This is a genomic window from Microbispora sp. H10885 (assembly GCF_014161415.1).
Lineage (GTDB): Bacteria > Actinomycetota > Actinomycetes > Streptosporangiales > Streptosporangiaceae > Microbispora > Microbispora triticiradicis.
This window is the reverse complement of the sequence record NZ_JABBWY010000001.1, coordinates 1,026,529-1,119,774: the sequence shown is the minus strand read 5'-3', so window position 1 is coordinate 1,119,774 and position 93,246 is coordinate 1,026,529. Positions and strand designations below refer to the sequence as shown.

At 71.8% G+C, this 93,246-nt stretch carries 88 protein-coding genes, 2 tRNA genes and 1 pseudogene (1 of these 91 only partly in view); 39 read left to right on the top strand and 52 right to left on the bottom strand.

Annotated features, from left to right (window positions below; translation table 11 throughout):
- The first annotated feature begins 329 nt into the window (after window positions 1-329).
- Entirely contained in the window at window positions 330-1,037 is a 708-nt protein-coding gene (locus HHX37_RS05105) for a hypothetical protein (RefSeq protein WP_182883005.1), read from the top strand.
- Between the two features lie 3 nt (window positions 1,038-1,040).
- Here the strand turns inward: HHX37_RS05105 and HHX37_RS05100 are convergent, their stop codons facing one another.
- Window positions 1,041-2,267, bottom strand: coding sequence for a glycoside hydrolase family 16 protein (locus tag HHX37_RS05100; RefSeq protein WP_182883006.1), 1,227 nt, complete (start codon window positions 2,265-2,267; stop codon window positions 1,041-1,043).
- Window positions 2,268-2,349: 82 nt separating this feature from the next.
- Window positions 2,350-3,126 carry an NAD(P)H-binding protein gene (locus HHX37_RS05095; protein WP_182884628.1) on the bottom strand — a complete coding sequence of 259 codons (777 nt, stop codon included), beginning with the start codon at window positions 3,124-3,126 and terminating at the stop codon, window positions 2,350-2,352.
- A gap of 206 nt (window positions 3,127-3,332) precedes the next feature.
- On the opposite strand from HHX37_RS05095, the gene HHX37_RS05090 reads away from it, so the two are divergent.
- The 4 genes from HHX37_RS05090 (at window position 3,333) to HHX37_RS05075 (ending at window position 7,229) form a co-directional block, all read left to right on the top strand.
- Complete coding sequence (locus HHX37_RS05090) at window positions 3,333-4,106, top strand: aminoglycoside 3'-phosphotransferase (protein ID WP_182884627.1); 774 nt, start codon at window positions 3,333-3,335, stop codon at window positions 4,104-4,106.
- Window positions 4,107-4,223: 117 nt separating this feature from the next.
- Entirely contained in the window at window positions 4,224-5,936 is a 1,713-nt protein-coding gene (locus HHX37_RS05085; protein ID WP_182884626.1) for a PHP domain-containing protein, read from the top strand.
- Window positions 5,933-6,496 (top strand): hypothetical protein, encoded by a 564-nt coding sequence (locus HHX37_RS05080; protein ID WP_182884625.1) that lies wholly within the window; start codon window positions 5,933-5,935, stop codon window positions 6,494-6,496. The genes HHX37_RS05085 and HHX37_RS05080 overlap by 4 nt, the downstream gene beginning before the upstream one ends.
- An 88-nt stretch (window positions 6,497-6,584) precedes the next feature.
- Window positions 6,585-7,229: a hypothetical protein gene (locus HHX37_RS05075; protein WP_182884624.1), complete on the top strand. Its 645-nt coding sequence runs from the start codon at window positions 6,585-6,587 to the stop codon at window positions 7,227-7,229.
- Window positions 7,230-7,327: 98 nt separating this feature from the next.
- On the opposite strand, the gene HHX37_RS05070 is transcribed toward HHX37_RS05075, so the two are convergent.
- The 6 genes from HHX37_RS05070 to HHX37_RS05045 all read right to left on the bottom strand — a co-directional run bounded on the left by HHX37_RS05070 (window position 7,328) and on the right by HHX37_RS05045 (window position 15,138).
- Entirely contained in the window at window positions 7,328-7,933 is a 606-nt protein-coding gene (locus HHX37_RS05070) for a hypothetical protein (protein ID WP_182884623.1), read from the bottom strand.
- Window positions 7,934-8,320: 387 nt separating this feature from the next.
- The gene (locus HHX37_RS05065) at window positions 8,321-10,327 is read right to left on the bottom strand and encodes an HNH endonuclease signature motif containing protein (protein ID WP_182884622.1); all 2,007 of its coding nucleotides are present in this window, start codon (window positions 10,325-10,327) and stop codon (window positions 8,321-8,323) included.
- A gap of 978 nt (window positions 10,328-11,305) precedes the next feature.
- Window positions 11,306-11,956, bottom strand: a complete 651-nt coding sequence (locus HHX37_RS05060; RefSeq protein WP_182884621.1) for a hypothetical protein — start codon at window positions 11,954-11,956, stop codon at window positions 11,306-11,308.
- Between the two features lie 382 nt (window positions 11,957-12,338).
- Window positions 12,339-13,532 carry an AI-2E family transporter gene (locus tag HHX37_RS05055; RefSeq protein WP_310740264.1) on the bottom strand — a complete coding sequence of 398 codons (1,194 nt, stop codon included), beginning with the start codon at window positions 13,530-13,532 and terminating at the stop codon, window positions 12,339-12,341.
- A gap of 235 nt (window positions 13,533-13,767) precedes the next feature.
- A complete protein-coding gene (locus tag HHX37_RS05050) occupies window positions 13,768-14,703 on the bottom strand; it encodes a YihY/virulence factor BrkB family protein (protein ID WP_182884620.1) in 936 nt (311 codons plus the stop codon).
- The gene (locus HHX37_RS05045; RefSeq protein WP_111697379.1) at window positions 14,704-15,138 is read right to left on the bottom strand and encodes a CBS domain-containing protein; all 435 of its coding nucleotides are present in this window, start codon (window positions 15,136-15,138) and stop codon (window positions 14,704-14,706) included.
- A gap of 142 nt (window positions 15,139-15,280) precedes the next feature.
- On the opposite strand from HHX37_RS05045, the gene fbp reads away from it, so the two are divergent.
- A complete protein-coding gene (gene fbp / locus HHX37_RS05040; RefSeq protein ID WP_182884619.1) occupies window positions 15,281-16,405 on the top strand; it encodes a fructose-1,6-bisphosphate aldolase/phosphatase in 1,125 nt (374 codons plus the stop codon).
- 16 nt (window positions 16,406-16,421) lie between these two features.
- Window positions 16,422-16,634 (top strand): DUF1918 domain-containing protein, encoded by a 213-nt coding sequence (locus HHX37_RS05035; protein WP_182884691.1) that lies wholly within the window; start codon window positions 16,422-16,424, stop codon window positions 16,632-16,634.
- A 4-nt stretch (window positions 16,635-16,638) separates the two neighbouring features.
- Here the strand turns inward: HHX37_RS05035 and HHX37_RS05030 are convergent, their stop codons facing one another.
- Window positions 16,639-17,280 (bottom strand): phosphoribosyltransferase, encoded by a 642-nt coding sequence (locus tag HHX37_RS05030; RefSeq protein WP_310740263.1) that lies wholly within the window; start codon window positions 17,278-17,280, stop codon window positions 16,639-16,641.
- A 93-nt stretch (window positions 17,281-17,373) separates the two neighbouring features.
- On the opposite strand from HHX37_RS05030, the gene HHX37_RS05025 reads away from it, so the two are divergent.
- A complete protein-coding gene (locus tag HHX37_RS05025) occupies window positions 17,374-18,408 on the top strand; it encodes a LacI family DNA-binding transcriptional regulator (protein ID WP_182877612.1) in 1,035 nt (344 codons plus the stop codon).
- 17 nt (window positions 18,409-18,425) lie between these two features.
- Here the strand turns inward: HHX37_RS05025 and HHX37_RS05020 are convergent, their stop codons facing one another.
- The gene (locus HHX37_RS05020) at window positions 18,426-19,424 is read right to left on the bottom strand and encodes a DUF418 domain-containing protein (RefSeq protein WP_182884617.1); all 999 of its coding nucleotides are present in this window, start codon (window positions 19,422-19,424) and stop codon (window positions 18,426-18,428) included.
- Between the two features lie 155 nt (window positions 19,425-19,579).
- On the opposite strand from HHX37_RS05020, the gene HHX37_RS05015 reads away from it, so the two are divergent.
- The 5 genes from HHX37_RS05015 to HHX37_RS04995 all read left to right on the top strand — a co-directional run bounded on the left by HHX37_RS05015 (window position 19,580) and on the right by HHX37_RS04995 (window position 23,085).
- Window positions 19,580-20,785 carry a histidine kinase gene (locus tag HHX37_RS05015; protein ID WP_310740262.1) on the top strand — a complete coding sequence of 402 codons (1,206 nt, stop codon included), beginning with the start codon at window positions 19,580-19,582 and terminating at the stop codon, window positions 20,783-20,785.
- A 35-nt stretch (window positions 20,786-20,820) separates the two neighbouring features.
- Complete coding sequence (locus tag HHX37_RS05010; RefSeq protein WP_182883200.1) at window positions 20,821-21,444, top strand: response regulator; 624 nt, start codon at window positions 20,821-20,823, stop codon at window positions 21,442-21,444.
- Window positions 21,445-21,519: 75 nt separating this feature from the next.
- Complete coding sequence (locus HHX37_RS05005) at window positions 21,520-21,792, top strand: GlsB/YeaQ/YmgE family stress response membrane protein (protein WP_182884615.1); 273 nt, start codon at window positions 21,520-21,522, stop codon at window positions 21,790-21,792.
- Window positions 21,793-22,051: 259 nt separating this feature from the next.
- On the top strand, window positions 22,052-22,687 hold the full coding sequence (locus HHX37_RS05000; RefSeq protein ID WP_182883023.1) for a hypothetical protein: 636 nt from the start codon (window positions 22,052-22,054) through the stop codon (window positions 22,685-22,687).
- 5 nt (window positions 22,688-22,692) lie between these two features.
- The gene (locus tag HHX37_RS04995) at window positions 22,693-23,085 is read left to right on the top strand and encodes a hydrogenase maturation nickel metallochaperone HypA (RefSeq protein ID WP_182884614.1); all 393 of its coding nucleotides are present in this window, start codon (window positions 22,693-22,695) and stop codon (window positions 23,083-23,085) included.
- Between the two features lie 37 nt (window positions 23,086-23,122).
- Here HHX37_RS04995 and HHX37_RS38105 read toward each other — a convergent pair.
- The 6 genes and pseudogenes from HHX37_RS38105 to HHX37_RS04965 all read right to left on the bottom strand — a co-directional run.
- Window positions 23,123-23,179 (bottom strand): annotated as a pseudogene (locus HHX37_RS38105) (acylphosphatase); the annotation flags it as partial.
- Window positions 23,180-23,212: 33 nt separating this feature from the next.
- A complete protein-coding gene (locus HHX37_RS04985; RefSeq protein ID WP_182883025.1) occupies window positions 23,213-23,539 on the bottom strand; it encodes an STAS domain-containing protein in 327 nt (108 codons plus the stop codon).
- Window positions 23,539-24,609, bottom strand: coding sequence for a cobalamin B12-binding domain-containing protein (locus tag HHX37_RS04980; protein WP_182884613.1), 1,071 nt, complete (start codon window positions 24,607-24,609; stop codon window positions 23,539-23,541). Before HHX37_RS04980 ends, HHX37_RS04985 begins: the two co-directional genes overlap by 1 nt.
- A 74-nt stretch (window positions 24,610-24,683) precedes the next feature.
- The gene (locus HHX37_RS04975) at window positions 24,684-25,766 is read right to left on the bottom strand and encodes a cobalamin B12-binding domain-containing protein (protein WP_259406156.1); all 1,083 of its coding nucleotides are present in this window, start codon (window positions 25,764-25,766) and stop codon (window positions 24,684-24,686) included.
- Complete coding sequence (locus HHX37_RS37570) at window positions 25,766-27,397, bottom strand: PP2C family protein-serine/threonine phosphatase (protein WP_182884612.1); 1,632 nt, start codon at window positions 27,395-27,397, stop codon at window positions 25,766-25,768. Before HHX37_RS37570 ends, HHX37_RS04975 begins: the two co-directional genes overlap by 1 nt.
- A 102-nt stretch (window positions 27,398-27,499) precedes the next feature.
- Complete coding sequence (locus tag HHX37_RS04965) at window positions 27,500-28,426, bottom strand: ROK family protein (RefSeq protein WP_182884611.1); 927 nt, start codon at window positions 28,424-28,426, stop codon at window positions 27,500-27,502.
- A gap of 271 nt (window positions 28,427-28,697) precedes the next feature.
- On the opposite strand from HHX37_RS04965, the gene HHX37_RS04960 reads away from it, so the two are divergent.
- Window positions 28,698-29,699, top strand: coding sequence for a sulfite exporter TauE/SafE family protein (locus HHX37_RS04960; RefSeq protein WP_182883202.1), 1,002 nt, complete (start codon window positions 28,698-28,700; stop codon window positions 29,697-29,699).
- A gap of 27 nt (window positions 29,700-29,726) precedes the next feature.
- Here HHX37_RS04960 and HHX37_RS04955 read toward each other — a convergent pair whose 3' ends face one another.
- The 4 genes from HHX37_RS04955 to HHX37_RS04940 all read right to left on the bottom strand — a co-directional run bounded on the left by HHX37_RS04955 (window position 29,727) and on the right by HHX37_RS04940 (window position 33,332).
- Window positions 29,727-30,326 carry a TetR/AcrR family transcriptional regulator gene (locus tag HHX37_RS04955; RefSeq protein ID WP_182884610.1) on the bottom strand — a complete coding sequence of 200 codons (600 nt, stop codon included), beginning with the start codon at window positions 30,324-30,326 and terminating at the stop codon, window positions 29,727-29,729.
- Window positions 30,323-31,132 (bottom strand): SDR family NAD(P)-dependent oxidoreductase, encoded by an 810-nt coding sequence (locus tag HHX37_RS04950; protein ID WP_182884609.1) that lies wholly within the window; start codon window positions 31,130-31,132, stop codon window positions 30,323-30,325. The genes HHX37_RS04955 and HHX37_RS04950 overlap by 4 nt, the downstream gene beginning before the upstream one ends.
- Before the next feature lie 82 nt (window positions 31,133-31,214).
- A complete protein-coding gene (locus HHX37_RS04945) occupies window positions 31,215-32,180 on the bottom strand; it encodes an LLM class F420-dependent oxidoreductase (protein WP_111697333.1) in 966 nt (321 codons plus the stop codon).
- A gap of 54 nt (window positions 32,181-32,234) precedes the next feature.
- Complete coding sequence (locus HHX37_RS04940) at window positions 32,235-33,332, bottom strand: NADH:flavin oxidoreductase/NADH oxidase (RefSeq protein WP_182884608.1); 1,098 nt, start codon at window positions 33,330-33,332, stop codon at window positions 32,235-32,237.
- A 110-nt stretch (window positions 33,333-33,442) separates the two neighbouring features.
- On the opposite strand from HHX37_RS04940, the gene HHX37_RS04935 reads away from it, so the two are divergent.
- The 4 genes from HHX37_RS04935 (at window position 33,443) to HHX37_RS04920 (ending at window position 38,136) form a co-directional block, all read left to right on the top strand.
- On the top strand, window positions 33,443-33,787 hold the full coding sequence (locus HHX37_RS04935) for an ArsR/SmtB family transcription factor (RefSeq protein WP_182884607.1): 345 nt from the start codon (window positions 33,443-33,445) through the stop codon (window positions 33,785-33,787).
- A gap of 92 nt (window positions 33,788-33,879) precedes the next feature.
- Window positions 33,880-34,041 carry a hypothetical protein gene (locus HHX37_RS04930; RefSeq protein ID WP_165900421.1) on the top strand — a complete coding sequence of 54 codons (162 nt, stop codon included), beginning with the start codon at window positions 33,880-33,882 and terminating at the stop codon, window positions 34,039-34,041.
- Between the two features lie 45 nt (window positions 34,042-34,086).
- On the top strand, window positions 34,087-35,145 hold the full coding sequence (locus HHX37_RS04925) for a sulfite oxidase (RefSeq protein ID WP_182884606.1): 1,059 nt from the start codon (window positions 34,087-34,089) through the stop codon (window positions 35,143-35,145).
- Between the two features lie 114 nt (window positions 35,146-35,259).
- Window positions 35,260-38,136, top strand: coding sequence for a hypothetical protein (locus tag HHX37_RS04920; protein ID WP_182884605.1), 2,877 nt, complete (start codon window positions 35,260-35,262; stop codon window positions 38,134-38,136).
- Between the two features lie 51 nt (window positions 38,137-38,187).
- Here HHX37_RS04920 and HHX37_RS04915 read toward each other — a convergent pair whose 3' ends face one another.
- Window positions 38,188-39,177: a zinc-binding dehydrogenase gene (locus HHX37_RS04915; RefSeq protein WP_182884604.1), complete on the bottom strand. Its 990-nt coding sequence runs from the start codon at window positions 39,175-39,177 to the stop codon at window positions 38,188-38,190.
- Window positions 39,178-39,345: 168 nt separating this feature from the next.
- Between HHX37_RS04915 and HHX37_RS04910 the strand changes: the two genes are divergently transcribed.
- From HHX37_RS04910 to HHX37_RS04900, 3 genes are all read left to right on the top strand, one after another.
- Entirely contained in the window at window positions 39,346-40,161 is an 816-nt protein-coding gene (locus HHX37_RS04910; RefSeq protein ID WP_310740261.1) for an SAM-dependent methyltransferase, read from the top strand.
- Window positions 40,162-40,261: 100 nt separating this feature from the next.
- The gene (locus HHX37_RS04905; RefSeq protein ID WP_111697340.1) at window positions 40,262-40,537 is read left to right on the top strand and encodes an isoamylase early set domain-containing protein; all 276 of its coding nucleotides are present in this window, start codon (window positions 40,262-40,264) and stop codon (window positions 40,535-40,537) included.
- A gap of 72 nt (window positions 40,538-40,609) precedes the next feature.
- Window positions 40,610-41,791, top strand: coding sequence for a zinc-dependent alcohol dehydrogenase (locus HHX37_RS04900; RefSeq protein WP_182884602.1), 1,182 nt, complete (start codon window positions 40,610-40,612; stop codon window positions 41,789-41,791).
- Here the strand turns inward: HHX37_RS04900 and HHX37_RS04895 are convergent.
- The 6 genes from HHX37_RS04895 to glnII all read right to left on the bottom strand — a co-directional run bounded on the left by HHX37_RS04895 (window position 41,781) and on the right by glnII (window position 47,694).
- Entirely contained in the window at window positions 41,781-42,608 is an 828-nt protein-coding gene (locus tag HHX37_RS04895; RefSeq protein WP_182884601.1) for a metal ABC transporter permease, read from the bottom strand. The two genes, HHX37_RS04900 and HHX37_RS04895, sit on opposite strands and share 11 nt — an antisense overlap.
- Window positions 42,605-43,504, bottom strand: a complete 900-nt coding sequence (locus HHX37_RS04890) for a metal ABC transporter permease (protein WP_182884600.1) — start codon at window positions 43,502-43,504, stop codon at window positions 42,605-42,607. The genes HHX37_RS04895 and HHX37_RS04890 overlap by 4 nt, the downstream gene beginning before the upstream one ends.
- A 13-nt stretch (window positions 43,505-43,517) precedes the next feature.
- The gene (locus tag HHX37_RS04885; RefSeq protein WP_111697344.1) at window positions 43,518-44,279 is read right to left on the bottom strand and encodes a metal ABC transporter ATP-binding protein; all 762 of its coding nucleotides are present in this window, start codon (window positions 44,277-44,279) and stop codon (window positions 43,518-43,520) included.
- Window positions 44,276-45,217: a metal ABC transporter substrate-binding protein gene (locus HHX37_RS04880; protein WP_182884599.1), complete on the bottom strand. Its 942-nt coding sequence runs from the start codon at window positions 45,215-45,217 to the stop codon at window positions 44,276-44,278. Before HHX37_RS04880 ends, HHX37_RS04885 begins: the two co-directional genes overlap by 4 nt.
- Window positions 45,218-45,453: 236 nt before the next feature.
- On the bottom strand, window positions 45,454-46,560 hold the full coding sequence (locus tag HHX37_RS04875) for a glycerophosphodiester phosphodiesterase (protein ID WP_259406155.1): 1,107 nt from the start codon (window positions 46,558-46,560) through the stop codon (window positions 45,454-45,456).
- Window positions 46,561-46,680: 120 nt separating this feature from the next.
- Window positions 46,681-47,694, bottom strand: a complete 1,014-nt coding sequence (gene glnII / locus HHX37_RS04870; protein ID WP_182883040.1) for a glutamine synthetase — start codon at window positions 47,692-47,694, stop codon at window positions 46,681-46,683.
- 222 nt (window positions 47,695-47,916) lie between these two features.
- Here glnII and HHX37_RS04865 point away from each other — a divergent pair, with 222 nt between their 5' ends.
- Window positions 47,917-48,477, top strand: a complete 561-nt coding sequence (locus HHX37_RS04865; RefSeq protein WP_182884598.1) for a hypothetical protein — start codon at window positions 47,917-47,919, stop codon at window positions 48,475-48,477.
- 48 nt (window positions 48,478-48,525) lie between these two features.
- Here the strand turns inward: HHX37_RS04865 and HHX37_RS04860 are convergent, their stop codons facing one another.
- Window positions 48,526-49,314 carry a DUF72 domain-containing protein gene (locus HHX37_RS04860; RefSeq protein WP_182884597.1) on the bottom strand — a complete coding sequence of 263 codons (789 nt, stop codon included), beginning with the start codon at window positions 49,312-49,314 and terminating at the stop codon, window positions 48,526-48,528.
- A gap of 211 nt (window positions 49,315-49,525) precedes the next feature.
- On the opposite strand from HHX37_RS04860, the gene HHX37_RS04855 reads away from it, so the two are divergent.
- The 5 genes from HHX37_RS04855 (at window position 49,526) to HHX37_RS04835 (ending at window position 54,515) form a co-directional block, all read left to right on the top strand.
- Window positions 49,526-50,071, top strand: a complete 546-nt coding sequence (locus tag HHX37_RS04855) for a type 1 glutamine amidotransferase domain-containing protein (RefSeq protein ID WP_182884596.1) — start codon at window positions 49,526-49,528, stop codon at window positions 50,069-50,071.
- Window positions 50,072-50,162: 91 nt separating this feature from the next.
- Window positions 50,163-51,041, top strand: a complete 879-nt coding sequence (locus HHX37_RS04850) for a sugar kinase (protein ID WP_182877584.1) — start codon at window positions 50,163-50,165, stop codon at window positions 51,039-51,041.
- Between the two features lie 61 nt (window positions 51,042-51,102).
- Window positions 51,103-51,909 carry an SAM-dependent methyltransferase gene (locus HHX37_RS04845; protein WP_182884595.1) on the top strand — a complete coding sequence of 269 codons (807 nt, stop codon included), beginning with the start codon at window positions 51,103-51,105 and terminating at the stop codon, window positions 51,907-51,909.
- A gap of 102 nt (window positions 51,910-52,011) precedes the next feature.
- Window positions 52,012-52,929, top strand: a complete 918-nt coding sequence (locus HHX37_RS04840; RefSeq protein ID WP_182884594.1) for a phosphotransferase — start codon at window positions 52,012-52,014, stop codon at window positions 52,927-52,929.
- 11 nt (window positions 52,930-52,940) lie between these two features.
- Window positions 52,941-54,515: an amino acid permease gene (locus HHX37_RS04835; protein WP_182883046.1), complete on the top strand. Its 1,575-nt coding sequence runs from the start codon at window positions 52,941-52,943 to the stop codon at window positions 54,513-54,515.
- A 53-nt stretch (window positions 54,516-54,568) separates the two neighbouring features.
- On the opposite strand, the gene HHX37_RS04830 is transcribed toward HHX37_RS04835, so the two are convergent.
- The 3 genes from HHX37_RS04830 to HHX37_RS04820 all read right to left on the bottom strand — a co-directional run bounded on the left by HHX37_RS04830 (window position 54,569) and on the right by HHX37_RS04820 (window position 56,121).
- Window positions 54,569-55,033 carry a tetratricopeptide repeat protein gene (locus HHX37_RS04830; protein ID WP_182884593.1) on the bottom strand — a complete coding sequence of 155 codons (465 nt, stop codon included), beginning with the start codon at window positions 55,031-55,033 and terminating at the stop codon, window positions 54,569-54,571.
- 164 nt (window positions 55,034-55,197) lie between these two features.
- Window positions 55,198-55,833: a lipoyl(octanoyl) transferase LipB gene (gene lipB, locus HHX37_RS04825; protein ID WP_244460920.1), complete on the bottom strand. Its 636-nt coding sequence runs from the start codon at window positions 55,831-55,833 to the stop codon at window positions 55,198-55,200.
- Between the two features lie 72 nt (window positions 55,834-55,905).
- Window positions 55,906-56,121, bottom strand: a complete 216-nt coding sequence (locus HHX37_RS04820) for a PspC domain-containing protein (RefSeq protein ID WP_111697358.1) — start codon at window positions 56,119-56,121, stop codon at window positions 55,906-55,908.
- 172 nt (window positions 56,122-56,293) lie between these two features.
- Here HHX37_RS04820 and HHX37_RS04815 point away from each other — a divergent pair, with 172 nt between their 5' ends.
- Together HHX37_RS04815 and rho are read left to right on the top strand one after the other, a co-directional pair.
- Window positions 56,294-56,872, top strand: coding sequence for a hypothetical protein (locus tag HHX37_RS04815; RefSeq protein ID WP_111697359.1), 579 nt, complete (start codon window positions 56,294-56,296; stop codon window positions 56,870-56,872).
- Window positions 56,873-57,147: 275 nt separating this feature from the next.
- Window positions 57,148-58,299, top strand: coding sequence for a transcription termination factor Rho (gene rho, locus HHX37_RS04810; protein WP_182883048.1), 1,152 nt, complete (start codon window positions 57,148-57,150; stop codon window positions 58,297-58,299).
- On the opposite strand, the gene HHX37_RS04805 is transcribed toward rho, so the two are convergent.
- The 4 genes from HHX37_RS04805 to deoC are packed head-to-tail and all read right to left on the bottom strand — an operon-like array spanning window position 58,296 to window position 61,769.
- The gene (locus tag HHX37_RS04805) at window positions 58,296-59,171 is read right to left on the bottom strand and encodes an aldehyde dehydrogenase family protein (RefSeq protein ID WP_111697361.1); all 876 of its coding nucleotides are present in this window, start codon (window positions 59,169-59,171) and stop codon (window positions 58,296-58,298) included. The genes rho and HHX37_RS04805 overlap by 4 nt on opposite strands.
- A complete protein-coding gene (locus tag HHX37_RS04800) occupies window positions 59,164-59,403 on the bottom strand; it encodes a hypothetical protein (RefSeq protein WP_138459369.1) in 240 nt (79 codons plus the stop codon). The genes HHX37_RS04805 and HHX37_RS04800 overlap by 8 nt, the downstream gene beginning before the upstream one ends.
- On the bottom strand, window positions 59,393-60,820 hold the full coding sequence (locus HHX37_RS04795) for an aldehyde dehydrogenase family protein (protein ID WP_182883050.1): 1,428 nt from the start codon (window positions 60,818-60,820) through the stop codon (window positions 59,393-59,395). Before HHX37_RS04795 ends, HHX37_RS04800 begins: the two co-directional genes overlap by 11 nt.
- 10 nt (window positions 60,821-60,830) lie before the next feature.
- A complete protein-coding gene (deoC, locus tag HHX37_RS04790) occupies window positions 60,831-61,769 on the bottom strand; it encodes a deoxyribose-phosphate aldolase (protein WP_182877576.1) in 939 nt (312 codons plus the stop codon).
- Between the two features lie 217 nt (window positions 61,770-61,986).
- Between deoC and HHX37_RS04785 the strand changes: the two genes are divergently transcribed.
- Window positions 61,987-62,148 carry a hypothetical protein gene (locus HHX37_RS04785; protein WP_165900422.1) on the top strand — a complete coding sequence of 54 codons (162 nt, stop codon included), beginning with the start codon at window positions 61,987-61,989 and terminating at the stop codon, window positions 62,146-62,148.
- A 109-nt stretch (window positions 62,149-62,257) separates the two neighbouring features.
- Window positions 62,258-65,152 (top strand): ATP-binding protein, encoded by a 2,895-nt coding sequence (locus tag HHX37_RS37565; RefSeq protein ID WP_310738333.1) that lies wholly within the window; start codon window positions 62,258-62,260, stop codon window positions 65,150-65,152.
- Here the strand turns inward: HHX37_RS37565 and HHX37_RS04775 are convergent.
- The 10 genes from HHX37_RS04775 to HHX37_RS04730 form a co-directional block, all read right to left on the bottom strand.
- Entirely contained in the window at window positions 65,149-65,718 is a 570-nt protein-coding gene (locus HHX37_RS04775) for a TMEM165/GDT1 family protein (RefSeq protein WP_111697365.1), read from the bottom strand. The genes HHX37_RS37565 and HHX37_RS04775 overlap by 4 nt on opposite strands.
- A gap of 200 nt (window positions 65,719-65,918) precedes the next feature.
- Window positions 65,919-66,980, bottom strand: a complete 1,062-nt coding sequence (locus tag HHX37_RS04770) for a UDP-N-acetylmuramate dehydrogenase (protein ID WP_182884592.1) — start codon at window positions 66,978-66,980, stop codon at window positions 65,919-65,921.
- A gap of 90 nt (window positions 66,981-67,070) precedes the next feature.
- Window positions 67,071-67,472, bottom strand: a complete 402-nt coding sequence (locus HHX37_RS04765) for a hypothetical protein (protein ID WP_182883053.1) — start codon at window positions 67,470-67,472, stop codon at window positions 67,071-67,073.
- 69 nt (window positions 67,473-67,541) lie between these two features.
- On the bottom strand, window positions 67,542-67,970 hold the full coding sequence (locus HHX37_RS04760) for a MaoC family dehydratase (RefSeq protein ID WP_182884591.1): 429 nt from the start codon (window positions 67,968-67,970) through the stop codon (window positions 67,542-67,544).
- 2 nt (window positions 67,971-67,972) lie between these two features.
- A complete protein-coding gene (locus tag HHX37_RS04755; RefSeq protein ID WP_182884590.1) occupies window positions 67,973-68,422 on the bottom strand; it encodes a MaoC family dehydratase N-terminal domain-containing protein in 450 nt (149 codons plus the stop codon).
- Window positions 68,423-68,698: 276 nt separating this feature from the next.
- Window positions 68,699-68,863 (bottom strand): 50S ribosomal protein L33, encoded by a 165-nt coding sequence (rpmG, locus tag HHX37_RS04750; protein WP_036325591.1) that lies wholly within the window; start codon window positions 68,861-68,863, stop codon window positions 68,699-68,701.
- A gap of 79 nt (window positions 68,864-68,942) precedes the next feature.
- Window positions 68,943-69,016, bottom strand: a tRNA-Met gene (locus tag HHX37_RS04745).
- A 182-nt stretch (window positions 69,017-69,198) separates the two neighbouring features.
- Window positions 69,199-69,271, bottom strand: a tRNA-Thr gene (locus tag HHX37_RS04740).
- A gap of 98 nt (window positions 69,272-69,369) precedes the next feature.
- On the bottom strand, window positions 69,370-69,792 hold the full coding sequence (locus tag HHX37_RS04735) for a hypothetical protein (protein ID WP_182884589.1): 423 nt from the start codon (window positions 69,790-69,792) through the stop codon (window positions 69,370-69,372).
- A gap of 59 nt (window positions 69,793-69,851) precedes the next feature.
- Window positions 69,852-70,061 carry a transposase gene (locus tag HHX37_RS04730; RefSeq protein WP_182884588.1) on the bottom strand — a complete coding sequence of 70 codons (210 nt, stop codon included), beginning with the start codon at window positions 70,059-70,061 and terminating at the stop codon, window positions 69,852-69,854.
- A 138-nt stretch (window positions 70,062-70,199) separates the two neighbouring features.
- Between HHX37_RS04730 and HHX37_RS04725 the strand changes: the two genes are divergently transcribed.
- The gene (locus HHX37_RS04725) at window positions 70,200-70,850 is read left to right on the top strand and encodes a hemerythrin domain-containing protein (protein ID WP_111697372.1); all 651 of its coding nucleotides are present in this window, start codon (window positions 70,200-70,202) and stop codon (window positions 70,848-70,850) included.
- On the opposite strand, the gene HHX37_RS04720 is transcribed toward HHX37_RS04725, so the two are convergent.
- On the bottom strand, window positions 70,786-74,109 hold the full coding sequence (locus HHX37_RS04720) for a BTAD domain-containing putative transcriptional regulator (protein ID WP_259406154.1): 3,324 nt from the start codon (window positions 74,107-74,109) through the stop codon (window positions 70,786-70,788). The genes HHX37_RS04725 and HHX37_RS04720 overlap by 65 nt on opposite strands.
- A gap of 37 nt (window positions 74,110-74,146) precedes the next feature.
- Entirely contained in the window at window positions 74,147-74,674 is a 528-nt protein-coding gene (locus tag HHX37_RS04715) for a C40 family peptidase (protein ID WP_182883059.1), read from the bottom strand.
- A gap of 300 nt (window positions 74,675-74,974) precedes the next feature.
- On the opposite strand from HHX37_RS04715, the gene HHX37_RS04710 reads away from it, so the two are divergent.
- Complete coding sequence (locus tag HHX37_RS04710; protein WP_182884586.1) at window positions 74,975-75,292, top strand: STAS domain-containing protein; 318 nt, start codon at window positions 74,975-74,977, stop codon at window positions 75,290-75,292.
- 36 nt (window positions 75,293-75,328) lie between these two features.
- On the opposite strand, the gene HHX37_RS04705 is transcribed toward HHX37_RS04710, so the two are convergent.
- The 4 genes from HHX37_RS04705 to HHX37_RS04690 all read right to left on the bottom strand — a co-directional run bounded on the left by HHX37_RS04705 (window position 75,329) and on the right by HHX37_RS04690 (window position 81,587).
- A complete protein-coding gene (locus HHX37_RS04705; RefSeq protein ID WP_310740260.1) occupies window positions 75,329-77,440 on the bottom strand; it encodes a transglycosylase domain-containing protein in 2,112 nt (703 codons plus the stop codon).
- Between the two features lie 95 nt (window positions 77,441-77,535).
- Window positions 77,536-78,513, bottom strand: a complete 978-nt coding sequence (gene bla, locus HHX37_RS04700) for a class A beta-lactamase (protein WP_182883061.1) — start codon at window positions 78,511-78,513, stop codon at window positions 77,536-77,538.
- An 85-nt stretch (window positions 78,514-78,598) separates the two neighbouring features.
- Window positions 78,599-80,221, bottom strand: a complete 1,623-nt coding sequence (locus HHX37_RS04695; RefSeq protein ID WP_182884585.1) for a serine/threonine-protein kinase — start codon at window positions 80,219-80,221, stop codon at window positions 78,599-78,601.
- Window positions 80,211-81,587, bottom strand: a complete 1,377-nt coding sequence (locus HHX37_RS04690) for a DUF4407 domain-containing protein (RefSeq protein WP_182883063.1) — start codon at window positions 81,585-81,587, stop codon at window positions 80,211-80,213. Before HHX37_RS04690 ends, HHX37_RS04695 begins: the two co-directional genes overlap by 11 nt.
- A 243-nt stretch (window positions 81,588-81,830) precedes the next feature.
- Between HHX37_RS04690 and HHX37_RS04685 the strand changes: the two genes are divergently transcribed.
- The 6 genes from HHX37_RS04685 to HHX37_RS04660 all read left to right on the top strand — a co-directional run bounded on the left by HHX37_RS04685 (window position 81,831) and on the right by HHX37_RS04660 (window position 91,250).
- Window positions 81,831-83,282 carry a hypothetical protein gene (locus HHX37_RS04685; protein WP_182884584.1) on the top strand — a complete coding sequence of 484 codons (1,452 nt, stop codon included), beginning with the start codon at window positions 81,831-81,833 and terminating at the stop codon, window positions 83,280-83,282.
- 8 nt (window positions 83,283-83,290) lie between these two features.
- Complete coding sequence (locus HHX37_RS04680; protein WP_111698001.1) at window positions 83,291-84,280, top strand: hypothetical protein; 990 nt, start codon at window positions 83,291-83,293, stop codon at window positions 84,278-84,280.
- The gene (locus HHX37_RS04675) at window positions 84,277-86,457 is read left to right on the top strand and encodes a hypothetical protein (RefSeq protein ID WP_182884583.1); all 2,181 of its coding nucleotides are present in this window, start codon (window positions 84,277-84,279) and stop codon (window positions 86,455-86,457) included. The genes HHX37_RS04680 and HHX37_RS04675 overlap by 4 nt, the downstream gene beginning before the upstream one ends.
- On the top strand, window positions 86,454-87,068 hold the full coding sequence (locus tag HHX37_RS04670) for a cadmium resistance transporter (protein WP_182884582.1): 615 nt from the start codon (window positions 86,454-86,456) through the stop codon (window positions 87,066-87,068). The genes HHX37_RS04675 and HHX37_RS04670 overlap by 4 nt, the downstream gene beginning before the upstream one ends.
- A gap of 273 nt (window positions 87,069-87,341) precedes the next feature.
- Window positions 87,342-90,686 carry a S8 family serine peptidase gene (locus HHX37_RS04665; RefSeq protein ID WP_310740259.1) on the top strand — a complete coding sequence of 1,115 codons (3,345 nt, stop codon included), beginning with the start codon at window positions 87,342-87,344 and terminating at the stop codon, window positions 90,684-90,686.
- A 168-nt stretch (window positions 90,687-90,854) separates the two neighbouring features.
- Window positions 90,855-91,250: a peptidase inhibitor family I36 protein gene (locus HHX37_RS04660; RefSeq protein ID WP_182884581.1), complete on the top strand. Its 396-nt coding sequence runs from the start codon at window positions 90,855-90,857 to the stop codon at window positions 91,248-91,250.
- Window positions 91,251-91,254: 4 nt separating this feature from the next.
- On the opposite strand, the gene HHX37_RS37560 is transcribed toward HHX37_RS04660, so the two are convergent.
- A protein-coding gene (locus HHX37_RS37560) for a helix-turn-helix domain-containing protein (protein ID WP_182884580.1) crosses the window boundary here: on the bottom strand, window positions 91,255-93,246 show its 3' portion. Its footprint extends 1,737 nt past the window's final position; the window shows 1,992 of its 3,729 coding nt (coding positions 1,738-3,729); its start codon lies off the right edge, out of view — the gene reads right to left on this strand; the stop codon is at window positions 91,255-91,257.

The following is a 93,246-nucleotide window of genomic DNA, read 5'->3' as shown; positions in this document are numbered from 1 at the left end:
CCGGCGCCCCCACCGTCGGTCTCAAGGGCCAGGAACTCCTCGTCTCCACCGCCGACTCCGCCACCGAGATCGGCACCTCCAAGGTCAACGCCGACCTCGCCCTGCGCACCCCCGTCGACGTCGCCGCCGGCGAATACCACTCCACCCTCACCCTCTCCCTCTTCAACCAGTCCTGACCCACCGCACGTCGTGGACGCCCGGAACGTGTGCGAGTCCGACTCCACGTTCCGGGCGTCCATGTTCGCGCCCGGTGTCGCTTCCGGGTGACTCTCCCTACTACGCTCCGCCTATCACTCCCCGCGGAGAACTTCGACCAGGAGGTGGCAGCAATGAGCCGGCGTAGCGAACCGACGGTGACCCGGCAGCCGGCCAGGAGCCACCGCGTGCTCACGCTGGTGGCCGCGTTCGTGCTCGGCGCGGTTGTGGCCGGTGGCGTGGTGTTCGCCGCGACCCGGCCCGACTCGACCGAGCAGGCGGTGAACCGGATCCGCGCCGAGGACGCCGTCCGCGACAAGGCGCAGATCAAGGAGCTGACCGCACTGGCCCGCACCACCCGCGACAAGCTCGTGCCCGTGCTGGAAGGGCTGGAACGCGTGATGCCCGTGGAGGACGGCGCCGCCCCCGCCGCCGCTTCCACCACCGCCTCCCCCGAGGGCGGGAAGCCAGAGAAGGCCACCGGCGCCGACATCGCGAACTGGCGGCAGGCGACCGCCGCCGCCGTCCAGTCGTTCGCCGACCCGCCCTCGGGCGAGACGTACACCAACCTGGCGAGGTCGGGTCTCGCCTCAGCCGTACGGCAGCTCGCCACCACCGTCGACAGCTTCGCGGCCGCGCAGGCGCTCACGGGACCGGCCCGCACGAACATGCTGGCCCTCGCCGCCCGGCAGCGGATGGACGCGGTCTTCACCTGGTCGGTCGGGGCCACCGCCCTCGACGCGGTCAGCGTCGACGCGGGCAGCGGACACCAGCACGTCTACCTCCCGGCCGCCCCCGGCAGCGGAGCGCTCACTGCCGACGACGAGGAAGAGGGCCACTGACGTTCAGCCGCGGGTCCACTTCTGGTTGGACCCGCCGGTGCAGTCCCAGAGCTGCAGAAGGGCGCCGTTCGCGCTGCCCCGGTCCACGATGTCCACGCACCGGTTGGCCTGGACGTTGACCAGGTCTCCCGCCGGCGTGAGCGTGAAGCGCTGGGCTCCGGTCCCGTTGCACGTGTAGAGCTGGATCGGAGTGCCGTTGGCGGTGCCCGCCGCGGCGGCGTCCATGCACTTGCCCATCGCGCGCACGGTGCCGTCGCCGTTCACCGACCACTGCTGCGCGACGGTGCCGTTGCAGTCGTACATCTGCAGCCGGGCGCCGTCGGCGGGGTTGGCACTCGGGATGTCCACGCAGCGGCCGTTCATGGCGGATCTGAGCGCGGTGCCGGTGCCGCTCCCGTCGTTGTTCCAGGCGGAGACGCGGACGTAGTCGACCAGCATCGTCTGCGGGAACGCGGTGGTCGCGTCGGGGTTGCCCGGCCAGTATCCGCCGACCGCGACGTTCAGGATCATGAAGAACGGGTGGTCGAACACCCACTGGTTGCCGCGGATGTCGGCCGGGGTGACGCGGAAGTACTCCGCCCCGTCGAGGTACCAGACGATGAGGCCGGGCGACCAGTCGACCCGGTAGTTGTGGAAGGCGTCGCCCAGAGGCGCCCCGATCGTACGGTTGCCGCCGACGCCGCCGCTGCCCGAGTAGCCGGGGCCGTGCACGGTGCCGTAGACCGTGTTCGGCGCGTTGCCGACGTTCTCCATGATGTCGATCTCACCGGTGTTCGGCCAGTTGCCGCCGCCGAGCATCCAGAAGGCCGGCCAGATGCCCTGCCCCTTGGGAATCTTGATGCTCGCCTCGAAGCGGCCGTACGCCTGGCTGAACCTGTCCGCCGTCAGGATGCGGCCGGAGGTGTACTGGCAGGTGCCGTAGTGGCACTGGTAGCCGGCGGGGTTCTCCTTGCGGGCGGTGATGGCCAGGTGGCCCTGGCCGTCCTGGTACACGTTCCGGGTGGAGTTGGTGTAGTACTCCAGTTCGTTGTTGCCCCAGCCGCCACCGCCGATGTCGAACTTCCACTTCGCCGGGTCGACGGCGCTGCCCGAGGCGCCGTTGAACTCGTCCGACCAGGTGACCGGGCCGATGGCGGCCTCGGCCCGCTCGTTGCCGGGAATACCGCTCAGGGCGCCGGCCAGGCCGACGGCCAGGGCCGCCGCGATCAGGAGTAACCGGGGTTTGCGCATGGGGGTCTCCGGTCCGGGGGGAGTGATTCGGAGTGTGGTTGCCGATGCAACACCCGTTCACACGCACTGTCAATAGTAAAGTTTACTTTTTGTTTACTTCGGTCGGGCTCTTCAGGGCACGTCCGGCGACCGTCTCGGCGGGCCTGCCGAGCAACGCCACCAGGTCGCCGGTCTGCTGTTCCAGCGCTCCCGCGCGGATCCGCGCGTTGATCCAGCTCATGGGGCCCGATCCGGCGTCGGGCACCTCGCGGTAGGGCACGCCGAGCGCCTCCGCGACCTCCGGATAGCTCCACAGCGGTCCGGTGAGGTCGTACGCCCGGCCCAGATGCCCCTCGCCGGTCAGGACGTTCGCCGCCGCCTCGGCGAGATCCGCCCGGAACGCCGTGTTCAGCCCACGGCCTCCGGTGCTGCTGGTGATCTCGCCGTCGTCGGCCCGCGGCACGAACGCGTCACTGTAGAAGGGGTGGCGCAGGAACGTGTACGGCAGGCCGCTGCGGAGTATCGCCTGCTCGGTGGCGTGGTAGGCCTCCGTCATGCCGGTCGCGGCGGCGCCGGCCCCGAGGAAGCTCGTGAACACGACGGCGCCGACTCCCGCCTGCTCGGCCGCGGCCACGGCGTTCAGGTGCTGTCCGATCCGGCGCGCGGTGTCGAGTTCCGGCGAGGAGATGAGCAGCAGACGCGTGGCCCCGTCGAACGCCTCACGCAGGCTCGCCGGGTCGTCGTAGTCGCCACGCCGCACCGCCACGCCTTCGGGCGCCCGGCCGGGGTCGCGTACCGCGGCCACCACCTCGGCCCGGGTACGAAGATGGTCGACGACGAGGCGGCCGAGCGCGCCGGAAGCTGCGGATATCACGATCACGGGGCGAGTCAACCGTCTGCCGAGGCGAGGCCGCCACTGCTTTATGGCCGCACTGCTTTATGGCCGCACTGCTTTATGGCCGCACTGCTTTATGGCCGCACTGCTTTATGGCCGCACTGCTTTATGGCCGCACTGCTTTATGGCCGCACTGCTTTATGGCCGCACTGCTTTATGGCCGCACTGCTTCATGACCGAGAATGTCGGTCGTGAGCCGTCCCCCGATCGCCTCGGTTCCGGCCGGACCCGTCGATGTGCCGCGCATCGTCGCCGAACTCGCCGGGAGCGACGCCGTCACCCCCGTCTGGCGCAACGAGCTCGGCGGCCTCACGTTCCGGCTCGACGGCCCGGGTGACGGTGCCGGTGGCACCAGGTACGTCAAGTGGGCCGCCACCGGCACCCCCGAGATCGACCTGCCGCGCGAGGCGGAACGGCTGACCTGGGCGCGGCAGTGGACCACCGTCCCCCGCGTGCTCGCGTACGGATCGGACGCCGACGGCGCCTGGCTCGTCACCGCCGCGCTCCCCGGCCGCTCGGCGGTGGATCCGCGCTGGACCGCCGACCCCCGCACCGCCGCGGCCGCGATCGGCCGTGGCCTGCGCCTGCTGCACGACGCGTTGCCGGTGGCACGGTGCCCGTACGACTGGGGGGTCGAGCACCGCCTCCGGCGGGCCGGCGAGCGCCTCGGCCGGGCCGAGGCGCGGCGGCGTCTCGGCCGCCCGCCCGCTCCCGACCGGCTCGTCGTCTGCCACGGCGACGCCTGCGCCCCCAACACCCTCCTGCACGACGACGGGACGGTCGCCGGGCACGTCGACCTCGGGTCGCTGGGCGTGGCCGACCGGTGGGCCGACCTCGCGGTCGCCGCCTGGAGCACCGAGTGGAACTACGGCCCGGGTCACGACGGCGAGGTGTACGAGGCGTACGGCGTCGCCCCCGATCCGGAGCGCATCGCCTACTACCGCCTGCTGTGGGACCTGACCTGACCGGTAAAGCCCCGGCTCCCTGGGCGGTCTCCGGAGTTCACGTGAGGTTCAGCCGTTGCCGCGAGGGTGCATTCGGAGCCGGAGCGATCCCCCCGGCGGAACGAAAGGGCACCGCACATGAGCGAGGGGCACGCGCATCCCCACCCCCACCCCCACAGCCATCCCCACAGCCACGACCACGACCCCGGGGAGACGGCGGCGGTCGTGGACATGGACGTCCCCGACGAGGCGCTGTCGCCGGGTGAGCTCTCGCGCCGTCAGATGTTCCGGCGGGCCGGACTGCTCGGCGCCGGCCTGACCGCCGCCGGCGTGCTCGGCGCCCCCGGCCCGGCCGCCGCCGCCGGCCGGGACGACCGGGAGCCGAAGGACGGCTTCCTGTGGCTCGCGGGTGACCACCACATCCACACGCAGTACAGCTCCGACGCCATGTACCGGGTCGTCGACCAGGTGCGGCACGCCAACGCGTACGGCCTCGACTGGATGGTCGTCACCGACCACGGCAGCGTCACCCACGCCAAGATCGGCGTGGAGAAGGTCAACCCCGACATCGTCGCGGCGCGTCAGGCGGTCAGGGACACCCTCGTCTTCCAGGGCCTTGAGTGGAACATCCCGGCCGCCGAGCACGGCACGGTGTTCGTGGCGCCGGGGCGGGGCGAGGTGGAGACGCTGAAGGAGTTCGAGAACTCCTTCGACGGGTCGGTGAAGGGCGCCACGGCGAGCACCCCGCAGAACGAGGCCCTCGCCATCGCCGGGCTCGACTTCCTGGCCCAGGCCGTGAAGCGCCGCCGCGTCCCGGACGCGCTGTTCCTGGCCAACCACCCCGCGCGCAAGGGCATCGACTCCCCGCACGAGATCCGCGCCTGGCGCGACGCGGCGCCGGGGATCGCGGTCGGCATGGAGGGCGCTCCGGGCCACCAGGCCGCCGGAATCCCCAAGCCCAACGGGCCCGGCTCCGGACGCGGCTACTACGACAACAGCCAGAGCGCCGACTCCTTCCCCGGCTATCCGGCGGAGAGCTACCGGACCTTCGGCGGCTTCGACTGGATGACCGCGACCGTCGGCGGCCTGTGGGACAGCCTGCTCGCCGAGGGCAGGCCCTGGTGGATCACCGCCAACTCCGACTCGCACACCGTCTACGGAGACGCGAGCGACCGCGGGCCGGGCAGCGACTTCAACGCCAACGGCCGGTACGAGGACCCGATCTACAAGGGCGTGCCGAACCTGTCCAACGGCGACTTCTGGCCCGGCTACTACAGCCGCACCCACGTCGGCGCGACCTCCTTCGCGTACGGCGCGGTCATGGACGGCATCCGCCGGGGCCGCGTCTGGGTGGACCACGGCGGCCTGATCAGCGGCCTCGTCGTCCGCGCCCGGGCGCGCGGCAACGGCGGCGACAACGGGGTCACCCTCGGCGACACGCTGTCCGTCCGCCCCGGCACCAGGGTCGAGGTGTCCATCCAGATCACGCTGGCGAACCGGCCCAACTGGGCGCAGTTCATCCCCACGCTGGCCCGGGTGGACGTCATCCAGGGCGACGTGACCGGCCCGGTCTCCGACAAGGACGTGTTCACCACCCCGAAGACCAGGGTCGTCACGTCGTACGAGGTCGGGAGGAACAGCGGAACCGTCACCTTCACCTACCAGGTGGGAGCCGTCGACCACCCGGTCTACGTACGGCTGCGCGGCACCGACGGCAACCGCGTCGCCCCCGGCCTGCTCGGCGCGTCGGTGGACCCGCACGGCCCGGCGATGGACGTGCCCGGCGACGCCGACCCCTGGAAGGACCTGTGGTTCTACAGCAACCCCGTCTGGATCGTGCCGCGCCGATGATCGCCGGTCTGGACAACGGCGCCCGTACGGTGGCCCAGGCCGAGCATCTCCTCCACCAGGTGGTGGAGGCGCTCGGCCTGTCGTCCGGGGTCGTCGGCTGCACCCACTTCGTCCGCACCGGTGACCTGCCGCACGTCGCCTGCTCGCTGACCCTGGCCGGGCATCTGGAGACGTCCCGGCTCCCCGAGGGGGTGTCGGTCGCCCTCGGCGACAGCCGTACGGGACCGGATGCGGAGGGCGCGGCGGTGGCGGCGGCCGAGCACGCGGCCCGCACCGGCGGGCGGGTCGTGCTGTTCCCCGGCGGCGACGACCTGCCGGGGACGCTCACGGTCGGCGAGTTGCTGGACCGGACGGCGATCGACCGCGTCGTCGTGCTCGCCCAGGCCGAGCCTCCGGCCGACGACGTGGTTCTGGTCACCAACGGCCACGTCCGCCCGGTCTGGCGGGACGGGCTGATGACCCTGCTCGCCATGCCTGCTCCGGGGCCGACCCCGGGCGGGCGGATCGCGCCGGCCGAGGTGCCGGACCCGACCCCCTGTTGCGCCGACCACGTGTCGTGATCGGTTCGGTATCGAACCTCTAGTGGATTTTGGAGCGATTTCGGTAAAAGATCACTCGTACCCTTTTTCCTCGCTCTTTGAGGTACATGTGAGAAAGATCCTTCGGGTGGTCGCGGCCCAGATGTTCGCCGCCGCCTTCGTCGTCACCACCCTGACCAACCCCGCGCACGCCGACACGACCGAGAGCGACGCCGACATCGCCCTCGAATGGCAGAGCGTGTACGACACCTACCACTTCACCGACGCCACCCCGCCCGCGCCCGGTTCGGGCCGCAGCCGGGTCGTCAACAGCATCTCCGTCGACATCGACTCGCCGATGCCGCAGACCTTCTACAAGTACTCGAACTTCAACAACCACATCGGCAAGAACCCGTTCCTGAAGCGGGTCGTCACGCACCAGGAGTGGAAGGCCGCTCCGGTGCTCTACCGCAACCTCACGGCGATCGAGGAGATCCCGTACCAGGGCACGATCGTGGTGAGCAAGACGCACGCGCAGCAGCGCCTCCACGCCGACGGGTTCTACTACGAGACCGACAGCTGGTCGCAGCCCAACGTGGTCACGCACCAGAAGATCGAATTCTCCCCGCTGCCCGGCGGGAAGACCCGGGTGACGGAGAACCTCGCCTTCGAGGCGGACGACTCGCTGATCGACTTCGTCGCCGCGAACGGCACCGCCGCTCACCAGCAGCTCCAGGGCGCCCTGAAGCAGGCGATCGAGAGCGGCGCGCTCTGATCCGGCCCTGATCCGGCCCTGATCGGGCCCTGATCCGCCAGCGACGACGGGCGTCCTCTCAAGTGGGGAGGACGCCCGTTCCGTACTCAGCTCCGTACTCAGCGCCCGTTGTATCCCCTGCCCTCGGCGCTCTGGAGGTTCTGGTTGATGGAGCAGTGGCGGGCCCCGCTCCCGCAGTTGCCGTTGATCGTGTTGGTGTAGATGCTGACGCTCGACACCTGCTGGACGCCGGAGTAGTCGACGGCGCTGTTGCCCGCCGGGGCGTTCACGTTGTGCCGGCCGGTGCTCAGCTGGTAGGGCGGGCTGTCCATCGTGGGGGCGCTGGCCGAGTTGACTCCACCCGTCCGCTGACCACCGCCGCCGTAGACCCTGCGGCCGTGCTCACTACCGTGCTCACTACCGTGCCTCCTGCCGTGTCCCTTGGCGTGTCCCTTGAGGTGGACGGGTTCCACGGCGTGCGGCGCGGCGGCGGGATGGGCGGCGGCGGCCGCTCCGGCCGGACGGCCCGCGCCGGTCGGATGGGCCGAGCCGGACGAATGACCGTCATGGCCGGGACCAGGACCGGGACCGGGATCGGCGGGGGCGACGAGTGCCGTGGACGAGACCGGCTCCGCGAGTTCAGGGATCAGGTGACCAGGGCGTGTGACACCGGACATCGCGACGAGGAGCACGGCGAGGGCGAGGGGCCGGACGTACCCCGCCACAGCCCGGACCCTCCCTCTCCCTGCTCTGTCGCCGCCCATCCGTTCCACCTCCGCTCCGGCCGCTCATGGGTGCAAGCGGCGCATCCCGCTCATACCCTTCGCCCCCCGCCCGTTTCCCTCTTCGCGTGGCCAAGCGGCGGTCAGGATGTGGCGATCGTGGCGAGCACGTCGAGCCGGGCGGGCCGGCTGGAGCCGGCCGACCGGCAGCGTGAGCGTGGCCTCGCTGGTGCGGCCCAGCGCGGCGACCGTGCCGGCCGCGAAGGCGACCCCGCACAGTGCCCGACCCAGGGCCGGGGCGACGACACTTCGCCGTCCAGGCCCTGTCGCGTGGGCAGGGCGGCGCCGAGTGTCTTCGCCCGGCACCGGTTTCGCCTCTCCCCTCATCTGCTACACCCGCAGTCGGGTGGTGCGGGGGTTGCGGTAGGTGAAGGCCCAGCGGTCGTCTCCGATCTTGCGGCGGGTGTAGCGGGTGGGGTGGCGGTAGCGGTCGCGGTTGTGGAACTGGCAGGCCGGTCCCAGCAGCTTGAGGTCGGTCAGCCCGCCGCTGCACCAGTCCTCGGCGTGGTCGATCTGGCACATCGTGGCCGGCAGCGGGCAGCCGTCCACCCAGCAGGTCGCATACCGGGCGAAGACCGCCCGCCGCTGCGCCGGGGTCGCGAGGCGAACCTTGCGGCCCATGTCCAGCACCTGCCCACCGGCGTCCATCACGATCCGCACCAACGTGCTGGTACGGGCCAGCCGGTGCACGGTGGAGGCGGGCAGCAGATGCCCGGTCGCCAGGATCAACCCCGGCAACCCCCGCAACCACACCCCCGGCGGCGGACTGTTCACCCCCACCCCCGGCCACGCGTCATCGTCGCGTTCCACCCCCGGCGGAGCATCGGCTCCTGTCCGGGACGTCTCATGCGGCGCCCCACCTGGCGTGAAGGCATGCCAGTAGCCCTCCGCCGGGCAGTCGTCGGCAGAGCGGTCCCCACCGGGGCTGCCGTGAGCACGGCGATCCCCAGGGCGATCCCTGCTTGGACCGTCCTCGGTGTGAGCGCCAGTGGCGTCGTCACTCTTGGTCGGGGGCTCAGTCGGGGGATCAGGGGTATGCGTCTGCTGCGCACGAGTGCGCTGCGAATTCCAGGCTCGGTGTCTGTGCGTCTCTGCCTCGTCGGCGTGACCCTGCCGGGTGTCGGCGACCTCGCCCACCTCGCCGACCTCACCAACCTCGCCGAGGTCGGCACGCTCGTCGCCGTCGGCCGCGTCGAAGTGCGGCCAGACGACGGCCGGGCCGCCTGTGGCCGGGCGCTCGGGAGCAGAGGGCTCGCTGTCGGCATCGGTTGTCGCGGCGCAAGGCGTGCCGAAGCCCTCGCTGACGCAGGCGTCAGCGCCGGGGACGGAGCCTGGGCCGCAGGAGCCGAGGTCGGGACCAGAGCTGTCGCTCGGGCCGGAGTCTGAGGGGTCGCTGGTGAGGTGGTCGACAGATGCGTCAGCTGTGGGATCGCCTGAGGGGCCGGTGCCCGAAAGGTCGGGACCAGAGCCGTCGCTCGGGCCGGCGTCTGAGGGGTCGCTGGTGAGGTGGTCGACAGATGCGTCAGCTGTGGGATCGCCTGAGGGGGTGGTGCCTGCGGGCTCGCGTGAGGGTTCGTCGGCTGAGGGTTCGTCGGCTGGGGGGTCGTCGGGGAGGGATTCGGCGGTGACCAGCACCAGAAGCTCGGTCGCGATCTTGTTCTCCAGGAACGCGATGACCGCATCGGCGTTCCGCACGCTCGGGGTGCGGTCGTCGCCCTCGGCCTTCGGCTTTGCGTAGACGTCCAGCAGGTGCTGCAACCGCGCGGCCGCCTCGACCGGGAGGTAGAACTCTCCCTCCAGCCCGCCGTTCCTGCGCCGCCGCACCCTAAAGAACCGGCGGTCGAAATCGGCCTGCTCGTCCTGCTCGTGGCCGTCGGGGTCCAGCACCGCCCGCAGATACCGCCCCGCCTTGGCCACCTCCGCCGCCCCCGCCGAACCTGCCAACTCCAGCAAAATCCGCTCAGCGGTGGTCGCCTGCTCATCGGTCAACCCGGAGGTGGCGGTGCAGATCGCCTCCACAATGCCTTCGGCCAGGCTGCCCTCGGCGAACCGCTCACGCACCCGCGACAGACGACCCAGCTCCATGCCCATCGTCACCAACCGACCCGCACCCGAGATGGTCATCCCCCCGACGCTGCGCAACCACAACCTGGTCGAGGCGTGCCCATGGTTCTTCGCCTCCCCAGCCCGGTGAACGCGCCCCACCCGGGCGGCCAGCGCGCTGGTGATGCGGTCGCGGGCCGACAGCAACTCCTCGGCCTCAGCCAGACACACCTCCGCCGACTCAGGCACCGCCACCAGCGCCACCACCCGCGCCGCCTCACCAACCGCCGCCACCGCCACCCACGACGACGACCCACCAGCACCAGAAGCATCCCGATCCGGGCCCGCATCGCTCCGGCCGGCGCCCTCGGCACCGCCAGACGCACCACCGGCATCACCACCAGAAGCACCAGCGGAAGCGCCGCTGTAGGCACCCCCGGCGCCATCCGGACAAGCCGCGTCGGGAGAAGCACAACCAGGAGGATCACCGTCAGGAAAGGCACCGTCGGCGGCACCGCCATCGGTGCGCGCGGCATCGGTGCGCGTGGCATCGGCGTCCAGGGCATCAGCACCGGCAGGGCCAGGGGCGCTGCTGTCGGCATCTCCTGCGTGAGGGGCAGGGGCGGTGGGACCGGGCTCAGAGCCGGGGCTATCGGCATGGTCAGGAGCGCCATCAGGGGCGGGGCCATTCACGGTTTCGTCAGCGATGGAATCGTCAACGGCAGCGATACCGGCACGAGTCGTAAATGCTCGAACAAAGGGAAAAGTTGCCGGGATACCGCGTCGACTCGCGTGCTCTCGTGTATCGGGATCGACGATAGACACGTATTCACGGGCAAGTGCGCCCTCGGACGACCAAAGGGGCGAGCCGGCGATGAGCTGATCCCACCAGTCGTCGCCGATGTCACCGCTGGCATTAGAACGCTGGGAGCGCTCAGGATCATCGTCGAACAGATCCATCACACCTCCCGCGGAATTCGAAATCCTGTCTTAATTCTTCCACGCCAACCGGCCACGAACACCCCCGCACCGGGATTTGTTGGAGCTACAGGCGAATTCCCGATTAGCTGTATATGCGACATCTGCCGTACCGCACCGTTTGAACAGAAAACAACCGCCGCAGAAGGCCTTGAACGGGGAACAGCAGGGCACTACCGCGAGCACGGTGGCCGGGAGTGCGGGAGAAGAGCCCGCGGAGCCGGCAGCCGGCTCGGGCGGTGTGGCTCGGGCGGTACCTCGGAGGCCGGCCTGACATGATCTCCGGTCGAGGACTCAGGGGATGGTGGCCAGAAGATCGGCCAGGGCTTGGATCGCTCTGGAGATCCCGGTGGCGGCGAGGCCGGCACCCACGAGGCTGAGGCAGATGGACAGCACGCAGCCGTGGCCCCCACGCATCGGGCTGAGGATCGGTTTCTGCGGCTCCAGCCCGTACCAGAGGGACCGCGGCTCCAGGAGAAGGAACAGGATCGCGCCCACCTCACCCACCCAGAAGAGCCAGAACCAGGCCCATCTGTTGCCCCAGCGGGGCTGACCCGCGCCGAGCATGGTGAGGAGAGCGGCGAGCCACGCGCCGCCGACGATCCAGGGCGCGCCGGGGAAGGGCACCTGGAAGGGCCATGTCGGATAACGCGGGTTGTTCTGATTGCTGGTCCAGCGCCAGATGACCAACGGGTGCTGATCGGCGGCCTCGGATTCGCGCACGAGTTCACGGCGGACGCGGGCCGCGTCCGCGACCCGATCGACGTCGTACCACAACAAAGGGCCGGTGGACCACCGTAACCGCACCGGATCGCCCTCGAAGAAGATCACGCACGTGACCTGATCCGCGCGCAGCGCCGCCTGGAACTCGGCGACCGTGCTCTCGCGCGGGAAAATGCTCAGAACGGTCAGAAAAGCGCCCCAGAGCAGGATGACAAGCAGCACGACGCGTATCCACAGGGCCGCGATCCGAAAGGGAACCCGCATGACCGGCGGTCTCTCCTGCGGATGCACGTCCCTCCGATCGTCGAGGCCCGTACGGACGTCACTCCCGGACTACAGCGGCCAGGCTTCACGCGCTTCAAGGTGATGTCGGAGGGCGGCTACGGCGCCGCGGCAACGGGTCGTTCGAGTGCCCGGCCGACGCGCCTTTCACAGATCCCGGCGCACAAACGCCGCCACGCAGACACCGCTGCACAAAACGCCGTCGCGCAGACATCGGCGAAAGCCGCCGAGAGTGCCCCATGCCGAAAGCGTACGTTCTCATCACCCGGAGCGCGTGCGCCGTTCGGAACAGATATGAACGGAGACAATCGGATAAGACTTGCTACAACCGATCCTGGCGGGGCAGCACGACCTCGCGGGCGATCAGGAGCAGGGCGGCCGCCAGGGGGATCCCGAGCAGCGCTCCGACGATGCCGAGCAGGGCGCCGCCGAGCAGCGCCCCCAGGATGGTCGCCACGGGCGGTACGTCGACCGACGACTTGAAGACCTTCGGCGAGATCCAGTAGTTCTCCACCTGCTGGTAGACGATGAAGAACACGGCGCAGGCGATGCCCACCTGGACCGACACGAGGAAGCCCACCCCGGAGGCCACCACCGCGCCGATGACCGCGCCGGCCAGCGGGATCAGGTCGGTGACCGCGACGAAGATGGCCAGCGCCAGCGCGTACGGCACCTTCATCATGGACAGGAACAGGAAGGTCACCACTCCGGCGATCAACGAGATGATCAGGTTTCCGGCGACGTAGCCGCCGATCTGGTTGATGATCTCGTCGCCGAGCAGCCGGACCCGCGTACGGCGCGAGCGCGGCACGAACCGGTAGGCCGTCTCCTTGATGGAGTTGAGGGACCCGAGGAAGTAGAGCGTCAGCACGAGCACGGTGAACCCGCTGAACAGCGCACTGATAAGGACGCTCGCCACGCCGAGGAGGCCGCCGAACATCTGGGTGGCCAGCCTGTCGCCGGTCACGTACTGCTGGAGCTTGTCCAGGACCTGATAACGCTCGTCCACCGAGCGGATCAGCGGGTGGTTCTGCAGTTGCTGCACGTATTCCGGCAGGTGGCCGAAGAACCCGGACGTCTGCTCGGTCAGCGGCGGCACGACCGCGAGGCCGAAGGCGACGAAGAACGCGATCACCGATCCGAACACGATCGTGATCGCGACGCGGCGGGACAGGTTGCGGCGCTGGAGTGCCTCGACCGCGGGGTTGAGGCCGATGGCGAGGAACAACGACACCACGATCAGCACGAGCGCCGAACCCGCGCTGGCGATCGTCTGGACCAGCAGCCACGCGGTGAGCACGCCGAGGGCTCCGGTCAGGCCGAACATGAACGGGTTGCTCCGCAGAGGGCGCCCCGGCATGCCGAACGGCCGGTCGAGGGGCGTCATCGCGACTCCGTCGCCCGTGCCGTCGCCCATGCTGTCGCCCGCGCCCCCACCCGTGCCGCCGTCCGTGCCGACGCTTGTGCCGTCGCGCGTGTCCCGGCCTGTTTCACCGCCGCCGTCACCGCCGCCCACGCCACCGGTGTCGGCAGCCGGCTCGGGCGCCGGCCGGTTGGGGGACGGCCGGTCAGGAGACGTCGGAGAGTCGGCCGGCTCCGCTGTCCCTTCACTCTGACCAGGGAGTGAGGGGAAGACGCTGGAGATGCCGTTGCCTGGGGAACGACCGGTGTCGGGCACGCCTCCCCTACTGCCCAAACAATCTACGATTTATCGCGACAAATGCCGCGCAGTGCACCACCATCCCGACGCGTCAGGAACGGTCATTCGAGGGGCGGTCCGGGGCACGCCTGGGGTTCGCCTCTCGCGCATGACGTTCGATCGCGCCGTTGATCTCCGCGCCGAACAGCACGACCAGCGAAGAGAGGTACAGCCAGAGCATGAGCACGACCACCGCGCCCAGAGCGCCGTACGTCTGGTCGAAGCGGCCGAAGCCGCTGACGAAGACCGACAGCCCCACCGAGACCAGCAGCAGGGCCGGTACGGCGAGTCCCACGCCCCAGCCGACCGTGTGCCACCCGGTGCGCCGTCCGGGTTCCAGCCGGGCGCCGGGGACATACCGGTAGAGCAGCGCCAGCCCCGCACCGAAGAGCAGGACGAGCAGCACCCAGCGCCCGGCCGAGACGGCGGCGCGGGCGGCGGCGCCGAGCCCCAGGTGCCCCAGCACCACCGGGAACGCGGCCACGAGCGCCAGCAGGACGGACGTCCCGGCGATGGCCGCGACCGTGAGCGCCAGGGCCGTCAGCCGGGTACGGAGGAAGCCGCGCTCCCGCCGGCCGCTGTAAACCGCGTCGACGGCCCGGACCAGCGCCTGGACGGCACGGGACGACGCCCACAGCAGCGCGACGAGGCTGAGCGCCAGGGGCGCGCCGAAACCCTGGCGCCCGGCGCGCACCGCGTGGGTGAGCTGGGAGACGAGCAGCCGGCCGACGTCCGGGGGCAGCGGGCGGGTGAACGACGCCAGTTGCCCGGCCACCTGCCGGGGGTCGGCGACCAGCCCGTAGACCGCCACCACGACCATCAGGCTCGGGAAGACCGACAGCGTCCCCCAGAAGGCGATGCCCGCGGCCAGCAGAGACAGGCGCTCCCGGGACGCCTCCTCCCGCACCCGCCGGGTGATCGCCCGCCACTCCTCGGCCGGAGGCCACGCCCGCGCCAACCCCGTGATCACGCCGTACCGGCGCCGCATCTAGTCGCTCTGCCGCTGCGGCTCGCTGATCTCCTTGACCACGGGCGTGAGCAGGTCGGCGGTGAGCTGGTGCATCTGGAGGAGCAGGTCGTCGATGGTCAGCATGCCGACCACCCCCTCCTCCTCGTCCGCCACGGGCAGCCTGCGGAAGGAGTGGTGGCGGAAGGTGTCGAACGCCACCTCCACCTCGTCGCCGGGCCGCACCACGACGGGACGCTCCGACATCACCCGGCCGACGGGCGTGTCCGCGTCCTCCCCGCGCGCGAGTACGCGAAGGGTGAGGTCGCGGTCGGTCACGACGCCCGTGACGCCCTGCCCCTCCGAGACGACGACGCATCCGACGCCCGAGTAGTCCATGTGCCGCGCGACGTCCCGCACCGGGGTGACCGGCGGGACGACCACCACGGGCGTGGACATCACATCTCTGATCTTCATGGCCGGCACTCCCCCCGCGCCCGCCCAGGGCCCTGTCCTCAGCCCACTCCTACCCGCCGTACGGAAGTCCCGCCCTATTTGTGACCTAGTGCTCTTTTTATTCCCGAAAATACAGATAAGAGTGTATTTGGAGGTGATGACCATGATCACCCTGAGCGTCATCAAGGCCGACACCGGAGGCTTCGTCGGCCACTCCGCCGTGCACCCCCGATTGACCGCCGAGGCCAGGCGGGAGATCGAGCGGGCCAAGTCATCCGGGCTGCTCGTCGACGGCCACGTCGAAAGCTGCGGCGACGACATCTCGCTCATCATGACCCACACGTACGGCCCCGAGGCGGGGCTGATCCACTCCTTCGCCTGGGACGTCTTCCAGGCGACCACCCACATCGCCAAGGATCTCGGCCTGTACGGCGCCGGGCAGGACCTGCTGTCGGACGCCTTCTCCGGCAACCTGCGCGGCATGGGCCCGGGCTACGCGGAGATGGAGTTCGAGGAGCGGCCGTCCGAGCCCGTGCTGTGCTTCCTCGCGGACAAGACCGAGCCGGGCGCGTGGAACCTGCCGCTCTACAAGATGTTCGCCGACCCGTCCAACACCGCCGGCCTGGTGATCGACGAGAAGATGCACGCCGGGTTCGCGTTCGAGGTGTACGACCTGTGCGAGGACCGCCGCATCGTCTTCGACTGCCCGGCCGACCTGTACGACATGCTCATGTACATCGGCGCCCCGGCCCGCTACGTGGTCCACGGCGTACGGTCCAAGACGCTGGGCACGACCGCGGCGGCGACCAGCACCCAGCGGCTGTCGCTGATCGCCGGGAGGTACGTCGGCAAGGACGATCCGGTCATGATCGTACGCTGCCAGTCGGGCCTGCCGGCCGTCGGTGAGGCGCTGGAGCCGTTCGCCTTCGCGTACTCGGTGGCGGGCTGCATGCGCGGCTCGCACCACGCTCCGTTCATGCCGGTGCCCGTCGGGCAGGCGCACCCGTCCCGCTTCGACGGCCCGCCCCGGGTGGTCGCGCTGGGCTTCCAGATCAAGGACGGCAGGCTGGTCGGCCCGCGCGACATGTTCGACGACCCGGCCTTCGACGGCGCGCGCCGGCAGGCGACCGAGGTGATGGACTACCTGCGCCGCCACGGCCCCTTCGAGCCGCACCGGCTGCCGCTGGAAGACCTGGAATACACCACGATGGCCTCTCTCACCAGGCGCCTGTCGCACCGCTGGACGCCGATCACGACCGAGGTCGCCACACCTGCAGGGTTGCGATGAGAGGACTGTGATCAGGATGAAGGCGGCGGTCGGCGACCGGTTGGTCGTCGAGAGCATCCAACGGGGCAGGCTGGGTCGCGTCGGGATCGTGCTGGCGCTCTACCACACCGACGGCTCGCCGCCCTACCTCGTACGCTGGCTGGACGAGGAACGGGAGACGCTGTGCTTCTACCCGGGCCCCGACGTCCGGATAGAGCACTACCTGGAGTGGTGCCCGCAGAGCCCGTGAGGCGCTAAGCCCGGTGGAGGCACTCCATGACGTCCTCGTCGCTCGTCTGGGTGAAGTCCTCGTACCAGGCACCGATGGCGTAGAAGTGGTCCGGGGTGTCCAGGCAGACGATCTCGTCGGCGTCCCCGCGCAGGCTCGCGATCGTCTCCGGCGCGCCCACAGGCACCGCCAGGACCACCGTGGACGCACCGTGCGCGCGGGCGACCTGGCAGGCGGCGCGGGCCGTCCCGCCCGTCGCGATCCCGTCGTCCACCACGATCACGGTACGGCCGGCCAGGTCGACGGGCTCGCGGGCGCCGCGGAACCGGCGGGCACGGCGCTCCAGTTCGGCCCGCTCACGGCGTTCCACGGCCGCCATCTCGTCGTCGGTGAGCCGGGCGAGCCGTACGACGTCGGGGTTGACCACCCGCACCCCACCCTCGCCGATGGCGCCGAACCCCAGTTCCGGCTGGTACGGCACGCCCAGCTTGCGCACGAGGATCACGTCCAGGGGGGCGCCGAGGGCCCGGGCGACCTGGAACGCCACGGGCACCCCACCTCGGGGCAGCCCGACGACGACCACGTCTCCCACGCCGTCCTTCGCCTCACGGAGGTCACGCAAGCGCTCGCCGAGGAGGAGCCCGGCGTCACGACGATCAACGAACACGACATTCACCCCCAAAATCTGACGGTACGCGGCCTCTCGTGAGCGAGGAGAGCCGCGGGTGAGTCCTGATCGCCTGTCCTGCATACTGGGGCGGTGACCGCGACCGACCGGGCCCCCGGAGGGGAGCTTCCCCGGCACCGGCCGACTCTGGCCGAGATCGCCCATCTGGCGGGTGTGTCTCCGCCGACCGTGTCGAGGGTGCTCAACGGGCAGGCCGGGGTCGCCCTGGCCACCCGGCAGCGCGTGGAGGCGGTGCTCCGGGAGCACGGCTACCGGCGGCGCGACAGCGAGCCCGCCGCGATCCTGGAACTGGTCTTCCACGCCCTGGAGAGCCTGTGGGCGCTGGAGATCATCCAGGGCGTCGAGCAGGTCGCGCGGGAGCGCGGGCTCGCCGTGGTGCTGACCGAGATGCAGGGCAGGCTCACCCCCGGCAGGGCCTGGACCGAACAGGTGCTCGCCCGCCGTCCCACCGGGGTCGTGGCGGTCTTCTCCGAGCTCACCGTGCAGCAGCAGTCCCAGCTCGCCACCCGTTCGATCCCCCTGGTCGTGCTGGATCCGACCGGGGAGCCGCTGCACCAGACGCCGTCCGTCGGGGCCACCAACTGGAGCGGCGGGATGGCCGCCACCCGGCACCTGCTCGACCTGGGCCATCACCGCATCGCCATGCTGAGCGGGCCCACCCAGTGGCCGTGCTGCCGGGCCCGGCTCGACGGTTTCCGCGCCGCGATGGACGCGGCGGGCGTGTACGTGGACCCCGCCCTCCTGCGGATCAGCACCCTCTATGTGGAGGGCGGGTTACGCGACGGCGCCGAACTGCTGCGCCTGCCCGACCCGCCGACCGCCGTCTTCTGCGCCAACGACCTGCAGGCCCTCGGCGTGTACGAGGCCGCCAGACGGGCCGGGCTGCGCGTCCCGGAGGACCTCAGCGTGATCGGGTTCGACGACCTGTCGTTCACCCAGTGGGCCGGGCCGCCCATGACGACCGTACGGCAGCCGCTCGTGCAGATGGGGGCCACCGCCGCGCGGATGGTCCTCCACCTCGCCGACGGCGAGCCGCTCGAACAGCACCGCGTCGAACTCGCCACCACCCTCGTCGTACGGGAGAGCACCGCGCCGCCCCGTTCCTGACCTTTCTACGGCTCCGTTCACGGCCGGCGGCCCCATGTGGCCCATCGCCACAGCCACTCCAGCGGGCCGTACCGGTGGGTGCGCAGCCAGAGAACGGACCACAGCCACTGGACGGCGAGGATGACGGCCGAGGTCAGTGCCACTCTCGCCGAGGACCAGGCCTCCGGTGAGCATCCGCAGAGGCGGGCGGCGAGCAGGACGAGGACGGTCGCGGTCAGGTAGTTGGTCAGCGCCATCCGGCCGAGCGGCGCGAAGACGGCCGTCAGCGCCGGCCGGAGCGGCGTCCGCAGCAGCACGAGCAGGGCGCAGACGTAGATCCCCGCGACCAGCAGCCCGGAGAGGGCGAGCGCCCGCCCGAATCCGGGGTCGTCGCCCTCCTGACCGGCCGACCACCACAGGGCGGGCGCCGCCGCGACCGCGAAGGCCAGTCCGAGCAGCGCCGGCACCCGGGTGGACCGCTCTATCCGGGCCGTCACGCCGTATCTGGTCAGCGCGGATCCCAGCAGGAACAATCCGGCGACCAGGGTGAACCTCTCCCCGCCGAGGAACAGCGCCACCGCGACGAGCACAGGGGCGAGCCCGGCGACCACCCGGCGCGGCAGCCAGGTCGAGGGCAGCAGCACCAGCAGGCCGATGACGGCGTACGTGCTGAGGATGTCGCCGGGCCAGAGCAGGAGGAAGTGCGCCAGCCCGGCCGCGAGCAGCACGAGGAGCCGGCGCAGCAGGATCACCCTCGGGCGGGCGGCCCGGGCGGCGGCCGATTCCAGCAGCAGCGAGAACCCGACGCCGAACAGCAGCGAGAAGATCGGGAAGAAGCGCTGCTCGACGAGCAGGCCCATCCAGGCGTCGTCGGGGGTCGTGGGGGCGGCCGCCCGCAGGACGTCTCCGGTGTGGGCGATGGGTTTGACGTTGGCGAGCAGGATTCCGCACAGCGCGAAGCCGCGCACCACGTCGAGCGCGGTGATGCGCTCACGTCGCGTTCTGTGGGCTGCGGGAGGTTCCGTGAGAGCTTCCATGAGAGCCGCATCCTGCGCGGGCCCGTACGCCTCCGGCATCGGCCGCAAGCGGGAATCGGGCGGCACGGGACCATACTTTCGGCTGGTTCTGCGCGGCCCGCCCATCTCGTAGCCTCGGCCCTGTGTTTACTGAGGGCACTCGTAACCTCGGCCCTGTGCTTACTGAGGGCGCTGTAGCCGGGGGCCGGGTGCGGAGATGGGCGGCCGACGCCGGTCTGGGCGCCGTGTTCGCCGTGGTCCTGGCCTTCTGGGCCTCTCTCATCGCCGACAGCTGGGGCGGGGGCTACTGGCGGTTCGACTGCGCCGCCGGGGCCGCGGTCTGTGCCATCGCATTGTTCCGGCGGCGCGACCGGGCATGGGCGGCGGTGGCGGGCCTGGCCGTGGCGGCGACCGCCGTCCTGGCCGCCAGGTTCGCCGGTCTGCCCGCCGAGCCCGGTCCCGGGATGGCCCTCGGCCTGGCCGTGCTGGTCGCCGCGGCGGTCAGGAGACTGCCGGTCCGTACGGCCTGCGGCGTTGCGGCCGGCGGGCTGGCCGTGGCCGTCGGCAGCCTGCTGACCGCGCACACATCCGCCGCCGGGGTGCCGTCGGTCACCGCGATGAACGTCGCGGCCTGGGCCGCCGCCGTCGTGGCCGGGCTGAGCCCGCGACTGCTCGACGCCCGCAGGCGGGCCGTCGCGGAGGCGGTGCGCCAGGCCGAACGGCTGGCGCTGGCCCGGGAGTTGCACGACGTCGTCGCCCACCACGTCACCGGCATCGTGGTGCAGGCGCAGGCCGCCCGGCTCGTCGCGCGGCGGAGCCCGGAGAAGGCGGGCGACGCCCTGGGCCAGATCGAGGCGGCCGGGTCCGACGCGCTGGCCGCGATGCGTCGCGTCGTCGGCCTGCTGCGCGTCGCCGAGGAGGGCGGCCCCGACGCCGGCCCGGGTGTCGCCGAGCCCGGCCGCCTCGGCGACCTGGTCGGGCGGTTCGAGGCCGGGGGCCGCCCGGTGCGCCTGCGGCTGCCGCGCGAGGAGGAGACGGCGGCGTGGCCGCCCGAGGTGGCCTCGACGGTCTACCGGGTGGTGCAGGAGTCGCTGACCAACATCGCGCGCCACGCGCCGCGGGCCCGCGAGGTCACGGTCAGCGTGGAGCGGGACCGGGACGTCGTCGTCGTGGAGGTCGCCGACGACGCGCCGCCGGGGTCGCAGGCGGGATCGCGCGGAGGGTACGGCCTGCTCGGGATGCGTGAGCGGGTCGAGGCGCTCGGCGGCACGTTGCGGGCCGGGCCACGCCCCGGATCCGGCTGGTCGGTGCTCGCCACCCTGCCCGCCCCCCTGCCGGCCACCCTGCCCAGCCCCCGCCAAGAGTCCCGGCACGACGCGTGACGACGATCAGAGTCCTGGTGGCCGACGACCAGGCGATGGTACGCGGCGGCCTGCGGCTGATCCTGGAGGACCAGCCCGACATCGAGGTGGTCGCCGAGGCGGCCGACGGCGCCGAGGCCGTCGAACTGGCCCGGCGGCTGCGGCCGGACGTGTGCCTGGTCGACGTGCGGATGCCCCGGCTCGACGGCATCGAGGTCACCCGTCTCCTGGCCGGCCCGGGAGTCCCCGAGCCGCTCAAGGTGGTCGTGGTCACCACCTTCGACCTGGACGAGTACGTGTACGGCGCGCTGCGGGCGGGCGCGGTGGGCTTCGTGCTGAAGGACTGCGGCCCCGCCCTGCTGGTGGAGGCAGTGCGGGCGGCCGAGGCCGGGGACGCCCTCGTCTCCCCCTCGGTCACGCTGCGGCTGCTGCGCCACCTGACCACCCACTGGACCACCCACCCGGCCACCCGTCTGGAACATCCCCTCTCGAACCGGGAGATCGAGGTCGTCCACGCCATCGCGCGGGGCCGTACCAACCAGGAGATCGCCGCGGAGCTGTTCATCTCGCTCAGCACGGTCAAGACCCATGTGTCGGGCATCCAGGCCAAGCTCGGGGTGCGCAACCGCGTCGAGATCGCCGCATGGGCCTGGGAGAACCGACTCATAGGACGTACGTGACATAACTGCCCAAAATGTGTCAAATCACCCGGAACGGGCAGGAGGTGGGCAGCAGAACTAGAGAAGGGTGGCAGCATGGCCGTAAGCGGCATCATCTCCGCCATAATCATCGGACTCATCATCGGCGCTCTCGGCCGACTGGTCGTGCCCGGGCGTCAGGCCATCCCGATCTGGCTGACCATGGTGATCGGCATCATCGCCGCCCTCATCGGCACGGCGATCGCGCGGGGCCTCGGAGTGGCGACCACCCCCGGCATCGACTGGCTGGAACTGATCATCCAGGTGGCGCTGGCGGCCCTGGGCGTCGTCGCCGCCGTGGCCCTCTTCAGGCGCCGAAGCGTCGGATAGGCCCTCTCCGACGGCCCCGGCACATGCCGGGGCCGTCGGCGCGTTCCCGGACTTCACCGACCTTTACGTAATCACCGACTTCCTTTGAATTCGCCCGGCCCGGGGCGGCGTACGGTCGTCTTTCGGGGGCGTTTCGGGGGTCTTGACGAACTGCCGTGATGAGACGTGTGTCACCTGCTCGGACGAGGCGGTCGCGGTCACCGTCGTACGGCTTCTTGTCGGGTGGCGTGGTGTCAGGTGAGCCCGGAGGGAGGCGCTCGTGAAAGAGGCGGGCCCGATGACGGCGCCGATGGAGCACCGCATGCGCTGGCAGTTCGGCGTGCTCGCGCCGCCGGGCTTTCCCGGCGAGCCGTCGGCCGGCGTGACCGAGTGCCTCCTCGAGGCGGACCCGGACGCGACGATCGACCTGCGGCTGCGGTTCCTGCACGTCAGGTGCAGGACCGTGGAGCGGGAGGAGGACGACGGCTACTGGCCGGTGCCGAAGCTGACCGTCGCCGGGCACGACTACCTCGGCTTCGACGAGGCCGTCGAGCGGGAGACCCGGGCCGTCATCCCCCTGACGGGCGGGCGGCGCACGATCGAGGTCCACGTGCCCGGGGGCCGGGAGATCGAGCCGATCCTCTCCCCGAGCGGTGAGCGCACGGGCCGCGTCACCTGCGAGCACCAGCCGATCCACGCGGAGCTGCGGGTCTCCGCCGAGCGGCTGGCCGATCCGTACGGGCTGGTCAGGTTGCGGGTGGAGGTGCACAACACGGCCCGCTGGGAGCGTGCGGACGCGCCGCGCGAGGAGGCCCTGCGGCACTCGCTGGTCGCGGCCCACCTGCTGATCGGCATCAGCGGAGGAGCGTTCGGCCCGGGCCCTGTCGACGAGGGCCCGCAGGTCAGGGGGGTGTGACGGCGATGCACGAGTTCGGGATCGCCGAGGCCGTTCTGGACGCCGTGGAGCACCGCGCGAAGGGCAGGCGGGTACGGCGGGCCCGGGTGCGGGCGGGCGCCCTGCTCCGCGTCTCCCCCGCGGTCCTGAAGCAGGCGTTCGGCCTCGCCGCCACCGGCACGGTGGCCGAGGGGGCGACGCTCGACCTGGTCGTCGAGCCCGTCCGGCTCGTCTGCCGGGGCTGCGGGCACAACGCCCTGTGCGACAACCCGATGACGATCTGCGGCAAGTGCGGGGGCATCGACATCGACGCCGAGGGTGGGGACCGCCTCGTCCTGGAGTCGGTCCAGATCGTGGAGGCGGCCCATGTGCCTGGGGAGTCCGGGCGAGATCGTGGAGATCCCGTCCGATCGGCCTGACCTCGCCACGGCCGACGTGAGCGGGCCCGGCGATGCCCAGCCGCGTGGCGAGGCCGTACACGAAGGGCCGGAAGCCGACCCCCTGCACGATCCCCTCGACCCGGACGGCGGCGGCTCAGGCGGCGGTTCAGTCGGGCAGGTCGAAGACGTCGTCGAGGGCGATGACCCGCAGCAGATGGCGCAGGTAGGCGGTCAGCGCAACGATCCGGAAGGCCGCCCCGCGTTCCTCGGCTCCCCGGTAGAGGTTCATCACGACGGCGATGCCGGAGGAGTCGACGAACCTCAGCCCGGCCAGGTCGAGCTCGATCACCCGCGGGTTGTCCGCGAGCACCTTGTCCGCCTCTTCGGCCGCCTCGTCCACGGTGGTGTAGTCGAGCTCGCCGGTCAGCACAAGGCGCGCGGTGCCTGGCTCGGGGGTGACGTACTCGACCAGTAACGGCGGCGTGTCCTGCATCAGGGGCTCGTCTCTTCGGGTTCGGGGTGATCGGGGGCGCCGTGGGCCGCGCCCGCCGCTCTCATGCCCTCGGCGAGGAACGCCCGGGTTCGAGGGCAGTCTGTCAGCTCACCGCGCAGGACGGCCAATCCGAGCACGACGGACTCGCTCGGCACTCCGCGCGCGGCCAGCACCATGCAGGCCCAGGTGACGAAGTCCGTGAAAACCGACACGTCGCCGAGATACAGCGCGGTGCCGAGGAAGTCGGCGACGTACCCGAGATCCTCCGTCATCTGCTCCATCTGCCACGGGTCGTAGTCCCGCATGGGCGGGTAGGAGGCGGCGAGCAGCTCAAGCGCCCGCGGCAGCAGCTCGCCCCGGCGCCGGGCGAGGCAGGCGTACTCGCCGTCGGCCGGCAACTCGGCGCCGTTCTCCCCGGCGAGCGGCAGCGGCCCGGCGTCGAGCAGGTCGGCCGCGATGTCGGCGGCCGGGGCCCAGGCGTCCGCGCCGAGCAGACGGGCGATCCGGTCGTCGGCGCCGAACGCGGCCCCGCCCACCAGGACGGGGACGCCGGCGGCCCGGCAGGCGCCGACGGCCCGGTGCGCGCGGGGCAGCCACACGGGCAGCGTGCAGCCGAGCGCCACGAGCTCGGGGCCGGCCTGCCCGATCCATTCGACCAGATGGGGTGCGGGCACACTGGCGCCGAGGAAGTCGGTCCGCCATCCGTGCAGGCGCAGCACCTCGGCCAGGAGGCGGGTGGGCAGCGCGTGATTCTCCCTCTCCACGCAGGCGACCACGACCCGCCCGCGGGTGGGGGGCGGGCTCACCCTGCGGGCGACGGCGGCGACGACCCGCTCGCTGACCGCGGACGCCGCGTGCTCCTGGGCCACGGTCCACCGGTTGACCGCCCAGAGCCGGCCGACCCGGCGCTGGGCCGGACCGATCACCCGCAGCAGCACGTCCTGCGCGGAAACGCCCTCGTCGAGCATCCCGAAGACCAGGTCGACGGCGCCGGACTCGTCGGCCTCCTCGATCTGTCGCAGATAGCGGACGATCTCGCTCGTGAAGCCCGCCGCCGGGGCGCTCACCATCGCACGGCCACCGGCCGAGGGGGGAGCCGCCGGGGTCTTCCCACGTCACGCCCCCTTCAGCTGAGTCCTTTTTCTCACGTTACCCGTGAGGGCGAGCCGCCGGACGGGCGGGAGGCGGCCGCCGCCTCCATGCCCTCGGCCAGCAGGGCGCGGGCGCGCGGGCAGTCGGCCAGCACATCCCGGAAGAGCCGCAGCCCGAGCACCACCGACTCGGCGGGCACCTTCCGGGCCGAGAGCACCTCGCAGGTCCATGTGACGAAGTCGGTGAACAGGCTCGTGTCGTGGACGTAGAGCGCGGCGGCGAGGAAGTCGGCGATGTGCCCGAGGTCCTCCGCGGTGTGCTCAAGCTGCCGCTCGCTGTATCCGCCCATCGGGGCGTACGACTCGCTGAGCAGGCCCAGCACCCTGGCCAGCACCTCGGCGCGGTGCCGGGTCAGGTATCCGTACTCCTCGTCGCCCAGGTGGACCGCCCCGTCACTGCCGGCGGCGAACGACGGCAGCCCGGCGGCGAGCCGGTCGGCCGCCGCGTCGGCGGTAGGCGCCCACGCGTCCGCGCCCAGCAGGCGGGCGAAGCGGCCGTCGGCGCCGAAGGCGGCCCCGCCCGCGAGGACCGGGACGCCCACGGCGCGGCAGGCGGCGATGGTGGCGTGCGCCCGGGGCAGCCGGGTCGCGATCATGCAGCCGAGCGCCACCACGTCGGGGCCCGTCTGGTGCAGGTGCGTGATCAGGTGCGGGCCCGGCACGCTCGCCCCCAGGAAGTCGACCCGCCATCCCCGCAGCCGCAGCACCTCGGCCAGCATGCGGGTGGGCAGCGCGTGATACTCCCCGTCGGCGCAGGCCACCGTCACCCGGCCGCGCGTCGGTCTGGGCCGCACCCGCCCGGCGATCGCCGCGACGGCCCGCTCGCTGACCGCGGTGGCCCCATGCTCGCGGGCCACCGACCAGTCGCCGGCCGCCCACAGCTCACCCACCCTGCGCTGGCCTGCGGCGACGACCCGCAGCAGCACGTCCTCGGCGGGGACGCCCTCGTCGATCAGGTCCAGGACGAGATCGACCGCGCCGTACTCGTCGGCCTCGCCGATCAGTTTCAGGTAGCGCTCCACCGCGGTCCCGGCGCCGGTGCCCGCCGGTCCGCCCGTCATCTCTGCCTGGGTCATCACGTCGTCTCCGCCCACACGGTCTTGGCACCCGGCGTGGCACCCGTCGCCGGGTCGTACCCGCCAGCCCGTACGGCGAGGAGGGCGCGGTCGTCCTGCTGGCCGCCCGCGAGCCACTCACTGCTGATCTGCTCCAGCCGCTCCACCAGCGCGTCGACCGGCATGCCGGCGCAGCTCGCCAGGGCCTCCTTGAGCCGTTCCTCGCCGAACATCTCCCGCCTGGTCGGGCCGCCGAAGGCCTCGGTGATGCCGTCGCTGTACAGCAGACACACCTCGCCGGGAGCCAGGTCGACCGTGGCCGGCCGCACCACGGTCTTCTTCAGCGCGCCGAGGAGGGAGCCGCGGGCGGGCGCCTCCTCCACTGTGCCGTCCCGGCGCAGCACCAGCGGCGGCGGATGGCCCGCCACGGCCAGATCCACCAGCACGTGCTCGTCGGGGGCGACCCGGAGCGCCGCGAGGACCAGCGTGACGTAGGAGTTCGGCGCGGGCGAGGCGAGCAGCGACCGGTTCAGCAGTTCGAGTAGCTGGACCGGGCGGCTTTCCAGCAGCAGCAGCGCGCGCAGGCTCTGCCTGACCTGCCCGGCCAGTACGGCCGCGCGGGCGCCCTTGCCGCAGACGTCACCCAGGATGATCAGAGGCGGACGTTCCAGGATGCCGATCCCGCTGTCGTGACCGGCGCCGGTCTCGGACATGTAGACGTCGTAGAAGTCGCCGCCCACGGCGCCGGCCTGCTGGGAGGACCGGAGCCTCCCGGCGAGGCGCATGCCCTCGACCTCCGGCAGGTCGGGCGGCAGCAGGTCGTCGATCAGGATGGCGTTCACCGCGCTCTGCTCCCGGAACAGCGAGGCCGCCGAGAGCGCCGCGCCCGCCCGGGACGCGAGGTCGCGCACCATCGCCAGGGCCTCGTCGTCGAACGGAGGCCGACCGGCGCGGCGGACCAGCGCCATCGCCCCCGCGGGGACGCCGTTGCCGGGCAGCGGGAAGACCAGCAGGTCGCCGGCCGGGCCGAACCCCTCCGGCAGCAGCCAGTCCGGCGCGGCGCCCGCGTCCTGCCGCCCGCCCGAGCCGTGCGTCAGGCCCGCGAGCGCGTCGGTCAGGCCCGGCACCCGCAGCGCCGTCGAGAGCGGCATGACGCCCTCCTCCGGTCCGGGGCGCCCGGCGACGGCCCGGATCCACTCGACCCGGCGGTTGGTGGCGGGCGGCAGCACCACGACCGCCAGGTCGCACAGGAACTCGGTGCCCAGATCCACGGCGGCGCGGGCGCATCGGCGCGGGTGGAGCGACGCGAACAGGCGGCGCGCGGCCTCCAGCAGGAACTCGGCGCGGCGCGGCAGGGACGGCGCCTCACTCAGGTAGAGAGCACGGTGGTCGCCGGCCGCCTCCGTCCGCACCCGGATCACCCGGCCGCCGTACGTCACCGTGCTCGATCCGGCCGGGTCCAGCTGTGGGGGAACCGGCCTGCCCGGGACGATCTCCGGCGCCAGCCGGGCCGCCGCCGCGTTGGCCAGCAGCACGACGCCGCCTGCGTCGCACAACACGATTCCCTCGTCGCTGCCGTCCAGCAGCGCCGCCATGTCGCCGGGCGTCGCCCGCGCGGCTCCCGCGTTCGTGGAGCCGGTGGCGCCTCTCACCCGTGCGTTCTCCTCATGGCCCTCGGTCCTCGAATCCGTCGTCTTTGTCAGACTACCTTCGGCCCCGACGGCCTGATCCGCGCCCCTTGACCACGGGGTGGGTCAAGCGACGCCCTGGAGCAGGACCAGGGCGGCGGCGCCGAACAGCCCGGCGTCGCGGCCCAGTGAGGTCGGCTCCACCCGCAGGCGGCGCAGGAAGCCGAGCCCGGTGTTCCGCCCGATCGCCCGCCTGAGCGGGTCGAACAGGATCGGTCCCGCCGCGGCCACGCCCCCTCCGATGACGACGTCGTCGAGATCGAACAGGGCGGACGCCGTGAGGACGGCGGTGGCCAGCGCGCCGCCCGCGCGCTCGAAGGCGCGGACGGCGGTGGGATGACCGGCGCGGGCGTCGGCGGCCAGAGCGCGGGCGTCCGCGCCGGTCCAGCCGTTCGCGGCGGCCCAGCGCACCATGCCGGGCCCGCTGGCGATGGTCTCGACGCATCCGACGCCGCCGCAGGGGCACGGCTCGCCGCCGGGATCGACGGTGATGTGGCCGATGTGGCCGGCGTTGCCGGTCGGGCCGACGTACGGCACGCCGTCCAGCACGAGACCGCCGCCCACGCCGGTGGACACGACCATGCCGAGCATCGCCCGGCTCCGCCCGGCGGGCCCGTCGGCGATGGGGCCGGTGAGGCCGCGCCACCACTCGCCGAGCGCCATGCACTGGGCGTCGCCCGCGAGCCGTACGGGACGGCCGGGCAGTGTCTCACCGAGCGCGTCGACCAGCGGGAAGTCACGCCAGGCGGGGATGTTCACCGGGCTGACCGTGCCGCGGCGGGGGTCGAGCGGACCGGCGGAGCCGACCCCGATCCCGTCGAGGCGGTCGGGCGCCACCCGCTCGGTGATCCGGCGCACGACCTCCGAGAGCGTCCGGCCGGCCGACTCCGGGCCGCTCAGCGGCACCTCGGTGCGGGCCAGCATCTCGCCGTCGGGCGCGACCGCCGCGGCGGCGAACTTCGTGCCGCCGATGTCCACCGCGAGCACGGTCATCGCCGCGTCCCCGGTCTCTCCACCACGGTCACTCCCGTCGCTTAACCGGATAAGGCCACGCAACGGTAGTCGCTTGACGACCACCGCGTCAACGCTCCGTCACCGGCACCCGGGTGGCCGCCGACGAACCGGTTCAGCGGTAAATATCCGGCCCCGCGGACATCGGCGGGGCGGGGGCGGGAAGGGCCGCGAGGGGACCCGGCCTGATGAACAGGGCTTTCCATAATTCCGATCGATTTGGTAGGGTTCGCTGGTGCATTTCGACTACACCATGGCGATCGGCTCCTTTCTGGTCGCCGTCGTCGTCGGCCTGACGGGGATGGGCGGGGGCGCCCTCATGACGCCCATGCTCGTGACGTTCTTCGGCGTGCCGCCCCTCGCCGCCGTCTCCAGCGACCTCGTCGCCGCCGCCGTGATGAAGCCGGTGGGCAGCCTCGTGCACCTGCGCCGGGGCACGGTCAACCTGAGGCTCGTCGCCTGGCTGTGCGCGGGCTCGGTCCCGGCGGCGTTCTGCGGCGTGCTCATCGCCCGCGCCCTCGGCACCGGCGAGGGCGTGCAGAGCGTGATCCAGAAGGGCCTCGGCATCGCGCTGCTCATCGCCGCGGCCGGCCTGGCCGTACGCGGCTACCTCGCGATGCGCGACCGCGCCGAGGGCCGCACCCCCGAGACCGGCCGCCGCACCGCCGCCCCCGGCGAGCCGGCCGCGACCGAGATGCCCTCGGTCACCGTACGGCCGCTGCCGACCGCGCTGGTGGGGGCCGTCGGCGGGCTCGTCGTCGGCATCACCTCGGTCGGCTCGGGCTCCCTGATCATCGTGGCCCTGCTCGCGCTCTACCCCGCGCTGAAGGCCAACCAGCTCGTCGGGACCGACCTGGTCCAGGCCGTGCCGCTGGTCATGTCGGCCGCGCTCGGCCACCTGCTCTTCGGCGAGTTCACGCTGTCGGTCACGGTCGCGCTGCTGGCGGGCTCGATCCCCGGCGTCTACCTCGGCTCGCGCATCTCCTCCCGCGCCCCCGGCGGCCTGATCCGCCGCGCCCTGGCCTTCGTGCTGCTCGCCTCGGCGCTGAAGATGTTCGGCGTCGGCAACGCGCAGACCGTCTGGGCCCTGCTCGCCGTGCTGCTGCTCGCCCCGGCCTTCTGGATGGTCCTGCGCGTGCGCTGCGGCCTGCCGCCGCTGCCCTGGACGCGTACGGCGGCCTCCTCAGCGGGCACCTCACCGGACTCCTCACCGGACTCCTCGGACAGAGACTCCGACCGGATCGCCGCGCAGTAGGGCCGGCGGCGGCGCCGGCGGCCCGGCTCAGGAGGCGGGCGGGTGGCGGCGCAGGGACTGCCAGATGGGCTCGGGCAGCAGCCGAGCGGCCTCGTCGAGGTCCGCCTCCGGCGCACCGGCGATCCACCGGCGCGTGACCTCGGCCACCGGGCCGATCAGCAGTATCTCGATCACCGGCACGGGCAGGCCGGCGATAGCCCCCGACGCGACGTGCGGGCGCAGCCACCCCACCAGCGCGTCCAGGCGCGGCGTCTTCGCGGCGGCCGCCGCGCCGGGCTCCACGTGCCCGAGGTACGGCGAGGCGTGGAGGAACCTCGCCTTGGCCGGGTGCTCCCGTACGAAGCCGAGGTAGGCGACGACGATCGCGCGCACCCCCGCGCGGGGGTCGTCCACCCCCTCCACGGCCTCGACCAGCGAGTCGAGCAGATCGGCCAGGCACGCGGAGTAGAGCGCGGTCGCGAGGCCGGGGAAGCTGCCGAAGTGGTGGTAGAGGCTGCCCACGCTGATCCCGCCACGCGCGGTGACCGCCCGCATCGTGAAGCCCTGCGGGCCGTCGTCGGCGTACACGGCGAGGGCGGTGTCGAGCAGCCGCCGCGCCGTCTCCTCGCCGCGCCGCTGCCGGGTCACGCCGTCCCGGTGAGGGTCGCGGCCTGCCTCCACAGCGCCTCCGCGAGCGCGGCGTCCCGGGCGACGGGGGCGAGCGGGGTCTCCTCGTCGATCTCGAAGTAGCGGCCGGTGCCGCCCGAGGCGTCGAGGGCGAGCCGCACGACGGGCCGCGCGCCGGCCTCCGGGGTGTCCCAGGTGCGCTTGACCGCCTTCAGCACCAGCCCGAGCGGGCCGCCCCTGGCCCCGAGATCGGTCCGGATCACGCCCGGGTGGACCGCGTCGATCGTCACCCCGGCATCCTGCCACCGCCGGGCGAACAGCGGCACCATCATGAGGTTGCACAGCTTGGTGTCCGCGTACGTGCGGATGGGGTGGAAGTCCAGCCCGGTCGCGGTCCGGCCCGGCTCCGCCCGGCCCTTGACGTACAGGCCCGCGCTGACCTGGACCACCCGCGTGCCGCTCTCGCGCAGCCGATCCTCCAGCAGGTGGTTGAGCAGGAACGGCGCGAAGTGGTTGACCGCGAACGCGCGCTCGATGCCGTCCGCGGTGATCTCGCGGCGGGCCGGCCAGACGCCCGCGTTGTGCACCAGCACGTCGAGGCGCGGGCAGGCGTCCAGCAGGGCGCGGGCCGCCTCCCGCACCGACGCCGCCTCGCCCAGGTCGGCGACGACCAGCACGGCGTCGCCCGGCAGGGCCGCCCGCGCCGCCTCTCCCCGTACGGGATCGCGGGCGACGATCACGACCCGGTACCCCTCCTCGGCGAGGCGGGCCGCGACCGCCTGCCCGATCCCGCGGGAACCTCCGGTGACCACAGCCGTACGCGTCATGGGAGCGACTCTAATTAGAGAAACTCTCTAGAGCAACTCTCTAATTCTGGGCCGTCAGAGCGAGCCCATCAGCGCGAGCCCGTCAGAGCGAGCGCAGTGCGGGGAGCAGTTCCTTCTCCGACCACTCGAAGAACTCCCGCTGACGCTCCCGGCCCACCTGGACGAGCGCGAGGTGGGTGAACCCGGCGTCGGTGTACTGCCGCACCGCCTCGACCACGGCGTCCACGTCGGCGCCGCAGGGCACCTTCTCGGCCACGTCCTCGGGCCGTACGGTCTCGGTCGCGGCGGCGAAGTTGACCGGGGCGGGCAGCTCGGACATGACCTTCCAGCCGGTCACCGCCCAGCGCCACATCCGATGCGCCCGCTCGACGGCGGCGTCCCGGTCGGGGTCGTAGCAGACGGCGAGCTGGCCGTACACCGGCTTGCCCTCGCCGCCCGACGCGGCGAACTTCTCCACCAGCGAGCCGTCCGGGTCGGTCGCGATGAGGCCGTCGCCGAGTTCGGCCGCGATGTCCGCGGACTGGCCGCCGGACGCCGCGATCGCGATGGGCACCGGGCGCTCCGGCAGATCGAAGACCCGGGCGGAGTCGATGTCGAAGTACTCACCCCGGTAGTTGCGGTAGCCACCCTGGAACAGCTCCCTGATGACCTCGATGGCCTCCCGGAACATCTCGTGCCGGGTGTTGACCGGCGGCCACCCGTGCCCCACGACGTGCTCGTTCAGGTTCTCGCCCGCCCCGAGCCCGAGCGTGAACCGCCCGTCGCTGAGCACCCCGACCGTGGCCGCCTTCTGGGCCACCACCGCCGGGTGGTACCGCATGATCGGGCAGGTGACGTACGTCATCAGCGGCAGCCGTTCGGTGGCCTGCGCCACCGCGCCGAGCACCGACCAGGCGTACGGGGAGTGCCCCATCTCGTCCAGCCAGGGGAAGTAGTGGTCGGAGATGACGGCGTAGTCGAAACCGGCCCGCTCGGCCGTGACCGCGTCCTCCACCAGCTCCTTCGCCGGGCTCTGCTCGGACATGAGTGTGAAACCGATCTCTGCCATACGCGACCCCTACCCACGTCCGTCCAGGTCAGACGGGCCGCCCAGACGGGCCGCTCAGACGGCCCGGTGGTACTGGTGGGGCCATCGGCCGGCGGCGCCCAGCTCCCGGGCCGCGCGGTTCGGCCAGTAGGGGTCGCGCAGCAGCTCACGGCCGAGCATCACCGCGTCGGCCCGCCCGGAGGCGACGATCTCCTCCGCCTGGCGCGGCTCGGTGACGAGCCCGACGGCCGAGACGCGCAGGTCGGTCTCCGCGCGCACCCGGGCCGCGAACGGCACCTGGTAGCCGGGACCGGTCGCGATGCGCGCCCGCGGCGCGTTGCCGCCGGACGACACGTCCAGCAGGTCGACGCCGTGGGAGAGCAGTTCCTTGGCCAGCCGCACGGTGTCGTCCGCCGTCCAGCCCTCGCGGGGGTCCTCGGGGTTCTCGCTGAGCCAGTCGGTCGCCGAGACGCGGAACAACACCGGGAGCTCCTCGGGCCACTCCGCGCGCACCGCGTCGACCACCTCCAGGGCGAAGCGGACGCGGTTCTCGAAGGAGCCGCCGTACGCATCGGTGCGGTGGTTGGTGAACGGCGACAGGAACTGGTGGATCAGGTAGCCGTGGGCGCCGTGGACCTCCACCACCTTGAAGCCCGCCGCGAGCGCCCGGCGCGCCGCCGCCGCGAAGGCGGCGACGAGCCGCCGGATGTCCGCCTCGTCCAGCTCGTGGGGCACCGGGTGGCCCTCGTCGAACGGGATCGGGCCGGGCCCGACCGGCCGCCAGCCGTGCCCCTCCGGGCCGACCGGCGCGCCGCCGCGCCACGGCCGGTCCGTCGACGCCTTGCGGCCGGCGTGGGCGAGCTGGACGCCGGGCACCGCGCCGTGCTCGGTCAGGAACCGGGTGACGCGGCCGAACGCCTCCTGCTGCCGTTCGTTCCACAGCCCCAGGTCGGCGGGGCTGATCCGGCCCTCCGGGGACACGGCGGTGGCCTCGGTCATGATCAGGCCGGCCCCACCAACCGCCCTCGACCCGAGGTGGGTGAGATGCCAGTCGGTGGGCACGCCCTGCTCCGGCCCCTCCACCGCCGCGGAGTACTGGCACATCGGCGACATCCAGGCACGGTTGGGGATGGTCAGGTCGCGCAGGGTCAGGGGCTCGAACAACGCGCTCACGGCCGCGCTCCTCTCGTCGTCGGGACGCTAGTACGATAACCGTCGTAGTACGCCATCTGTCAAACTACGATGGTCCTCGTACAATGAGGGGTTCGCGAAGGGAGCCGCCGATGCCGTCCACCACCCCTCAACTCCGGACGCTCGACCATCCGGACCGGGCCGAGATCCGGCTCGAAGGCGTGCTGCACGCGTTGTCCGATCCCGCCCGCCTCCAGGTGGTGCACTACCTCGCGGGCGCAGGCGAGTCGTCCTGCTCGGCGATCGACCTCGCGGTCAGCAAGTCGACCAGCACCCACCACTTCCGGGTCCTGCGCGAGGCAGGGGTGATCAGGCAGGTCTACCGCGGCACCGCCAAGATGAACTGCCTGCGCCGGGAGGACCTCGACGCCCTCTTCCCCGGCCTGCTGGACTGCGTGCTCCGCGCGTACGAGACGCGGTGCGTCCAGCGTACGTAACCGTCCAAATCGCCTTGACCAGTTACCGGCTTTGCGTTACCTTGGTAACTGCCTAAGAAAATAAAGACAGTTACAACGGCGTTGGGGCGGCAATGATGTTCTACGACTACTCCCTGGCCACCGAGCGGGTCACCGAGCTGCACCGCGCGGCGGACCACGCCCGCGTCGCGAGCCGCATGGCCGCGGCCCGGCGCTGGTCGCGCCTCGCGTCCTGGGCCGAGCGCCAGGCCCGGCGGGCGGGCGACCTGGGCTGACGCCCGCCGTCCGCGCCGGGCCGCCGACAGTGTGAGGAGGCGCGGATGCGGGCATGCGGCGCCCCCGGCACGGCGGTGGTGAAACCGACTCCCGCCGCCCTGATGGAGGACGCGGGCACCGGCCTCGACTACGGCACCCGGCCCGACCGCCTGCCCGGCCTGCTCACCCCGAACGACCGGTTCTTCGTCCGCAGTCACGCGCCGACCCCCCGCCTCGACCCCCGCATCTGGACGCTGCGCGTCGAGGGCGCCGGCGTGCGGCGAGCCGTCGACTACACCTACGACGACCTGTGGCACCGGTTCCCGCTCGTGTCGGTCGTCCGTACGCTGGAGTGCGCCGGCAACCGGCGCGCCCTGTTCGCCGCCGAGTGCGGGCGCCGCTTCGACGGGGTCCAGTGGGGCCGCGGCGCGATCGGCACCGCCGAGTGGACCGGCGTCCCGCTGCGCGACCTGCTCGAACCCGCCGGGCTCACCGGCACCGCGGTCGAGGTCATGCCCGAAGGGCTCGACGAGGGCCGCGCACGCCGTCCGATGCCCCTCGCCAAGGCACTGGCCCCCGACACCCTGCTCGCGCTCGCCATGAACGGCGAGATCCTGCCACCGGACCACGGCTTCCCCGCCCGCGTGGTGGTCTCGGGCTGGCTCGGCGCCGCCAGCGTCAAGTGGGTGGGCCGGATCGAGGTGTCCGACCACCCCCTGCACGTGGCGTGGAACACCGACGACTACGTGCTCGTGACTCCCGGCGAGACCGCCGTGCCCATCACCTCCACCCCCGTCGCGAGCCTGGTCGAACTGCCCTGGCCGGCCCGGCTGCGGCCCGGCCCGCGCCTGGTCCGCGGCCGGGCGTACGCCGGGGAGAACCGGGTGGCGGCGGTCGACTACCGGATCGACGACGGCCCCTGGCGGCCGGCCGGCCTCGACGGGCCGGATCTCCCCGGCGTCTGGACCCGGTGGCGCTTCACCTGGGATCCCACCCCGGGAGCGCACGTCGTACGTGTGCGCGCCACCGACGAGCACGGCCGCTCCCAGCCGGACGCCACCCCCTGGAACGCCCTCGGCTACTGCCACAACTCGGTGCTCCCCCACCCCGTCCTCGTGGCCTGAGGCAGTTACGGATTCAGAAGCCGGAGCCATTGACGTGGACCGGTCCAGGGTCGAGCATGAGCGACGCCGCTTCAGTCATACGTACGTCCGCATGCATGAGATCCAGGAGGAACCATGTCGAGCATGTCGAGCGAGTCGTCCACGGAAGCGGCGTTACCGAAGGCCTGGCAGGCGTTCGTCACCAAGCCCGGCGAGGACACCGCCAAGGCGGTGGCCAAGGAGCTGGGAGAGGACGCGAACCCCGGAGTGCTCGGGTCCATACGGCTCATGGCCAAGACCCTGGCCCAGCGCTCCGCGAACGAGCGCAGCGCGATGTCCCGGCTCATCGCCGCACAGCTCATGGGCGACGTCGCCCGCGCGTTCATGAAGGCGACCGCCGCTGTCCGCCTCGCCCACCTGGTGCAGGAGGCGCCGAAGGAGCAGCCGGTGCCGCGGCACGACGACCCGCACGGCGACGACCTGGTCTACACGCTCGACCTCCTGCCGCCGGACAAGCCCAGGAAGCTGCCCGAGAAGACCGAGAAGGGCCGCGACTGGCAGACGCTCGACGCGCTCGACCTCGCCCCGGGAGGCAAGGCCCCGGACAAGGTCACCGTCGACCTGGTCAAGCTCGCGCAGCGCGTCGACGACGCCCGCGACGCAACGTCGATGAGCCACCTGCGAGACGCGCTGAAGCTCCTCGACTCCATCGCCGGCGGTGGGTCCGCGTACTCCACGCAGCGCCGCACCGAAATCGGCAAGACGGTGAAGGTGAAGGGGACGACGCAGGAACACCTCGTCGACCAGATCGGCTTCCGCGCCGCGCCGAGCCAGCGCGCGGAGCTGGGTAACCTGTCGGCCCAGAACTCCCGCGCGGCCCTCTACTGGCGCACGAACTTCCGGGACAAGGTGAACCTCTTCGTAGACAAGCTGCAGATGAGCGGGAAAATCGGCAAGGACGACATCCTGGTGAACAGCCCGCGCGTGCTGCGCAAGCTCGAGATGGTGCTGCCTCCGAAGGTGTGCGCCGATCTCTCGATCAAACCGCTCATCGGGAGTTCGGGCATCAGCGTGCTGAGCGGCACCGGCAAGCACTCCGGGCATCTGTGGAGCCAGGTTCTCTACGAACTCGGCGCCACGCCGTCGGCGTACCAGCTCTACGAGCTCGTGGACAGGGACAAGCCCGCTCCCAAGCCTGACTTCACAGTCGACACGCAGGCCGACCTCGTGCAGCTCATCACCTCCAGCCTGTTCTCCCGGCTGCAGGAGATCGCCCGCGGGAAGGGTGTGATCGCGCCGGTCTGCGCGATGGTCGAGCACCTCGTGCTCGGCCTCACCGACAAGCTCGGCCCCGACCGCTACGACGCGCTGACCGCCAACGCCATCGGGTCCCTCAACCGGCTCCTCGACATCGTCGTGGAGAACGTGGACAACCCCACGGTGGCGATGCGCGCGGTCGACCTGATGATGGACGAGATCGCCGTCGTCGTCGCCGTGGGCAAGTACTACAACTGGACCGACTACCGGACGACGATGCGGGAGATCCTGCTGGAGCGGGCGCCGAGCATCGCGACGCTGGTCGAGGGCGACAAGATCCAGGTCGACAGTTGCCTCACCACGAGCGGCATGGACGCGCTCGCGACCGCGCTGTACATCGCGCTGTCGTGGCGGGACCAGGAGGAGGTCGCGCGGTCCACCGAGGCGATCGACTACTACGAGATCACGTTCCTGCTCGGCAAGCTCAAGAAGGGCGAGAAGGCGACCCCCCACAAGGACGTCCTGGTGGCGGCGCTGAACCCGAGCACGCCCGCCTTCGCGCCGTCCCCCGAGAAACTCGTGACCGACGTCCTGCAGAGGGTGAAGACGCACAAGAAGGGCGAGTCGCCGTTCGCGCTGATCATCGACACCACCATCGAGGTCGCGCCCAAGCCGGGCGGCAAGACCCAGATCGAGATCGTGCTCGACGGCCTCAAGGACGCTGTCGCCGCCGGCGCGCTGGAGGTCTTCCTGTGCAAGAGCTTCCAGAAGTACGCCTCGCTCGGCACCGGCAAGGTGGCCGCCGGCAACCTCACGATGCTGTCGGCGAAGGACAACCTCGAGTCCTCGTACGCACGGGCCGAGGCGCTGCTGCAAGACCTGGATCTCGACCTCGCGGGACACGATGAGTCGCAGCTCGTGGTGCACATGCTCAGGCACGGGCACCGCGACGAGCTGGCGCTGATGCGCAGCGCCGCCGGGAACGCCAAGTTCGTGGACGAGTTCTGCTGGCCCATCGAACGATCGGACTTCAGTCAGGGGACGTCGTACGTGGACGGCATCCCGCTGCTCATGCGCAGGACGCCCGCCGTCGACACCGACGAGCTTTTCAAGAAGCTCGTCCTCATCGATCAGCGCCTCAGCTTCTCGTTCCTGCGGACCTCGTACTCCGGCCAGATCCCGAGCGTCGGCGGCGTCGAGGGCAAGTACGTGCGCATCAACACCGGCCACGAGTCGAAGGCGACGATGGTCGAGTGCTTCTACGCGTTCGGCCACCTGGCGACCAGCACGCCCCCCGGCTTGGAGCCGAGCGAGACACCGGTCAATCTGCGCGCGCTGACGATCGCTCCGGTGCAGATGCACCTGAAAGCGCTGGACGCCGCCAAGGACACCGATGCCCTGACCGCGCGGTACCTGAACAACATCCTCGCCTCGTACTGCGCGTTCGCGCTCCAGAATGTGGCGGACAGGGCCACTGTGACGCCGCTGCTCGTCGACTTCTTCGTGAATTCGACGAGCGGCGTCACGATCGAGACCCAGCGCTATCTCGCCGGCGAACTGCTCACTTTCGCGAAAGATCAGATGGAGGTGCCTTCGGACTCCACCACCCTCACGGCGTTGTACAACGCGGCGGTGATCCTTCCCGCCTGGCGGCTCAAGTCCATCGCCAAGGGGCTCGCGCCCAAGCTCGGCAAGATCGGCGAGTCGAAGGAGGCGACGCAGTTGCGCGGTCTCATCGACCGCGCCGCCAAGTGACGGCGGCGAAAGCCTTCGCCTGATCGTCTCCCGCGTGAGCGCACGGCGCTTTCAGGGGACCAGGACCACCTTGCCGACGGTGGCGCGGGTCTCCAGCGCCGTGTGCGCGGCGGCGGCGTCCTTGAGCGGGAAGCTCTGCACCAGCGGCGTCAGCGCGCCCGACGCGGCGGCGGCGAGCGCCCGCTCCTCCAGGCCCCGCAGGCCGCCCGGCCGCTTCAGCACCCGCGGGCCGACGGCTACGGACGCGGTGATGCCGCGGGCGTAGAGGTCCTCGGTGGTCAGCCTGGTCGGCCCGCCCGCCGCGTCGGCCCAGCCGAACAGCACGAGCCGGCCGCCGACGCCGAGCAGTTCCAGGGTCTGCCGGCCGAGGTCCCCGCCGACGCCGTCCAGCGCCAGCGTCACCTCCTGGTCGCCGAGGGCGGCCCGGACCGCCTCGGGCCAGCCGGGAGCGGTGTAGTCCACGGCGTGGGCGGCGCCCAGGCCGAGCACCCGGTGCGTCTTCGCCGCGCCGCCGGCCAGCCCGACGACGGTGGCGCCGGCCCGCGCCGCCGCCTGGACGAGGAGGGCGCCGACGCCGCCCGCCGCCGCCGTCACGAGGACGACGTCGTCCGCCCGGATCTCCGCCACGTCGAGGATCCCCATGGTGGTCCGGCCGGTGCCGATCATCGCCACCGCCTCGCCGAAGCCCAGGCCGTCCGGGATCTCGTGGATCGCGGCCGCGTCCCGTACGGCCAGTTCGGCGTAGCCGCCGGGGGCCATGCCCAGGTGGGCGACCACCCGCCTGCCGACCAGGGCGGGGTCGGTCTCCGGCCCGGCCGCGTCGACGATCCCGGCGACCTCCCGGCCCGGGATCGTCGGCAGGTCGGGCACCGGGATCGGGCCCCCGCCGTACTTCCCGGCCCGCAGCACGGTGTCGACCAGGTGGACCCCGGCCGCCCGTACGGCGACACGGACCTGGCCGGGACCGGGCTCGGGATCGGCGACCTCCTCGTAGACGAGGTTGCCGGCAGGGCCGAAGGCGTGCAGTCGGACCGCGTACATGCGGCTGTCTCCCCTCCGCGAACAACTGAGCAGCTCCGTTATAGATCGGCCCGAACCCCCGGCGACATCGGCCGATGGTCCTAGGCCGTACGGGCGTTGGGTTTTCCCCGGGCGGCCTTTATGATCGCTGCGAGTCACCTTCGCTACCGCCGGTCAGGGAGACGACACGTGGCCGATGACGCGCCGCCGCCGGGCATCGACGCGAGCGTCCCCAACCCCGCCCGCATGTACGACTACTTCCTCGGCGGGAAGAACAACTACGCGGCCGACCGGGAGGCGGCGGAGCGGGTCCTGCGGGTCGCGCCCGAGGCCCGCATGCTGGCCCGCCGCAACCGCGCCTTCCTGCGCCGCGCCGTACGCCACCTGGTGACCGAGGCCGGCATCCGGCAGTTCGTGGACATCGGCACCGGGCTACCCGCCCAGGGCGGCGTCCACGAGGTGGCCCACGAACTGGATCCCACCGTGCGGGTGGCGTATGTGGACCACGACCCGGTCGTGCTCGCGCACGCCAGGGCCCTGCTGTCCGGCGCCGGCTCCACCGTCACGGTGCGGGGCGACCTGCGGCGGCCCGAGGAGATCCTCGCCGATCCCGGGCTGCGGTCGCTGATCGACCTGTCGCAGCCGGTCGCGATCCTGCTCGTGGCCGTGGTGCACTTCCTGTCCGAGGCCGACAAGCCGGCCCAGCTCGTGGCCAGGCTGCGGGACGCCGTCGTCCCCGGGAGTCACCTCGTGCTGTCCCACGTCACGGACGAGGAGCGGGGCGGCGCGGCCCGGGAGGGGGCGGCCGTCTACCGGGGTTCGGACGCGGGCGTCACCCTGCGGAGCCGCGACCAGATCCAGGAACTGTTCGACGGCTGCGAAGTCCTCGATCCCGGCCTCGTCCCGCTGGACGACTGGCGGCCCGACGACGAGAATCCGCTTGCCCGGCAGGCCCGGCGCAACCTGCCCACCTGGTTCCTCTGTGGGGTCGGCCGAATTCCCTGAAAAAGCCGTGAATATTGTGTTACGTCCTTCCTGTACTGGTTTCTTCCTTTAGGTGCGATACGCGAAGATATGCGTCATCGCATTGGATGGGAGGAGACGCATGCTGAAGCGCAACAGGCTGTTCGGTCCGAAGACCCGGGTGACCTTCACGCTGCCCGTCGACCAGCCCCTGGGGACGGTCAGTGTGGTCGGCGACTTCAACGACTGGCTGCCCGGCCGCCACGAACTGCTGCGACGCAGGAACGGCACCCGTACCGTGTCGGTGATCCTCCCGCCCGGCGCGCACCGGTTCCGCTACCTCGCGACGGGCGGCGTGTGGTTCGACGACGAGGGCGCCGACCACGTGGACGAGCAGGGCAGCGTGCTCCACCTCTGAGCCGTTTCCTCTTCCATAACTCGGGCATACGGGAACGATCGTGACACCCAGGCCCTTCTGGAAGGGGAAACCATGAAGGCACTCACCTGGCACGGCAAGCGCGACGTTCGGGTGGAGGAGGTACCGGACCCGGCGATCAAGGAACCCACCGACGCGATCATCCGGGTCACCACGACCGCCATCTGCGGCTCCGACCTCCACCTGTACGAGGTGCTCGGCCCGTTCATAGGAGAGGGCGACATCCTCGGCCACGAGCCGATGGGGATCGTGGAGGAGGTCGGCGCGGAGGTCACCCACATCGCCCCCGGTGACCGCGTCGTGATCCCGTTCAACATCTCGTGCGGCCACTGCTACATGTGCGACCGGGCGCTGTTCGCCCAGTGCGAGACCACCCAGGTCCGCGAGTACGACACCGGCGCCGCGCTGTTCGGCTACACCAAGCTGTACGGCGAGGTGCCCGGCGGCCAGGCGGAGTATCTCCGCGTGCCGCAGGCCCACTTCGGGCCGATCAAGGTGCCGGAGGGGCCGCCGGACGAGAGGTTCGTCTACCTCTCCGACGTGCTGCCCACCTCGTGGCAGGCGGTCGAGTGGGCGGAGATCCCCGACGGCGGCAGCGTCACGGTCTTCGGCCTCGGCCCGATCGGGCAGATGTCCGCCCGCATCGCCCGCCACCGCGGCCACCGGGTGATCGCCGTGGACCTCGTGCCCGAGCGTCTGGAGATGGCCCGCAGGCACGGCATCGAGGTGATCGACGCGGGTGACACCGACAACGTGCCCGAGGTGGTCCGGTCGATGACCGGCGGCCGGGGCACCGACTCGGCCATCGACGCGGTCGGCATGGAGGCGCACGGCTACACCGTCGGCAAGTTCGCCCAGACGGTCACCGGGATGCTGCCCGACAAGGCGGCCGCCGCCATGATGACCCGCGCCGGCCTCGACCGGCTCGCCGCCCTCCAGGACGCCATCGAGACCGTGCGGCGCGGCGGCACGATCTCCATCAGCGGCGTGTACGGCGGGATGACCGATCCCCTGCCGATGCTGCGGATGTTCGACAAGGGGATCGCGCTGCGGATGGGCCAGGCCCACGTCAAGCGGTGGATCGACGACCTCATGCCGCTCGTGACCGGCGACGGCGACCCGCTGGGGGTCGAGGACCTGGCGACCCACCGCCTGCCGCTCGACCAGGCCCCACACGGCTACGAGATCTTCCAGAAGAAGGAGGACGGCGCCATCAAGGTCCTGCTCACGCCCTGACCGGCACGGCCCGTCTCGTCCGGCCGCGTACGGCGGTGGCGAGGAAGACCGTCCCGAACACCAGGCCGACGAGCAGGGCGATCGACGCCCCGGTCGCGACGTCCCACACGGTGGAGACCCACACGCCCGCCAGCGCGCAGGCGACCCCGATCGCCGCGGCGATCGGGAACAGCAGCGCGATCCTGTCGCTGAGCAGGCGTGCGGTCGCGGCCGGGCCGACGATCAACGCGACGGCGAGGATCGTCCCCAGGGCGGGCACGCTGGCGACGACGGTCACCTCGACGACCGCCAGCAGGGCGAAGTCGAGCAGCACGGTGGGCAGCCCGAGCGCCGCGGCACCCACCGGGTCGAAGGACGCGAGCAGCAGTTCCTTGCCCACCAGGGCCAGCAGGAGCAGCACGCCGACCGTGACGGCGGCGGTCGCCGCGAGGTCGCCCGTGCTCACCGCGAGGACGTCGCCCACCGTGTACGCCGCGAGGTCGCGGGTGAACCCGTCCTGCGACGACACCAGCACGACCCCCAGGGCGAAGCCGCCCGACAGGGCGATGCCGGTCGCTGTGGTGAAGTCCTGCCCGCGGCCCCGGCTGAAGACCAGCACTGCGGCGACAACCAGCAGCCCGAAGAGTCCCCCGCCGAGATAGAGGTTCACCCCGAGCATGGCCGCGACCACGATGCCCGGGAACGTCGCGTGGGTGAGGGCCATCGTGAAGAACGGCAGCCGCCGGGCGACGACGAACACCCCGGTCACCCCGCCGAGCACGCCGACCAGGACCGCCTCGACAAGGGCCCGGTGAACGGTGGAGTCGAGCCAGCTCACGCCGCCTCCAGGATGTCGAGGTCGTCCGGCGCGGTGCGGCGGCGGGCCCGGCCGAGCCCCGCACGCCGGCGGGCGAACGCGGCGGCGTGGGCCAGGCCGTACAACCCGACCAGGACGAGCACCACGGTCGCCCCGGAGGCGAGCCGGAGGCCGTAACCGATCGACGCCTCGTAGCTCGCGACCAGCCCGAGCCATCCGGCGGCGGCGCCGAGGAGCGCGGCGAGCGGCACGATCACCACGAGCCGGTCCGACAGGCTGCGGGCCGCCGCGGCCGGCACGACCAGCAGCGCGATCACGAGGATCGTGCCGACCGCCTTGACGGCGGCCACGACGACCAGAGCGACCGCGACGTTCACCACGAGGTCGAGCAGGCCGACGCGGACCCCCGCCGCGCGGGCGCCCACGGGGTCGAAGGCCCGCAGCAGCAGCGGCCGCCGCAGCACCGCCAGCAGCGCCACGACCAGCACCGTCACGACGGCGGTCTGCGCCAGTTGCTCCTCGGTGACGGTGAGCACCCGGCCGAACAGGAACGCGGTGAGGTCGGAGGTGAACCCCGTCTGCCGCGACACCAGCACGACGCCGACCGCGAACAGCGTGGTCAGCAGCACGGCGAGCGCGGCGTCCTCGCTCACCCTGCGGCGGGCGGTGAGCAGAGTGAGCAGGACCGCGGTGACGACCCCGGCCGCGAGCGCGCCCCAGAAGACGCCGCCGTCACCCGCCATGAGGTGGCCGATGACCACCCCGGGGAAGACGGTGTGCGTCAGGGTGTCGCTGACGAAGGCCAGGCGGCGCAGCAGCACCAGCACGCCGACGGTGCCCGCGAGCGCGCCGAGGACGACCAGCTCGGCCAGCGCCCGCGCCATGAACGGAAGCTGGAACGGCTCGAAGAAGATCATGATCGCGCCGCCCTCACGTCTGGGTCACGATCACGCGGTCTCCGCGCAGTTCGAGCGCGTGCCCGCCGTACGTCGCGCGCAGCCGCTCGGGCGTCAGCACGTCGCCGGTCGGGCCGAAGCCGAACTGGTGCCGGTTGAGCAGGCACACCTCGTCGCACGCCAGGTGCGCGATGGCGAGGTCGTGGGTGCTGACGACGACCGAGGCGCCCTGCTCCTTGAGCGAGCCGATCGCCTCCAGCAGCGCATGCTGGCTGACCGCGTCGACACCGTTGAACGGCTCGTCGAGCAGCAGCATCCGAGGTCCGGCGGCGATGGCCCGGGCCAGCAGCACCCGCTGGCGCTGCCCGCCCGACAGCGTGCCGAACCGGTCACGGGCCCGCGCGGCCAGCCCGACCCGCTCCAGGGCCCCGGCCACCTCGGCCCGGTCGGCGGCGGACGGACGGCGCAGCCAGCCGATCCGGCGGTAGCGGCCCATCATCACCACCTGCTCGACCGACACCGGGAAGTCGGGGTCGAGCGTGTCGGCCTGCGGCACGTACGCGACGTCGCGGCGGGCCTGCGCCGGGGTCGTGCCCAGCACCTCGATCCGGCCGCGTACGACCGGGACCAGGCCGAGCAACGCCTTGATCAGCGTCGACTTGCCCGCGCCGTTCGGGCCGATCAGCGCCACGGCCTCGCCCTCGTGGACGACGCCGTCCAGTTCCTCCAGCACGGGGACGTCGCCGTAGGCCACGCTCGCCCGGTCGATCACCAGGGTCGGCGCGCGCTCACTCATGTGGACGTCCCCCTCAACGCGTTGACGATGGTGTCGGTATTGTGCTCCTCCATCTGGAGATAGGTCGCACCGGCCGACCCCTCAGGGCCGAGCGAGTCGCCGTACAACGCGTCCTCGCCCGCCACGACCGTCACCCCGGCCTCGCGGCCGATCGCTTCGGCGGTCTTGGGCGGCAGCGACGCCTCCGAGAAGATCGCGACCGTCCCGGTCGCCCTGATCTCGGCGACGAGATCGGACACCTGCTTGGCCGACAGTTCGGCGGAGGTGTCGAAGCTCGGGATGATCGACCCGACGAAGGTCAGCTTGTAACGGTCGAGGTAGTAGCCGAAGGCGTCGTGGTTCGTCACCAGCTTGCGCCGGTCGGCCGGGATCGAGCCGATCTTCCTGGCGATCTCGGCGTCGAGCGCGTCCAGCTTCGCGTCGTATTCCGCCAGGTTGGCCTGGTATGCCGCGGCGTCGGCCGGGTCGGCTGCGGCGAACGCCTTGCCGATCGTGGCGGCCATCGTCTTGACGTTCAGCGGGTTGTGCCAGATGTGCGGATCGCCCGCGCCCTCCTCCTCGTCGCCCCCGCGAACCGGCACGCCCTGCGAGGCGTCGACCACCCGGCCGTCGAAGCCGGCGGCCCGGACCGTGTCGTCGAGCCACTTCTCCAGGCCCACGCCGTTCTTCACGAGCACGTCGGCCTCCGCGATGGCCTGCATGTCGGCGGGCGACGGCTCGTAGTCGTGCGGATCGACGTTCGGCCGGAGCAGCTGGTGGACGGTGACCCGGTCACCGCCCAGGTTGCGGGCGAAGTCCGCGACCTGGGTGGTGGTCGCGACCACCTTCAGCGGCAGCGACGGGTCGTCGGGAGTCTCAGGCTCCGCGCCGCCGCACCCCGCGGCGAACAGGACGAGCAGCGCGGCGGACGACAGGGTTCGGGCAAGCGGCGAGAGCACGAGAGATCCTCAAGTCGGCGTATCAGGGGAGGCATCCCACTCAACTGTCCCGCAAATGAAAATCATTGTCAACTTAGGACATCTGGGCCGTGTTTCCCGCTCACCATCGGGGCGCTCACACCCGCCCGGTCGTGCCGGAGGCGCGCCAGGGCACAGCCTTCGTCGCTCGTTCCTCGCTCCTCAGTCCAGACCGGCGGCGCGCCCCTCCGGATCGCTCGGTGTTTCCCGCTGGACGTCTAGCGGCGGGTGCGGGCGGCGAGGACGGCTCGGGCCGTGCCGGGGTTGTCGGCGAAGACGCCGTCGACGCCGAGGTCGAGCAGGCGCGACAGCCAGCCCGTCACGTCGCCGGTCGTCCGCGCGTACGCCGGGTTCGCCGGGTCCCCGAGCCGGAAGTCGGCCGGAAGCTGGGAGTTCTCGTCGCGGACCGTCCACACGTGCACGTCCAGGCCCGCCCGGTGGGCGTCGCGCACGAGCGTCGTCGGCGCGAGCAGGCGCCCGTCGGGGCCCGTGGGCACCACCCGAGAGGTCGCCGCGCCGATCCCGTCGGCGTACGTCGCGATCTCCTTGAGACCGGCGGGCGTCACCATCCCGTCGTAGGTCAGCGGGTCGCCCGCCGCCACCCGGTCGTACGGCGCGCCGGACCCGTTGACCAGCTGGATCAGCGGCAGGCGGGTCTTTCCGCTCAGCTCGCGCAGGTTGGCCGTCTCGAACGACTGGATGAACACCGGGTCGCGCCGGTCACGCCAGCCGTGCCGGCCGAGCACCTCCAGCAGCGGCTCCTCCAGCGACAGCCCGATGGAGTCGAAATAGGAGGGGTGCTTGGTCTCCGGGTACACGCCCACACCGCGCCGCCGCGCCAGCTCCACGACCTCGTCGAAGGTCGGGATCTGGGCCAGGCCGTCCAGGGCCGCGTTGTCCGGGCGCAGGTCGGGGATGCGCTCGGTGGCCCGCAGCGTACGCAGTTCGGCCAGCGTGAAGTCCTCGGTGAACCAGCCGGTGACCGGCACGCCGTCGATGGTCTTGGTGGTCCGGCGGGCGGCGAACTCGGGATGGTTCTCCACGTCGGTGGTCCCCGAGATCTCGTTCTCGTGCCGGGCCACCAGGACGTGGTCCCTGGTGGAGACGAGGTCGGGCTCGATGTAGTCGGCCCCGAGCGCGATGGCCGTCTCGTACGACAGCAGCGTGTGCTCGGGCCGCAGGGCGCTGGCGCCCCGGTGCCCGATGACGACGGGCTGACGCTCCCGCCCGGCGGCGGCGGGTTCCGGCTGGTGTGACACAGCGGCCACCGTACCGGCGGCGAGGACGGACAGGACGACGACGGCGGATCTGCGGATCATGGTCATGTCCGGGACGCTAGGCGGGTCAGGCGTACCGGACGTGACCTTCGCGTGCCTTCCCCGGGAAACGCGTACGGCCCCCGGGTGACCCGGGAGCCGTACGGAAAGACGCGGTGAGACGCCGGATCAGACCTGGCCGGCCTTCTCCAGGGCCGAGCAGCAGGTGTCGGTGATCAGACGGGTGACCAGGTAGGGGTCGACGTTGGCGTTGGGGCGCCGGTCCTCGATGTACCCGCACTTGTCGACCTCGACCTGCCACGGGATGCGGACCGAGGCGCCGCGGTCGGAGACGCCGTAGCTGAACTTGTCCCACGGAGCGGTCTCGTGGTGGCCGGTCAGCCGGTCCTCGATGCCGTGGCCGTAGTGCTTGACGTGCTCCACCGCGTTGTCGGCCAGCGCCTCGCAGGCGGTGATGATCGGCTCGTAGCCCTCACGCATGGCCTTGGTGGAGAAGTTGGTGTGCGCGCCGGCGCCGTTCCAGTCGCCCTTGACCGGCTTGGGGTCGAGCGTCGCGGCGACGTCGAACTCCTCGGCGGTGCGGTAGAGCAGCCAGCGGGCGACCCACATGTGGTCGCCGACCTCCAGCGGACCCCCCGGGCCCACCTGGAACTCCCACTGGCCGGGCATGACCTCGGCGTTGATGCCGGAGATCTTCAGGCCGGCGGCGAGGCAGCGGTCGAGGTGCAGCTCGACGATGTCGCGGCCGAAGACCTCGTCGGCGCCGACGCCGCAGTAGTAGCCGCCCTGCGGGGCCGGGAAGCCGCCCAGCGGGAAGCCGAGCGGGCGGCCCTCCTTGAAGAAGGTGTACTCCTGCTCGATGCCGAACCACGGCTCCTGCGCGGCGAACCGCTCGTCCACCTCGGCGAGCGCGGCGCGGGTGTTGGTGGCGTGCGGGGTCATGTCGGTGTGCAGGACCTCGCACATGACCAGAACGTGGTCGCCGCCGCGGATCGGGTCCGGGCAGACGAAGACGGGCTTGAGCACCAGGTCGGAGGAGTGACCGGTGGCCTGGTTGGTGCTGGACCCGTCGAAGCCCCACAGCCCCGGCTCGGCGCCGTCGGCGAGGACCTTCGTCTTGGAACGGAGCTTCGCGGTCGGCTCCGTGCCGTCGATCCAGATGTACTCGGCCTTGTAGGTCACGTCGATCCCTTTCGAAGCGAGGCGGCCTGGCGTTCGTCCGCCACGCTTGAGAGTGCCGTTCTGGCATTTCGTAACCTTTGCCCGTTTGTAACCAGGGTGTTAACGCGTGTTCTTTGCTTGACAAACCGCTGCCCCGTTGTGACCGGGAGCACATGATCCGCGCCTTTGAGGGCAGACGGAGTGCGTCCACGAATCGCAAACCGCACCAGGGAGTGACGGCAGATGGTCTTACTGGGCCTGCTTCTGGTCCTGATCGCGGCGGCTGCGGTGATCGAGGTGTCGGTCAACGACACCGCGAACACGATGCCGATCACGGTGCTGGACCGCACCTTCAACCTCAGCCCGTTCGAGTTCTTCATCGCCGGCGTGGTGACCGCCGCCGTGTTCGTCGTCGGCCTGATGCTCATCACCGGCGGCCTGCGCCGCGGGGCCGTCAAGCGCCGCAAGGTGCGCGAAGCGCGCCTCGCCGAGCGGGACCGCGTCTCCCGCCTGGAGGCCGAGAAGCGCGAGCTGGAGCGCCGTCTCCAGTCGTCGCCGGCGACCACCCCCGCCACCGAGACCGAGGCCGAGGCCGAGGCCGAGCGGGACGGCGTGGCTCCGGTCACCGCGGCCTACCCCAAGGTCGACCGGGACCGGGACGGCGTCGACGACAGGGCCGAGGCCAGGGCCGAGAACCGGGCCGAGCGGGACACCGCACCGCACCGCCTCTCCGTGCCCCGGCAGTCGTCGCCGGACCAGCTGGTCGCGGGTGGCCGGCACGCGGCCGACGACCGGCACGCCTGACCGGCGTGTCCGGGCGGCGGCGGCCCGCCCCCTCAGCGGGAGACACACCTATGAGGGGGCGGGCTGCAGCCGGTGGGCCTCGCCGCCCAGACCCGCGGGAGGCCGCACCCTGGTCACCTCCCGCCCCCGCGCGCACACGATCTCCGCGAAGGTGACGGCGTTGCGTACGGCGGCTCCGCCCGGGTCGTTGTTGAAGTAGACGTAGGCGTCCGGCACGTCGCCCAGCCGGTCGGCCCAGCTGCGCAGCGCGCGCCGCCCGTACGTCGGCCAGGGGTCGGCCCGGCCCTCGTGGAAGCGCAGGTAGACCCAGCTCGTGGTGCGCCACAGGGGCCCCGCAGGCCGTCCGAGCCGGTCGGCCCAGCAGAGGGCGGCCCCGAACTCCGTCAGCAGATCGCGGATCTCGGCCGTCCACCACGAGGCGTGCCGCGGCTCGACCGCGACCCGCACCGAGGACGGGAACCGGGCCAGGCAGGCCCGCAGCCGTACGGCGTCGGCCTGGAGGGTCGGCGGCAACTGGAGCAGGATGGGCCCCAGCTTGGGGCCGAGGCCCTCGGCCACGCTCATCAGCCGGTCCACCGGCTCCTCCGGGTCCTTCAGCCGCTTGATGTGAGTGAGGAAGCGGCTGGCCTTGACCGCCATGACGAAGTCCGGCGGGGTGCGCTCCCGCCACGACTCGAACGTCTCCCGCTTCGGCAGCCGGTAGAAGGCGTTGTTGTTCTCGACCGTGGCGAAGATCTCGCCGTACCTTTCCAGCCACAGCCGCTGCGGCACTCCCCCGTAGACGAGGTCGCGCCAGTCGGCGTACTGCCATCCCGATGTCCCCACCAGCACGGGCATGTCCGCTTCCTACCCCGCGAACGGCATAGATCGCGGATCGCCGGGCACGCGTAGCCAAAAACAAGCAAAACGCGAGCGAAGCGGGAAACACCGAGCGAGCCGGAGGGGCGCGCCGCCGATCTGGACCGAGGAGCGAGGGACGAGCGACGAGGGAAGACGGCGGATGTGAGCGCCCCGACGAGCGAAGCGGGAAACACAGAGAGGAAGCACGATGATTCAGGGCAAGACGATCGCATTCCTCGTCGCCCCCGAGGGGATTGAGCAGGTCGAGCTCACCGAGCCGTGGAAGGCCGTCGAGCAGGCGGGCGGCACGCCGAAACTGATCTCCACCCAGCAGGGCCGGGTACAGGCCTTCAACCACCTCGACAAGGCCGACACGTTCCCCGTGGACGCCGTGGCGGGAGACGTCGCCGCGTCGGACTTCGACGGGCTGGTCCTCCCCGGCGGAGTCGCCAACCCCGACTTCCTGCGGACGAAGCCGGAGGCCGTACGGTTCGTCAAGGAGTTCTTCGACGCGGGCAAGCCGGTCGCGGCCATCTGCCACGCGCCGTGGACGCTGGTGGAGGCCGACGTGGTGCGCGAGCGCACGCTCACCTCGTGGCCGAGCCTGCGGACCGACCTGCGCAACGCCGGGGCGACCTGGGTGGACAAGGAGGTCGTGGTCTGCACCGGAGGCCCGAACACGCTGGTGACCAGCCGCAAGCCGGACGACCTCAAGGCGTTCTGCCAGGCCGCCGTGGACGCGTTCGGCGGCTGAGCCCCCGCGCGGCGCGGGATCGTTCCAGAGCCCTTTCCGAGCGGATCACGGTCTGCCATGCTTTTCCGGTGCTACCCCCTGGACGCAGCGCATGACCGAGGTATTCACGCTCGGAGAGGCGTTGGCCGTCGTCTCGGCCGACCGGCTCCGGCATGACGCGAGCACCCGCCTCGACGTGGAGGGACCCGAGCTGACGACGGCGGTCGGCCTGGCCCGGCTCGACCACTCGGTGAGCTGGCTGGGCCGGGTCAGCGCCGACGAACTGGGCGTCCGCACGATGACCGTCCTGCGCGGCGAGGGCGTGGACGTATCGTCCGTACGGGTCGATCCGACGGCGTCCACCGGTCTCGTCGTCCGCCAGCGGCGCATCGGCCGGTCGTCGCACGCGGCGTACTACCGCGGCGGCTCGGCGGGATCCCGCCTGACGACCGGGGACGTGCCCGGCGAGGCCGTCCAGTCCGCCCGGATCCTCCACGTCACCGGCGTCACCGTCGGGCTGAGCGGCTACGCCTACAGCGCCGTCCACCACGCGGCGAAGCTCGCCAAGGACGCCGGCGTGCTCGTCTCCGTCGACGTCAACCACCGCCCGCACCTGTGGGACAGCGTGGAGGAGGCACGGCAGGGCCTGACCGAGCTGGCCGCCTGCGCCGACGTGCTCTTCGCGACCCAGGACGAGCTCGGGCTCGTGGAACCGGTGCTCGCGTCGATCCCCGAACTGGTCGTGACCCGGGGCGCCAAGGGCGCCAGCGCCACCGTGGAGGGCCTGCGTTACGACACCCAGGCCGCCCCCGTGACGTCCGTCGACCCCTCCGAGGTCGGCGGCGCGTTCGTGGCGGGCTATCTCAGCGCGATCCTCGACGGGCTCCACCCCTCGGACCGGCTCAAACGCGGCATCTCCGTGGCCGCCTTCTCCGTGGCCAGCCCGAGCTCGTGGCAGGGCCTCCCGACCCGCGGCGAGCTTCCGCCGTAAGTGTCCGTGATATCCCGATCAAGACCGGTACCATCCTTGCTGTACGACGAGGAGGGGTGCCGTGGACGAGCAGAGGGCACCGGCGGGCGTTGATCCGTTCGCACCCAGCGTCGCCCGGATGTACGACTACTACCTGGGCGGCAAGGACAACTTCGCGGTGGACCGCGAGGCCGCCCAGAAGATCATCGAGATCCTGCCCAACCTTCCGGACATCGCCCGGGAGAACCGGCAGTTCCTGATCCGGACCGTCACCCACCTCGCGCGGCAGGGCATCCGGCAGTTCCTCGACATCGGCGCCGGGCTTCCCACGCAGCGCAACGTCCACCAGGTCGCCCAGGAGCTGGCCCCGGAGTCGCGCGTCGTCTACGTGGACAACGACCCCATCGTCCTGGTCCACGCCCGGGCGCTCCTCGCCGAGAACGAGCGGGTGATCGCGGTCGGCGCGGACATGCGCGAGGCCGAGGCGCTCGTGGACCGTCCGGAGGTCCGCGCGCACCTCGACTTCTCCCAGCCGGTCGCCGTCCTCCTGCTCGGGGTGCTGCACTTCGTCCCCGACGACGAGGAGGCCCTGAAGATCGTCACAGCGCTCCGGGCCCCGCTGGCGCCGGGCGGCTACCTGGTGGTCTCGCACGGCTCGCTCGGCGAACTGAGCGAGGACCAGGAGGAGGAGGGCCGCAAGGTCTTCAGCCGCACCTCGGTCCCCGGCACCACCTCCCGGTCGCGGGAGCAGATCCTCGCCTTCTTCGACGGGCTCGACCTCGTCGAGCCGGGAGTGGTGCCGCTGCAGGAGTGGCGGCCCGACGCCGACTACGTCTCCGTACGGGACGGCAAGGCCGGCGCGCTCGGCGGCATGGGCCGCGTGCGCTGACCCTCGTCAGGGACGCGGGACGTTGCGACATTGGTACCGTCCCGTAACACCCCGCCCGGAGAATCGAAGCAATGGTCTGAAGGCAGACCAAAGGAGCCGGGCATGCCAGATCCCGTCGGTGACGTGCGGGATGTCGTCGCGGGCTGGGCCGGACGGCCGCTGACGTTCACCAGGATCACGGGCGGGCTCAGCCACCACGTCGCCAGGATCGACAGCGCGGACGGCGAGCGCTGGATCCTGCGGGTGCTCGACCCGCGCATCACCGAGGCCGGTCTCGGCATCCCACTGGACCAGGAGATCGCCAACACGGTCGCCGCGGCGGCGGCCGGAGTCGGCCCCCGGGTCGTGCACGTGCTGCCGGGGGCCCTCGTGCTGGAGTACGTCGAGGGCGTCGCGCTCGACGTCCCGGCCGTGGCGGCGCGGATCGAGGAGGTGGCGGCCGCCTGCCGCCGCCTGCACGCCGGGCCCCGGTTCGGCAACGACTTCTCCATCTTCCGCACGCTCCGGGACTACCTGGCCCGCTGCCGGGCCCACGACCTGGCCCTGCCCGCCGGGTTCGAGGACGTGCTGCCTCTGGCGTACGAGATCGAGGCGGCGCTGGCCCGCCGCCCGCTGCCGTCCGTCCCCTGCCACAACGACCTGATCTGCGGCAACCTCATCGCCACCGGTGACGGCGTCCGCATCGTGGACTACCAGCTGTCCGGCAACAACGACCCCTGCTTCGAGCTGGGCGACATCGCCGCCGAGGCCGGTTTCGACCCCGGCCAGGTCGTACGGCTGACGCGGGCCTACTTCGGCGACGACGAGCACGTCCCCCGCGTACGGCTGAACCTGATCATGGCCAACCTCACCTGGACCCTCTGGTTCGTCGTCCACCAGGGGCTGGTCCGCTCCGGGGCCATGCCCGGATTCGACTACTCCGCCGAGGCCGCCGGCAAGTTCGCCCAAGCCGTACGCGACCTCGGGGATCCCAGCTTCGGACGCCTGCTCGACGGCGTCCGGAAACCCCGCACCGGTTAGAGGAGGCCTCAGTGGCGCAAGCCCTCGACGACGACGCCAAACGACTGGCGGAACTCGGCTACAAGCAGGAACTGGCCCGCACGTGGAGCGGGTTCTCCAACTTCGCGATCTCCTTCTCCATCATCTCGATCCTGGCGGGCTGTTTCACCACCTTCAGCCAGGCCTGGAACAACGGCGGGCCCCTGGCGATCTCCGTCGGCTGGCCGCTGATCTCGGCGTTCATCCTGATCATCGGGTTCTGCATGGCGGAGCTGGTCTCCGCCTACCCCACGGCGGGCGGCATCTACTGGTGGGCCGCCAAGCTGGGCAGGCCGGTCCACGGCTGGTTCACCGGCTGGCTGAACCTGATCGGGCTGATCGCGGTCACGGCGTCGGTCGACTACGGCTGCGCGACGTTCCTCAACATCGTGGTCGGCCGGTTCAGCGACTCCTGGGCGAACGGCAACGCGCTGCACCAGACCTTCCTGCTGTTCGCGATCGTCCTGGTGCTGCACGCGCTGATCAACATCTTCAGCCACCGCCTGATCTCGCTGCTGCAGAACATCTCGGTGTGGTGGCACGTGTTCGGCGCGGCGGCCGTCGTGCTGATCCTGGTCTTCGGCCCGTCGAAGCACCAGAGCGTGGGCTTCCTGTTCGAGACGTTCAACCACTCCGGCTTCGGCGGCGGCGACTCCGGGCCCGCCTTCTGGCTGTACGTGCTGCCGCTGGGCTTCCTGCTCACGCAGTACACGATCACCGGCTTCGACGCCTGCGCGCACGTGTCGGAGGAGACGCACGGCGCGGCCCGCGCCGCGGCCAAGGGCCTCTGGCAGTCGATCTTCTACTCGGCGATCGGCGGCTGGATCCTGCTGCTGGCGTTCCTGTTCGCCGCCACGAACGTGGACGCCGTCAACGCCGAGGGCGGCTTCGTCGGGGCGATCTTCACCTCGTCGCTGTCGTCCACCCTCGCCACCGTCGTCTTCGGCATCTCCACGATCGGGCAGTTCTTCTGCGGCATGAGCTGCGTGACGTCGATGTCCCGGATGACGTACGCGTTCTCCCGCGACGGCGCGGTGCCGGGCTGGCGGCTGTGGTCGAAGGTGGACCGCAACCGCACGCCGGTGAACGCGATCATCGGCGGCTGCGCCGTCGCGCTGCTGATCACGCTGCCCGCGTTGTACGCCCCCGAGGGCTCCGCGACCCCGGTGGCGTTCCTGGCGGTGGTGTCCATCGCGGTCATCGGGCTCTACCTCGCGTTCCTCATCCCGATCTGGCTGCGGCTGCGCGCCGGCGACTCCTTCCAGACCGGCCCGTGGACGCTGGGCCGCAAGTACCGGGCACTCTGCTGGATCGCCGTGATCGAGATCGCGATCATCTCGGTCTACTTCGTCCTGCCCATCTCACCCGCGGGCGTGCCCGGCGACCCCGGCTTCACCTGGACGTCGGTCAACTACGCCCCCATCGCCGTGGGCGCCGTGCTCATCGGCATCGCCCTGTGGTGGCGCCTGTCGGCCAGGCACTGGTTCACCGGCCCCCGCCGGACCGTCGACACCGTGGACGGTATGGACGGCGTCGGCGGCGTGGACGAACCCGAGCCCGTCGCATAACCCGGCGAACCCCTCCGTGCGGCCCGCCCCGGGGCGGGCCGTACGGGACGCGGTCAGGTGGGCTCACCCAGCTGTTCGGCCAGTCGCTCCAGACCGCCCCTGATGAGCCGCCCATACCCGTCGTCGCCAAGCGCCCCGATCTCCGCCCGCGCCTGCCGGAGGTGCTCACGGGCGCGGTCGAGATCGCCCAGCTTGCGGTAGCACTCAGCCAGGTTCAGGTGCAGCGACGGATACAGGCCCGCCACCGAGAGCGGCACCCCGACATCGGCCACCCGCTCGTCGGTGACGAGATCGGCGGCGGCGAGCGCCCGCAGATCCCACATCAGCTCCTGGTGGACGTCGTCCTGCACGTCGGCCATCGAGTGGGCGAGGACGCAGACATGCAGCGGGTCGCCCTGCTCACCGCCGATGTCATCCCAGATCCGCGCGAACAGGTCGCGAGCGGCTTCACGCTGACCCTGACCGTGATGCAACTCCACCGCCTGGCCGATCCGGGCCATCGTCGGGTCGGCGGCCATGAGCCACTCCTTCACCGTCGCGAACGATCAAGGGCAGCCTACTTGTCCCATCTCGCCAAGTGCATGCCGGAAGGCAGGGCCGGGAAGGTCCGGGAGTTCCAGTACGACCCGCTTTCCTGACGGCCTACGGCCACCCCGCGCCGTCCACGTGTTTCAGGGCCGGCTCAGGAGGACTCGAAGGCGGTGGCGACGGCTCGGCGGGTCTCCTCCATGGAGGCCCGGCCGAGCTCGTGGGCGATCGACGTCATCTCCACGTCCGGCATCCCGCAGGGGATCGCGAGGTTCCACGGCGTGAGGTCGCCCTCCACGTTGAGGGCGAAGCCGTGGCTCGTGACCGACCGGCTCGCCCGCATGCCGATGGACACGATCTTGCGGCCGGTGTCCCTGGTCCACACGCCGGTCAGCAGCTCCGACCCCGGCGGGGTGTCGCGCCGCTCGGCGGGGACGCCGAGCGCGGCCAGCGCCTCCACCAGGCGCAGCTCGACCTCGCGGATGTAGTCGACCACGCCCTCGCCGGTGCCCAGCTTCACGACGAGGTAGCCCACGAGCTGCCCGGGGCCGTGGTAGGTGAGCTGACCGCCGCGGCCGGTCGGCACCACGGGGATGCCGGCGGCCGGGTCGGGCAGATGGGACTCCAGGGTGCGCTTCCCGATGGTGAAGACCGGCGGATGACTCAGCAGCCACAGTGTGTCGGGCCGTGCGTCGTCCTGCCGTTCCTCGACCAGGGCGGCCATGCGTTCCATAGCCTTCTCGTAGTCGACCAGGTCGTCCTGGATCAGCGTCAGGGGCCGTCGCCGCATCATCGCTCACCTCTCCCGATGTGAGCATATTCCGATCTGCGCCATAGACGCGCCCGCGCGGCCCCGCGCCGCCTACCTGCGGTCGTACGAGTAGTCGTAGGCCGCTGTGGACGCGGCCGGGGCCTTGGGGAAGATCACCCACATGATGATGTAGGCCACGAACTGGGGGCCGGGCAGGAGGCAGGACAACAGGAACAACACGCGGATGACGGTCGGCGAGGTGCCCCACCGCTCCGCGAGCCCGCCGCAGACGCCGGCGATCATCTTGTGCTGTCTCGATCGGTACATCGTCGGTTCCTTTCGTCATCCGATACAACGGACCGTTCGACACCTCACGTTCCGCGAGGAACCCTGATAAAACCCTGACCCTCCCTGATTCGGCGATTCAGGGCTCCGGGCCGGTGATCTTCTCGTGGAAGGGGGCATATACGGAGCCAAAAGACCGTCGTGGGAGTTACACATGGATATAGCGACTCTGCAGGGGCAGACCCGCCTGTACCTGCGGCAGAAGATCACCATGATGGTGAACAGGTACGTCGTCCATGTGGCCGGTCCCGGCGGTTCCGAGGGCGAGCTGGTGGGCTTCGCCGAGCAGAAGCGGATGGCGCTCAAGGAGCAGGTGACGCTCTACACCGACGAGTCGCGGGAGACGGTCCTCGCCGGTTTCAAGGCGCGCAAGGTGCTCGACATCGCCGGGGAGTACGACGTCGTGGACCACGCCGGAACGTCGATCGGGACCTTCCGCAAGAACTTCGGCCAGTCGCTGCTCCGCTCGACCTGGCATCTCCAGCAGCCCGGCCTGCCGACGCTGACCGGCCACGAGCGGAACCTCGTGGTCGCGTTGCTGCGCCGGTTCGCCGACTCGCTGGAGTGGCTGCCCTACCACTTCGACTTCAGCATCGGCGCCTCGATCGCGTTCTCGGTCGACCGCCGCTGGGGCCTGCGCGACCGGTACGCCATCGAGATCCACGACCCGCGCCTCGACCGCCGCCTGGTCATCGCCATGGCCGTGGCCCTCGACGCGCTCCAGGCAAGGTGAGGGAATCACCGGAACGGCCGCGACTGTTATAGTCGGCGGTAGCCGTATGGTTCTGGCTCCGTTCGAGCCCATACGCGCACCGCATATCTTCCGTCGGCGACCAGCCGACACGAGGCCTCCCGCGCGATCCGTGATCTTGCGATCCGCGATCTGACGGGTGCGATCCTGTCCGTCCTTCGGGCGCGGCGTCCCACGATCCGCCTCCAGCGGAGAACCCCATTGCGTGCGTGTGAGTCCCAAGGGGGACCCCGCACATTCCCGGACCGAGGAGTCCTATGACCACCACCACTCTCACCGTTCCCAAGCAGCGCTCCTCCCGCCCGCGACGGGCCCCGGCCGCCGCCTCCGCGACCGTGGCCACCGAGGTCGGCGGCCTGCTCGACTTCGCCGGCCGGAACGCGGTGATCCGTTCCCGCGGCTACCTGCCCGGGCCGAAGGACGTGGCCGTCCCCGCCGCGCTCGTGGCGCGGTACGGCCTGCGCCGCGGCGACCTGGTCAGGGGCGCCGGGGAGAACGGCCGACTCGCCTCCGTCGTCTCGCTGAACGGCGCCCCCGTCGACACCGGTGAGGCCAGGCCCGACTTCGCCGACCTCGTGCCGATCCACCCCGACGAGCGGCTGCGCCTGGAGACGGCTCCGAACGTCCTGGCCACCCGCGTCATCGACCTGTTCGCCCCGGTCGGCAAGGGGCAGCGTGGCCTGATCGTCGCCCCGCCTAAGGCCGGCAAGACGATGTTCCTCAAGGCCGTCGCGAACGCGATCACGGCCAACCACCCCGAGTGCCACCTCATCGTCGTCCTGGTGGACGAGCGGCCCGAGGAGGTCACCGACATGCGCGAGTCGGTCCGGGCCGAGGTGGTCGCCTCGACCTTCGACCGCCCGCCGCAGGACCACATCGCGGCGGCCGAACTGGCCGTCGAGCGGGCCAAGCGGCTGGTGGAGACCGGCCGGGACGTGGTCGTGCTCATGGACTCGATCACCCGCCTCGGCCGGGCGTACAACATGGCCGCGCCGAGCGGCGGGCGGGTGCTGACCGGCGGCATGGACGCCCGGGCCCTGCACCAGCCCAAGAAGGTGCTCGGTGCCGCCCGCAACATCGCCGGCGGCGGCTCGCTGACGATCCTCGCGACCGCGCTGGTCGAGACCGGCTCGAAGATGGACGACAACCTCTTCGAGGAGTTCAAGAGCACCGGCAACATGGAGCTCAAGCTGAGCCGGAGCCTCGCCGACCGCCGCGTCTTCCCCGCCGTCGACGTCGTCGCGTCCGGCACCCGCCGGGAGGAACTGCTGCTCCACGCCGCCGAACTGCCGCTGATCTGGCGGCTGCGGCGGGCGTTGCAGGACCAGGAGTCGTTCGAGCGCTTCCTCGGCTCGCTGAAGAACACCGGCTCGAACGCCGAACTCCTCCTGGCCCTGGCGAAGAACTAGACCCCGATGGGGTGCCAGACGGTCTTGGTCTCCAGGAACGCCGTCATCCGCTCGATGCCGGGGTCGGCGAGCCAGTCCACGCGGCCGGCCGGGGGCCGGAGCACCCGCTTGAGGTTCTCGGCGGCGAGTTCCTCGCACGTGACGGCCAGATCGGGGTCCGCGCCCGTCAGGTCGATGCCGTTGACGTCCATGTGGCCCGCGAGCCAGGGAGCGATCTCGGCGGACGAGCCGGTGAGGATGTTCACCACCCCGCCGGGAAGGTCGGAGGTCGCCAGCACCTCGGCCAGCGTGATCGCCGGGAGCGGCGCCCGCTCGGAGGCCGCGACCACGCACGTGTTCCCGGTCACGATCACCGGCGCGATCACGCTGACCAGGCCCAGCAGCGGGCCCATCGGCGGGGCGACCACGGCCACCACGCCGGTCGGCTCCGGGCTCGACAGGTTGAAGTACGGCCCGGCGACGGGGTTGGCCGACCCGAGGACCGCCCCGATCTTGTCGGACCAGCCCGCGTACCAGACCAGCCGGTCGACCGCCGCGTCCACCAGCTCGCCGGCCTTCTTCGCGGAGACGCCGTCGGCGTCGACGACCTCGGCAACGAACTGCGCGCGCCGGCCCTCCAGCATCTCGGCGATCCGGTACAGGATCTGGCCCCTGTTGTACGCCGTGGCGCCCGACCACCCGGAGAACGCCTTCCGGGCGGCCGATACGGCGTCCCTGGCGTCCTTGCGCGAGGCCCGCGCCGCGTTCGCGAGGAAGTCTCCCTTGGAGGAGGTCACGGCATACGACCTTCCGCTCTCCGAACGCGGGAACGCGCCGCCGACGAACAGCTTGTACGTCTTGCGCACGGCCAGCCGCGCGGCCTGCTCACTCATCGAAGGTTCCAATCTCGAGCGGACGGGCGGGCTGGTAGGTCTGGCCGCACCGGCACACGCCGCCGCGGTGCGCGAACCACCCGTGCCGTACGGCGAAGCGGCGGGAGCGGCGGGCCCGGGAGAAGCCCTCTCCGGCTCCCGCGTCGGCCCGGCGGGCCAGGCGGCCGCGGCGTCCGTCGTCGCAGCGGGCGTGCGGCCGGGCCGCGTGACGGTCACATCGGTCATACCGCAAGGTAGGCCTCCAGACCGTGCCGCCCGCCCTCGCGGCCGTACCCCGACTCCTTGAAGCCGCCGAACGGCGAGGCGGGGTCGAACCGGTTGAACGTGTTGGACCAGACGACGCCCGCCCGCAGCCGGGACGCCATCCACAGCATGAGCGAGCCCTTCTCCGTCCACACGCCCGCCGACAGCCCGTACGGCGTGTTGTTGGCCTTCTCCACCGCCTCGGCGGGCGTGCGGAACGTCAGCACCGACAGCACCGGCCCGAAGATCTCCTCGCGGGCGATCCGGTGCGACTGGGCGACGCCGGTGAACAGGGTGGGCGGGAACCAGTACCCGCGGTCCGGGATCGGGCAGGCGGGCGACCAGCGCTCGGCGCCCTCCGCCTCCCCGGCCTCCGACAGCTCACGGATCTTCGCGAGCTGCTCGGCCGAGTTGATCGCGCCGATGTCGGTGTTCTTGTCCAGCGGGTCGCCGAGCCTGAGCGTGCCGAGACGCCGCTTGAGCGCCTCCAGCAGGTCGGCGGCGACCGACTCCTGCACCAGCAGCCGCGACCCGGCGCAGCACACGTGGCCCTGGTTGAAGAAGATGCCGTTGACGACGCCCTCGACGGCCTGGTCGATCGGGGCGTCCTCGAACACGATGTTGGCGGCCTTGCCGCCGAGTTCCAGCGTGAGCTTCTTGCGGGTGCCCGCGAGGCTCCTCGCGATGTGGCGGCCGACCTCGGTGGAGCCGGTGAAGGCGACCTTGTCCACGCCGGGGTGGGCGACGAGCGCGGCGCCCGTCTCGCCCGCGCCGGTGACGATGTTGACGACCCCCGGCGGCAGGTCGGCCTGCCGGCAGATCTCGGCGAAGGCGAGCGCGGTCAGCGGCGTGGTCTCGGCGGGTTTGAGCACGACCGTGTTGCCGCAGGCCAGCGCGGGCGCGATCTTCCAGGCCAGCATGAGCAGCGGGAAGTTCCACGGGATGACCTGCCCGGCCACCCCCAGCGGCTGGGGGTCGGGACCGAACCCGGCGTACGACAGCTTGTCGGCCCAGCCGGCGTAGTAGAAGAAGTGGGCGGCGACCAGCGGGAGGTCCACGTCGCGCGACTCGCGGATCGGCTTGCCGTTGTCGAGCGTCTCCAGCACGGCCAGCTCACGCGACCGCTCCTGGATGATCCGGGCGATCCGGAACAGGTACTTGGCCCGCTCGGCGCCCGGCATGCCCGACCAGAGGGGGAAGGCCTTGGCGGCGGCCCCCACGGCGCGGTCGACGTCGGCCTCCCCCGCCCACGCGACCTCCGCGAGCACCTCCTCGGTGGCCGGGTTGACGGTCTTGTGGCGCTCCTCGCCCTGCGGCTCGACCCACTCGCCGTTGATGAAAAGGCCGTACGACGGCCGGATGTCGACGATGTCCCGCGACTCGGGCGCGGGTGCGTATTCGAACATGACTCAGCCCTCAGTCGAGCGTGAAGTAGTCGGGACCCGCGTACCGGCCGGTGGCCATCTTCTGCCGCTGCATGAGCAGGTCGTTCAGCAGCGAGGAGGCGCCCAGGCGGAACCAGTCGGGGTGCAGCCAGTCGGGCCCCGCGGTCTCGTTCACGAGCACCAGATACTTGATCGCGTCCTTGGTGGTGCGGATGCCGCCCGCGGGCTTCACGCCCACCTGACGGCCGGTCGCGGCGCGGAAGTCGCGCACGGCCTCCAGCATCACGAGCGTCACCGGGAGGGTCGCGGCCGGCGACACCTTGCCGGTGGAGGTCTTGACGAAGTCCGCTCCGGCGATCATCGCCAGCCAGGAGGCCCGCCGCACGTTGTCGTACGTCGCGAGCTCCCCGGTCTCCAGGATCACCTTCAGATGACTGTCGGCACATGCCTCCTTCGTCGCGACGATCTCCTCGTACACCTTCAGGTAGTCGCCGGCGAGGAACGCGCCGCGGTCGATGACCATGTCGATCTCGGACGCGCCCGCGGCCACCGCGAGGGAGGTCTCGGTGACCTTGACCTCCAGGGAGGACCGTCCGCTGGGGAACGACGTGGCGACCGACGCCACCTTCACCCCCGAACCCGCGAGGGCGGTCACGGCGGTCGCGACCAGGTCGGGATAGACGCAGACCGCGGCGACCGGCGGCACGGAGGCGTCGGCGGGGTCGGGCCGGACGGCCTTGGCGCACATCGCCCTGACCTTGCCGGGGGTGTCGGCGCCTTCCAGGGTCGTCAGGTCGACCATTCCGATGGCCATGTCGACGGCCTGTTTCTTGGCGGTCGTCTTGATGGATCGCGTGCCCAGCATCGCGGCGCGGGCGTCCGCGCCGACCCGGTCGACCCCGGGAAGGCCGTGCAGGAACGCCCGCAGCGTCGAATTTGAGGAGGCGACCTCCGCGAGCGGAGTAGTCATAGTTGGCACGGAACCAGCATCGCCGACCACGGCGAATGATTCCAAACCCGGGGACCCGGGTGTTCCTAAGGCATCGCCTTACCCGCCTTAGACGGCGTAGGCCAGCGGTCGCACACAGGGCGGCCAAGAGATAGGGCATCCGCCCGATGTGGCGGGGGGCGTCTTAGAACGAACCTTGATGTGTACGGGAAAGAAGCCTCGAACAAGGAGAACCGCGATGGGGCCGGAACTGCACTACCAGATCATGATCAACCGGGCCGCCGAGCTCCAGGAGGAGGCCGCGTCGCACCGGCGCGCCCGCCAGGCGCTGGCCAGCCTCAAGGCGCAGCAGCGCTCCCGCCGGCTGCGCGGGACGTTCGGCAAGCTCCGCAGCTCGTGACCCGCGTACGAAGGCCCGGCCGGACCCTCCCTCCCGGCCGGGCTTGCCAGCCCCCATAGGGCAAAAAAGCAGGCGAAGCCAGACAAAGGGTCATGACATGCTTTACGACATGACACGCCGGGCGGTAAGCCCCGTCTTCGTCGGGCGGGACGCGGAGCTGGAGACCCTCGCCGAGGCCTACGACCAGGCCCGCAAGCAGGCCACCGCGGCGGTGCTGATCGGCGGCGAGGCAGGGGTGGGGAAGACCCGCCTCGCCGGCCGGTTCGCGGAGGAGGCCGCACAGGACGGCGCCCACGTGCTCGTCGGGGGCTGCGTGGAGCTGTCCGCCGAGGGTCTCGCGTACGCCCCGTTCACCGCCGCGCTGCGCCAGCTGGTCAGGGAGGCCGGGGTCGCCGAGGTCACCGCGCTGCTGCCGGACGGCGCCGGCCGGGACCTGGCCAGGCTGCTGCCCGAGTTCGGCGAGCCGACCGGCGACGGGGAGACGGAGTCGGCCCGCGCCCGGCTGTTCGAGCTGATCCTCACGCTGCTGGAACGGCTCTCCGAGCGGCGGCCGGTCGTCCTCATCATCGAGGACGTGCACTGGGCCGACCGCTCCAGCCGCGATCTCATCGCCTTCCTCAGCCGCAACCTGAGGACGGCCCCCGTCCTGATGGTCATGACGTACCGGTCGGACGAGCTGCACCGCACCCATCCCCTGCGGCCCGTGCTGGCCGAGCTGGGCCGGGTCGACGGGGTGGTGCGGCTGGACCTGCCGCGCTTCACCCAGGACGAGGTCGCCGCGCAGATGGCCGGGATCCTCGGCGTCACCCCCGAGTTCGCCAGGGTCGACCGGGTCTTCGAGCGCAGCGGCGGCATCCCGCTGTTCGTTGAGGCGCTGCTCGACTGCGGCGAGGAGTGCTCGTTCCCCGACTCGCTGCACGACCTCATCATCGGGTCGGTGGAGCGCCTGCCCGAGGAGACCCAGCGGGTGCTCCGCGTCGCCGCCGCCGGGGGCGTACGGGTGGGGCACGCCCTGCTCGCGGCGGTGAGCGGGCTGTCGGACGTGGACCTGGAGGACGCGCTGCGCCCGGCCATCGCCGCGAACGTGCTGCAGGTCGCCGACGGCGGGGCGTACGCCTTCCGGCACGCCCTGATCCGCGAGGCGGTGCACGACGAGCTGCTGCCGGGCGAGCACGCCCGCATGCACGCGCGGTACGCCGAGGAGATCGACCGCGACCGCACGCTGGTCCCTCCGGGCCGGGCGGCCATCGAGATCGCCCACCACTGGTACTCCGCCCGCGACGACGAGTGGGCGCTGGTCTCCGCCTGGGAGGCGGCGGAGAAGGCGGCCAAGTCGTTCGCCTACACCGAGCAGATCCAGCTGCTCGAACGCGTGCTGACGCTGTGGGACAAGGTGCCCGGCGCCGCCGGCCGCATCGGCCAGGACCACTGCACGGTGCTCGAACGGGCCTCCGAGGCGGCGTACGTCAGCGGTGACATGGAGCAGAGCCTCAAGTACGTGCGCGGCGCGCTCGCCGAGCTGGACGAGCGGACCGCCCCGGAGCGGGTGGCCGAGCTGCTGGTCCGCATGGCGAACGTGAAGTCGCAGAAGGCCAAGCCCGGCAGCCTGGACGACCTGCGCCGCGCCGAGGGCCTGGTCCCGCTGCCCGGCGACACCCGCACGCTCGTGCTGACCCGGCTCGGCACGATGCTGATGTGCTCCGACCAGGTCGTCGAGGGCACGGCGGTCACGCAGGAGGCGCTGCGCACGGCCCGCGAGAAGGGGCACGAGGTCCAGGAGGCCGACCTGCTGATCAACCTCGCGCTCGGCCACTCCATCAACGGCGACCTGCAGACCACGTTCGCGCTCAACGAGCGGGCGCTGGCGATGGGCACCCGCCTGGACTCGCCCCGGATCATCCTGCGCGCCCTCGGCAACAACGTCGACGCCCTGGACAACCTCGGCCGCTCGGAGGAGGCGGTGCTGCTCGCCCTGGAGGGCGAGAAGCTCGCCCGCCGGTACGGCAGGTTCCGCCACCAGGGGGTGTTCATCGCCAACAACCGGGCGGAGGCGCTGGAGTCTCTCGGCCGGTGGGACGAGGCCATCGAGGTCATCGACCGGGCCATGACCATGGGCCCCACCATGCGCACCCGCTGGCACATGTTGCGCGTCCGGGCGGACATCGCGATCAGCCGGGGCGAGGAGGACCTGGCGCAGGACATCCTCTCCGAGGTCGGCGCCTTCTCCCCGCGCCGCGAGGAGCAGACGCAGGAGTGGACGCAGAACACCCGCCTGGCGCTCGCCTTCCACCTGCTGCGCGGCGAGCCGCTCAAGGCGCTGGACCTGCTGGAGGCCGCGCTCGACAACCCGCCGCTGTCGCGCAAGGCGATGCTGGCCGGGCGGCTGCTGGCCTCGATCCGGTACGTCTGCGACGCCGCGGCGCCGGTCGCGCCCGAGCGGGTCGCGAAGGTGCGGGCGCACGGCGACCGCCTCGCGGAGAACCTGGGCGACGGACCGGTGAACGAGGCGTTCGGCCTGGTCTACCGGGGAGAGTTCGACACGGCGGCCGAGGCGTGGCGGCGGCTGGGCCGCCCCTACGTCCAGGCCAAGGCGCTGCTGCTCGCGGCGGTGGACGCCGCCGCGCGCGGCGACCGCGACGGGGCCTCCGCGCGGCTGCACGAGGCCTGTCCGCTCGCCACCGCGCTCCGCGCGACCCCGCTGGTCACCCAGATCGAGACGCTGGCCCGCCGCGTCGGCACGCCGCTGTCCAGGACCCCGCTGCCCGACGCAACGTCGTCCGACGCTTCGCCGGCCAGGTCCGGACGGCAGGCCGACCTGACCCCCCGTGAGCTGGAGGTGCTCCGCCTGGTGGCGGCCGGGCGGAGCAACCGCGACATCGCGGCCGAGCTGTTCATCTCGGCCAAGACCGTCAGCGTCCACGTGTCGAACATCCTGCCGAAGCTGGGCGTGTCGACCCGGGGTGAGGCCGCCGCCGCGGCCCACCGCCTGTCTCTTCTCGACTAGCCGAACAAGGGCTCGATCAGCAGCAGCACGCCGAAGACGGCGAACGCGGCGGCGGCGCCGTACTTGATCCACTTTTCCGGCAGGCGGCTGCCGAGGAAGCGCCCGACGAGGATCGCCAGCGCGTCGGCCGCGACCATGCCGATCGTGGAGCCGATCCAGGTGCCGAACCAGCCGTGCTGGGTGGCCAGCGTGATGGTGGCGAGCATCGTCTTGTCGCCCAGCTCGCTGAGGAAGAACGCCACGCCGACGGCGATGAACGCGTTGCGGGTCGTCTTGGCCGCCTTGCCCTCCTCCTCCTCGCTGAGCTCGTCGCCGCGCAGCGTCCACAGCGCGAAGCCGAGGAACGCGAGACCCGCGACGATCGAGATCGCGGTGGTGGGGAGCGCGTCGCCGACGACCCTGCCGAGGGCGACGCTGCCGAGGTGCACGAGCGCGGTCGCGACGGTGATGCCGGCCAGCACCGGGAGCGTCCTGAACCGGGTGGCGAAGGTCAGGGCCATGAGCTGGCTCTTGTCGCCGAGCTCGGCCACGAAGATGACGACGAGGGAGATCCAGAGGGCTTGCACGGGGTCGCCTTCCGAGGGGAGATGCGACCGGGCCGCCGTACGACACCCGGGGAGCGGGCACGACTTCGGCCCGGCAGCATGTGGTCATGACTGTCGGGCCGAAGGTCTCGTCCGCCACGGGGGCTCCACGACCGGGCGGGCGAACCGCCAGTGTGTCGATCAGTGGATTTCGGACTACTCCCCTTCGGTGTTGTCCCAGTTTAACCGAGCTGAAGACTGGCTCCCACCAGCACGGGTTCGTTGACGAGCCACACGCCGAACTTCTCGTGCACGCCGTCGCGCACCTCGCGGGCCAGCGCGAGCAGTTCGGCCGCGCCCGCCTCACCGGTGGGGTTGGTCAGGGCCAGCGTGTGCTTGGTGGAGATGCGGGCCCGGCCCTTCTCGTACCCCTTGGGGAACCCGGCGTTCTCGATCAGCCACGCCGCCGGGATCTTCACCGAGCCGTCCGGCATGTCCCAGCGCGGATGACCGGGGGCGCGAAGCTCCAGGACCGCCGCCTCGTCCGGGCCGAGCACGGGGTTGGTGAAGAAGGACCCCGCGCTGCGCGTGTCGGGGTCGTCGGGATCGAGCACCATCCCCTTGCCGCGCCGTAGCTCCAGCACCGCCTCCCGTGCCTCGGTCAGCGGCACCCGCTCGCCGATCTCCACCCCGAGCCGCGCGGCCAGTTCCCGGTACGCCACGGGCCCCGACATGGCCGACCGCTCCAGGGCGTAGGTGACCGCGAGCACCACGTGCCGTTCGGGGTCGTGCTTGAAGGCGCTGTGCCGGTAGGCGAAACCGCACTCCGCCGCCGTGAGGTCGGCCACCTCGCCGGTCCCGCGGTCGTACACGCGGACGCCGGTGACGGTCTGCGAGACGTCCTGCCCGTACGCCCCGACGTTCTGGATCGGGGTGGAGCCCACCAGGCCGGGAATCCCCGACAGGCACTCGATCCCCGACAGGCCTTCGGCGACGCACCGGGCGACCAGGGCGTCCCAGTCCTCCCCCGCCTGCGCCGTGACGAGCACGCGCCCGTCCCCGGACGGCGCCGCCTCGACGCCTCGGGTGACGACGCGGACCACCAGCCCGCCGAACCCCTCGTCGGAGACGAGCAGGTTGCTGCCGCCGCCGAGCACCAGCACGGGCTCCCTGTCACGGTCGGCCTCGGCCACCAACCCGACCAGGTCACCGGTGGTGTCCGCCTCCGCGAACGCCCGGGCGGGGCCGCCCGTATGCAGGGTGGTGTAGCGGGCGAGGGCCACCCCTGCCAGCCGGTCAGCCATTCGTCTCCTCAGCGCGTCCCCCCAGGCCGGGTAGAGGTACCCGGGGCCGTGTAGAGGAACAGGATAGCCACCCCGCCCCCGCCCGCCCCCTCACGGAGTGTGGGGGGCTTCCTGGTCGGGAGGTGAGTCGGTGCCGGTGTCGACGCCGGTCTCGGCGATCGCCTGGTCGATCCGGGAGGTGGCCGAACTGCCGTCCCACAGAAGCTGGGAGGCGACCATCGACGCCTCGCCCGACGGGGTCAGCGCCGTCTCGATCGTCCCGCCGGGGGCGACGTCGCGCTTGACCTCGGTGATCTCCTCGTGGCCCGCCGCCCGCGCGGCCTCCCGCGCGTTCCCCGCGCGGGGTGACGGCAGGCTACCGCCCTGGGCGTCCCCGGCCTTGCCCGGGTCCTGCGTCTGCGTCGCCACGCCGGCGGTGTCGCCCTGCTCCCGCTGGGTCGTGACCGGCTCGTTGACGACGCCCTCGGTCTCTGAAGTGTCTCGCTCGCTCACGATCCGACCGCTACCCAGCACCGGCGCCGCCAAGCACCCTCATGGCTCATCGTGGCCGATCGGGGCCGGTCAGGTGAGCTGGACCACCGCGCGGGCCTTGGAGAGGACCCGGGAGTCGCCGGACCTCGCCGTGAGCGTGACCACGACGCGCTTGTCCTCGCGCTTCTCCTCCACGATCCCGCTGATCGTGATCGTCGCGCCGTTGTCGTCGTCGGGCACCACGACCATGGACGAGAAACGGACCCCGTACTCGACCACCGCGCCGGGGTCGCCCGCCCAGTCGGTGACGAACCGGCCGCCCTGCGCCATCGTGTACATGCCGTGCGCGATGACGTCGGGCAGGCCGACCGCCTTCGCGTAGCGCTCGTTCCAGTGGATGGGGTTGAAGTCGCCCGAGGCCCCGGCGTACCGCACCAGGTCGACCCGGCGGACCCGGTACTCGGCGGCCGGGATCTCCTGGCCGGTCTCCACGTCGTCGTACTTGACCGTCGCCGCCATGATCAGGCCGCCCCTCCGCGCTCCACGATGATGTTGTAGGTCCGGCAGACCAGCTCGCCGGAGGTGGTGTGCACGTCGCTGCGCACGGTCAGGAACTCGTTGCGGCCGACGCTGCGGATCTCCGCGATGGTGGAGCTGCACACGAGCTCGTCGCCCGCCTGGATGGGCCGCTCGTACTCGAACCGCTGCTCACCGTGCACGACCATGGAGAAGTCGAGCCCCAGGCCGGGGTCGGTGAGCGCGTCACCGGTGCCGAGGAGGCTGAACACGATCGGGAAGGTCGGCGGCGCCACGACGTCCGGGTGCCCGGCCGCCACGGCGGCCTGCCGGTCGTGGTAGATCGGGTTGTCGTCGCCGATCGCGGTGGCGAACTCGCTGATCTTGACGCGGCTGACCTCGTAGGGCGCGGACGCCTGGTACGTCCGCCCGACGAAGTCGCGATTCAGAGGCATCGGCCGTGCTCCTTAGGGGATGAGCGGGTGACCGTACGCTAGCAACACCCGATCCGGCCGGCCGTCACCGCCGCACCGCGGAAGATCCGGCCCAGAGCATCCGACCCAGAAGCACCGGCGGAAGCACCGACACGAAAACCGGCGCCTCCGCGACGGAGACGCCGGTCATACGTGATCGAGGTCGTGCTGTGTCGAGGTCAGGCCGTGCAAGCCGACCGCGTAAGCCGACCGCCGCGTTCGCGGCGCGGAACCACGCGCGCCGGACCGCGCTACGACTCAGCGGGTCTCGCGGTGCGCCCGGTGCGTCTTGCAGTTGGGGCAGTACTTCTTCAGCTCAAGCCGATCCGGGTCGTTGCGCCGGTTCTTCCGCGTGATGTAGTTGCGGTGCTTGCACTCCTGGCAGGCCAGCGTGATCTTCGGCCTAACGTCTGTGGCAGCCACGTGGGAGTGCCTTTCTGCGTTTGGGACTACTGGACAACCCAGGCCGGGGCCGCCTTCGTGAGGTGACCCGGCAGGGTAGTAGCGGAGGCCGGACTTGAACCGGCGACACAGCGATTATGAGCCGCTTGCTCTGCCTGACTGAGCTACTCCGCCTCGGGCCGGAGAAACTGCATCCGGCCACGCAAGGATACCCGACCCGTACGGCTCTTCGCGCATCGGGATCAGCCGTGATCGGGATCGGTCAGCCGGTGGGGAAGAGGCACCCCCACCAAGCCGAAAGCCCCACCCGGCAGCGCTCCCACAGGAACAATGCTCAGATAGGACTTTCCGGCCAGAGCCCCCAAACGGAATCGAACCGTTGACCTTCTCCTTACCATGGAGACGCTCTGCCGACTGAGCTATAGGGGCGGGCCCGGTTGCGCTCTCGCGCCTCGCGGACAGGTGTAACCATACACGGCCACGCTGACCGATGCGAACTCGAATACAGCCGCGCTCACGGTGCCGGCTCACGGTGTCGGCAGCATGCCGGAGAGATCGGCCGCGGGCCGCTGGCGGGGCGGTACCTCGGCCGCGACGGCGTACCTGCTGAAGTAGCCCTTCCCCCGGACGGGGGTCACGTTGCTCAGCGTCACCGTGGCCTCGTACGGCGTGTTCTCGCAGGCGGGCAGGCACCAGGTGCCGCTGAGCCTGCCCGCGCCCACGGCCCGGGTCGGCCCCCAGGAGTGCCAGGTGACCTCGCTGATCGTGGTGAACTCGGAGAGGACCAGGATGGCCGGCCGCTGGTCGGGCCGCCCCTGCTCCGAGCCCTGCAGGTTGAGCACGTACACCGGTGTCTCCGCGACCGGGCCGGCCTGCGACGCGCCGCAGCCGGAGACCCCCGCGCCGAGGACCGCGACCGCGAGCTTGGTGACAGTGGTGGCCAGGCGCATCGATACCCCCTCGGCACTCTGAGTGCCCAGGGTCGGCGCGGGTTACGCCTGCGGCCCGCCTACCTGACGGCCGTACGGGCGTCGCCGGCCCGCTCCGGCAGGGCGATCACCTCGCACAGGTCGGCGAGGTCGACGAACCGGGCGACCTCCTCGACCGACAGGCAGTCGGCGACCAGCCGTCCGTGCCGCAGCACGCGGAGCACCTGGCGGTCGCGGCGGTACGCCGGAACGATCTCGTACCCGTCGGGACCCACCCATCGCCTGTCCATAGGGGAACAAGCTATCGGTTCTTCCCATCGTTCTCTCCCGTCTCATAGGGATCGGGTTTAAGTAAGGACCTAATGGACCCCAAGCACCGGGGCGCACAGTGAGCGTGCCCGACCACCCCGCTCACGAGAGGCATCCCGATGTCCGACGCCCCCGTCCCGCACCCCGCCAACCTGCCCGCCCCCAACCTGCTCGGCTTCCGCATCACCCACCGCGCGATGCGGGCCGACTCCCGGCGCCTCGCCGACGTCACCGGCGAGATCGCCGCGGGCCGGCAGCCGTGCGGCCCCGAGCGCGCGGCAGCGATCAGGGACTACGTGGTCAAGCTGTGCCAGGGCATCCATCACCACCACAAGGCGGAGGACGACCACCTGTGGCCCCTGCTCGTGCGTTCGGCGGGCGCCGAGGTGGACCTGAGCGAGCTGAGCGAGGACCACTCCGAGCTCGATCCGCTGCTGGAGGAGATCCGGTCCGTCGCGGGCGACCCGGCCGAGCTGGCCAAGCCGATGCGCCGCCTGGCCGACCTGCTGGACGAGCACATCGTGGAGGAGGAGCGGCAGCTCTTCCCGGTCATCATGCGGCACGTCACCGCGAAGGACTGGGAGGAGCTGGAGAAGCACGTCCGCAAGGGCGGGGACCCGCGGTTCGAGCTGCCCCGCATCGAGCGGCACGCGCGGCCGGAGGAGCTGGCCGAGCTGCGCAGGCTGGCCGGGCCCGTCCTGGTCGTCATGCTGGCGCTGCTGCGTCCCGGCCACCGTCGCCGCGAGCGTCTCGTGTTCGGCGCGGCGTGAGCGCCCGGCGGGCGGCCTCCTCCCAGTGCGGGGAGCCGGCCTGCCGGGCCACCTCGGCGGCCCGCCGGTAGTGGGCGTCCGCGTCGCCGGGCCGGCCCAGGAACACGGCGAGGTCACCCAGCGTGTGGGCCACCGGCCCGGCCGTGACCGACCCCGAGTGCAGGCCGGCCAGCTCGCCGTCGTACGGCAGCAGCAGCTCGTAGCACTCGGCGGCCACCTCCCGGTCGCCCAGCGCCGCCGCGTTGTCCGACCGCATGGACATCAGCAGCAGCCAGTAGTAGTCGCGCCGGGGCCGGTGGCCGGGCAGCCACACGGCGCGGGCCTCGTCGAGACGGCCGGCGCCGACGAGCACCCGGGTGTACATCTCCATGCTGTCCTCGCGCAGGCGCTCCCAGAGGACGGTGAGCTCCTCCACCATCCCGGCGAGACGCCCTGACGCCAGCGCGACCACGAAGCGGCCGACCATCCCCACCATCGCGCCGTTCGCGTCGCCGGTGCGGGCCAGCCGTTCACCGAGCTCGCCGTACGCGCGGCCGGCCCGCTCGAAGTCGCCCGTCACCAGCAGGCGCAGGGCGTCGAGGAAGGCGAGGATGCCGAGGGCCAGGCCGAGCTGGCCGGTCGTCGACAGCGCGGCGCCCCTGTCGGCGTGCTCGCGCGCCGACGCCCAGTCGTTGCGGGCGAGCGCGACCATGAGCAGCGCGAAGTGGCCGAGCGTCTGGTAGCCGAGCAGTCCCGCGTCGGCGGACGCGGTCAGCAGGTCGTGACCGAGCGTCTCCAGCTCCGCCCGCCGGTCCGGCGCGAGGCAGGCCCAGTAGCGGGCGTTGAGCGCCATGCAGCGCAGCCGCGGATCACCGAGTGCGTCCGCGATCGCCAGCGCCTCTGCGCTCGCCGTCTCGACGCGCTCCGCGTCGTGTCCTTCGAGCGCGTGGCAGAGGGCGACGAGCATGCGGCAGCGCAGCTCCCCCGCCTCCGCCGGCATCGAGCCCTCGATCGCCCCGACGAGCCGGGGGTCGTACGCGCGGTCGGGCTGGATGGTCCAGATGACCGGCGCGTCGAACGACGTGACCGCGCGGGCGACCGCCGCCCGGTCGCCCATCTCCTGGGCCAGCGCAAGGGCCTTCTCCCGGTTCCGCAGGGCGGTGATCACGTCGCCCGCGTGCGCCTGCGCGGACACCAGGTCGCACAGCAGGCCGAGGCGGACGTCCCGGGGCGGGTCTCCGGTCCCCTGGGTCAGCAGGTCGAGGGCGTCCAGGGCGCCCTGCAGCAGCGTCGCCGCCTCTCCGTACGCGTGGTAGACCGACCAGGCCTGGTGGGCGGCGCGCGCCGCGTACCCGGCCGCCGTGAGGGCGGTCGCGGTGGTCGCGGCGGCGAGCGCGTGGTGCCCGAGCGCGCCGACGTCGCCGGGCCGCACGCGTTCCAGCGCGGCGAGGACCCTGCCGTGGATGCGCGTACGGCGCAGCCGGGGGATGTCCTCGTACAGCGTCTCGCGGACGAGCACGTGGGCGAAGCGGACGTGGCCGGGGCGCGGCTCCTCCAGCAGGCCGGACAGCACGCCCGCCTCCAGGCCGTCGAGCACGGTCTCCTCGTCGGCCCCCGGCATCGCGACGAGCACGTCCGCGTCGGCCTCCCGGCCGAGGACGGCGGCGGTGCGGAGCGTCGTCTGCGCCGTGGCGGGCAGCCGGGCGAGGCGGCGGCGGATCAGGTCGCGGACGCCCGGCGGCAGCGCGTGGGCCGCGGCCGGACCGTCGACCGCGAGCAGCCGGGCCGTCTCGGCCACGAACAGGGGGTTGCCGCCGGTCCGCTCAGTGACCGTGCGGACCAGCGTCTCGTCCACCTCCGCGCCGGAGCGCTCCGTGAGCAGGCGCGCCACCTCCGGCTCGCCGAGGCCGCCCAGCGTGATGTTCTCCACGGCCTGGACGGCGAGCGCGGCGGCGGTGGCCGTGAGGTCGCCGCCCGCCTCCGCCGGCCGGTGCGTCAGCAGGACGAGGACCGGCGTGCGCGCCAGGCGGCCGGCGAGATGACGCAGCAGCTGGAGGGTCTCCTCGTCGGCGCGGTGCACGTCCTCCAGCACGATCAGCAGTGGTCCCGGCACACCCTCCAGGTAGTCGCCGGCCGCCCGCGCCAGCCAGAACTGGCCCACGGGCGCGGCGTCGTCGGTCAGCAGCGGCGCGAGCCTCGCCGCCGTCCCGGGCTCCGGCGGGCGGGTGGCGGAAAGGTCGCGCAGCACCTCGCTCCAGGCCCAGGCGGGCGGCACGCCGCCGGTCGTCTCCGGGCAGCGGCCGACCACGGTCTGCCAGCCGTCCCCCGCCAACCGCCGCACCAGCGCGCCGGCGAGCGTGCTCTTGCCCGAGCCCGCCTCGCCGCCGAGCCAGGCGATGCGGAAGCCGTCCCGCGCCTGCCCGGCCGCGGAGACCAGCCGGGACAGCTCCGCCGTACGGCCGACCATCCGGAAGTCGGCCGGGGCGGGCTCGGCCCGCGTCTCCCGTACGGGCGGGCCGATCACGGGGGCCGGGTCGAGCGACTCGGCCTGCGCGAGGATGTCCGCCTCCAGCGTGCGCAGCGCGGGCCCGGGGTCGACGCCGAGCTGGTCGGCGAGCAGGGCGCGGGTGCGGCGCAGGGCCGCGAGCGCCTCCCCCTGCCGGCCGCCCCGGTAGTAGGCCAGCGCGAGCAGCCGTACGGCGTTCTCGCGCAGGGGGTGCTCGGTGAGGTGGCGTTCGAGCTCGGGGACGATCTCGGCATGGCGGCCCAGCGCGAGCGCCGCCTCGGCGCGGTACTCGGAGGCGACCACCCGCAGTTCGTTCAGATGGCCCACCTCGGGCACGGCCCACTCCTCGTCGCCGAACTCGGCGTACGCCGGGCCGGTCCACAGCGCCAGGGCCTCGTTGACGAGGTCGAGCGCCCGGGCGGGCGCGCCCTCGGCGAGGAGGCCGGAGGCGGCCTCGACCAGCCGGGGGAAGCGCCAGGCGTCCACGTCGTCCGGCTCCAGCGCGAGGCGGTAGCCGGGTGGAGCGGTCACCAGCACGCGGGCGGCGGCGCGGGGCGGGCGGTCCGGCTCCAGCACGCGGCGCAGGTTGGAGACGTAGACCTGCAACGCGCCCAGGGCGCGAGGAGGCGGCTGGCCCTTCCACAGGTCGTCCACGAAACGGTCGGTCGACACCACGTGTCCGTGCGCGCAGACCAGCCGGGCCAGCACGGCGCGCTGGAGCGACGTCCCGAGGTCCGCGCGACGGCCGTCGACCTCCGCCGCTATCCGCCCCAATATCCTCAATCGCACCATAACGGGGTAAGCATAGGTATCAGGCTCGATAGTGGTAGTAACCGAGCAGGTCATCCAGCACGGACACGTCGTCCATGCGGATGCGCGTCCCGGTCGCGAACGCGTTGATCATCTTGCCGCCTCCGACGTACACCCCGACGTGGTGGGTTCTGCCGGGCCTGCCGAAGAAGACCAGGTCGCCGGGTTGCGGCACGTCGACCCGGCGCAGCCGGCCGACGTGGTCGTCGGTGTTGCCGGGGCCGAGCACGTCGTCGCCGAACGCCAGGTCGTACACCCATCGGGTGAACCCCGAGCAGTCGAAGCCGCGCGTCCGGCTCGCCGGACAGGGCATGACCGAGCCGCTGTACCCCCGGCAGGTCCCCTTCGACGGCCCCGGCCGCGTCGCGTGTCCCCCGCCCCACGAGTACGGCAGAGCGCCCTGGGCGGCGTACGCGACGGCGACGGCCCTGGACAGCTCCTCGTCGAGAGGCGCGGAACCCGCGGCAGCCAGCGCGACGATTCCCCCGATCAGAACCAGTCGGCGCCTGAGCGCGCGCTCAACCCCCATGGATCGTGACAATAGCCACTCGTCTCTTTCCTGACCATGGAAGCTTTACCCCACTCGATCGACTCACCGGGTAGGAATTGTTACTCTGAGTAGGGCTAAGGTGGTCCAATGTTGAACCGAGCCCTACCTCTGTGAGCCAGGACGCGTTCGACGTCCTGCCGTCGAAGCGCTTCGCCTGGTCGCCCCGGACCTCCCCCACGGCTCCTTCAGTGGTCCCCGGCGTCAGGGAGAGCGAAGGGAGCCACCGTGGAGACGTGGACGGCACCGACCCCGTCCCCCACCCGTTGGTGGGTGCTGGGTATGCGCGGAGAGCTGGATCTCCACGCGGTGCGGCATCTCCACGAGCCCCTGCGCGGCCTGATAGAGGCCAGGGGCCCGTGGCTCGCCCTCGACCTGAGCGAGGTGCGGTTCATCGACACCACCGGGGTCGGGCTGCTGGTCCGCCTGGCGCACCACCTGCGCGGCCGGGACGGCGACCTCGCGCTGATCGCCCCCGGAGGCCAGGTGCTGCGGATCCTCCGCTGGACGAACCTGACCCGGCTGTTCCGCGTGCTCGACACCGCTGACGCGCTGACCGACCTCGCCACCGACCACCCCCGCCTCGGCCGGGCGACCTGATGCTCCCCGGGAAGCGGCGTGACCGGCCGGGAGCCGTCAGTCCAGCCTGATCTCCACCGGGGTGTCGTCGGGCGGCGGCGCCACGGGACGGCAGCTCTGGCCGCACCCGCCGAACGAGGGGTCGAGCGGGGCGAACTTCGTCGCCGGCACGCCGCTCAGCGCCTTGAGCATCGTGTCCTTCCAGATCGGGCCGGGAACGCTGGCGCCGAACACCTCGCCGTAGTAACGGCCGCCGATCGTCACGCCGTTCAGCTTGTACTTCGACGTGCCGCGCGGGTCACCGAGGCTGACCGCGCCGGCCAGGTCGGGGGTGAACCCGGCGAACCAGGCGGAGGAGGAGTTGTCGTTGGTCCCGGTCTTGCCGCCCGCGTCACGGCCGATGCCGCCGACCGCCGCCATCGTGCCCTTGGTCAGGACGCCCGACAGCACGTGCGCCGCCGCGTCCGCCACCTCGGGGTCGAGAGCCTGACGGCACTTGGGCCTGTAGTCGGTGGTCTTGCCGGTGCTGTCGGTGATCCGGCTGATCGCCATCGGCGCGCAGTACTTTCCGCGCGCGCCGATCGCCGCGTAGGCGTTGGCGACCGTCACCGGGTCCATCTCGTTGATGCCGAGCGTGAACGTCTCGAACTCCTGGAGCGCCCCGCCGTCGGAGCGGTGGATGCCCAGCGACTTGGCCGTCTTGACCACCTCGCAGAGCCCGACCCGCCGCTCCAGCTCCATGAAGAACGTGTTGACCGAGTGCCAGGTGCCGGTCTGCAGGGTCAGCCACCCGGGCGACCCCTCGTCGTTGGTGACCGTGTGACCCGGGTCGCCGATGGACCCGCCCGCGCAGTTCCTGAACGCCGAGGCGCCGGGGGCGGTGTAGCCGGCGCCCACGCTGAACCCGTCGTTGATCTTCATGCCCTGCTTCAACGCGGTGAGCAGCGTGAAGGTCTTGAAGGTCGAACCCGCCTGGAAGCCGATGCCACCGCCGTGCGCCGCGTCCGCGACCAGGTTGTAGGACATCTCCTTCCTGATCTTGCGCGTCCCGTACGGCCGGCTCGCGGCCATCGCCCTGATCGCCCCGGTGCCGGGCTGCACCAGCGCCTCGGCGGCCACCGGGTTGTCGGACGGGTTGACCCACTTCCTGATCGCCGCGTCCGCCGCCGCCTGCATCGAGGGGTCGATCGTGGTCCTGATCGTCAGGCCGCCCCGGTTGAGGAACCGCAACCGGTCCTTGGCCGTCCTGCCGAAGTCGGAGTTATTGAGGATCTCGTTGCGCACGTAGACGCAGAAGTACGGATATTTACTGGACTCGCAGCCGCCGGGCAGCTTCGTCCCCTTGTACCCGAGCTTGGTGGCCTTGGCCTTGGCCGCCTCGGCTGCGGTGATCTTGCCCAGCTCGGCCATCCGGTCGAGCACGACGTTGCGCCGCTTGAGCAGCCGGTCGCGGTGGGTCTTGCCGAGGTTGGGGTCGGTCGCGTTGGGGTCCTGCACCGCGCCCGCCAGCGTCGCCGCCTGCGGCAGCGTCAGCCTGCTCGCGCCGACCCCGAAGAACCGCTTGGCCGCCGCCTCGACGCCGTACGCGCCCGCGCCGAAGTAGGCGATGTTGAGGTACTTCTCCAGGATCTCGTCCTTGGAGTACTTCTTCTCCACGCCCATCGCGTACCGCAGTTCGTTGAGCTTGCGGGCGTAGCTGGCCTCCAGGGCCTTGTTCTTCTCCGCCTCGGTGTCGGCCGAGTTCAGCAGCACCTGCTTGACGTACTGCTGAGTGATCGAGGAGCCGCCCTGGGCCACCCCGCCCGCCTGCATGTTCCTGGCCAGCGCGCGGAGGGTGCCCTCGATGTCGATCGGCCCGTGCTCGTAGTAGCGGTAGTCCTCGATCGAGATGATGGCCGTCTTCATGACGTCGGCCATCTCGTCGAGCGGGACGACCTCGCGGTACTGCTCGTAGAACCGCGCGATCTCGCGGCCCTTGACGTCCTGCACCACGGAGACCTGCGCGAGCGGAGGCTCGGGAAGGTCACGCGGTTCGAGGCTGACGTCCTTGACGGCCGACACCAGGCCGACCCCCGCGCCGCCGACCGCCGGCAGCGCGATCCCCGCGACCAGCACGCCCGCCGCCGCTCCCATGGCCGCCAGACGCAGCACCTTCCCCGTGGCGTTCACCCGATCATCCCCAACTCGATCTCCCCGGCCCCGATCGTCCCCCGAATCGATAAGGACAAGGTTATGGGGCCGTAAAGGGGATTGTTGACGCGGTCCTACGACAGCAGGCCGAGGCCGCGCACGAGGACGGTGGCGGTCCGCGCCACGACCTCGTCGTCCGCGGAGCCGCCGGGGGTGAGGCGGTTCGTGTAGATCGCCAGAATGATCGGGGCCGCGTCCTCGGCCGGCCAGACGACGGCGATGTCGCCGGCGGTGCCGTACGTGCCGCCGGTGCCGGTCTTGTCACCGACGATCCACTTCGGGGGCAGGCCGGCGCGGATGCGCGCGTCGCCGGTCGTGTTGCCGCGCAGCCACCCGACGAGCCGGGACCGGTCCGCCGCGTCGAGCGCGCCGCCGGTGGTGAGCGCGCGCAGGTCGCGGGCGATCGACAGGGGTGTGGTGGTGTCGCGCCTCTCCCCGGGCGACCACACGTTCAGCTCGGGCTCCCAGCGGTCGAGACGGGAGACCGGGTCGCCGAGCGAACGGAAGTAACGGGTCAGGCCCCGCGGCCCGCCGATCCGCTTCAGCAGCAGGTCGCCGGCGGTGTTGTCGCTGTGGACGATCGCCGCCCGGCACAGCGCGGCGAGCGTCATCCCGTCGGCCACGTGCCTGCCCGTCTGCGGCGAGTGCGGCTTCACCTCTCCGGCCGTCCAGCGGACCACCTGCCGGGTCAGCTCGGCTTCGGTGGTCCCGGCCAGCACCGCCCCGGCGGCGAACGCCTTGAAGGTGGACGCCAGCGGGAACCGCTCGCCCTCCCGGTAGCCGATCGTGATCCCGGTCGCCATGTCGATCGCGTACGCGCCGATGCGGCCCCGGAAGGAGACCTCCAGCCTGCGCAGCGCCTTCCGTACGGCCGCCTGGCCGTGGGCGGGCGCCGCCGAGGCCCGGGCCGGAGCCGTGGGTCCGGCCGAGTTCGTGGCGGGAGGCCCGCCCGGACCGGGCGCGCCGCCGCCCGCGTCGGCGCCGCAGGCGGCGCAGGCCAGGACGGCGGCCGCCGCCGACGTGGCGGCTTTCCACCCGCCCAGCCGTCTCATGACAGAGGAGCCAACCAGAGGCGACGGAGTCGCGTCCAATGTGCCTCCAAGGTGTCGCGGCCACGTGCCGTCGCCCCGCGGTTCGTCATTCGGTGATCTGCCGCCGGACGGCGGGGCTGAGGCCGGAGAGGAGACGGTCCGCGCGGCCGTCGGTGCTCGCCCGCAGCAGGGCCGCGATGACGGCCGGCGGCACGTTGTCGAGGACCCGCCAGGCCCGCCGCGTCGTCATCGACTCGACCAGCCTGACCGCCGTCGTGGTGGAGCCGAGCGCGGTGAGGATCTCGGCGGCGCTCCGGTCCGCGACCCCCGCCATGACCAGCGTGCCACGGCCCGTGGGCATCGCGCGCAGCACCGCGGCGGCCTTCGCGGCGGCCATGTGGTCGAGGGCCCGGCCCGCTCTCGCCGTCCCCATCAGGGCCAGCACCGTCGCCGCCGCCGGAGGCTCGCCCGCCATGGCGTCGAGCAGCGCGCCCGCGGTCACCGGATCCAGGGCGTCGAGCAGCGACGCGGCCACCTGCCTCGGCTGGGCGAGCAGCAGGCGCGCGCCCACAGCCGGGGACGCCCGCCGCAGCGTCTCCAAAGTCGGCGCCCCCTGAGACGCTCCCGCCGGCGGGCCGGGCGGTGCTCCCGCCGGCGGGCCGTCGCCATGCGGCCGCGCCGGAGGTTTCCGCGCCGGCTCCGGCGCCCGCATACCTGCCGGCCGGCGCTCCGCAGGTGCCCGTGCCGGAGGTTTCGACGGCGACTCCGGCTCCCGTGCGCCCGCAGCCTCGCGCTCGCGTCCCGCCGCCTGCCCGGACGCCGGCACCGGGGGTTTCCGTGACGGCTCGGGTGCCGCACCCCGCCCGGGCGCCGCAGCGGTCCGGGGCGCCGGGCCGTCGAGGATCGCGCGCAGCCTGGCGTCGGCCTCCTGCGCTCCCATGCGCCGTGCGGGATCCTTCTCCAGCAGCCCGATCACCAGGCGGGAGATCGGCCCGGGCCGGGTCGGCGCCGGGTCGTCGCTGATGACGGCCAGCATGGTCGCGTGCTCGTTGCCCCGGCGGAAGGGCGAGCGGCCCTCGACGGCCCAGAAGAGGGTGACGCCGAGCGACCACAGGTCGGACGCGGCGTTCGCCGCCTCCCCCTTGATCCGTTCCGGCGCCATGAACTCGGGAGTGCCGAGCAGGCGGCTCCGCGCCGTGAGACCGCTCGTCCCGGACATCTGGGCGATGCCGAAGTCGACCAGGACGACCCGCCCGGCCCTGCTGATCAGGATGTTGGCGGGCTTGACGTCCCGGTGCACCACGCCTGCGGCGTGCGCGGCGGTCAGTCCGCCCAGCACGTCGTGGGCGACGGCCGCGGCCTCGCTCTCGGCCAGCACGCCTTCCTTGATCTTGTCCTCCAGGGAGACGCCCTCGACGTGGGCCATGACGATCCACGGCCTGCCGTCCGCCTCGAAGACGTCGTGCACCACGACGATCGAGGGATGCCCGATCTGGGCGAGCGACCGCGCCTCCCGGAGCGCCCGCTCCCGCTGGACCTCGGCCCGCTCCCCGTACGGCCACAGGGGGATCTCTTTCATGGCGACCAGGCGCTCCAGCGCCTTGTCCCAGGCGAGCCACACCGCGCCCATGCCACCCCGCCCCAGCAGGGACCGCAGCTCGTACCGGCCCACGACGACCTGCCCGGGCCGCGCCGGGCCGCCGACCGTCATGTCGGAGTCAGTCGTCATCGGGGAGCAGTTCGACCCCGCCGGAGCGCTCCGGGGCGGGCCGCGACAGCCGGAGGGTGCGGGTGTCCGGCATGCTGCGCAGTTCCTGGTCCTCGACCGAGCCGTAGCCGTCGGCGACGTGCTCGGCGCGGGTTCCCGTCGGCCCTCGCGACGGGCCGTCGGGACGAGGCGTGGGAACCTCCGGGAGTGGCCCGGTGTCCCCCGTACGGGACCAGATACCCCAGATGTCCGTACCGCCGTTGGCGGGCGCCGCGGTCGGCGGCCGGGTCATGGCCCCGGCGGTGAAGCTGCCCCGCGCGGTGCGGAACTCGTGCTGCTCGGCGAGCGCGAGCACCTTCTCGTAGTTGCCGGGCCGCTGCATCAGCTTCACCGCGACCGGCAGGCACTCGATGAGCAGGAACAGCAGGAAGAGCAGCAGCCGGGTCATGCTGAGGCTCATGTCCTTGCCGGTGATCTCGTTGAGCGCCTGGATCCTGATGAGCAGGCCGTTGGTGGTGAGGTTCTCCGCGTCGAAGGACTCCTGCAGGTTCCCCTGCCGCTTGAGCGCCACGTCGAGCTGGGCCCGCGCCTTCGGCAACGCCTCCTTCGCGCTGGCGAGGCGCACCTGCTTCGCCTCCTGGCCGTTGTCGGTCAGCTCCCGCCTGCGCTTCTCGATCTGCCCGTTCAGCAGGTCGATGCGGCGCTTGTTCTTGTCGTACGCGCGCTTGCTGTCCCGGGCGAGCGGGCCGTCGCCCTTCTTCGGGCAGGACGGCCCTCCGTAGAGCTGGCACTGCCACTCGGTGTAGTGCTTGTCGGCGAGCTTCCGCTCGCTGTCCCGGTCGGCGGTGAGCGCGACGATCTGCGGATCCTGGTCGGTGGCGACGGGGACGTCGCCACCGGAGGAGACCACCTTCTCCAGGTTCGCGACCTCCTGGCGAAGCTGGCCGATGGTCTTACCGGTCACGCCCTGCTGCTGCTGCGCGACGAATACGTCCGCGCGCCGCTGCTTGATCTCGACGATCTGCGCGTCGATTTCGGACTTGAAGATCTGCAGGACCAATGGAGTGGAGATGACGAAACCGAGAAGCAGCGCCATGAGGATTCGGGGAACGGCCAGCGGCCAGCGGCGCGGGGCGTCCGCCCTCATCGTGCTGACCAGCCAGCGGTCGAGGCTGAGGATCATCAGACCCCACACCAGGCCCGCGAGGACGGCGACGACGACGTTGAGCCCCAGCGCGCTGCTCAGGGCGAACGTCATCGAGACCATGGCGAGGACGCCCGTCGTGAGGACGGCGCCCCCGATGCCCTCGAACTTGGGCTTCTCGGTCGGGCAACGCTCCAGGACCTCCGATCTCGCTCCGGACAACGCAATCAGAAAGTCCCTCATGTTTCTCCCGGGAGATTGGAGCTGTGGCCTGTGCCGTACACGCGGAAACATCGCGTGACGCACGCAACACCGCTATCGTAGTTCTCCTATGTCACGTTTCGCGATATCGCGGGAATTTACCGTGATGTCATCACAGAAGGTGGGCGCATTCGAGAACTTCTCGCCGGTGACGACACCGGGGATGACATCGGGGACGGAGACAGGCGCGGGGACAGGCGCGGGGACGGGGACGGGGCGCCGGGCATGACGCGGGATCCCGTGCCGGAGCCCGGCGAGGACCTGCTCGGCAAGACTCTCGCCCGGGCCGTCGCGGGGCTCACCGCCACCGGCCGGCTCGTGGTCGTGGAGGTCGCCGCCGACGCCATGACGACCTTCGAGATCCACCGGGACGAGCACGGCACCGCGCTCGGCCACCAGTGGTCCCTGCCGTGGATCACGCTGACGGCGGAGCACGGCTGGGGCGAGGACGCCCGGCAGGCCCTGCTGCGCGCCGCCGGCCTGCCCGCGCCCGGTTCCGAGGTGATCGTCGCGTGCTCGTCCCCCGAGAGCGGGACGGCCCTGCAGGCACTGGAGTGGCTGCGCGAGGCGCGCACGGCACAGGTTTTCTCCACCGCCGCGCCGATCACCGGGCTGGTCAGGGACGTCCTCGTCGGCGACCCGCTGCACCAGTCGTACGACCTCGTGGTGATGCGCCCCGCCGGGGCCGGGGGACGGCTGGAGCTGGCGGGCAAGCTGCTGTTCCCGGTAGGCGCCCGCGCCGGAACCCGGACGGAGCTCACCGTCCGCTGCGAGCCGGGCGGTGAGCACGGCACGGCCCTGGCCGTCGTCACCCGGCAGGGCCGGGAGCCGCGGCTGCTCTCCGTGCACAGCGCCAGGGTCGCCCCCGGGCCGTACGTCGTCACCGCCGAGCTGGTGCGGCCCGGCCGGGTGCGGTTCGCGGGGCTGCCCGGGCTCGCCGCCGACGGGCGGACCTGGGACGACCTCCTCGCCGACGTGCCGGACCGGCTGCCGCCCAGGACCGGACCGGCCCACCTGATCTGCGCGGTCGAGGTGTGCGGCCCGGACGTCAAGGTCGAGGAGCGGCTGGGCCGCGCGCGTCAGATGATCGCGTTCCTGTCCGGCGAGCCCGCGGACGCGCCGCGCGTGTCCCTCGTCGCGTACGGCGCGCACTCCTTCGACCGGTCCGTGCGGGACCGGCCCGTGGAGGTCGTCACCTGGCAGGCGACGGCGGAGGCGGCCCTGAAAGGGCTCGACGGCCTGGAGGAGCGGGGGGCCGTCACCCAGGGCTACCCGTACCACCCGCACGCCGCGCAGGTGGAGGACATGCTGGCGACGGTGGCGGCCCGGCTCAGCCGGAGCATGAGCGGGTCGTCACCGGGCCGGCACGTGCTGCTCACCATCGGCGACCGCCGCCCGCATCCGGGACGGGCGGACCGGTCCGGCGTCCTGCCCTGCCCGCAGCGGCACGACTGGCGGTCGCTGCTCGCCTACCTGGAACAACTGCCCGGGGTCGCGTTCGGCGCGATCTGCGACCAGCCCGAGGACGGCCCGCCGCACCGGATCTGGCGCCATCTCGGTGCCCAGGCGCTGGCCCATCTCGACGCCCTCGACCTCCAGGGACTGGCCGCCGGCATCGGGCTCGCCGTGCCCGCCGCCGTCCACGTCCCGTTTCCCCTGCTCGACGAGACGGAGTGAACACCGGCATGCAGCCCGATCCGAAGCCGGGGCGGCCCGCCCACGACATCGCCATGTGGGGCGCGCCCGGCAGCGGCAAGACGACGCTGCTGGCCGCCCTGGACATCGCCCTGATGCGCAAGGACGACGACTGGAGGATCGTCGGCTCGGACCCCGCGTCGTCCGAGTTCCTGATCGAGCGGACGAACGCGCTGTCCACCGGCAAGGTCTTCCCCGAGGCGAGCCAGGGCCTGGAGCACTACCACTGGACGTTGTACGGCCCCGGCGAGCGGCACAGGCGGCGGTGGTGGCGCAGGCCGGGCAAGCCGGAGCCGTTCGAGGTCGGCGTCGGCATGATCGACGCGCCCGGCGGCCTCTTCAGCGCGGGCCCCCGGCGGCTCGACTACGGCCCGGACGTGCTGGACGACCTGCGCGAGCGGATGCTGAACGACCTGGTGAAGAGCCTCGGCATCGTCTTCCTCTTCGACCCGATCCGCGAGTTCGAACGCGGCGACGCCTTCGACCACCTGCACCCGCCACTCAAGCGGCTCACCGAGCGGATGCGGGACCTCGGCCGGCTCACCGGCGGCCGGCTCCCCCACCACGTCGCCGTGTGCGTCACGAAGTTCGACGATCCGCGCGTGCTGGAGACGGCCGAGAAGATGCACCTGCTCGCCTCCGAGCCCGACGACCCGTACGGCTTCCCCCGCGTGTCCCACGACGACGCCCGGGACCTGTTCCGGCAGTTGTGCGACCTCTCGGCGAACGGCAACGCCGACATGGTCCTCAACGCGCTCGGCCGCTACTTCCACCCCGACCGGGTGCGGTTCTTCGTCACCTCGTCGATCGGCTTCTACGTCCATCCGCAGACGAAGGCGTTCGACTGGCACGACTACCAGAACCTGCTTCCCGAGGACGACGACCTGCGCATCCGCGGGCCGATCCACCCGATCAACGTGGTGGAGCCCATGCTGTGGCTCGGGCGGCGGCTCGCCGCCGAGAAGGAGAGCCCGCGGTGAACGGGGACGGCGCGCCGAGGATCGGCTTCGAGTGGGCCCTCGAAGGCAAGGAGCACGGCAGCTACGACGAGTACGGCCTGCTGCAGTGGAGCAACGAACGGCTCGCCGGCGTCTTCGACGAGCTCAGAGCGCGGTACGCCGCCGGCACGCCCTCCGAGCTGCCCCAGGTGACGATCGCCCCCGCGGCGACCAAGGACAACGACGAGGTCTCCCACAATGTGGTGCTGGCGATCCACACCTGGTCGGACCACCGTGACTTCGCGGGCCGCAAGGTCGCCTACACCCGCTGGTTCTACGTTCCGTACCACCAGCTCCAGGGCCACCCGGTGTCGTACCGGGCCCTGTACGCGGCGCTCGGCGCGCTCCCGCCGGCTCCGGAGCCGCCGCTGACCGTGGCCGTGCCGGCGCTCGACCCGCGCGACGTCATGCCGGGGGCGGACGCGCTGGCGGCCGCCGCGCTGCTGGCCTCCGGGCAGCAGGTCTGCCTCGTCGGCGCGGACGGCGTCCCGATGGCCGAGCGGCTGCGCTTCGTCGACACGGTCATGGCGCTGCTGCCGTACGGCCTGCGGACGAGGTTCAGCGCGGCGACCTGGACCAGCAGCACCACGAAGCACCGGATCAAGCTCTCCTTCGCCCGCTACGCCCCGGAGGGCATCCAGGCCGTCCAGTGGGGCCAGGGCGCGGACATCCCCCTCGACAAGCACTCGGCGACGTACCACCGCATATTGCGCAAACGCGACGTGGACTACCCCGACCTGATCGGGTGGCTCGCCGGACAGACCGAACCCCTGTCGTTCAACGACGCCGACCGCTCCCGGGTCTTCGAGCTGCTCCGCCAGTCGGCCTTCCAGTCACCTCCCGCGCGACCGGATCCGGTCCCCGCGCCCGCACCGGCGCCCGCCGCGAGCGGCGACCACGGGGTGGTGGAGGTGGCTCACCGGGGCCCCACGGTCGCCGCGCTTGCCGCGGCTCTCGCCGAGGTGGCCCCCACGGAGGATGCCCGCCCGACCTTGACCGCGCTCCTGGAGGTGGTCTGGAACCAGTCCGACAGATCGGCCCTGGCGGACGCCCTGTACCGGTACCGCTGCTTCCGGCACGTGATCGATCAGCAGGAGGACCGGGACCACCTGTACGAGCGGTTGGTCTCGGCGGCCTTCCAGCCGGACGAGGAATGGATGTGGGCGAGCAAGCGCGGCGCCCTGCTGGCCGCCGAGGACACGCCGGACCCCGTGCGGCGCCGGTTGAAGGCTCTGGCCAGGCCGCGGTGGTGGCGGTTCGGCACCTGGGACCGGCGGTACCGGCTGGCCTGCACCATCGGTGTCCTGGTGTTCGCCGTCGCCTTCGCCGGCGCCGGAGCCCTGCAGCTTCTACGTGGCGACGACCCCCCGGCCCAGCAGGCTCTCCCCCTGCCGCCGCCGCGGAAGGCCGTCCTCGTGAGGGACGCCGCGGAGCAGCCGTACGTCACGGAGGTCGTCAAGGAGGCGCTACGGCGCGCGGGGTACCAGCCGGACGACCAGGTGCAGGGCGCTCCCTCGGTGCTGGTCGGCTACGACCCCGACATCCGCGGCGAATTGGCCGTGAATGGCCTGACTCCCGTGGGCGACTTCCCCACCCAGGACATCCTGATCGTGCGGGACGACCAGGAGGGCTTTCCCGGGCAGATTCTCGTCAGCGAGGGATTCGGCCAGGATGTGGAGGATCAAATCCTCAAACATCACAAGGGGCTGCTTATCATCCGCAAACCGTACGAGGAGCTGAAAAACCAGCTGATCGACGGAAAAGCGGAAGCCGCCATCGTCCCCGGTGACGTCGAGGCGGATGGCTACACCCCTTCGGAGGCCCTCGACGACCTGCTTCCGGAACGGAGAATCGTCGTCGGGGCCGGCTCCGCGCTCAGGTCGGCCCTGGAGCCGGCGATGGACCGCCTGAACAAGGAGGGCGTCAGGTCCTCCGATGACCCTCAGGCCGACGCGAAGGCGTTCGTCGACCTGATCTATTCACACGCTCCCGCGCTCGCCTCCTCCGCGAAACCCGTGAGCGAGCCGGCGGGAAACTCAGGGGACGTCATCCTGATCACCAGTGTCGTCGCCGCCGTCGCCGGACTGGCGGGGGCGCTTCTCCTCGTTCGGAGGCCCTCCCGGTTCAAGGGGTCGCTGACCGGGCGGCATCGGGTGTGAGCGGCGTTCCGGCCACGCTCGGCACCGCCCTCGCGGTCTTCGCGGGCACCAACGTCGACGACGTCGTCATCCTGACCGTGCTGTTCCTGTCGGCCCGCGCCCAGGGCCGGCCCCGTCCCTGGCAGATCGTGACGGGGCAGTACGCCGGGATCGCGGCGCTCGTCGCCGTGTCGGGCGTCGCCGCCCTCGGCCTCGCCGTCGTGCCGGACCAGTGGGCAGGCCTGCTCGGCCTGGTCCCGCTCGCCCTCGGCGTACGCGGCCTGGTCGCGGCGGTGCGGTCGTCCGGCGGGGACGACGACCCCGCGCCCGCAGTGGCCACGGGGGTCCTCTCCGTCGCGGGCGTCACCGTCGCCAACGGCGCGGACAACGTCTCCGTCTACACTCCCCTGTTCCGCTCCATCGGTCCGGCGGCCACCCTGCTCACCATCGCCGTCTTCGCCGTCCTGGTCGCGGTCTGGTGCGCGGCGGCGTCCTGGCTGGGCTCCCACAAGAAGATCATCGAGTTCGCCGAACGATTCGGGCACTGGCTCGTCCCGATCGTGTTCATCGTGATAGGCGCGCTGATCGTGCTCGATTCCGGCGTAATCGGCCGTCTGACCGATTTCCACTAATTCATCAAAGGGAATTGGAGCATGCCAAGGCCGTCTATAGAAGCATGAAAAAGCGCGGAATGGAACGATCTAGCCTGGCAAACGATCCGAAGTTAGACTCCCTGACAGGTTCGGCCGCCCGCCCTCGGTGGCCGTTCGCTCGTCGCCCATGGGGAGGGCCGTGCCCCTCCACGCCCAGTGGGCGGCGGCGCGTTCCTCCATGCCTTCGGGCGCCTCCGGGCGCCGACGCGGGTCCTTGGGTGACGAGGCCTCACAGGTCCCCATGGAGGTGTCGTGTCGAGGAAGCCCCCGTCCGCCCTATTACCCAGGACGGCGTTACGTACGACGGCGCTCGTCGCCGGTCTTGCCCTCATACCGGCGATGGCCCCGGCGGGTTCCGCCGCCGCGGACCCGAGCCCGAGCCCCTCGCGGTCCTGGACCGCCACGGCGCTGACGGACGCCGAGCACGTCCAGGGCGCCAAGTCGCCCTCCGGGAAGCTCGCGAAGAGCGACCCCGAGCTGCTCAGATCACAGTCGGCGGAGCCGACGACCGTCGTGGTCAAGCTCGACTACGACTCGCTGGCGGCCTACAAGGGCGGCCTGCCGGGGCTCCCCGGCACGAGCCCGTCCGTCACCGGCAAGGCGCTGAACGTCAAGAGCGGCGACTCGGCGAAATACCAGAAGCACATCGAGAACGTCGAGAACTCCTTCCTCGGCGAGCTCGGCAGGAAGATCCCCGGCGTCCGGGTGGGACAGAAGCTCCGCACGGTGTACGGCGGCGTCGCCCTCACGCTGCCCGCGAACAAGGCCGCCGACCTGCTCAAGCTGCCCGGTGTGGCGGCCGTGCAGAAGGACAGGGTGGAGCAGCCGCTCACCGACTCCAGCGCGGAGTTCATCGGCGCGCCGACCGTCTACAACCAGCTCGGCGGGATGAAGTCGTCGGGCAAGGGCGTCATCGTCGGCATCCTGGACACCGGCGCGTGGCCGGAGCACCCGTCGTTCGCGGACCCCGGCACGCTGCCCGCTCCCCCGCCCAAGGCCGACGGCACGCCGCGCACCTGCAACTTCGGCGACAACCCGCTGACCCCGGCCGCCGACCCCTTCACGTGCAACCGCAAGCTGATCTCCGGCCAGCCGTTCCTCGCGACGTACAACGCGATCGTGGGCGGGGAGGTGTACCCGGACAGCGCCCGTGACAGCGGCGGCCACGGGACGCACACCGCCACCACCTCGGCGGGCGGGCCGGTCGACCACGCCAACCCGCTCGGCATCGACCGCGGCGCGATCCACGGCATCGCGCCGGCCGCGCACGTCGCGGTCTACAAGGTCTGCGGCGAGGAGGGCTGCTACCAGTCCGACTCGGTGGCCGCGGTGGCGCAGGCCATCGCCGACGGCGTACGGGTCATCAACTTCTCGATCGGCGGCGGCGCCGACCCCTACAGCGACGCGGTCGAGCTCGCGTTCCTGGACGCGTACGCCGCGGGTGTGTTCGTGTCGGCCTCGGCGGGCAACTCCGGGCCGGGCGCCGCCACGACGGACCACCGCGGCCCGTGGGTGACCACCGTGGCGGCCTCGACGCAGAGCCGCACCTTCCAGTCGACGATCACGCTGACCGGCGGGCCGTCGATCAAGGGTGCGTCGGTCACGGCGGGCGTCTCCTCGCCGCTGCCCGTGGTGCTCGCCTCTGCCCCGCCGTACAGCGACCCGCTGTGCCTCAACCCGGCACCTCCGGGGCTGTTCTCCGGGAAGATCGTCGCCTGCCAGCGCGGCCCGAACCGGGTGCTCAAGGGCTTCGCGGTGAAGCAGGGCGGCGCCGCGGGGATGATCCTTTACAACGCCACGCCGCAGGACGTCATGACCGACAACCACTGGCTGCCGACGGTGCACATCGACAAGCCGGAGACCGACGTCCTGCTGAGCTGGCTGAGCTCCCACCCCGGTGCGACGGCGACCTTCACCCAGGGGACGAAGGCCACCTGGCAGGGCGACGTGATGACGTCGTTCTCCTCGCGCGGCCCCGGCGGCGACTTCCTCAAGCCGGACGTCACCGCGCCCGGCCTGCACATCCTGGCGGGCATGACCCCGACCCCCGACTCGCCGCTGGAAGGTCCCGCGGGCAACCTGTACCAGGTCATCGCCGGGACCTCGATGTCGTCGCCGCACGTCGCGGGCGCCGGCGCGCTCCTGTTCGCGCTGCACCCGGACTGGACCCCCGGCCAGGTCAAGTCGGCCCTGGAGACCACCGCGACGACGAAGGTCACCAAGGAGGACCGGACCACCCAGGCCGACCCGTTCGACTACGGCGGCGGGCGCATCGACCTGAGCAAGGCGGGCGACACGGGCCTGACCCTGGACGAGACCGCGGTGAACTACGCCGCCTCGGCCACCGACCCGCTGAACCGGATCGACCTCAACCTGCCGTCGGTGAACGCGCCCGTCATGCCGGGCGTGATCAGCGCGAAGCGTACGTTCGTCAACGCGACCACCAAGACGCTCACGTACACGGCGCTGGGTACCACCGTCAGCGGGGCGAGCATCACCGTGCTGCCGCCGCTGTTCACGGTGAAGCCGGGCAAGAGCCAGAAGGTCACCATCCTGATCGCCGCGCCGGACCTGCCCGAGGGGCAGTACTTCGGCCAGGTGAACCTCAAGCAGGTCGGCGGCGGCCGGGAGCAGCACCTGCCGGTGGCCTTCTACCGGCGCGAGGGCACGGTCCCGATCGACCAGACCTGCACGCCGAGCGCGATCGCCAGGAACACCGGGCAGTCCACCTGCACCGTCTCGGTGCAGAACACCACCCTGGAGGACACCGACGTCACCGCGCTCAGCACGCTGGACGCCAAGCTGCGGCTCACCGGCGTCACCGGCGCGACCCAGGTCGGCAGCCAGATCGTGACGACCAAGAAGACGCTGGCGGGGAGGCAGCCGGACAAGCCGGTCATCGCCCCGGGTGAGAGCCCGGCCGGTTATCTGCCGCTCTCGGCCTTCGGTATCACCCCGACGCCCATCGGCGACGAGGAGGCGCTGAACCTCACCGTCCCGGCGTTCACCTACGCGGGCCGTACGTTCACCAGGATCGGCATCGTCTCCAACGGCTACACGGTCGCGGGCGGCACGAACGGCTCGGCGGACATCCAGTTCGCCCCGCAGACGCTCCCCGACACCACTCCGCCGAACGGCGTGCTCGCGCCGTACTGGACGGACCTGAACGGCGAGGGGACGCCCGGCGTCTACGCCGCCACCCTGAGCGACGGGGTGAACAGGTGGCTGGTCATCGAGTGGAGAGTCAACCTGTACGGCACGAGCAGCCTGAAGACCTTCCAGCAGTGGATCGGGCTCAACGGCGCCGAGGACATCTCGTACACCTACGACCCGGGCAACCTGCCCGGTGACCCGGGTGCGGCCTACGGCCTGACCGTCGGCGCCGAGAACGTCGAGGGCACCGCGGGCACCCAGATCAGCGGCCCGCCGACGCAGGACTACCGCGTCACCAGCACGCCGGGCGCCCCCGGCGGCACGCTGAACTACTCCTTCACCGTGAAGGGCGTGTCCCCGGGCACCGGCACGGTCACGACCGCCACCTCCACCCCCCAGGTGAAGGGCATCACGGTCGAGGTCGACAAGATCACCGTTCAGTAGGTCCTCTCCGAGGGGCCCGGCGGATGCGCCACGTCCGCCGGGCTCTCGCTGTCCGGCCCGACTGTCCAGCGGTCGGCAACCGCCGTACGAGTGGACGCCAAGTGCCGGTACAGGTGGGCGCCAAGAGGCGGCTGACACGCTCCTCCCATGCACCGCACAGGAGGAAACGTGAGAAGAACGCTCAGGACCCTGCTCGCCACGGCAGCGCTCGCCACCGCCGCGATCGGCGTCAACGTGGCGCCGGCCCACGCCGGCTGGGTCGGGATCACCCTGTACGAGGACTCCGGCTACAAGGGTTACCCCCACGCCTACACCACCAGCCGCGTGGCACTGTACGGGTGGTGGGAGAACGACGTGGCCAGCTCCGTGAAGAACAGCGACGTCTTCGCCTGGGTCCTGTACGACGACCGCGACTACCAGGACCGGCATTTCTGCATCAGGCCGGGAGAGTGGGTCGAGACCCTCGGGTCGTCGCCGTGGAAGTTCAACGACAAGATCTCGTCCCTCAAGCGGCTGACGACCTCGAGCTGCGCCGGATACGTCCCCTTCTACAACGTCGCCTGACGGCTCAGCACGGAGGACGGAAGGGCAGGTCGGCGGGGAGGTAGACGGCCCACTCGGCGGGGGTGACGGGCGGGTGGGCGAGGGCGCAGATCCTCCGGGCCGCGTGTCCGGCGTCGACGTCCCACAGGCGTACGGTCGTGTCCTCTCCGCCGGTGGCGACGACGCGGCCGCCGGGGACGTAGACGAGGGTCTGGACCCGGCCGTCGTGGCCGGTGAGCGTGGCGACGACCCGGGCGCCGCCCGGACCGGTCAGATCCCACAGCCGCACGCTGCCGTCCAGGCTGCCGGTGGCGAGGGTGCGGCCGTCCGGGCTGAAGGCGGCCCCCGTGACGGCGTCGGCGTGACCGGTGAGCGTGGCCACGGCCCGGGCGCCGCCCGGACCGGTCAGATCCCACAACCGCACACTGCCGTCCAGGCCGGCGCTGGCGAGGGTACGGCCGTCCAGGGAGACGGCGAGACGGGTGACGGCGCCGGTGTGTCCTCTCAGAGTCACCGGGTCGTGTGGGCCGCCCGGGCCGGCGACCCGCCACAGCCGGATGACGGCGTCGGCGCCCGCGCCGGCGAGGAGCAGGCCGTCCGGGCCGCTTCGCACGAAGGTGATCGTGTCGACGGAGCCGCCGCTGCCGCCGAGCGTGGTGAGGTGGGCCGGGCGGCGCAGGCCGGAGACTCGCCACAGGTCGATCGTGCCGTCGGCGCTCGCGCCGGCCAGCAGGTCGCCGCCGGGGCCGAAGGCGACCGAGGTCACGTTGGCCTCGTGGCGGCTCAGCACGGCGAGGCTCAGCGGGCGGCCCGGGTCGGACAGGTCCCACAGGCGGATCGTGCGGTCCTGCCCGCCGGTCGCGAGCAGCCGCCCTCCGGGGTGGAAGGCGGCCGCCGTGATGTTGTCGGTGTGGCCGGTCAACGTGGCGAGCGGCGCGGGCCCGCCCGGGGCGGCGAGGTCCCAGACGCGGGCGGTGCGATAGCCGCCAGCCACGAGAAGGCGGCCGTCGGGGCTCGCGGCGAGCGACTGGACGGGGCTGCTGTGCCCGCTCAGCACGGAGGTCCGCATGTCCCACAGCCGTACGGTGGTGTCCTTGCCCGCGGTGGCCAGGCTCCGGCCGTCGGGGCTGAACGCCACCGAGTAGACGACGTCGGCGTGGCCGCTGAGGACGAGGGGCTCGCTCGGGAACGCGGGGTCGGTCACGTCCCACACGCGGGCGGTGCGGTCGTAGCTGCCGGAGGCCAGGATCCGTCCGCCGGGGGCGAAGGCCAGGGAGACGATGCCGTTCTGGTGTCCGGTCAGCACCCCGAGCGGCCGTGGCCGGCCGGGGCGGCGCAGGTCCCACAGCCAGACGGTGTTGTCGAACCCGCCCGTGGCGAGGACGCGCCCGTCGGAGGTGAACGCGGCGCACAGCACGCGGTCGGTGTGGCCCTTCAGGCTGGGCAGAGCGCGCGGGTGTCGCGGATCGCCGACGTCCCAGACCCGTACGACCGCATCGGCCGAGGTGGTGACCAGGACGTTTCCGTCCGGTGAGAAGACCGCCGAGGTGAGCCCTTCGGAGTAGCCGGTGAGCGTGGCGATCCGTACCGCCCGGCCCGGGTCGGACACGTCCCACAACCCGACCGTACGGTCGTAGCTCGCCGTCGCCAGCAGGCGGCCCCGCGGGTCGAAGGCCACCGTACGCACCGCGTCGGTGTGTCCTTCGAGCACGGCGAGGGGACGCGGCCGGCGGACGTCGGCCACGTCCCAGAGCCGCGCGGTGTGATCGGCCCCGGAGGTGGCCAGGACCCGCCCGTCGGGCCGGAACGCGGCCGACATCACCTCGCCGGAGCCGCCGATGACGGAGAGGGCCGCGGGTCGGTGCGGGTCGGAGACGTTCCACAGGCGTACGGTGCGGTCGAGGCCCGCCGTGGCGAGGGTGCGGCCGTCGGGGGTGAAGGCCGTGGCGTACGCCGGGGCGCGGTGCGCGGTCAGCCGGGTCGCGTACGGCACGGCCGGCGCCGACAGGACGCTGCC

Coding starts and splice junctions, on each gene's coding strand:
- HHX37_RS04785 (WP_165900422.1), top strand. CDS start 61,987: ATGGGGCCGGAACTGCACTACCAGATCATGATCAACCGGGCCGCCGAG.
- HHX37_RS04975 (WP_259406156.1), bottom strand. CDS start 25,766: ATGACCCAGGCAGAGATGACGGGCGGACCGGCGGGCACCGGCGCCGGG.
- HHX37_RS04830 (WP_182884593.1), bottom strand. CDS start 55,033: ATGGCCGCCGACCCGACGATGGCCCGGATCGGCCAGGCGGTGGAGTTG.
- HHX37_RS04900 (WP_182884602.1), top strand. CDS start 40,610: ATGAAGGCACTCACCTGGCACGGCAAGCGCGACGTTCGGGTGGAGGAG.
- HHX37_RS05035 (WP_182884691.1), top strand. CDS start 16,422: ATGAAGGCGGCGGTCGGCGACCGGTTGGTCGTCGAGAGCATCCAACGG.
- HHX37_RS04695 (WP_182884585.1), bottom strand. CDS start 80,221: ATGACGACTGACTCCGACATGACGGTCGGCGGCCCGGCGCGGCCCGGG.
- HHX37_RS04865 (WP_182884598.1), top strand. CDS start 47,917: ATGGTCTTACTGGGCCTGCTTCTGGTCCTGATCGCGGCGGCTGCGGTG.
- HHX37_RS05005 (WP_182884615.1), top strand. CDS start 21,520: ATGGCCGTAAGCGGCATCATCTCCGCCATAATCATCGGACTCATCATC.
- HHX37_RS04735 (WP_182884589.1), bottom strand. CDS start 69,792: ATGCGCCTGGCCACCACTGTCACCAAGCTCGCGGTCGCGGTCCTCGGC.
- HHX37_RS05100 (WP_182883006.1), bottom strand. CDS start 2,267: ATGCGCAAACCCCGGTTACTCCTGATCGCGGCGGCCCTGGCCGTCGGC.
- HHX37_RS04725 (WP_111697372.1), top strand. CDS start 70,200: ATGTCCGACGCCCCCGTCCCGCACCCCGCCAACCTGCCCGCCCCCAAC.
- HHX37_RS04860 (WP_182884597.1), bottom strand. CDS start 49,314: ATGCCCGTGCTGGTGGGGACATCGGGATGGCAGTACGCCGACTGGCGC.
- HHX37_RS04805 (WP_111697361.1), bottom strand. CDS start 59,171: ATGAGTGAGCAGGCCGCGCGGCTGGCCGTGCGCAAGACGTACAAGCTG.
- HHX37_RS04885 (WP_111697344.1), bottom strand. CDS start 44,279: ATGAGTGAGCGCGCGCCGACCCTGGTGATCGACCGGGCGAGCGTGGCC.
- HHX37_RS04890 (WP_182884600.1), bottom strand. CDS start 43,504: ATGATCTTCTTCGAGCCGTTCCAGCTTCCGTTCATGGCGCGGGCGCTG.
- HHX37_RS05080 (WP_182884625.1), top strand. CDS start 5,933: ATGATCGCCGGTCTGGACAACGGCGCCCGTACGGTGGCCCAGGCCGAG.
- HHX37_RS04925 (WP_182884606.1), top strand. CDS start 34,087: ATGCGGGCATGCGGCGCCCCCGGCACGGCGGTGGTGAAACCGACTCCC.
- HHX37_RS04930 (WP_165900421.1), top strand. CDS start 33,880: ATGATGTTCTACGACTACTCCCTGGCCACCGAGCGGGTCACCGAGCTG.
- HHX37_RS04920 (WP_182884605.1), top strand. CDS start 35,260: ATGTCGAGCATGTCGAGCGAGTCGTCCACGGAAGCGGCGTTACCGAAG.
- HHX37_RS04935 (WP_182884607.1), top strand. CDS start 33,443: ATGCCGTCCACCACCCCTCAACTCCGGACGCTCGACCATCCGGACCGG.
- fbp (WP_182884619.1), top strand. CDS start 15,281: ATGATCACCCTGAGCGTCATCAAGGCCGACACCGGAGGCTTCGTCGGC.
- HHX37_RS37565 (WP_310738333.1), top strand. CDS start 62,258: ATGACACGCCGGGCGGTAAGCCCCGTCTTCGTCGGGCGGGACGCGGAG.
- HHX37_RS04850 (WP_182877584.1), top strand. CDS start 50,163: ATGACCGAGGTATTCACGCTCGGAGAGGCGTTGGCCGTCGTCTCGGCC.
- HHX37_RS04855 (WP_182884596.1), top strand. CDS start 49,526: ATGATTCAGGGCAAGACGATCGCATTCCTCGTCGCCCCCGAGGGGATT.
- bla (WP_182883061.1), bottom strand. CDS start 78,513: ATGAGACGGCTGGGCGGGTGGAAAGCCGCCACGTCGGCGGCGGCCGCC.
- HHX37_RS04680 (WP_111698001.1), top strand. CDS start 83,291: ATGCAGCCCGATCCGAAGCCGGGGCGGCCCGCCCACGACATCGCCATG.
- HHX37_RS04820 (WP_111697358.1), bottom strand. CDS start 56,121: ATGTACCGATCGAGACAGCACAAGATGATCGCCGGCGTCTGCGGCGGG.
- HHX37_RS04960 (WP_182883202.1), top strand. CDS start 28,698: ATGGCGATCGGCTCCTTTCTGGTCGCCGTCGTCGTCGGCCTGACGGGG.
- HHX37_RS04965 (WP_182884611.1), bottom strand. CDS start 28,426: ATGACCGTGCTCGCGGTGGACATCGGCGGCACGAAGTTCGCCGCCGCG.
- HHX37_RS04760 (WP_182884591.1), bottom strand. CDS start 67,970: ATGGCGGCGACGGTCAAGTACGACGACGTGGAGACCGGCCAGGAGATC.
- HHX37_RS04755 (WP_182884590.1), bottom strand. CDS start 68,422: ATGCCTCTGAATCGCGACTTCGTCGGGCGGACGTACCAGGCGTCCGCG.
- HHX37_RS04815 (WP_111697359.1), top strand. CDS start 56,294: ATGGATATAGCGACTCTGCAGGGGCAGACCCGCCTGTACCTGCGGCAG.
- HHX37_RS04770 (WP_182884592.1), bottom strand. CDS start 66,980: ATGGCTGACCGGCTGGCAGGGGTGGCCCTCGCCCGCTACACCACCCTG.
- HHX37_RS05010 (WP_182883200.1), top strand. CDS start 20,821: ATGGTACGCGGCGGCCTGCGGCTGATCCTGGAGGACCAGCCCGACATC.
- HHX37_RS05085 (WP_182884626.1), top strand. CDS start 4,224: ATGAGCGAGGGGCACGCGCATCCCCACCCCCACCCCCACAGCCATCCC.
- HHX37_RS04950 (WP_182884609.1), bottom strand. CDS start 31,132: ATGACGCGTACGGCTGTGGTCACCGGAGGTTCCCGCGGGATCGGGCAG.
- HHX37_RS04995 (WP_182884614.1), top strand. CDS start 22,693: ATGCACGAGTTCGGGATCGCCGAGGCCGTTCTGGACGCCGTGGAGCAC.
- HHX37_RS05050 (WP_182884620.1), bottom strand. CDS start 14,703: ATGCGGCGCCGGTACGGCGTGATCACGGGGTTGGCGCGGGCGTGGCCT.
- HHX37_RS04985 (WP_182883025.1), bottom strand. CDS start 23,539: ATGCAGGACACGCCGCCGTTACTGGTCGAGTACGTCACCCCCGAGCCA.
- HHX37_RS04915 (WP_182884604.1), bottom strand. CDS start 39,177: ATGTACGCGGTCCGACTGCACGCCTTCGGCCCTGCCGGCAACCTCGTC.
- lipB (WP_244460920.1), bottom strand. CDS start 55,833: ATGCGGCGACGGCCCCTGACGCTGATCCAGGACGACCTGGTCGACTAC.
- deoC (WP_182877576.1), bottom strand. CDS start 61,769: ATGACTACTCCGCTCGCGGAGGTCGCCTCCTCAAATTCGACGCTGCGG.
- HHX37_RS04840 (WP_182884594.1), top strand. CDS start 52,012: ATGCCAGATCCCGTCGGTGACGTGCGGGATGTCGTCGCGGGCTGGGCC.
- rho (WP_182883048.1), top strand. CDS start 57,148: ATGACCACCACCACTCTCACCGTTCCCAAGCAGCGCTCCTCCCGCCCG.
- HHX37_RS04875 (WP_259406155.1), bottom strand. CDS start 46,560: ATGACCATGATCCGCAGATCCGCCGTCGTCGTCCTGTCCGTCCTCGCC.
- HHX37_RS04945 (WP_111697333.1), bottom strand. CDS start 32,180: ATGGCAGAGATCGGTTTCACACTCATGTCCGAGCAGAGCCCGGCGAAG.
- HHX37_RS05045 (WP_111697379.1), bottom strand. CDS start 15,138: ATGAAGATCAGAGATGTGATGTCCACGCCCGTGGTGGTCGTCCCGCCG.
- HHX37_RS04710 (WP_182884586.1), top strand. CDS start 74,975: ATGCGCGGAGAGCTGGATCTCCACGCGGTGCGGCATCTCCACGAGCCC.
- HHX37_RS05105 (WP_182883005.1), top strand. CDS start 330: ATGAGCCGGCGTAGCGAACCGACGGTGACCCGGCAGCCGGCCAGGAGC.
- HHX37_RS04715 (WP_182883059.1), bottom strand. CDS start 74,674: ATGGGGGTTGAGCGCGCGCTCAGGCGCCGACTGGTTCTGATCGGGGGA.
- HHX37_RS04980 (WP_182884613.1), bottom strand. CDS start 24,609: ATGGTGAGCGCCCCGGCGGCGGGCTTCACGAGCGAGATCGTCCGCTAT.
- HHX37_RS04685 (WP_182884584.1), top strand. CDS start 81,831: ATGACGCGGGATCCCGTGCCGGAGCCCGGCGAGGACCTGCTCGGCAAG.
- HHX37_RS05020 (WP_182884617.1), bottom strand. CDS start 19,424: ATGGAAGCTCTCACGGAACCTCCCGCAGCCCACAGAACGCGACGTGAG.
- HHX37_RS04905 (WP_111697340.1), top strand. CDS start 40,262: ATGCTGAAGCGCAACAGGCTGTTCGGTCCGAAGACCCGGGTGACCTTC.
- HHX37_RS04690 (WP_182883063.1), bottom strand. CDS start 81,587: ATGAGGGACTTTCTGATTGCGTTGTCCGGAGCGAGATCGGAGGTCCTG.
- HHX37_RS04730 (WP_182884588.1), bottom strand. CDS start 70,061: ATGGACAGGCGATGGGTGGGTCCCGACGGGTACGAGATCGTTCCGGCG.
- HHX37_RS04795 (WP_182883050.1), bottom strand. CDS start 60,820: ATGTTCGAATACGCACCCGCGCCCGAGTCGCGGGACATCGTCGACATC.